The organism is Hyphomicrobium sp., assembly GCF_035687085.1.
Taxonomy (GTDB): Bacteria; Pseudomonadota; Alphaproteobacteria; order Rhizobiales; family Hyphomicrobiaceae; genus Hyphomicrobium_B.
Genome location: NZ_DASRYS010000013.1, coordinates 451,597 through 565,754, shown reverse-complemented (window position 1 = coordinate 565,754; position 114,158 = coordinate 451,597). Strand labels below are relative to the sequence as shown.

101 protein-coding genes, 1 tRNA gene and 1 pseudogene (2 of these 103 only partly in view) are annotated in these 114,158 nt (G+C 60.5%); 60 read left to right on the top strand and 43 right to left on the bottom strand.

From position 1 onward, the window contains the following. Positions 1–265 carry the end of a ferrochelatase gene (gene hemH / locus VFG26_RS13365; RefSeq protein ID WP_325026062.1) on the top strand. Its footprint begins 797 nt before the window's first position, so the window shows 265 of its 1,062 coding nt (coding positions 798–1,062); the start codon falls outside the window, past its left edge; it ends in the stop codon at positions 263–265. 92 nt (positions 266–357) lie between these two features. On the opposite strand, the gene VFG26_RS13360 is transcribed toward hemH, so the two are convergent. Continuing rightward, positions 358–1,389 carry a KpsF/GutQ family sugar-phosphate isomerase gene (locus tag VFG26_RS13360; RefSeq protein WP_325026060.1) on the bottom strand — a complete coding sequence of 344 codons (1,032 nt, stop codon included), beginning with the start codon at positions 1,387–1,389 and terminating at the stop codon, positions 358–360. A gap of 192 nt (positions 1,390–1,581) precedes the next feature. On the opposite strand from VFG26_RS13360, the gene VFG26_RS13355 reads away from it, so the two are divergent. Next, complete coding sequence (locus VFG26_RS13355; RefSeq protein ID WP_325026058.1) at positions 1,582–3,195, top strand: outer membrane beta-barrel protein; 1,614 nt, start codon at positions 1,582–1,584, stop codon at positions 3,193–3,195. Positions 3,196–3,206: 11 nt separating this feature from the next. Here the strand turns inward: VFG26_RS13355 and galU are convergent, their stop codons facing one another. Next, a complete protein-coding gene (gene galU, locus VFG26_RS13350; RefSeq protein ID WP_325026055.1) occupies positions 3,207–4,103 on the bottom strand; it encodes a UTP--glucose-1-phosphate uridylyltransferase GalU in 897 nt (298 codons plus the stop codon). 167 nt (positions 4,104–4,270) lie between these two features. Here galU and galE point away from each other — a divergent pair, with 167 nt between their 5' ends. From galE to VFG26_RS13330, 4 genes are all read left to right on the top strand, one after another. Next, the gene (galE, locus tag VFG26_RS13345; protein WP_325026053.1) at positions 4,271–5,272 is read left to right on the top strand and encodes a UDP-glucose 4-epimerase GalE; all 1,002 of its coding nucleotides are present in this window, start codon (positions 4,271–4,273) and stop codon (positions 5,270–5,272) included. A 78-nt stretch (positions 5,273–5,350) separates the two neighbouring features. Further along, positions 5,351–6,604 (top strand): lytic murein transglycosylase, encoded by a 1,254-nt coding sequence (locus VFG26_RS13340; RefSeq protein ID WP_325026051.1) that lies wholly within the window; start codon positions 5,351–5,353, stop codon positions 6,602–6,604. A gap of 114 nt (positions 6,605–6,718) precedes the next feature. Continuing rightward, complete coding sequence (locus VFG26_RS13335) at positions 6,719–8,047, top strand: SGNH/GDSL hydrolase family protein (protein WP_325026050.1); 1,329 nt, start codon at positions 6,719–6,721, stop codon at positions 8,045–8,047. 92 nt (positions 8,048–8,139) lie between these two features. After that, positions 8,140–8,931, top strand: coding sequence for an EamA family transporter (locus VFG26_RS13330; RefSeq protein ID WP_414653302.1), 792 nt, complete (start codon positions 8,140–8,142; stop codon positions 8,929–8,931). A 9-nt stretch (positions 8,932–8,940) separates the two neighbouring features. Here VFG26_RS13330 and VFG26_RS13325 read toward each other — a convergent pair whose 3' ends face one another. The 3 genes from VFG26_RS13325 to VFG26_RS13315 form a co-directional block, all read right to left on the bottom strand. After that, positions 8,941–10,380 carry a glutamate synthase subunit beta gene (locus tag VFG26_RS13325; RefSeq protein WP_325026046.1) on the bottom strand — a complete coding sequence of 480 codons (1,440 nt, stop codon included), beginning with the start codon at positions 10,378–10,380 and terminating at the stop codon, positions 8,941–8,943. Positions 10,381–10,426: 46 nt separating this feature from the next. After that, complete coding sequence (gene gltB, locus VFG26_RS13320) at positions 10,427–15,157, bottom strand: glutamate synthase large subunit (RefSeq protein ID WP_325026044.1); 4,731 nt, start codon at positions 15,155–15,157, stop codon at positions 10,427–10,429. A 542-nt stretch (positions 15,158–15,699) separates the two neighbouring features. Further along, complete coding sequence (locus VFG26_RS13315; RefSeq protein ID WP_325026042.1) at positions 15,700–16,152, bottom strand: Hsp20 family protein; 453 nt, start codon at positions 16,150–16,152, stop codon at positions 15,700–15,702. Between the two features lie 209 nt (positions 16,153–16,361). Here VFG26_RS13315 and VFG26_RS13310 point away from each other — a divergent pair, with 209 nt between their 5' ends. After that, entirely contained in the window at positions 16,362–17,330 is a 969-nt protein-coding gene (locus tag VFG26_RS13310) for an alpha/beta hydrolase (RefSeq protein ID WP_325026038.1), read from the top strand. Here VFG26_RS13310 and hisN read toward each other — a convergent pair. Further along, positions 17,327–18,160, bottom strand: a complete 834-nt coding sequence (gene hisN, locus VFG26_RS13305; protein ID WP_325026036.1) for a histidinol-phosphatase — start codon at positions 18,158–18,160, stop codon at positions 17,327–17,329. The two genes, VFG26_RS13310 and hisN, sit on opposite strands and share 4 nt — an antisense overlap. Before the next feature lie 553 nt (positions 18,161–18,713). Continuing rightward, the gene (locus VFG26_RS13300; protein ID WP_325026034.1) at positions 18,714–19,613 is read right to left on the bottom strand and encodes an N-formylglutamate amidohydrolase; all 900 of its coding nucleotides are present in this window, start codon (positions 19,611–19,613) and stop codon (positions 18,714–18,716) included. A 290-nt stretch (positions 19,614–19,903) separates the two neighbouring features. Here VFG26_RS13300 and cpdR point away from each other — a divergent pair, with 290 nt between their 5' ends. Further along, a complete protein-coding gene (cpdR, locus tag VFG26_RS13295) occupies positions 19,904–20,290 on the top strand; it encodes a cell cycle two-component system response regulator CpdR (RefSeq protein ID WP_325026032.1) in 387 nt (128 codons plus the stop codon). Between the two features lie 86 nt (positions 20,291–20,376). Then, positions 20,377–20,451 (top strand) — tRNA-Val (locus VFG26_RS13290). Between the two features lie 249 nt (positions 20,452–20,700). Here VFG26_RS13290 and VFG26_RS13285 read toward each other — a convergent pair. After that, complete coding sequence (locus tag VFG26_RS13285; RefSeq protein WP_325026029.1) at positions 20,701–21,057, bottom strand: hypothetical protein; 357 nt, start codon at positions 21,055–21,057, stop codon at positions 20,701–20,703. A 79-nt stretch (positions 21,058–21,136) separates the two neighbouring features. On the opposite strand from VFG26_RS13285, the pseudogene VFG26_RS17640 reads away from it, so the two are divergent. From VFG26_RS17640 to VFG26_RS13270, 4 genes and pseudogenes are all read left to right on the top strand, one after another. Beyond that, positions 21,137–21,295, top strand: a pseudogene (locus tag VFG26_RS17640) (N,N-dimethylformamidase beta subunit family domain-containing protein); the annotation flags it as partial. Between the two features lie 298 nt (positions 21,296–21,593). After that, positions 21,594–22,478 (top strand): AraC family transcriptional regulator, encoded by an 885-nt coding sequence (locus tag VFG26_RS13280; protein WP_325026027.1) that lies wholly within the window; start codon positions 21,594–21,596, stop codon positions 22,476–22,478. A 336-nt stretch (positions 22,479–22,814) separates the two neighbouring features. After that, positions 22,815–24,014: a hypothetical protein gene (locus VFG26_RS13275; RefSeq protein ID WP_325026026.1), complete on the top strand. Its 1,200-nt coding sequence runs from the start codon at positions 22,815–22,817 to the stop codon at positions 24,012–24,014. Between the two features lie 515 nt (positions 24,015–24,529). Continuing rightward, positions 24,530–25,021: an A24 family peptidase gene (locus VFG26_RS13270; RefSeq protein ID WP_325026024.1), complete on the top strand. Its 492-nt coding sequence runs from the start codon at positions 24,530–24,532 to the stop codon at positions 25,019–25,021. Between the two features lie 17 nt (positions 25,022–25,038). Here VFG26_RS13270 and gspD read toward each other — a convergent pair whose 3' ends face one another. Next, the gene (gspD, locus tag VFG26_RS13265) at positions 25,039–27,243 is read right to left on the bottom strand and encodes a type II secretion system secretin GspD (protein ID WP_325026021.1); all 2,205 of its coding nucleotides are present in this window, start codon (positions 27,241–27,243) and stop codon (positions 25,039–25,041) included. Positions 27,244–27,779: 536 nt separating this feature from the next. On the opposite strand from gspD, the gene VFG26_RS13260 reads away from it, so the two are divergent. The 10 genes from VFG26_RS13260 to VFG26_RS13215 all read left to right on the top strand — a co-directional run bounded on the left by VFG26_RS13260 (position 27,780) and on the right by VFG26_RS13215 (position 36,006). Beyond that, entirely contained in the window at positions 27,780–29,453 is a 1,674-nt protein-coding gene (locus VFG26_RS13260; protein WP_325026019.1) for a GspE/PulE family protein, read from the top strand. A 102-nt stretch (positions 29,454–29,555) separates the two neighbouring features. Then, positions 29,556–30,773 carry a type II secretion system F family protein gene (locus VFG26_RS13255; RefSeq protein WP_325026018.1) on the top strand — a complete coding sequence of 406 codons (1,218 nt, stop codon included), beginning with the start codon at positions 29,556–29,558 and terminating at the stop codon, positions 30,771–30,773. A 25-nt stretch (positions 30,774–30,798) separates the two neighbouring features. Continuing rightward, on the top strand, positions 30,799–31,269 hold the full coding sequence (gspG, locus tag VFG26_RS13250) for a type II secretion system major pseudopilin GspG (protein WP_325026016.1): 471 nt from the start codon (positions 30,799–30,801) through the stop codon (positions 31,267–31,269). Next, positions 31,250–31,726, top strand: coding sequence for a GspH/FimT family pseudopilin (locus tag VFG26_RS13245; protein WP_325026014.1), 477 nt, complete (start codon positions 31,250–31,252; stop codon positions 31,724–31,726). The genes gspG and VFG26_RS13245 overlap by 20 nt, the downstream gene beginning before the upstream one ends. Next, positions 31,671–32,099: a type IV pilus modification PilV family protein gene (locus tag VFG26_RS13240; RefSeq protein WP_325026012.1), complete on the top strand. Its 429-nt coding sequence runs from the start codon at positions 31,671–31,673 to the stop codon at positions 32,097–32,099. The genes VFG26_RS13245 and VFG26_RS13240 overlap by 56 nt, the downstream gene beginning before the upstream one ends. After that, entirely contained in the window at positions 32,096–32,854 is a 759-nt protein-coding gene (locus tag VFG26_RS13235) for a prepilin-type N-terminal cleavage/methylation domain-containing protein (protein WP_325026010.1), read from the top strand. The genes VFG26_RS13240 and VFG26_RS13235 overlap by 4 nt, the downstream gene beginning before the upstream one ends. Before the next feature lie 218 nt (positions 32,855–33,072). Beyond that, positions 33,073–33,792: a hypothetical protein gene (locus VFG26_RS13230; protein ID WP_325026008.1), complete on the top strand. Its 720-nt coding sequence runs from the start codon at positions 33,073–33,075 to the stop codon at positions 33,790–33,792. 2 nt (positions 33,793–33,794) lie between these two features. After that, the gene (locus VFG26_RS13225) at positions 33,795–34,874 is read left to right on the top strand and encodes a PilN domain-containing protein (protein ID WP_325026006.1); all 1,080 of its coding nucleotides are present in this window, start codon (positions 33,795–33,797) and stop codon (positions 34,872–34,874) included. Between the two features lie 2 nt (positions 34,875–34,876). Beyond that, positions 34,877–35,449: a type II secretion system protein GspM gene (gene gspM / locus VFG26_RS13220; RefSeq protein ID WP_325026121.1), complete on the top strand. Its 573-nt coding sequence runs from the start codon at positions 34,877–34,879 to the stop codon at positions 35,447–35,449. Then, positions 35,449–36,006, top strand: a complete 558-nt coding sequence (locus tag VFG26_RS13215) for a hypothetical protein (protein WP_325026004.1) — start codon at positions 35,449–35,451, stop codon at positions 36,004–36,006. The genes gspM and VFG26_RS13215 overlap by 1 nt, the downstream gene beginning before the upstream one ends. 32 nt (positions 36,007–36,038) lie before the next feature. Here the strand turns inward: VFG26_RS13215 and VFG26_RS13210 are convergent, their stop codons facing one another. Further along, positions 36,039–36,479, bottom strand: a complete 441-nt coding sequence (locus tag VFG26_RS13210) for a hypothetical protein (protein WP_325026003.1) — start codon at positions 36,477–36,479, stop codon at positions 36,039–36,041. Positions 36,480–37,494: 1,015 nt separating this feature from the next. On the opposite strand from VFG26_RS13210, the gene VFG26_RS13205 reads away from it, so the two are divergent. After that, positions 37,495–38,646, top strand: a complete 1,152-nt coding sequence (locus VFG26_RS13205) for a helix-turn-helix domain-containing protein (protein WP_325026001.1) — start codon at positions 37,495–37,497, stop codon at positions 38,644–38,646. A gap of 48 nt (positions 38,647–38,694) precedes the next feature. Here the strand turns inward: VFG26_RS13205 and VFG26_RS13200 are convergent, their stop codons facing one another. Both VFG26_RS13200 and VFG26_RS13195 read right to left on the bottom strand, forming a co-directional pair. Beyond that, positions 38,695–41,598: a SagB family peptide dehydrogenase gene (locus tag VFG26_RS13200; RefSeq protein ID WP_325025999.1), complete on the bottom strand. Its 2,904-nt coding sequence runs from the start codon at positions 41,596–41,598 to the stop codon at positions 38,695–38,697. 140 nt (positions 41,599–41,738) lie between these two features. Further along, positions 41,739–43,655 (bottom strand): amidohydrolase family protein, encoded by a 1,917-nt coding sequence (locus VFG26_RS13195; RefSeq protein WP_325025997.1) that lies wholly within the window; start codon positions 43,653–43,655, stop codon positions 41,739–41,741. A 436-nt stretch (positions 43,656–44,091) separates the two neighbouring features. Between VFG26_RS13195 and VFG26_RS13190 the strand changes: the two genes are divergently transcribed. Further along, the gene (locus VFG26_RS13190; protein WP_325025995.1) at positions 44,092–44,421 is read left to right on the top strand and encodes a hypothetical protein; all 330 of its coding nucleotides are present in this window, start codon (positions 44,092–44,094) and stop codon (positions 44,419–44,421) included. 885 nt (positions 44,422–45,306) lie between these two features. Then, on the top strand, positions 45,307–46,836 hold the full coding sequence (locus tag VFG26_RS13185) for a hypothetical protein (RefSeq protein WP_325025993.1): 1,530 nt from the start codon (positions 45,307–45,309) through the stop codon (positions 46,834–46,836). An 89-nt stretch (positions 46,837–46,925) separates the two neighbouring features. Here VFG26_RS13185 and VFG26_RS13180 read toward each other — a convergent pair whose 3' ends face one another. Beyond that, positions 46,926–47,579 carry a TIGR02466 family protein gene (locus VFG26_RS13180; RefSeq protein WP_325025991.1) on the bottom strand — a complete coding sequence of 218 codons (654 nt, stop codon included), beginning with the start codon at positions 47,577–47,579 and terminating at the stop codon, positions 46,926–46,928. 305 nt (positions 47,580–47,884) lie between these two features. Between VFG26_RS13180 and VFG26_RS13175 the strand changes: the two genes are divergently transcribed. After that, complete coding sequence (locus VFG26_RS13175; RefSeq protein WP_325025989.1) at positions 47,885–49,405, top strand: hypothetical protein; 1,521 nt, start codon at positions 47,885–47,887, stop codon at positions 49,403–49,405. Between the two features lie 66 nt (positions 49,406–49,471). Here VFG26_RS13175 and VFG26_RS13170 read toward each other — a convergent pair whose 3' ends face one another. The 8 genes from VFG26_RS13170 to VFG26_RS13135 all read right to left on the bottom strand — a co-directional run bounded on the left by VFG26_RS13170 (position 49,472) and on the right by VFG26_RS13135 (position 60,134). Beyond that, on the bottom strand, positions 49,472–49,945 hold the full coding sequence (locus tag VFG26_RS13170) for a hypothetical protein (RefSeq protein ID WP_325025987.1): 474 nt from the start codon (positions 49,943–49,945) through the stop codon (positions 49,472–49,474). A 600-nt stretch (positions 49,946–50,545) separates the two neighbouring features. Beyond that, entirely contained in the window at positions 50,546–52,900 is a 2,355-nt protein-coding gene (locus tag VFG26_RS13165) for a DUF1989 domain-containing protein (RefSeq protein WP_325025985.1), read from the bottom strand. An 82-nt stretch (positions 52,901–52,982) separates the two neighbouring features. Further along, positions 52,983–54,347: an NAD(P)/FAD-dependent oxidoreductase gene (locus tag VFG26_RS13160; protein WP_325025984.1), complete on the bottom strand. Its 1,365-nt coding sequence runs from the start codon at positions 54,345–54,347 to the stop codon at positions 52,983–52,985. A 58-nt stretch (positions 54,348–54,405) separates the two neighbouring features. Further along, positions 54,406–55,533, bottom strand: coding sequence for an aminomethyltransferase family protein (locus VFG26_RS13155; protein ID WP_325025982.1), 1,128 nt, complete (start codon positions 55,531–55,533; stop codon positions 54,406–54,408). Positions 55,534–55,599: 66 nt separating this feature from the next. Next, on the bottom strand, positions 55,600–56,640 hold the full coding sequence (locus VFG26_RS13150; RefSeq protein WP_325025980.1) for a DUF3445 domain-containing protein: 1,041 nt from the start codon (positions 56,638–56,640) through the stop codon (positions 55,600–55,602). Between the two features lie 37 nt (positions 56,641–56,677). Continuing rightward, positions 56,678–57,640, bottom strand: coding sequence for a PDR/VanB family oxidoreductase (locus VFG26_RS13145; RefSeq protein ID WP_325025978.1), 963 nt, complete (start codon positions 57,638–57,640; stop codon positions 56,678–56,680). Continuing rightward, positions 57,637–58,239 (bottom strand): dimethylamine monooxygenase subunit DmmA family protein, encoded by a 603-nt coding sequence (locus VFG26_RS13140; RefSeq protein ID WP_325025976.1) that lies wholly within the window; start codon positions 58,237–58,239, stop codon positions 57,637–57,639. Before VFG26_RS13140 ends, VFG26_RS13145 begins: the two co-directional genes overlap by 4 nt. Before the next feature lie 101 nt (positions 58,240–58,340). After that, positions 58,341–60,134 carry an APC family permease gene (locus VFG26_RS13135; protein ID WP_325025975.1) on the bottom strand — a complete coding sequence of 598 codons (1,794 nt, stop codon included), beginning with the start codon at positions 60,132–60,134 and terminating at the stop codon, positions 58,341–58,343. Between the two features lie 443 nt (positions 60,135–60,577). Between VFG26_RS13135 and VFG26_RS13130 the strand changes: the two genes are divergently transcribed. Continuing rightward, positions 60,578–61,312, top strand: coding sequence for a hypothetical protein (locus tag VFG26_RS13130; RefSeq protein WP_325025973.1), 735 nt, complete (start codon positions 60,578–60,580; stop codon positions 61,310–61,312). Positions 61,313–61,337: 25 nt separating this feature from the next. Next, positions 61,338–62,108 carry a FadR/GntR family transcriptional regulator gene (locus tag VFG26_RS13125; RefSeq protein ID WP_325025971.1) on the top strand — a complete coding sequence of 257 codons (771 nt, stop codon included), beginning with the start codon at positions 61,338–61,340 and terminating at the stop codon, positions 62,106–62,108. Here the strand turns inward: VFG26_RS13125 and VFG26_RS13120 are convergent. Continuing rightward, positions 62,096–63,313 (bottom strand): ABC transporter substrate-binding protein, encoded by a 1,218-nt coding sequence (locus VFG26_RS13120; protein ID WP_325025970.1) that lies wholly within the window; start codon positions 63,311–63,313, stop codon positions 62,096–62,098. The genes VFG26_RS13125 and VFG26_RS13120 overlap by 13 nt on opposite strands. A gap of 437 nt (positions 63,314–63,750) precedes the next feature. Here VFG26_RS13120 and VFG26_RS13115 point away from each other — a divergent pair, with 437 nt between their 5' ends. From VFG26_RS13115 to VFG26_RS13095, 5 genes are all read left to right on the top strand, one after another. Continuing rightward, positions 63,751–64,659, top strand: coding sequence for a metal ABC transporter substrate-binding protein (locus tag VFG26_RS13115; RefSeq protein ID WP_414653294.1), 909 nt, complete (start codon positions 63,751–63,753; stop codon positions 64,657–64,659). Further along, positions 64,656–65,564: a manganese/iron ABC transporter ATP-binding protein gene (locus VFG26_RS13110; protein ID WP_325025966.1), complete on the top strand. Its 909-nt coding sequence runs from the start codon at positions 64,656–64,658 to the stop codon at positions 65,562–65,564. The genes VFG26_RS13115 and VFG26_RS13110 overlap by 4 nt, the downstream gene beginning before the upstream one ends. Next, positions 65,561–66,418 (top strand): metal ABC transporter permease, encoded by an 858-nt coding sequence (locus VFG26_RS13105; RefSeq protein ID WP_325025964.1) that lies wholly within the window; start codon positions 65,561–65,563, stop codon positions 66,416–66,418. Before VFG26_RS13110 ends, VFG26_RS13105 begins: the two co-directional genes overlap by 4 nt. Further along, positions 66,415–67,254, top strand: coding sequence for a metal ABC transporter permease (locus tag VFG26_RS13100; protein WP_325025962.1), 840 nt, complete (start codon positions 66,415–66,417; stop codon positions 67,252–67,254). Before VFG26_RS13105 ends, VFG26_RS13100 begins: the two co-directional genes overlap by 4 nt. A gap of 132 nt (positions 67,255–67,386) precedes the next feature. After that, complete coding sequence (locus VFG26_RS13095; RefSeq protein ID WP_325025960.1) at positions 67,387–67,764, top strand: EF-hand domain-containing protein; 378 nt, start codon at positions 67,387–67,389, stop codon at positions 67,762–67,764. Positions 67,765–67,881: 117 nt separating this feature from the next. On the opposite strand, the gene VFG26_RS13090 is transcribed toward VFG26_RS13095, so the two are convergent. Continuing rightward, positions 67,882–68,742 carry a DMT family transporter gene (locus VFG26_RS13090; protein ID WP_325025958.1) on the bottom strand — a complete coding sequence of 287 codons (861 nt, stop codon included), beginning with the start codon at positions 68,740–68,742 and terminating at the stop codon, positions 67,882–67,884. Between the two features lie 121 nt (positions 68,743–68,863). Here VFG26_RS13090 and VFG26_RS13085 point away from each other — a divergent pair, with 121 nt between their 5' ends. Then, on the top strand, positions 68,864–70,255 hold the full coding sequence (locus tag VFG26_RS13085) for a PLP-dependent aminotransferase family protein (RefSeq protein ID WP_325025956.1): 1,392 nt from the start codon (positions 68,864–68,866) through the stop codon (positions 70,253–70,255). A gap of 17 nt (positions 70,256–70,272) precedes the next feature. Here the strand turns inward: VFG26_RS13085 and cysC are convergent, their stop codons facing one another. From cysC to VFG26_RS13070, 3 genes are read right to left on the bottom strand one after another with little or no spacing between them, the layout of a single operon-like run. Then, complete coding sequence (gene cysC, locus VFG26_RS13080; RefSeq protein ID WP_325025954.1) at positions 70,273–70,944, bottom strand: adenylyl-sulfate kinase; 672 nt, start codon at positions 70,942–70,944, stop codon at positions 70,273–70,275. Between the two features lie 19 nt (positions 70,945–70,963). Next, the gene (gene cysQ / locus VFG26_RS13075) at positions 70,964–71,824 is read right to left on the bottom strand and encodes a 3'(2'),5'-bisphosphate nucleotidase CysQ (protein ID WP_325025952.1); all 861 of its coding nucleotides are present in this window, start codon (positions 71,822–71,824) and stop codon (positions 70,964–70,966) included. Beyond that, positions 71,821–72,657, bottom strand: coding sequence for a hypothetical protein (locus VFG26_RS13070; RefSeq protein WP_325025950.1), 837 nt, complete (start codon positions 72,655–72,657; stop codon positions 71,821–71,823). Before VFG26_RS13070 ends, cysQ begins: the two co-directional genes overlap by 4 nt. Before the next feature lie 527 nt (positions 72,658–73,184). Here VFG26_RS13070 and VFG26_RS13065 point away from each other — a divergent pair. The 3 genes from VFG26_RS13065 to VFG26_RS13055 all read left to right on the top strand — a co-directional run bounded on the left by VFG26_RS13065 (position 73,185) and on the right by VFG26_RS13055 (position 75,312). Next, positions 73,185–74,099 (top strand): Kdo hydroxylase family protein, encoded by a 915-nt coding sequence (locus tag VFG26_RS13065; RefSeq protein ID WP_325025948.1) that lies wholly within the window; start codon positions 73,185–73,187, stop codon positions 74,097–74,099. A 267-nt stretch (positions 74,100–74,366) separates the two neighbouring features. Then, positions 74,367–74,492: a type B 50S ribosomal protein L36 gene (gene ykgO, locus VFG26_RS13060; protein ID WP_013216601.1), complete on the top strand. Its 126-nt coding sequence runs from the start codon at positions 74,367–74,369 to the stop codon at positions 74,490–74,492. A gap of 88 nt (positions 74,493–74,580) precedes the next feature. Continuing rightward, a complete protein-coding gene (locus VFG26_RS13055) occupies positions 74,581–75,312 on the top strand; it encodes a tetratricopeptide repeat protein (protein ID WP_325025944.1) in 732 nt (243 codons plus the stop codon). A gap of 75 nt (positions 75,313–75,387) precedes the next feature. Here the strand turns inward: VFG26_RS13055 and pyk are convergent, their stop codons facing one another. The 3 genes from pyk to VFG26_RS13040 all read right to left on the bottom strand — a co-directional run bounded on the left by pyk (position 75,388) and on the right by VFG26_RS13040 (position 78,645). Next, complete coding sequence (gene pyk, locus VFG26_RS13050) at positions 75,388–76,833, bottom strand: pyruvate kinase (protein ID WP_325025942.1); 1,446 nt, start codon at positions 76,831–76,833, stop codon at positions 75,388–75,390. Continuing rightward, a complete protein-coding gene (locus VFG26_RS13045; protein WP_414653300.1) occupies positions 76,830–77,258 on the bottom strand; it encodes a DUF1036 domain-containing protein in 429 nt (142 codons plus the stop codon). Before VFG26_RS13045 ends, pyk begins: the two co-directional genes overlap by 4 nt. A 91-nt stretch (positions 77,259–77,349) precedes the next feature. Then, positions 77,350–78,645, bottom strand: coding sequence for a glycerate kinase (locus VFG26_RS13040; protein ID WP_325025940.1), 1,296 nt, complete (start codon positions 78,643–78,645; stop codon positions 77,350–77,352). 215 nt (positions 78,646–78,860) lie between these two features. On the opposite strand from VFG26_RS13040, the gene VFG26_RS13035 reads away from it, so the two are divergent. From VFG26_RS13035 to VFG26_RS13025, 3 genes are all read left to right on the top strand, one after another. Next, a complete protein-coding gene (locus tag VFG26_RS13035) occupies positions 78,861–79,163 on the top strand; it encodes a DUF1244 domain-containing protein (protein WP_325025938.1) in 303 nt (100 codons plus the stop codon). Between the two features lie 202 nt (positions 79,164–79,365). After that, positions 79,366–79,659 (top strand): DUF2312 domain-containing protein, encoded by a 294-nt coding sequence (locus tag VFG26_RS13030; protein ID WP_325025936.1) that lies wholly within the window; start codon positions 79,366–79,368, stop codon positions 79,657–79,659. A gap of 218 nt (positions 79,660–79,877) precedes the next feature. Then, on the top strand, positions 79,878–80,819 hold the full coding sequence (locus tag VFG26_RS13025; RefSeq protein ID WP_325026117.1) for a LysR substrate-binding domain-containing protein: 942 nt from the start codon (positions 79,878–79,880) through the stop codon (positions 80,817–80,819). Positions 80,820–80,836: 17 nt separating this feature from the next. Here VFG26_RS13025 and VFG26_RS13020 read toward each other — a convergent pair whose 3' ends face one another. The 3 genes from VFG26_RS13020 to VFG26_RS13010 form a co-directional block, all read right to left on the bottom strand. Beyond that, entirely contained in the window at positions 80,837–82,381 is a 1,545-nt protein-coding gene (locus VFG26_RS13020; RefSeq protein WP_325025934.1) for a DUF882 domain-containing protein, read from the bottom strand. Positions 82,382–82,607: 226 nt separating this feature from the next. Further along, positions 82,608–84,671 carry a L,D-transpeptidase family protein gene (locus tag VFG26_RS13015; protein WP_325025932.1) on the bottom strand — a complete coding sequence of 688 codons (2,064 nt, stop codon included), beginning with the start codon at positions 84,669–84,671 and terminating at the stop codon, positions 82,608–82,610. A 424-nt stretch (positions 84,672–85,095) separates the two neighbouring features. After that, positions 85,096–86,607, bottom strand: coding sequence for a sigma-54 dependent transcriptional regulator (locus VFG26_RS13010; RefSeq protein WP_325025931.1), 1,512 nt, complete (start codon positions 86,605–86,607; stop codon positions 85,096–85,098). Between the two features lie 318 nt (positions 86,608–86,925). Between VFG26_RS13010 and VFG26_RS13005 the strand changes: the two genes are divergently transcribed. The 8 genes from VFG26_RS13005 to VFG26_RS12970 all read left to right on the top strand — a co-directional run bounded on the left by VFG26_RS13005 (position 86,926) and on the right by VFG26_RS12970 (position 96,775). After that, the gene (locus tag VFG26_RS13005) at positions 86,926–88,788 is read left to right on the top strand and encodes a M3 family oligoendopeptidase (RefSeq protein WP_414653293.1); all 1,863 of its coding nucleotides are present in this window, start codon (positions 86,926–86,928) and stop codon (positions 88,786–88,788) included. A 250-nt stretch (positions 88,789–89,038) separates the two neighbouring features. Continuing rightward, positions 89,039–90,952 (top strand): potassium transporter Kup, encoded by a 1,914-nt coding sequence (locus VFG26_RS13000; RefSeq protein WP_325025927.1) that lies wholly within the window; start codon positions 89,039–89,041, stop codon positions 90,950–90,952. A 156-nt stretch (positions 90,953–91,108) separates the two neighbouring features. After that, positions 91,109–91,252, top strand: coding sequence for an aa3-type cytochrome c oxidase subunit IV (locus tag VFG26_RS12995; RefSeq protein WP_325025924.1), 144 nt, complete (start codon positions 91,109–91,111; stop codon positions 91,250–91,252). 110 nt (positions 91,253–91,362) lie between these two features. Continuing rightward, entirely contained in the window at positions 91,363–92,502 is a 1,140-nt protein-coding gene (locus VFG26_RS12990; protein WP_325025922.1) for a Re/Si-specific NAD(P)(+) transhydrogenase subunit alpha, read from the top strand. A 20-nt stretch (positions 92,503–92,522) separates the two neighbouring features. Continuing rightward, positions 92,523–92,915: a proton-translocating transhydrogenase family protein gene (locus tag VFG26_RS12985; protein WP_414653299.1), complete on the top strand. Its 393-nt coding sequence runs from the start codon at positions 92,523–92,525 to the stop codon at positions 92,913–92,915. Positions 92,916–92,984: 69 nt separating this feature from the next. Continuing rightward, positions 92,985–94,403: an NAD(P)(+) transhydrogenase (Re/Si-specific) subunit beta gene (locus VFG26_RS12980; protein WP_325025920.1), complete on the top strand. Its 1,419-nt coding sequence runs from the start codon at positions 92,985–92,987 to the stop codon at positions 94,401–94,403. A gap of 143 nt (positions 94,404–94,546) precedes the next feature. Continuing rightward, positions 94,547–95,935, top strand: a complete 1,389-nt coding sequence (locus tag VFG26_RS12975; protein ID WP_325025918.1) for a YiiX/YebB-like N1pC/P60 family cysteine hydrolase — start codon at positions 94,547–94,549, stop codon at positions 95,933–95,935. Between the two features lie 12 nt (positions 95,936–95,947). Then, on the top strand, positions 95,948–96,775 hold the full coding sequence (locus tag VFG26_RS12970; RefSeq protein ID WP_325025916.1) for an alpha/beta hydrolase: 828 nt from the start codon (positions 95,948–95,950) through the stop codon (positions 96,773–96,775). 87 nt (positions 96,776–96,862) lie between these two features. Here VFG26_RS12970 and rpsU read toward each other — a convergent pair whose 3' ends face one another. Continuing rightward, positions 96,863–97,201, bottom strand: a complete 339-nt coding sequence (rpsU, locus tag VFG26_RS12965; protein WP_325025914.1) for a 30S ribosomal protein S21 — start codon at positions 97,199–97,201, stop codon at positions 96,863–96,865. A gap of 252 nt (positions 97,202–97,453) precedes the next feature. On the opposite strand from rpsU, the gene VFG26_RS12960 reads away from it, so the two are divergent. Further along, positions 97,454–98,011, top strand: a complete 558-nt coding sequence (locus VFG26_RS12960; protein WP_325025911.1) for a nuclear transport factor 2 family protein — start codon at positions 97,454–97,456, stop codon at positions 98,009–98,011. A 36-nt stretch (positions 98,012–98,047) separates the two neighbouring features. Here the strand turns inward: VFG26_RS12960 and VFG26_RS12955 are convergent, their stop codons facing one another. From VFG26_RS12955 to VFG26_RS12945, 3 genes are all read right to left on the bottom strand, one after another. Further along, complete coding sequence (locus VFG26_RS12955) at positions 98,048–99,403, bottom strand: glycoside hydrolase family 3 N-terminal domain-containing protein (protein WP_325025909.1); 1,356 nt, start codon at positions 99,401–99,403, stop codon at positions 98,048–98,050. A gap of 240 nt (positions 99,404–99,643) precedes the next feature. Continuing rightward, entirely contained in the window at positions 99,644–100,828 is a 1,185-nt protein-coding gene (locus VFG26_RS12950) for a GNAT family N-acetyltransferase (protein WP_325025907.1), read from the bottom strand. 43 nt (positions 100,829–100,871) lie between these two features. Beyond that, a complete protein-coding gene (locus VFG26_RS12945) occupies positions 100,872–101,732 on the bottom strand; it encodes a transporter substrate-binding domain-containing protein (protein WP_325025905.1) in 861 nt (286 codons plus the stop codon). A gap of 164 nt (positions 101,733–101,896) precedes the next feature. On the opposite strand from VFG26_RS12945, the gene VFG26_RS12940 reads away from it, so the two are divergent. Beyond that, positions 101,897–103,381: a glycosyltransferase gene (locus VFG26_RS12940; protein WP_325025903.1), complete on the top strand. Its 1,485-nt coding sequence runs from the start codon at positions 101,897–101,899 to the stop codon at positions 103,379–103,381. A 21-nt stretch (positions 103,382–103,402) separates the two neighbouring features. Here the strand turns inward: VFG26_RS12940 and VFG26_RS12935 are convergent, their stop codons facing one another. Next, positions 103,403–103,747 (bottom strand): DUF3175 domain-containing protein, encoded by a 345-nt coding sequence (locus VFG26_RS12935; RefSeq protein ID WP_325025901.1) that lies wholly within the window; start codon positions 103,745–103,747, stop codon positions 103,403–103,405. Positions 103,748–103,905: 158 nt separating this feature from the next. Between VFG26_RS12935 and VFG26_RS12930 the strand changes: the two genes are divergently transcribed. Continuing rightward, entirely contained in the window at positions 103,906–105,159 is a 1,254-nt protein-coding gene (locus VFG26_RS12930; protein ID WP_325025899.1) for a cyclopropane-fatty-acyl-phospholipid synthase family protein, read from the top strand. Between the two features lie 6 nt (positions 105,160–105,165). Here the strand turns inward: VFG26_RS12930 and VFG26_RS12925 are convergent, their stop codons facing one another. Then, the gene (locus tag VFG26_RS12925) at positions 105,166–105,864 is read right to left on the bottom strand and encodes a lysophospholipid acyltransferase family protein (RefSeq protein WP_325026113.1); all 699 of its coding nucleotides are present in this window, start codon (positions 105,862–105,864) and stop codon (positions 105,166–105,168) included. A 538-nt stretch (positions 105,865–106,402) separates the two neighbouring features. On the opposite strand from VFG26_RS12925, the gene VFG26_RS12920 reads away from it, so the two are divergent. Further along, a complete protein-coding gene (locus tag VFG26_RS12920) occupies positions 106,403–106,591 on the top strand; it encodes a hypothetical protein (RefSeq protein WP_325025897.1) in 189 nt (62 codons plus the stop codon). On the opposite strand, the gene VFG26_RS12915 is transcribed toward VFG26_RS12920, so the two are convergent. Then, positions 106,588–106,812 carry a hypothetical protein gene (locus VFG26_RS12915; protein ID WP_325025895.1) on the bottom strand — a complete coding sequence of 75 codons (225 nt, stop codon included), beginning with the start codon at positions 106,810–106,812 and terminating at the stop codon, positions 106,588–106,590. The two genes, VFG26_RS12920 and VFG26_RS12915, sit on opposite strands and share 4 nt — an antisense overlap. 141 nt (positions 106,813–106,953) lie before the next feature. Here VFG26_RS12915 and VFG26_RS12910 point away from each other — a divergent pair, with 141 nt between their 5' ends. The 3 genes from VFG26_RS12910 (at position 106,954) to fcl (ending at position 109,422) form a co-directional block, all read left to right on the top strand. Next, positions 106,954–107,226: a hypothetical protein gene (locus tag VFG26_RS12910; protein WP_325025894.1), complete on the top strand. Its 273-nt coding sequence runs from the start codon at positions 106,954–106,956 to the stop codon at positions 107,224–107,226. A 148-nt stretch (positions 107,227–107,374) separates the two neighbouring features. After that, a complete protein-coding gene (gmd, locus tag VFG26_RS12905; RefSeq protein WP_325025892.1) occupies positions 107,375–108,451 on the top strand; it encodes a GDP-mannose 4,6-dehydratase in 1,077 nt (358 codons plus the stop codon). A 17-nt stretch (positions 108,452–108,468) separates the two neighbouring features. After that, on the top strand, positions 108,469–109,422 hold the full coding sequence (gene fcl, locus VFG26_RS12900) for a GDP-L-fucose synthase (protein WP_325026111.1): 954 nt from the start codon (positions 108,469–108,471) through the stop codon (positions 109,420–109,422). Positions 109,423–109,470: 48 nt separating this feature from the next. Here fcl and VFG26_RS12895 read toward each other — a convergent pair whose 3' ends face one another. Continuing rightward, on the bottom strand, positions 109,471–109,665 hold the full coding sequence (locus tag VFG26_RS12895; RefSeq protein ID WP_325025890.1) for a hypothetical protein: 195 nt from the start codon (positions 109,663–109,665) through the stop codon (positions 109,471–109,473). A gap of 492 nt (positions 109,666–110,157) precedes the next feature. Here VFG26_RS12895 and VFG26_RS12890 point away from each other — a divergent pair, with 492 nt between their 5' ends. The 3 genes from VFG26_RS12890 (at position 110,158) to VFG26_RS12880 (ending at position 112,196) form a co-directional block, all read left to right on the top strand. Then, positions 110,158–110,385, top strand: a complete 228-nt coding sequence (locus tag VFG26_RS12890) for a hypothetical protein (protein WP_325025888.1) — start codon at positions 110,158–110,160, stop codon at positions 110,383–110,385. A 16-nt stretch (positions 110,386–110,401) separates the two neighbouring features. Next, positions 110,402–110,635, top strand: a complete 234-nt coding sequence (locus VFG26_RS12885; protein WP_325025887.1) for a hypothetical protein — start codon at positions 110,402–110,404, stop codon at positions 110,633–110,635. Positions 110,636–111,929: 1,294 nt separating this feature from the next. Further along, positions 111,930–112,196 (top strand): hypothetical protein, encoded by a 267-nt coding sequence (locus tag VFG26_RS12880; RefSeq protein ID WP_325025885.1) that lies wholly within the window; start codon positions 111,930–111,932, stop codon positions 112,194–112,196. A 335-nt stretch (positions 112,197–112,531) separates the two neighbouring features. On the opposite strand, the gene VFG26_RS12875 is transcribed toward VFG26_RS12880, so the two are convergent. Further along, positions 112,532–112,990: a hypothetical protein gene (locus VFG26_RS12875; protein ID WP_325025883.1), complete on the bottom strand. Its 459-nt coding sequence runs from the start codon at positions 112,988–112,990 to the stop codon at positions 112,532–112,534. 346 nt (positions 112,991–113,336) lie between these two features. After that, positions 113,337–113,591, bottom strand: a complete 255-nt coding sequence (locus tag VFG26_RS12870) for a hypothetical protein (protein ID WP_325025881.1) — start codon at positions 113,589–113,591, stop codon at positions 113,337–113,339. A gap of 161 nt (positions 113,592–113,752) precedes the next feature. Between VFG26_RS12870 and VFG26_RS12865 the strand changes: the two genes are divergently transcribed. After that, on the top strand, positions 113,753–113,998 hold the full coding sequence (locus VFG26_RS12865; protein ID WP_325025879.1) for a hypothetical protein: 246 nt from the start codon (positions 113,753–113,755) through the stop codon (positions 113,996–113,998). Positions 113,999–114,057: 59 nt separating this feature from the next. On the opposite strand, the gene VFG26_RS12860 is transcribed toward VFG26_RS12865, so the two are convergent. Continuing rightward, positions 114,058–114,158, bottom strand: partial view of a hypothetical protein gene (locus VFG26_RS12860; RefSeq protein ID WP_325025877.1) — the end only. 883 nt of this gene lie beyond the right edge of the window; only the last 101 of its 984 coding nucleotides appear in the window; its start codon lies beyond the right edge, outside the window; the stop codon is at positions 114,058–114,060.

Genomic DNA, 114,158 nt, shown 5'->3' with positions numbered 1-114,158 from the left:
CGGCAATGATCCCTGGCTGCAGCCTTACACAGACAAGACCGTCGAGGCGCTGGCCAAATCGGGCGTGAAGAAGCTGGCATTGGTTGCGCCGGGCTTTTCAGCCGACTGCCTCGAAACGCTCGAAGAGTTGGATGTTGAGAACCGGGGTATCTTCGAGTCGAACGGCGGCGAGAAGTTCGCCTATCTCAAAGCGCTCAACGACAGTCCGGAAGGCATCGACGTGATCGAGGCCGTAGTGCGCCGCGAGCTGCAAGGCTGGCTTTGAGGGCAGCGCGCTGATCGCTATGAGCCGAGCCGGATGCGGCTCGGCGACGATTGCGGCTTAACTCCGCTGCGCGGGAGCCGGTAGTAAGGGCTTTAGGCCACGCCGACGCGCAGCAGATCGTGCACATGGACGATGCCGACGGGCTTCTGCTTCTCGACCACGAACAGCGCCGTGATCCGCGAGGAGTTGATGAGCTCCAAGGCGGCTGACGCCAGCATCGTTGGCGCGATCGTCTTGGGCTTCGCCGTCATGACCTCGTCGACGGTCGCTTCGAGCAACTTGGTGCCCATGTGCCGCCGCAAATCGCCGTCGGTGATCACGCCCATCAGGCGGCCTTTGGCATCCGTCACACCGACGCAGCCGAAGCTTTTCTCGGTCATGGCGACGAGCGCCTCAGACATCTGAGCGCCGCTGGCGATCAGCGGCAGCTTGTCGGCAGTGTGCATGACGTCGGCGACGTACTTCAGGTTGGCGCCGAGCGAGCCGCCCGGATGGAAAATCTTGAAATCGTGGGCGGTGAAGCCGCGGGCATCGAGCAGCGCAATGGCGAGGCTATCGCCGATCGCCAGCTGAATGGTCGTTGACGTCGTCGGCGCGAGTCCGTGCGGGCAGGCTTCCTTCACGCGCGGCAAAAGCAAGAGAACGTCGGCCTGTTCGCCGAGGGCGGAATTTGCCTGTGAGGTGAGTGCGATCAGCGGGACTGCGAAGCGGCGCGAGTAGGTAATGATCGGCTTGAGTTCAACGGTCTCGCCCGACCAGGACAGCGCGAGGATCAGATCCGATTGCGTAATCATCCCGAGGTCGCCGTGCGAGGCTTCGCCGGGATGGACGAAGAATGCCGGTGTTCCGGTCGATGCGAAGGTGGCGGCGATCTTCTGCGCGACGTGACCGCTCTTGCCCATACCGGTGACGATGACGCGGCCCTTCACGGCCTTCAGGCGCCGCACGGCCTCGTCGAACGCCGGAGCCATGGGGCCTGCGACTTCGCTCGCAAGCTGGGCCAAGCCTTCGGCGCCGAGCGTGAGCGTGCGAAGCGCCGACGAAATCGGTGTCGCCTCGCTGGATTCGTCGGCAGTTCCCCGTCGCTCGCCCTCAGGCAGCTGGAATGGAATTACCTTCTGCATCCGCTTAGTTCCCCCACGTGCGCGATTTCGGCCGGTTCGGGTGACTCGGTCCGCACGGCATTAATACTTTCGCTTTTGAGGGGCGCAGAAGCAACCCCCGCTTCTTCTTAAACGGACATTAACCAACCGTTTATACGGTCGGTTTGTGACTTGTGGCGTTTCGCGTGGAATATCGTTCATGGGGACGCTGAAATGGTCGACCGGCTGTCTGCCTGGTTGATAAGTGGAATTGCTGTAGCGCTTGTGAGCGTACTGGGGCAGCCGGTCCGCGCCCAGAATATGGGTCCGAGCGGCATTGGCACAATCAGCGAAGCTTATCCCAACGCATCGTCGCAACAGGCGAACCTTCAATCCGATCAGGACGAGGATGCCGAGGCGAGCGACGGTCAGGCTTTGAAGGCCGACCGGCTGGATGGTCTCGACGAGACACAGCCGCTGGACGGCGATGCGGGTCTCTCCGCCGATCCATCAGGCATCGTCGATGGCGGCATCGATACGATGAGCGAGCCTGCGCAGTCCTGGGATGGCGACGTGATGAGCCGTGGCGCGCCTGCGGACAACGACGATGCCATGCTCGTCGAAAATCCGCCGGCCGGTTACGATCCGTTGCTGTTCCAGATCGAAGATCTCGACCCCTATACCGATAACCGGACGACGCGGCGGCTCTTCCGGCAGGAGCCGTACGATCCGGTCGGCATCAAGGTTGGAAGCTTCGTCCTCTTTCCGGAAGTAGAGTTCGGCACCTCCTACTACTCGAACATCTTTCATGCGCCCGGTTCGCCCTCTGATTGGGCGTTGGATGTGAACCCCGGGGCGCGTCTTGTGTCGAACTGGGGAAGGCATGCCCTGGAATTGAGGGGTGTCGGACAGCTCAGCTTCTTTGACGAGTATCTGACCGAAGACGATCGCGACTACACGCTTGAAGCACGCGGACGCCTCGACATCACGAAGCGATCCAATCTCCAGGCGCTCGTTTCGCGGCAACAATACCTGGAAGACCGCTCGGCGCTCGATGCGAGTTCGGTGGGCACCCGTTCGGTCGTTAGGACCGACCGCGCTGAAGCGGCCTACAACCAGCGCTTCAACCGGCTGTCGTACCAACTCAGAGGGAGCGTTCAGGATTACAGCTTCGGCGCTACCCAATATGGCGGCGTGACGACGCCCGGCAGAGATCGCGATTACACGGTCTACGAAGAGACGGTCAGGACCTCATGGGAGTTCAAGCCGTCGTTCTCGCCATATCTGGAGTTCGCGTACAATCATCGCGACTATGCCGAGGCGGCGCAGAGCGACCTCATCAATCGCACGTCAAACGGCCAGCGCTACCGGGTTGGCGTGTCGTTCGGCAACACGGGTGAAATTCTGCGTGGCGACATCAGTCTCGGATACGGCGTTCAGACGCCCGAGGACGCCCGCCTGCGTTCGGTCGACGGCTTAACGATCGATGCGAATGCGACGTGGCGAGTGAGCGATCTGACGTCCGTGCTCTTCAACGCCAACACGGACGTTTCCGAGACGACGACTGCGTATGTCGGCGGCGCGTTCTACCGCTCGCTCGGATTGGAAGTCCGACATCAGCTGAGAAGCTATCTCGTCGCGACGGCAGGGCTCGTCTATTCGAACCAGAACTCGCAGGACGGGGTCATCGACGACACGCTGTGGAGCCAGACGGCCGGCATCGAATACTATGCCAACCGCAATACCGTGCTCTATGGCAAGTACCAGCACGTGAACTTCAACGGCATCGGCGCGGCGAACGATTACGTGGGCGATGAAGTCCACGTGGGCGTCCGCCTACGCCAATAGCGCAATCGCGCTTACGCGTTCGTCGAGAGCAGCCGGTTGAGATCGCGGCGGAAGTCGTCGGCGAGATCGGGCCGCTCAAGGGCCAGCGCCACGTTGGCCGTGAGGAAGCCGAGCTTCGAGCCGCAGTCGTAGATTTCGCCATCGAAGCGCACGGCGTGGAACGGCTGCTTGGCGCCTTCCATCAGGGCGATCATCGAGTCGGTGATCTGAATTTCGCCGCCGGCGCCGCGCTCCTGCTTTTCGAGCAGACCGAAGATTTCCGGCTGCAAAATATAGCGCCCAGTGATGTGAAGGTTCGACGGCGCGGTGCCGGGCTTCGGCTTCTCGACCATGCCGGTGATGGGCGAGACCTTGGCGTTGACGTCCTTCACGCCGACGATGCCGTATTGATGCGTCTGATCGTCGGGCACGGGAGCGACGGCGATGAGGTTGCCGCCCTTTTCGGAATAGGCCTCGATCATGTCGCCGAGACACGGCGAGCGGCCGTGATGGAGCATGTCGGGCAAAAGCAGAGCGAATGGCTCATCGCCTACGAGTTCGCGCGCGCACCACACCGCGTGCCCCAGACCTAACGGCGACTGCTGGCGTGTGAAGCTTGTTTGTCCCGCCTGCGGAAGATCGCGCGCGAGAGCTTCGAGTTCCTTATTCTTGCCGCGAGCCGAAAGGGTCGACTCCAGTTCGAACTGCTTGTCGAAGTGATCTTCGATGACGCCCTTGTTGCGGCCTGTGACGAAGATGAAATGCTCAATGCCGGCAGCTCGCGCCTCGTCGACGACATGCTGCAGAACAGGCCGGTCGACGACGGTGAGCATTTCCTTCGGCACCGCCTTCGTGGCGGGAAGAAATCGCGTTCCGAGACCGGCGACGGGGAAGACAGCTTTACGGATGGGTGCTTTTGCAACGCTCATTATCTGCTCCAAGGACGCGTCTTGAAATGCGGTCCAGGTTCATTTGGTAACGATTTATGTCTATTCCCCAATCGAGGATCATCTCAGGGGAGCGTGGCGGGTGATTTGCGCTGAAACGCTGTCTCCTTTACGTCTTTGGGTATCGAACTCGGGAGGCCATTGCAACCATGAGCGTACTGGTCACCGGCGGAGCCGGTTACATCGGCAGCCACATGGTGCTCGAATTGTTGGACAGGGGCGAGGAAGTCGTCGTCGTCGATAATCTGTCTACGGGGTTTCGGTGGGCAGTCGATCGCCGGGCGGCGCTCGTGGTGGGGGACATCTCAGATAACGATCTCGTCAAGAAAACGATCCATAGCCATGGCGTAGATTCGATAATTCATTTCGCCGGATCGATTGTCGTGCCGGATTCGGTTGCCGATCCTCTCGGCTATTATTTGAACAATACGGTCAAATCGCGGGGCCTTATCGCCGACGCTGTGGAAACCGGCGTAAAGAATTTCATTTTCTCTTCGACCGCGGCTGTCTACGGCAACCCGGAGGAGAACCCAGTTTCGGAAAGCGCGCCCCCGGCCCCGATGTCGCCCTACGGCTCATCGAAGCTCATGACCGAGATCATGCTGTCGGATGCATCACGCGCGCATGATTTCCGTTTTGTCGCACTTCGCTACTTCAATGTTGCGGGTGCCGACCCTAAGGGCCGTTCCGGACAATCGACGCCGCGCGCGACACACTTGATCAAAGTCGCCTGCGAGACCGCTCTCGGCAAACGGCCGCAGATGGAAATCTTCGGCACCGATTATCCGACGCCCGACGGCACCTGCGTGCGCGACTACATTCATGTCAGCGATCTTGCGAAGGCGCACTCGGCGGCACTCGATCATCTACGACGGGGCGGCGCATCCGACATCTTCAACTGCGGCTACTCGAAGGGCTATTCGGTCATCGAGGTTATCACGGCCGTGAAGAAGGTTTCGGGCGTGGACTTCAAGGTGCTGCTGTCGCCGCCGCGCGCTGGCGATCCGGCGGCAATTGTCGCGGCGTCTGCGAAAATCCGCGAGAAGCTGGGGTGGCAGCCGGAGAACGACGATTTGGAACAGATCGTCGCGCAGGCGCTTGCCTGGGAAGCGCGGGTCGATGCCCTGAAGGCCGGGACCGTTGGGGCGTGAAGCCGCAAAAATGCCCTGAAAAACGGGCAATCGCTCGCATCCGCTAGGCGGCCGTTACGCAAGGGAAGGCAGCGATCGATGCTATTTGGACGACGCACATGGAATTTACTGTCAGCTGCCGCGCTCGCGGCGGCGATAGCTTTTGCGGCGCTCGGTGCACAAGCGAAACCAACGGCGGAATTCAGCGCCTTTATTGAGAGCTTATGGCCGGAAGCTCAGACCGCTGGCGTCAGCAGGAAGACGTTCGATGCGGCATTCGCAGGAATCGAGCCTGATTACAGCATTCCAGATCTCGATATTCCCGGCCGCGCGAAAGTGGATAATACGGGGCAGGCGGAATTTACGAAAACGGCCGTCGATTATCTGTCAAAGCCCTATCTTGAATCCCTTGCCGTTCAGGGCCGTAAGTTTCTCGGCGAACATAAAAAGGATCTCGAGCGCATCGAGAAGATGACGGGCGTTGATCGCTATACTCTTGTTGCGATCTGGGGCCGTGAAACGGCTTACGGCAGCTACAGTCCACCGAACGATGCCGTTCGAATGCTTGCGACGCTTGCCTATGCGGGCAAGCGCAAGGAGCGCTTTCGCGAAGAGCTGATCGCAGCGCTGCAGATGCTGCAGCAGGGCGTGCCCCGGTCCGACATGAAGTCGTCATGGGCGGGTGCGCTGGGCCTCACGCAAGCGATGCCGACGGAGTACCTGAAATACGCGGTCGATGGCGACGGCGACGGCAAGATCGACATCTGGCGCTCGGTCGCCGATGCGCTGGCCTTCACGGCGCGGCAGCTCGAAGGCAAGGGCTGGGTTCGCGGCGCGCGCTGGGGCTACGAGGTCATCGCGCCCGCGACGGCCGATTGCTCGCTCGAAGGACCGCCCGACGCGCGCCCGATCGGCGAGTGGCTGAAAATGGGATTCCGCAAGGCGAGCGGAGTGCCGTTCACGCAAGCTCAGCTCGCGGACGATGCCTACCTGATGATGCCCGCCGGCGGCCATGGTCCGGCTTTCCTGGCGGCACAGAACTTTCGCGTCATCAGGCTCTACAACACGTCTGACCTCTACGCGCTTTTCGTGGGCAACCTCGCCGACCGCATTCGGGGCGAGGGGGACTTCGTGACGCCGTGGAAGTCATTTGCGCAGCCCAAGACGCAGACCGTTCACGATCTGCAAGCCAAGCTCAAGGATTTGGGCTACCCGATGGACAAGATCGATGGGAAAATCGGCTCCAATACGCGCAAGCAGATCGGCCTCTACCAGAAGGCAAACGGGCTGAAGATCGATTGCTGGCCGTCGGACGGCGTCCTCGCCCACGCCAGCACGCAGGCCAAGCGGTAGGAACGCTCGCGAGGCTGGGCTTCCACGTTTGAGGTCGGCGTTCGAGCCTGTATGGTAGAGCCTCGGAATCGAGCCTCCGGCAGTCATGGCGGCTCGCGAAAGGCACGTGATCGGATGAGCGCTTTCTCCAGGCATCTCTGCTGCTGGCTGGCGGTGATTTTCACCGCGCTTGCGCCTGTCCCCGGATCGCCTGTTCAGGCAGGCGACGACGACCAGGGCCTGACATTCCTTACGCCGTTCCCGGATAATGAAGTTTATCAGGTCGTCGTTTACGGCGACCGTTTTGCTGACGGCTTGCTGGCCGGCCTTCTCGATGCTTTCGGTTCCGACGTCCGGATGAACATTCAGCGGCAGGTGACGCCGTTCTCCGGCATTGGCCTCAACGATTTCGATGCAAAGGTTGCAAACCTCGAGAAGACGGTTGCGACGCAGCCGCTCAACATCGCCATCGTGATGGTGGGGCAAGACGACCGCTTCTCGTTTCGCGGGGCGGACGGGAAGCGTTTGCCGGCCGGAGGCGAGGCCTGGACCGCGGAATACACCCGTCGCATCGACCGGCTGATGCGCGCGTTCAAGAGCAAGAGTGCGGGCGTCTACTGGGTGGGGCTGCCCAACGTCGCCCGGCCGGACGCCAACGATCTCGCTCAGAAGATGAACGACGTCATTCGCGAGCGGGCCTACCTCAACGGCTTCAAGTACATCGACGCCTATCAGGGGTTCACGGACGAAAACGGCGCCTACTCGCCTTACGGGCCCGATCTCGGCGGCGCGATCCGGTTGCTGCGTCTGAGGGATGGCGTCAATTTCACCGACGCCGGCAATCGCAAGCTCGCGCACTTCGTCGAGAAGGAATTGCGGCCCGATCTCATTCAGGCCAAGGCCAATCGCAATCTTCCGTTGCTCGGGGCCGAAGCCGAGCAGGCAAAGATCAATCCGGACAACGCGGTGAAGACGCCCGCGCCGTCCTCTCCTGTGGCTCAGTCGCCGGAGGCATCCGGGCGGGCGCCTGTCGTCAAAGGCGCATCGCATGACGGCTCACCGCCTTCAGGCGATGGTTCGGGCGATCAGAAGGCCGATAACGGCCGGATCACGCTCAAGATTGCCGGGCCGAACGGACGTGAGGAAACGCAGACGATCGAAATCGTCAGGCCCGCGATCCCGGCGTCGGTGGTGGCCCTGATGGCGAGGCGCGAAGGTTCAGGTCAGCGTGGAGACTTGCTCGTCGATCAGATCGCGGGGGGACTGACGCTGATGAGTTCGATCTCGCCTGCGGGTAACAAAGACCGCGGCCGCTTATCGCCGACACTGGCGCCCTATTTCCGGCTGCTGGTCAAAGGCGAGCGGCTGCAGCCGAAGCCCGGACGCGCCGATGATGTGACGTGGCCGCCGAAGCCCGACACGACGAGCCAGTCGAAGCCCGCCGAAACGCCGGGACGGGGATAGGGTGGCAAAGCCTTCCGATGCCTTCGCTCGCATGATTTCAGGATAGAGCAGTGCCTATCTCGGTGTTTGCAGTGGTTCTGCTCGCCGCGACCATGCACGCTGCCTGGAACGCCATTGTCAAGAATGGCCAGGACAAGGTTCTGACAACCATTTTGGTTGCGACCTCCGCCGCTGTCGCTGCAGGTGTCGCCATCCCTTTTCTCGACATCCCGGCGCGTGCGAGCCACCCCTACATTGCCGCCTCGGTCGCCATTCACGTCGTCTATTTCGTGCTTGTTGCAAGCGCCTACCGCGCAGGCGACATGGGGCAGACCTATCCGCTGATGCGCGGCGTGGCGCCGTTTCTCGTGGCGCTCGTCAGCGCGACTTGGCTCGGAGAGGCATTGTCTGCTGGAGCATGGCTCGGCGTTTTTTCTATTTGTCTCGGCATTCTTGCGATGATGATGGATCGCCACGACGGGAACCGGCGGGGGATCTACATCGCGCTTACGAATGCGGCCGTTATAGCGTCCTATACGTTGATTGACGGCGCTGGCGCGCGTCTTTCAGGTGCGCCTGGCGCGTACGCATCGTGGGTGTTCATGCTGACGGGCGTGCCGCTCGCGGCTTGGGTGTTCGTCAGGCATCGCACGAAGTTTCTCGATCTCGCGCGGGTGAGTTGGCAGACGGGGCTCATCGGCGGCACCGCCACCGTGGTTTCCTATGCGCTCGTTCTTTGGGCCATGACGCACGCGCCCGTCGCGGTCGTTGCCGCGCTTCGCGAAACCGCGATCCTATTTGGAACTGCGATCGCAGCGTTCGTTTTGAAGGAGCGGCTAGGGCCGGCACGGATTGCCGGCGCCTGCCTTATCGGCCTTGGCGCAATTGCGCTGCGGCTCGCTTAGTGCCGGCGTTTAGCGCGGCAGTACGGTCGAGCCCATCAGGAACTTGTCGATCGCGTGCGCGGCCTGGCGGCCTTCACGGATTGCCCACACGACGAGCGACTGACCGCGGCGAATGTCGCCGGCGCAGAAGAGCTTCGGCGAGTTCGCAAGCTTGTAGTCCTTGTCCGTCGCGTCGAGGCCCTTGAAGCGGCCGCGTGCCACGACCGGCAATGCGAACTCCTTGACGACATCGCTTTCGATCGGGCCGGAGAAGCCCATGGCGAAAAGAACGAGGTCGGCGTCGAGCGTACCTTCAGTGCCCTTGATCGGCTGAAGGTTGGCGTTGACGCGCGTGTAGTGGAGCTTTTTGACCGCGCCGTTTTCACCCGTGAAGCCCGTGGTCGAGATCGAATACTCGGTCTTGGCGCCTTCGGCCTGCGAGGTGGAGACGCGCAGCTTCAGAGGCCAATGCGGCCAGGAGAGCGCCTTGTTTTCCTTCTCTGGCGGCATCGGCATGATTTCGAGCTGCGTCACGCTCTTTGCGCCCTGGCGCAGGGAGGTGCCGATGCAGTCGGAGCCGGTGTCGCCGCCGCCGATGACGATGACGTGCTTGTCCTTCGCCGAGATTTCCTTGGTCTTCGGCTTCTGCGTCTCGCCGGAGTTGCGCCGGTTCTGCTGGGGCAAGAAATCCATCGCGTAGTGAATGCCGTCGAGATTGCGGCCTGGCGACTTGGCGAAGAAGTCGAACGGCTGCTCGGAGCCGATGGCGATCAGCACCGCGTCGTGCTTCGATTCCAGATACTTCGCGGAGAGATCCTGGCCAACGTGGATGCCGCAATGGAACGTCACGCCTTCGGCTTCCATCTGCTTGACGCGACGGGCGATGATGGCCTTTTCCATTTTGAAGTCGGGGATGCCGTAAACGAGGAGGCCACCCGGGCGGGCGTTCTTCTCGTAGACATGGACATCGTGACCGGCACGCGCGAGCTGCTGCGCGGCGGCGAGGCCCGCGGGGCCCGAGCCGATGATCGCGACCTTCTTGCCCGTCTTCTTATCGGGGGGAACCGGCACGACCCAGCCTTCATCCCAGGCGCGATCGGCGATCGTGTTTTCGATCGTTTTGATCGTAACCGGCTTGTCGTCGATGTTGAGCGTGCAGGCGGCTTCGCAGGGCGCCGGGCAGATGCGGCCCGTCACCTCGGGGAAGTTGTTCGTCGAATGCAGATTGTCGGAAGCTTCCTTCCAATCGCTGCGATAGACCAGATCGTTCCAATCCGGGATCTGGTTATTGACCGGGCAGCCCGTGTGACAGAACGGGATGCCGCAATCCATGCAGCGCGCGGCCTGCTTCTTGACCTCAGGCTCGGCCAGCGGAACCACGAATTCCTTGTAGTGCTTCAGACGCTCGTCGACCGGGCGGTAGTTGCGGTCCGCGCGGTCGATTTCCAGAAACCCAGTCGGCTTGCCCATTTCTTCTTTCGTCTTTCTAATTCGCGATTTGGCAGAGCGGCGTTAGCTATTGCTTGGCTGCGGCCTCAAGCTCAGCCTGGCGATTGGTTTCGCGGGCCTTCGCCAGCTCAGTCAGTGCACGACGGTATTCGACCGGCATCACCTTCTTGAACTTCGGCAGGTAGTCGCCAAAGTTCTTCAGGATTTCCTGGGCGCGGCGCGAGTTCGTGTAGTGCGCGTGACGCGAGATGAGCGTGTAGAGGCGCTCCACGTCCTGCTCGCGCATGTCGACCATCACGTTGCGGACCGCAATCGCCACGTCTCCGCCCTGCTGAGCAAGCTTCTGCAGCGAGCCCGTATCGGCGTTGATCGCTTCGAGCTGCACCATCTCCTTGTTGAGACGGCCCTCGAAGTCACCCTTCTCGTCCAGCACGTAGGCGATGCCGCCCGACATGCCGGCAGCGAAGTTGCGGCCGGTCTGTCCGAGAACGACGACGACGCCGCCCGTCATGTATTCGCAGCCATGGTCGCCCGTGCCTTCGACAACGGCGTAGGCACCCGAGTTGCGAACCGCGAAGCGCTCGCCGGCGACGCCGCGGAAATAGCATTCGCCGGTGATCGCGCCGTAGAGCACGGTGTTGCCGACGATGATGCTTTCCTCAGGCGTGATCTGGGACTTGGGATCCGGACGAACGATCAGCTTGCCGCCAGACAGGCCCTTGCCGACGTAGTCGTTGCCTTCGCCGACGAGGTCGAGCGTGACGCCGTGGGCGACCCAGGCGCCGAACGCCTGACCGGCCGTGCCTTTGAACGACATCCAGATCGTATCTTCCGGCAGGCCTGCGTGGCCGTAGCGCTTGGCCACCTCACCCGACAGCATGGCGCCGGTCGAGCGGTTCACGTTCTTGATTTCGAGTTCAGCTTTAACTGGCTTCTTCGATTCAAGAGCGGGCTTGGCAAGCTCGATCAGCTGAACGTCCAGCACCTTCTCGAGCCCGTGATCCTGACGCTCGCTGTTGAAGGTCGCGACGTCGTGCGGCGCGTGCGGCTTATGGAAGAGCTTCGTGAAGTCGAGGCCACGCGCCTTCCAATGCTCGATCGCGCGATCCTTATCGAGCTGATCGCTTTGGCCGATCATCTCGTTGAAGGTGCGGAAGCCCAACTGCGCCATGATCTCGCGAACTTCTTCGGCGACGAAGAAGAAGTAGTTGATCACGTGCTCGGGCTTGCCGGAGAACTTCGCGCGCAGAACGGGGTCTTGCGTGGCGACGCCGACGGGGCAGGTGTTCAGATGGCACTTGCGCATCATGATGCAGCCCGCCGCAATCAGCGGCGCGGTGGCGAAGCCGAATTCGTCGGCACCCAGAAGCGCGCCGATCACGACGTCACGGCCGGTACGAATGCCGCCGTCGACCTGCACCGCGATGCGGCCGCGCAGACGGTTGGCGACAAGCGTCTGATGGGTTTCGGCGAGACCGATTTCCCACGGGCTGCCTGCGTGCTTGATCGACGTCAGCGGGGAGGCGCCGGTGCCGCCTTCAAAACCCGAAATCGTCACGTGGTCGGCGCGCGCCTTGGCGACGCCGGCGGCGACAGTGCCGACGCCGACTTCCGAGACGAGCTTCACCGAGACGTCAGCCTTCGGGTTGACGTTCTTCAAGTCGTAGATGAGCTGCGCCAGATCTTCGATCGAATAGATGTCGTGGTGCGGCGGCGGCGAGACGAGGGTGACGCCGGGAGTGGAGTGGCGAACCTTCGCAATCGTCGCGTCGATCTTGTGACCCGGCAGCTGGCCGCCTTCGCCGGGCTTGGCGCCCTGGGCCATCTTGATCTGGATCATATCGGAGTTGACGAGATATTCCGTCGTCACGCCGAAACGGCCGGATGCCACCTGCTTGATCGCCGAGCGCATCGAGTCGCCGTTTGCCATCGGCTTGAAGCGATCGGATTCCTCGCCGCCTTCGCCGGTGTTGGAACGGCCGCCGATGCGGTTCATCGCGATTGCGAGCGTTGTGTGCGCTTCGCGGCTGATCGAGCCGTAGCTCATCGCGCCGGTCGAGAAGCGCTTCACGATGCTTGCGGCCGATTCCACTTCCTCGAGCGGAACGGGCTTGCGGCCGAACGATTCGGCCGAGCGGATGCGGAACATGCCGCGCAGTGTCATCAGCTGCTCGGTCTGATCGTTGATGGCCTTCGCGAAATCGCGATACTTCTGCGGAACGCGGCCGCTCATTGCATCCTTGTTGTCGGCCGAGCGGACGGCGTGCTGAAGATCAGCCACGGTTCCCGGCCGCCACATGTGGGCTTCGCCGCGGACGCGGTAGGCGTACTCGCCACCGACTTCGAGCGCGTTGGCCAGCACGGGCACGTTGCCGAAAGCGGCCTTGTGGCGTTCGACCGTTTCGCGCGCGATCTCGCGCAGGCCGACGCCTTCGACCTGGGTGCGCGTGCCGGTGAAATAGCGATCGACGAAGCTCGAACGCAGGCCGACGGCGTCGAAGATCTGGGCGCCGCAATAGGACTGGTAGGTCGAGATGCCCATCTTCGCCATCACCTTCAGGATGGCTTTGCCAACGGCCTTGATGAAGCGCTTCTTGACCATCTCCGGCGTCGTGCCTTCGGGCAGCTCCGGAATCATTTCGTAGAGCGTTTCGAAAGCCAGATACGGGTTGATCGCTTCGGCGCCGTAGCCGGCAAGCGTGGCGAACTGGTTGATCTCGTGCGCTTCGCCCGTCTCGACGACGAGACCGACGGAGGTTCTCAGCCCCTGCTTGATCAGGTGATGATGCACGGCCGACGTTGCGAGCAACGACGGAATTGCGATGCGGTCCGGACCCGCGCGGCGGTCGGACAGAATGATGATGTTGTACTCTTTGGCGCGAACATACTCTTCGGCTTCAGCACAGATGCCGTCGAGCGCGGCGCCCATGCCGCCTTCGCCCTTTTCGACGGGATAGGTGATGTCGATCGTGATCGACGAGAAATCGTTATCCTTCACGGCGCCGATGCCGCGAATGCGCTCGAGGTCTTCGTTCGTCAGAATCGGCTGGTCGACCTCGAGGCGCTTCTGCTTCGAGGTGCCTTGCAGGTCGAGGATGTTCGGCCGCGGACCGATGAAGGAGACGAGGCTCATCACCAGCTCTTCGCGGATCGAGTCGATCGGCGGGTTCGTCACCTGCGCGAAGTTCTGCTTGAAGTAGGTGTGCAGCAGCTTCGACTTCGACGAGAGCGCGGAGATCGGCGTGTCGGTGCCCATCGAGCCGGTGGCTTCTTCGCCCTTTTCGGCCATCGGCGACAGCAGGAACTTGATGCTTTCCTGGGTGTAGCCGAACGACTGCTGCAGATCGAGCAGCGACACGTTCGACTTCGGTACGGAAACGCCGCTTGCCGGCAACGGCAGATCGGACACCTTGATCTGCGTGCGCTGCAGCCACGTCTCATAGGGGTGGCTTGCTGCGATCTCGGCCTTCAGCTCCTCGTCGGAGATGATGCAGCCCTTCTCGAGGTCGATCAGCAGCATCTTGCCGGGCTGCAGGCGCCACTTCTTGACGATGTTCTCTTCGGCGACGGGCAGCACGCCCGACTCCGAGGACATGATGACGGTGTCGTCCTTGGTGACGAGATAGCGGGCGGGGCGCAGGCCGTTGCGGTCGAGCGTGGCGCCGATCTGGCGGCCGTCGGTGAACGCCATCGCCGCGGGGCCGTCCCACGGTTCCATCAAGCAGGCGTGATATTCGTAGAAGGCGCGGCGCTTATTATCCATCGTCGGATTGCCGGCCCAGGCTTCCGGGATGAGCATCATCGCGGCGTGCGAGAGGCTGTAGCCGCCCATCACGAGGAATTCGAGCGCGTTGTCGAAGCAGGCGGTGTCGGACTGGCCTTCGTAGGAGATCGGCCACAGCTTCGAGATGCGGTCGCCGAAGAGGGGCGACGACACGGACGCCTGACGTGCGGCCATCCAATTGACGTTGCCGCGGAGCGTGTTGATTTCGCCGTTGTGGGCGACCATCCGGTAGGGATGGGCGAGCTTCCAGGATGGGAAGGTGTTGGTCGAGAAGCGCTGGTGCACGAGGGCGAGCGCCGAGACCAGACGCGGATCGGACAGGTCCTTGTAGTAGGCCTTCACCTGATAGGACAGGAACATGCCCTTGTAGACGACGGTGCGCGTCGACAGCGACACGGTGTAATGCCCGATGTCGCGGCCCTTATAAGCGTCGTGAATGGCGTTCGAGACGACCTTGCGCACGATATAGAGGTGACGCTCGAACTCTTCCTGGTCCTTCATCGACGCGGGGCGGCGAACGAACACCTGCCGCTGGACGGGCTCGACGTCGCGGACCATATCGGACAGGCAGGTGTTGTCGACGGGCACCGTGCGCCAGCCGATCAGCTCCAGGCCTTCTTCCTTGAGGCAGCGCGCCCAGACGCGTTCGCAGTGCGCGCGCAGACGCTCGTCCTGAGGCATGAAAACCTGGCCAACGGCATAGTGACCCGGCGCCGGCAGTTCGAAGCCTGCGCTCTTGGTCTCGGCCGCGAGGAAGTCGTGCGGGATCTGAATCAGAATGCCCGCGCCGTCGCCCGACAGCGGGTCGGCACCCACGGCACCGCGATGCTCGAGGTTCTCAAGAATCTTGAGCGCGCCTTCGACAATGGCGTGCGATTTCCGGCCCTTGAGATTTGCGATGAAACCAACGCCGCATGCATCGCGTTCAAGAGCCGGATCAAAAAGGCCTTCCGCCGCCGGACGGCTGGTGCCGCCGATTTCGTCTTCCAGCGGAGACAGGTAACCTTCGCTCATCTTTGCCTCTTATGGCCCAGTGGCCTGAATTCCAGAACTTCGGTGCGAGCATGCCTCTAAGAGGCGCTGTTCATTCAATATTTTCGTGTAGCGCTACGCCGGAGGACACTTGTTGTCCGTCACGCGTAGCGCAGTTGTTTTCGGTCGCGCTGGGGCAGGGTTCCATGGTGCGCAGAATGAGGCTCGCCGCCGAATAAACGGCTCCGCAAACCGCATATCTTGCTGTCAAACACCAACTGCCTCCAAGTCACAAAAGGCCGGAGCTGTGATGCTTCGGCCCGTCGCGCAATGTTCACACTGTCCTGGTGGCGACCCCGTTGAAGCGCACAAAGGACAGTACTGCTGACCTATCTAACGAATTTTACAGATTTGACACTGCGGCACAAGCGGTAAGACGGCCCTAGCGCCGCATTCATTTTCGGCACGTGTCCGAAGCCGTCCGCTAACAAAAATTTCTTTAAGGTCTCGTCAACGAAGAACGGCAGCCGCGCGCGTGCGCAGCTGCCGCCGGTTGGGTGGTTGAGAGACTGGCCGAAGAGGCCTCAGGCGGCCTTGGCCTCGAGCTGCTGTACCCCGGGCGTCGCGATCGCAATCGTTCTCGGCTTCTTGCTCTCGGGAACGTTGCGGACGAGATCGACGTGGAGGAGGCCGTTCTCGAAGTGGGCTCCGGTTACGTCGACGTGGTCGGCAAGCTGGAACCGGCGCTCGAATGCGCGAGCAGCGATGCCGCGATGCAGGTAGGTCTTCTCACCCGTCTCTGGGGCCTTTTCGCCGCCGACGGTGAGGGTCTGTTCCTTGACCTCGATCTTCAGTTCGCTCTGCGAAAAGCCAGCAACGGCCAGCGTGATCCGATAGGCGTTCTCGCCGGTACGCTCGATATTGTAGGGCGGGTAGGTCGATTCGCTGTCATAACCCGCGGACTGATCCAAAAGCTGGAACAGGCGGTCGAAACCAATGGCGGAACGGTAGAAGGGCGCGAATTCAGCGTGTCGCATGACATATCCTCCTGAGAAGCGACATGTAAAACCAGCCCATCGTGGACTGGTCTTTTCCGTGATGCGGTCCCACTTTGCGGCAACCGCGACAAACAGGTAGGAAGCGGAAAAACGGCTTCAAGAGGGTTTGCCGCCAATTTCGTGTGCTAGGCGTGTTTCTAATTTCCGGCTCCGGTTAGCGGCGGCTGATGCGGCCCAGAGAGAGGTAGATGAAACTCGTTTCGCTCTCCATCAATCCCGTTCCCAGCGGCGCGAAAGTTATGGCCTTTGACGGCTATGACGGCCTGAAGCTTCGATGCGCATTGTGGGAGGCGACGCGAGGGCCATCGCGGGGCACGGTCGTTATCGTTCAGGGCCGCAGCGAGTTCATCGAGAAGTATTTCGAGGTTATTGCCGATCTGAGGCGCCGCGGGTTTGCGGTCGCGGCCTTCGATCTTCGCGGCCAGGGCGGATCGGAGCGGACGCTGGCCAACCGGCGCAAGGGTCATGTGGTGGCCTTCACCGAATACGACCGCGATCTTGCAATCTTCATCGACGAGATCGTGAGACCGGCGCTGCCGGAGCCGCTCATTGGCCTGGGTCATTCGCTCGGCGGCAATATCTTGCTGCGCGCGGCGCAGGACGAAGCCAGCCCTTTCGCGCGGATGATCCTGCTGTCACCCATGGTCGAAATCCACGATGGGATGCTGGGCGCGAGCAGGGGGCTCGTGACGCTCTACAGCAACATCGCCTCATTGTGCGGGTTCGCGACTGCGTACGTCAGAGGCGGCGGCAACGAGCCCACCGATCTCACGGAGTTCGAAGGTAACCGGCTAACGAGCGATTTCGTGCGGTGGTCGCGCATCAAGTCGATCCTGGAAGCCGCTCCCGATCTGGCGGTCGGGGCGCCGACAGTCGGATGGCTTCGCGCTGCTTTGCGAAGCTGCGCGATGCTCTCGCGGCCCGACTATCCGAAATACGTATCCGTCCCGATGATGCTGTTCGCCGCCGGGGCGGATCGCGTGGTGACGCCGCAAGCGATTGAGGACTTCGCCGTCGATCTCAAGTGCGGCGGCCACATTCTCATTCCCGGATCCCGGCACGAAATTCTGCAGGAGACCGACGCGATCCGTCAGCGTTTCTGGGCGGCTTTCGATGCCTACATGGGCATCGATACGCCGTCGCCTGAACGCGTCTAGGACTTGTTGATCATCGCCAAGGCAGCATCGTGGAGGCGGCGGTCGCCGCTGGCAATGATGTTGCCTCCCTCCGACGGGCTGCCGCCGGTCCAGGTCGTAACGACGCCGCCGGCGCGTTCGACGATCGGAATGAGCGCGACGATGTCGTAGGGCTTCAGTCCGGGCTCTATAATGATGTCGATGAAACCGGACGCGAGCAGGCAATAGGCGTAGCAATCGCCGCCATAGCGGCTCAGCCGGACCTTTCCCTTCAATGCCTCGAGAGCCGTCTTTTGTTCGGCCGTGTCGAACATCTCGGGATGCGTTGTCGTAAACACCGCATCTTCCATTCGCGGGCACTCGCGCGTCTTCAGTCGCACGGGCCGGCCGCCGCGGGTGCTGTGGCAGGCGGCTTTGTCGGTGGACCAGAAGCGCTCGCCCGTGAAGGGCTGGTCCATGAGCCCGAAGACGGGCTCGTCGCCTTTCAGGACGCCTATCAGCGTGCCCCACAGCGGTGAGCCAATGATGAAAGACCGGGTGCCATCGATTGGATCGACGATCCAGCGATAGGGGCTCGATCCGGGCTTGGTGCCGAACTCTTCGCCGACCATGCCGTGATCAGGGAATCTTGTTGCGAGCGCCTGTGCGATCGCTTTCTCCGCGCCGCGGTCGGCCTTGGTGACCGGGTCGAATGCGCCGCCGATCGCCTTGTTTTCCACAGGCATCGACTTGCGGAAATGCTTGAGGATAACGGGGCCTGAAATATCGGCCAGCTCATGAGCCACACGAACGATGGCTTGGAATTCTGCTGCGGGCGAGGGTCCCGGCACGCGCTCACCCTGCGATTTCAAGTGTTTGTCCAAGAGGTTGAATACTATCTGCCGTTACTTCAGGAAACCGTCATCTTGAACTAGATACACAATAGTAACGTAAGTTGTGGCGGGGTGGATACATCGCTGGGCCGATGTGCTAGTTGTATACAAGTGGAGATTGCGGCGTTCGCCGAAGCAGCTCATTGTTGCCGGGTGATTGTGATGACACGCTTCACCGCAATCGCTGCCCAATTTGGGCGTTTCCTCCCTAGACTTGGGCCGTTCGGCTTCGGACGGCCTTTCTTTATTGGCCGGCACCCTTCGCACATCGGTTGAGCCGTCCGTCCGCTGACGATTTGTAGGCGGAATGAGTCCCGCGTTTCAAGCCATGCAGATCTGCATAAATCGCAATTGCCCATAATGCGCTGCACATATATTTTTTGCAGTGCGATATGTGAGCTCGGCTCGCGCTTCGCAGCCCTCCTTGGGCGTTTCCTCCCTAGACTTGGGCCGTTCGTGAAAAATTCGGACGGCCCTTTTTCTTTTTAAAATCAGCTATTTGGTTTGTTGCTCTGAGTGCGCGTGCCGCGCTTCACTCGGCGGCCGCGCGATGGTCTAGCAGAGCCGGAACTTCCCGGAAAAGATTCGTTACGATCTCGATTAACGCATCGGCAAGACGCGAGTAGCCTGCCGTCTCCTGGAACGTCAGCTCGTTGATGTAGAGACCGCGGTTGATCTCGATCTGGATGGCATGCGTGCCGCGAGAGGGTCGGCCGTGGTGCTCGGTGATGTAGCCGCCAGCGTATGGCCGGTTCAGCTGCACCTTGAAGCCCTGGCGCTGAAATTCGTCGCGAACCAGCAAGGTCAGGCGAGGATCCGCCGAGGCTCCGAATCGATCGCCGAGGACGATGTCCGGCCGCTGCGCGCCGCCAGGCGCCATCGCGGTGGAGGGCATCGAGTGGCAGTCGATGAGCACAGCGTAGCCGAAGCTTTCGCGCGTTGCGGCGACTAGTCTCGACAACTCGGCATGGAACGGGAAATAGAGCTGCTCGATGCGCGCGAGCACGCTGTCGAGGCTCAAGCGGTCAGGATAGATCTCTTCGCCGTCGGCAACGATGCGCGCGACTGTACCCAAGCCGCCGGCGACGCGGATCGACTGGGTGTTGGCGTGGGCCGGCAAGGGCTCGCCAACGAGTTCGGGATCGAGCTCGTAGGGCTCGCGATTGAGATCGAGATAGGCGCGCGGGAAGCGGGCGCTGATGATCGGGGCTCCGAGCCCCGCCACGGGCCGGAACAGGTGATCTACGAAGCAATCTTCTGAGCGCCGCAGTGTCTTGGGATCGAGCCGCGACATCGCGAGGAACTCGGGAGGGTAGAGCCTACCCGAATGTGGCGACGAGAATACGAAGGGCGCTGTTTGGACACGCGGCGCCAGCACGTCGAAAGACGGGAAGAAGGCCCTCGGCACTTCGTGGGATCTATCGTCGGGCATGTTCAGCAGTGTCTCGTTCAGATCCCGGCCGCAATTTCAAACTCATCGCCCGGTACATTGCCAATGCAGCGCTTGTAAGTCCATGGAAGACTTAGCGCCGCGTCGTTTGCATGTAGCTTGTGGAGCGCCGCTTTCATCTCACCGGGGCACTTCGGCGCGGGTGATGCTCTCCTGCAGCGGTTCGCCTGCATTTCCACAGTTTTATGGTCCGTTTACCAAAGTCGGGCCAAGTTTGCATTAGATGAGATATCGAGTAGTTCTCGTCCAACCTTCCGCACATCAGAGTAGTCATGACAGCCAAGCCCTCCAGCCTGCCGATCCGCCGTATCCTGCTTGCCGAAGATGACGACTCCATGCGCGGCTTCCTCGTCAAGGCGCTCGAAAAAGCGAACTACGACGTCGTCGCCTTCGAGAACGGTGAGGACGCGTACGAGCGGCTCAAGACCGAGCCCTTCACGCTGCTTCTGACCGACATCGTCATGCCGAAGATGGACGGCATCGAACTCGCCCGCCGGGCCAGCGAGATCGACCCCGATCTCAAAATCATGTTCATCACCGGATTCGCGGCCGTCGTTCTCAACAGCGAGAACCAGCCGCCCAAGGATGCCCGCGTCCTGTCGAAGCCCTTCCACCTCAAGGATTTGGTGCGCGAGGTCGACCGTCTTCTGGCGGTCTGAAAATTTAAATTCGCGATCCGGCCGATTTGCCGCGATCCAGGGCTTGACCAAGGTACACGTAACCTTCTAGAAGCTCGCTTCCTTCCGGGCACTTAGCTCAGCGGTAGAGCACTACCTTGACATGGTAGGGGTCAGAGGTTCGATCCCTCTAGTGCCCACCATCCCCAAACTCAACAAACACCGCATGTTGGTGGGGGTGGTGCAGACCGGAAGACGGCGCTACCTAAGCGCTCTAAAAGTTTCCCCAAACTTTTAACCTGCCTGCTCCTCGAGCGACTTCTTTTGGTTTGCAGCCCGATCTTCTGCGCTCTCGCGGCCCTGAGCACTGATTCTGGCTCGTGGCCGATATACACCCCTATCGTGGTGTCGAGCTTCTTGTGACCCCAGGAGCTTCTAAATTCTCGTGCGGGTCAATTCTCAGGGCCGAGGGGTGCGACGCTAGCGTGTGCCGCAGCGCGTGGGCGCCCCATGTACTCGCCGACGATGCCCGCGCGCCGGAAGGTGGCACCGATCGCGTTCTTGGGGTCCTGGACCATCTTGCCCTTCCATTCGATGACGTAGGGGCGGTCGCGGTCGCGGTACTCGTAGGCTTCGGCCAGGGCTTCATCGATCGTCTCATTCATGTCGACCATCGCGCGGCCCTTGATGTGACTGGTGCCGAGGATCGACTGCTTTTCGCTGCGATTGAAGTCGATGGTCCCCTGGCGGAAGTCGACGCGATCCCAGGTCAACTCCAAGATCGCCTCTTTGCGCGCTGCCGTGCTCATGGCGATGATGAGGAAGATGCGGACATGATAGGGCGCTTGCTTAAGGAGGCGAGGTTGTCGACCTGCGCCACGCTCCGCCTTTGTCGTCCTTGTCAGTTCTCCGGCGCAGAACCTCCTCGATCCGGATCGTCAGGGCACCGCGAGCATGGCGACGTTTGCGACGACTTCGGAGGGGCAGGTCTTCGCAACCGGCAGCATTCAATGGTGTCGGGGTCTCGACGACTTCAATGCGCCTTGACTTCGCACATCGCAATTGAGCGATGCCGCCGCCCAGATCACGCACAACGTCCTCGCGCGCTTTGGCGCACCGCGCCATCCGAACTAAAATTTTGCTGTCGGCCGGCGGCGCCCGGTTGACCGAGCGGTCCCGACAGAGGGGACGCGCCGAAAATTGGCGTGCTCAGCCGGAGCACTGTGCGCTGAGCGCACACGGCCATGTCGAATGCGGTGCGCTCCGCGCGCAGACCGCGCCTCACAAACAAAGTTAAGTTGGGCTCGCCGAGGACATCCTCGACTTGGTCTGTTTAGAGGTGTGCATGGACACGTCTCGCATTCAGTTGCTCGTTAAAGGGCGGCAAGTCCCTTTTTTCGCCGCCCCCAATCTGAGCAGCGCCCAGCACCCCTGGGCTGGTTATCTGCTGGAAGAGTCGAACTGCCAGAGCGAAGCCATAACGCGCGGATGCTTCCTCAAGACGACGCTGTTCCTTTGTACTGGCGGCCAAGGCATTGCGCACCGTAGGCATCGCGGGTCTTGGGAGCGAAATCGTATTCAGCCCGGATCTGTATTTATCGTCCGCAGCGATACCGAGATCCAGGCCGCCTGGACAACCAATTCCTGGCCGACATTGCTGGTGCAGCTTGACAACGCCATGTTCCAGCACATTGCGCCCGAGGAAGTAAAAGCCGTCGAGGCGTCGCTGGTGTCCGCGCTCACGACAAGCGATCAGCGGCTCGCTGCGCTGATGTTAGCGATGCGCGACGAGGTTCGAGATGGTTGCATCTCGGGTAGGCTGTATGCAGAATCTATCTGCCTTGCGTTGCTCGCATATTTGGCTGGCCATTACGCTACGCCGCGGCCTCCGGGGAACAGCGACAAAGGACTGTCACGGGCTCAAAGGCGGAAGCTCGTCGACTTCATCCGGGCGAACCTGATGAGCAATATCTCGGTCGCAGAACTCGCTGACGTGACCCAGATGAGCCCGGCTCATTTCTCGCGTGTGTTCCGTGCTTCGCTTGGTGTCACGCCCTACCGGTTCGTCATGCAGAAGCGCATCGAAGGCGCGAGGGCCATGCTGGCAAATACGGAGCTGAACGCCAGCCAAGTCGCAATGGCGTTCGGCTTTTCAAGCCAAAGTCACTTCGTGAAGGTCTTTCGCCAATTCACTGGTGTCACACCCAAGCAGTTCAAGGCGAGCCTCTAGGCGCCGTAAGCGCCTGAAGCCGGAAGCGATAGGCCCCCATCCAAATTGATGTCGGCGGCAGCCGAGTGTCGTTTCTCGGCCCTTCTCGGCTGAGCACGGGGATACTCATAATGCGTGGCGCGCAAATGTTCTTACGGGGCTCGAGCTCGCGTCGCTCGCTCTGAAGTTCCGCAACGCAGCGCTGAAAATTCATCCGGCTTGAGCAGGATCGTGCTCGAATGAGCAGGATCATTGTAGTTCGTCCCCGCAGTTTGCCTACAGATCGTCACGACGTTCCAATCGTCAAGGTGTCGTCCTTCTCGACAAACAACAATCTATAACTCAGGGGATGAAACGATGAACCACTTACGAGTTTGTAGTTCAATATCCGGGCTCTTGCTCGCCATGACGCTGAGTGGCGGCGTGTTAGCTCACGACGACGATCGCCCTTCCAAGAAGCCGATCACGCTCGACAGGACGGGCGGATTTATTATCGGCGGATATCACAAAACCATCCCGTCAACGAACCCCAGCGTACCTACCAATCCCAACCGCACTCTCTCTTGCGACCACGGGTACGTCGAATATTTTATCCCGTCGGAGCCACGCAAGACGAGCATCGTTCTGTGGCACAGCTCCAGCGCGCAGGTCTGGCAGAACCGCTGGGACGGCGGCGAAGGCTACAAGGATAAGATGCTCCGCGCCGACTATCCCACCTTCATCTGGGACGGCCCGCGAGTTGGGCGCGCAAACTGGGCCTGCGAGAACGTCAACTATGTGCCCAGCAACCGTGACCAGGGCAATTTCACGGCCTGGAAATTTGGCCCGACGATTCCCGTCGGCCAAGTCCCAACCAAGGCCGAGTTCTATCCCGGCACGCAGTTCCCAGCTAACAGCCCCAAGCTCGAGGAGTACTGGTGGAATGCCACCGGCGCTCGTTATGATGAGTTCGACAATGCCTACAACATCGAGCTCGAGACTGATGCTTCTGCGATAGCCGCAGACTCTGGCCGACTGGGCAACCAGATCGTCTACCTGACGAACTCCGCCGGCGGACTTCGTGCCGCAAAGACGGTGGCGAAGACCACGAAGAACAATGTCGCCGGTATCGTCACCTATGAAAGCATCGGTTACCTCTTTCCGATCGGCGATCCGGAAAGTCCCACGCTCTGCACGGCTCTCACGCCGGCGTGCGCTTTCGGACCGCTTGGCGTTCCGCTCGAAGACTTCAAGAAGCTTGCCAAGCTCAAGAAGATCCAGTTCGTTTGGGGCGACAACCGTCCGGAAACTGAGCAGCAGGTCATCCTGTCTCGCCTCAGCGCCAAGCTGATCAACAAATACGGCGGCAATGCCGAAGTTCTCAAGCTTGGGGACCCCGTATCGGCCGGTGGCGCCGGCCTCAAGGGAAGCACGCACATTCCGTTCGCGGACATGGACAATGACAAGGTCGCTGAGCTGCTCTTCAAGCTGCTCAAGAAGAACAAGCTCGACAGCTACGTGAAGAAGGGCGATTTCGGTTGGGAAGACGCCTGGAACGACCACGACCACCATCATTGATGATGCGGAGCGTCCCCGTCCAAACCGGGCGGGGACGTCTTCTGCCGGATTGGCGACTACCCCCGCACTCCCAGAAGCGCTGCTCGGTCACGTCATTGACCACGGGCGACAACGGCACCGATGTCACCAGGCCTGCCGCATTACATGCGGTAGGCCCGCTCACGGGCTTCGCGTTGCGGCAGCAGTCTCCCATCCGCGCCCCATGATCGTGATCCAACGGGCGGACCAACTATGCTGGTTTTGAACATGCTAAGATGGGCAGGTCGCCCGATGTAAGTTTGCGCGCAGATTGTTCCTCTCGGAGCAGGGGCAACTGTCAGCCGGTCCGGACAGATGCGAACAATGTTTGCCTTGAGGGGAAGGCCAGCCGCAAGTACATCCTTCACTTGGTTGCGGTGGGACAGCTGAGGGCGCTCACCGCTCTCGCATGGCGACCGGACGGGAAGGCAACAACTATGGTGTCTACGGCTCAGCGATGGGCGCTGCCGGCTGCCTTAGGCATCGCGGTGGGGCTAGTGTCATGGCTTACGCTGGACCCTCTCGACGCGCTGGTGTCGACGTTCCTAGGGATGGTGATGATTGCGATCGCCTGGATAGACGCAGAACGCTTCATTATCCCCGATGTTCTGTCGCTTCCTGCCATCCCCGTCGGCCTCGCATACGCGTGGGCAACGGACGAGGCGCCACCAGCAGGTCTTCTCGAGCACCTGGTTGCGATGATCGTGGGCGGCCTTTCCCTCTACCTGATCAGGGAGGCGTACTTTCACTACCGCGCGCGCGAAGGGCTCGGCCTCGGTGACGTAAAGTTGGCCCTAGCCGCAGGTGCCTGGGCCGGTTTGTCGGGTCTCGGACCCCTGTTGCTCTTGGCGAGTGTACTCGCGCTGTGCTGGGTGGTGGTCATCAACGCGCGGAGGCCAGGCGCGCTCCAGGGAGCGACTCCGATAGCGTTTGGTGTCTTCCTTGCACCGGCAGTTTGGTTTGTCTGGTTTGCCGGAAAGGTGTGTTAGACGGGCCCCGCCAAAGCCTATTTGACCGACATTGCGCTCGATTTGACGTCGCCGTCCCACATTCCAGGGGCGTCCCACGCCGCCGGGCGCGGCGCCAACGACTGCATGCTGGCCCGAACTTCTTCTGTAACGCGGCTTGCATCGGCAGGATCGCGTATCACCGTCGGTTGCAGGAATACGACAAGCTCTGTTCGCGTCTTGCTGACGTCGGTGGCACCACCGATGACGTCGCCAACATAGGGAATTTTTCCGAAGAACGGGATGCTGTTCTTCTGGCGGTCGTTCTGTTCGCTGATAAGACCACCCAGCACCACCAGTTGCCCGCTGGAGACTGCAATTGTGCTGCTGATACGCCGCTGTGAGATGGTGGGAGTGAGTGTCTCGCCGCTGCTGGTGCGAGATACCGCGCTGATCTCCTGCTGTATCTCCATCGTTACGATCCCGTTTGTGTTGATCCGAGGAGTGACCTTCAAGATAACGCCCGTGTTTTTGAATTGGATCTCGTTGACGACCGGAGAGTCCGGATTAATGACGCTCTGCGCTTGCCGAGTGGTGATAGGTACTTCATCGCCCACCTGCAGGATCGCAGGCTGATTATGCACGACGACAACGGAAGGCGATGAAACGACGCGCACTGCGGTTTGCGTCGCCAATGCATCGAGGATGACTTTGGGCTGAACGAGCGAGCCTATGATGAAGTTGAGGCCGGGAACCGCGGGTCCGATGTCAATATCCAGGCTGTTGGTGAAGCCGACCGCGCCCGCCTGCCCGCCGTTCTTTTGCAGGAAGAACTGTACGCCGTACTTGAGGTTATCATTAAGAACGACTTCGGCGAGCGTTGCATTGATTGCAACCTGGAGCGGCGGCTGGTCAACGCGACGCAGAATGTTGAGAATGCGACGCAGGTTCCTTCCCGAAGCCTTTATGAGGAGCTTGTTGTTGCGCTCGTCGGGGACAATGCGGACCTGTTCGGACCCACCGGCGGCGCCAGCAGCAAGCGATGATCCGTTGGAGCCGTTTGCCGTGATGCCCGCTGGCTCCGACGCCGGGTTTGCTGGGTCGCTGGCCGATGATGATGAAGAAGACGACGCCGTCTGCAACGCCGAGGGCGGTGATGAGGAGGAGGATAGACCGCTTTCGCCCGCGCCATCTCCTAAACTCCCGCCTCCGCCTCCTGACATGGTCGAGCTCGACATGCGTGACACCGCGGAAGTCGGCGCCACCTCCGCCTCTTCAGCGCCGCGTCCCGACCCGCCGTTGAACGCCGCCATGATGAGCGCCGCGAGATCCTTGGCGCGGCCGTTCTCGACGCGATAGACGTAAAAATTGTCTCCTTCGGCTCCCCCGCGGTCGAGCCTACCGACCCAAGTCTCTATCTTTTCCAGCATATCGCTGTTGGTGGTCAAAGCCAGAATAGCGTTCAGCCGGTTGATCGCCTGGAAGCGAACGACACCCTTCCCTTGTTTCTCTTCTTGGAAGACATTCTGCAGTTCCTTGATGACCTCATCAGGCGCAGAGTTCTTCAGCGTGTAGATGCCGGCCGATTGACCCCGCATCCAATCGACGTCGAACATACTGGCCATGTCGAGCGCGGCATTACGATGCTCATCGGTGCCTCGCACAATAAGGAGGTTGTTATAGACACTGGCCCGCGCGGGATCCTGGTTCGACAGTGAGGACAGCATGCGCGTCATGGTCTCGGCGGAGATGTAACGGAGAGGCACGACGGCGACGCCGTACCCCGCTCCGATCTCCTTACGTTCGCCATTGTAGTCGATGGCGAGGTTCACCCGCTGGCGCGCCTCTGCCTCCGGGACAATGCGATAAAGATTGGGATCGACGACCAGCGCCGCGCGATGCATGGCGAGCACGCTTTCAAGCAGTGCTATCAGCTCCGTGCGTGACACGGGCACGCCGGTAGAGATGGTTACGCGGCCTTGCACGCGCGGGTCAAACACATATGTCTTGCCCAGCGTGTCCTTGAGGATGACCTTTGCCAGCTCGGAGAGCTCGGCATCGGCGAAATTCAGCTCGTAGCCGTTATCGCTCGCGACCATTCCTTTCGACGGCAGGGCACGTTTGCGGCGCGCCGCCAGCATTTCGTCTGTACCGGGATAATTTTCTGCTCCCGCACCGGGCCGACTGGCGCTCGAATACTCGATTTGCGGGCCCTTGGCGGCAACCGGCGGCGGCTTGAGGTCGGCGTTGGAAAGCTGGGCCATCAGGTCGGGAGGATTGAGCTCGTTAGCGCTTTGCAGAGACGAGCACGCGGCAACGAGGGCCGAACATATACTTGCCAATACACTGGCATTCCAACGCATCATACGCACACGCTACTTGTTGTTTAGGACCCGCAAAGTGCTTCGGCGCGCTATTCGCCCACGCTGATTCCTTTACGTGACTATTTTTATGTCGTGTTGAACTTTGCTGTGCGGCCCCCGCCGTTTCGCTAGGCGTCTCGCAGGTGCCCGCCCCCCTCCGCTCGCTGAACAACATTGTAGGCAACTGGAGCCGACCGAATTGTGGCCGTGGCGGTGCGAAGTTCAGCATGGTTAAACGCCAATGGGCACGGAGAGAACTCGTCTGGGATGTGAGTGAACTAGCGGCGCGCAGATGCACGATATGCGTGAGCAAACATCATTTACAGGCCACTTTTTTTATCGCTTTCTAGGTCGGCAAGGAGGCTTGCCTTGCGCAATTGCGGCGTAATTGAATCTGAAAATGTAGCCAACCGAAATTGGAACGAGAATTTGGTCAGATGGATGCGACCTTCCAGGATTTTCTCGTCAGCCGGGACCTCATCTCGGCAGCGGATCGAGACAAGGCCGAGAGGTTTCGTAAGGAGACCGGCAGTTCCATCCACGCCGCGCTGCGTAAATCCACCTCGCTTGCTTCGCAGGCGCTGATCCGCGCCGCTAGCGATTTCTATGGTGTGCCAATGGTCGATGACGATCATTGGTTAAGGAACCCCGCCGCTAACGCACGGCTGTCGGGGGCCTTCCTGCGCGAGAACAAGGTCTTTCCGATCGGCGAGACCGAGGAGGGCATTCTCCTGGCGATGGAGGATCCCTCGGATGACTACGCCCTCAAGGCCGTGCGGCTTGCTTTACAGCGCCCGATCATTCCTCGTGTCGCCTCGGGAGACGACATACAGGCCGCCATCGAGCGCTCGGCGCGAAACCGCGAGGAGCCGAGCGTCTGGCAAGATACAAAGGCCGAGGTAGCGAGCGACGATCTCGAGCACCTGCGTGACATGGCGCTGGGCGCTCCGGTCGTGCGGTTCGTCAATCAGCTGATCCAGGACGCCGTCCATTCCCGGGCGACCGACATACATGTAGAGCCTTTCGACGGGCGGCTCGCCGTGCGTCTGAGGATCGATGGAATGCTGCGCGAGGTCGCCTCGCCCCCCGCGCAAATGGCCAAACCCATCATTTCACGCATCAAAATCCTCTCGGGGCTCAACATAGCCGAGCGGCGACTGCCTCAGGACGGGCGCGCCCGCATTCGCGTCAACGAGAGGCGCCTCGACCTGCGCATCGCGACCATGCCGACGATCTACGGCGAGGCGGTCGCGATACGCCTTCTCGACAACGTGCGACGGGTCCTCGACTTCGCCAAGCTCGGGTTCCAGCCGCGCGACGAGCAGGTTATTCGGAGCAATCTTGAGTCTCCCTATGGGCTAATGCTGGTCACTGGCCCGACCGGCAGCGGCAAGACGACGACGCTGGCCACCTCTATGGCGTTGCTTAATCAGGCCCATCGCAAGGTTCTTTCGATCGAGGACCCGATTGAGTACGAGCTCGATGGCGTCAACCAGACCCAGGCCAAGCCGGCTATCGGCCTATCGTTCGCCAATGCATTGCGATCGTTTCTCCGCCATGATCCCGATGTGATGATGGTCGGCGAGATGCGCGATGGGGAAACCGCCAGCATCGGCATTCACGCGGCACTGACGGGCCATCTCGTGCTGTCGACGTTGCACACCAATACAGCGGCAGGTGCCATCCCCCGTCTCTTGGACATGGGCATCGACGCCTTTTTGCTTGCCTCCTCGCTGCGTTGCGTCATCGCTCAACGCCTAGTGCGCGTGCTGTGCTTGCACTGCAAGCAGCCAGCCCCGCCAGGCACCGATATAAGTGACTTCACGAGGCGCCGGTATGGCTTGGCCGCGGGCGAACCGATGCAGTTGTGGCGCGCCGTCGGTTGCAGTCGCTGCGCCGGCACCGGCTATAATGACCGCATCGTGATCTCGGAAGTGTTGAATGTGGATGAGGAGGTGAGGGAACTCATCCAGCCTAACGCCCGGCCGTCGATAATCGAGGAAGCAGCCCGCCGCAAAGGCATGGTCCCTATGGACCTCGACGGGCTGAAGAAATGTCAGGCTGGTCTAACAACAATAGAGGAAGTCCGCCGGGTGGTGCTCGACATCTAAGTGTCGAGAACGCACGAGTGGAACGCTGGGAGGACGAGAATGCAGATGGGGCGGAGCGTTTCATCGCCATTGCGCAGCGGTTGGGGCTGAGGGCGGCATCCAATGCTGTATCGCTATAGCGCCGTAAGCCGCGGCGGCACCATCGTCACCGGTGAAATGGAGGCGATGAGCCGGGCGGTCGTGCTCGACGATCTGCATAAGATGGGGCATCTTCCCGTAGAGATCACTGAGAGTACGCGCGCCCAATCGGCCGCGGTGAATGCCGCTAGCGGACCGTTCAAACGCAATCCGAGCGCCAGGCAGATCACGCTTTTCACGCGCGAGCTGTCCATGCTGCTGAAAGCCGGATTGGCGCTCGATCAGTCGCTCGGCTTCCTGGAGAAGGACGCACGCTCCAAACGTCTGTCGCGTATCATCGGCGATGTCGGCGGACACGTTGGCAGCGGCAAGAGCCTTCATGAGGCGCTTGAGCTGCAAGGCCCGATCTTCCCGCCGCTCTTCGTCAGCATGGTGCGGGTGGCGGAAGCCAGCGGATCGCTGGACACGGTGTTGTCGCGCATTGCCGAGACGCGCGAGAAGACGCAGAAGCTGCAGAGCAAAGCGGTCTCGGAGATGGTCTATCCGTGCATCCTGATCATCATGGCGATCGCAGCCGTGGTCGTGATGCTAACCGTCGTTGTCCCGCGTTTCAAAGACATGGTCATGCATGCCGGGACCGAGGTGCCGGAGCAGGCACGGCTCGTTATCGGCGCCTCCGACTGGCTGCTGGCCAATGGGCAGATGATCGGCATCGGCTTGGCGGCCCTGGTGACGTTTCTCGGCATCGCTTGGAAGCGTGGTGTCGGCCGGGAGCGCATCGAAGATCTGGTGCTGCGTCTCCCGCTGATCGGCAACATGATACGGCTCAATCTCACGATCCGCCTCTGCCGCACGCTTGGCATGCTCCTGGAGAACGGCGTCGAGCTGCCGGCGGCTATGAAGCTGGTGCGCGACGTCATCGGCAACCGGCGTGCGGCGACGGCTCTCGACCGCGCCTATGACGCGCTGCGCAAAGGCAAGAGCTTTCTCGAACCGTTGCAGCAATCACAGCTGTTTCCTGGAGTGGTGATCAACATGCTGCGCGTGGGTGAGGAGACCGGCAGCTTGACCACGTCGCTGTTCCACATGGCTGACATGTTCGAGGAGAAACTCGAAACATCAGTGCAGAGAAGTTTCGCCATTCTGGAGCCGGTAATCATCCTTCTCGTGAGCGTGTTTATAGCCGGGATCATAATCGCGATCCTCGGCGCGGTCATAAGCATGAACGACCTCGCAGTATAGAACCGAGAAAAAAGGGGAGGCAACGATGGGAAGGTCACGAAGAGAAGCGGTTCGCCGTCTAGCCCGGCGCCGGCGCGCGCGTTCGCAACCAGCGGCAGGCTTCACGCTGGTAGAGCTGCTCGTGGTAATGGTCATCCTGGTGCTGCTCGCCAGCCTCGTTGCGCCGCGCGTCATCGGCTATCTCGGTAGCTCGAGGACCAAGACGGCCAAGGTGCAGATCGAGGGACTCAGCACGTCTCTGGAACTCTACAAGCTCGATACCGGGCGCTACCCCGATGAGCGCGACGGCCTCAAGGCGCTGGTAGAGCGGCCAGCCGATGCGAAGAATTGGAACGGGCCCTACCTTAAGAAGGACAAGGTGCCGCCCGATCCGTGGGGCCAGCCGTACCACTATCGTGCTCCCGGGCAGCGCGGCCCGTTCGACATCTATTCGCTCGGCGCGGACAACCGTGAAGGCGGCCAAGGCGAGGATCAAGATGTGGCGAGTTGGCTGTAGCGGCAGGATATCTGGCGCCGAGGCGGGCTTCACGCTCGTCGAGCTGCTCGCGGTGATGAGCATTATGGCGATGCTGTTGGTCGCGGTTGCGAACATTTACCGGGCGCCCTCGCCACGCGCCGAGGTGAAGGCGTCAGCAACACTCATCGCCGCGCGGATGCGCGACCTGCGTGCCTCCGCCATGACGGCCGGCGACGATCGGCGGGCGGTCATCGATGTCGACGGCAGGGCCGTAAGCTTCAGTGATGGGCGTCCGCCCCTGCAGCTGTCTCGCAAGGTGGAACTGACGGTCACGGGCGCGGAAAGCGAAGCGAGTTCGGCCACGGAGGCTGGTGTGCGGTTTTTCCCAAACGGGAGTTCCAGCGGGGGCACGATCAAGATTCAGTCAGAAGGGCAGAAGTATGAGGTTCGCGTCAATTGGCTTACCGGCCGCGTCTCGCTCGCCGAACTCGATTGATCCCGAGGGCGGCTTCACGTTGCTCGAGACGCTGACCGCGCTGGCGATCCTGTCGATTGCGTTGGTCGGCCTGTTCGATGCGCATGCGCTGGGGCTGCGCGGAGCGACTGCCGCCGATCATCATGCCGAGGCGCGCATGCTCGCTCAGAGCCTGATGGCAGACGCCGCCGGTGGCAATCACGAAAGGGTCGTACCGCGGCGCGGTACCGAAGGCCGCTTTGCATGGACCATTGAGGTGCAGCCGGTGAAAGCGGACTGGGGGCAGCTCAAGTCGGAGGCTGGGTGGGAGCTCAATCACGTGCGCGTATCGGTGACTTGGGATGCCAATCGCAGCGTGCAGCTCGACACATTCAAGCTGGGTCACAAACTATGATCACGATCACGGGCTATCGAATGGGGAATTCCCGCGAAAGCGGCTTCACCCTTATCGAGCTGCTGATCAGCATGACCATCCTCGGCGTGATCCTTGCTTTGCTGGGAACCGCTGTTAGGGTTCTCACTTGGAACTCCGAGGCACGCACCGCGCGCATCGATACGCTCGACATGATCTTGCGCGCATCGGACATCCTCCACCGCGACACATCCGGATTGCAACGTGTCATTGCCGCACCGCCGGGCAGGGCGAAGTACGTCTTCGTCGGAACGTCGACGCGGCTCGGCTTTGTTGCGCTCGAGCCGGCCTATCCGACTCCTCCCGGCCCCTACTTCATCGACTATTCGGTAGTGGCGCCTAAAGAAAAGCCCGCCGAACTCGTCCGCGCGCGCGCACTCTACAGCCAGGGCATGAGTGTATTTCCCGGCGCTACGCCGGCCAATCAGGTGCGGCTGATCGAGGGGAACTATCGTTACCAGTTTTCCTACTCGCAGAAGACTGCGGGAGAGCGGCGTTGGCTGCCAGCATGGCCATTTCCAACCCGCCTCCCGGACCTCATCCGCCTGGAAGTTTTCGACGCGACCTCGGGGGCATCAGCCTTCGCGCCGATAGTCGTATCGATATCGGCTAACGCCGAGCTGAACTGTCTCGAGGATGAGTCCAAACTGTGCAGCGCCAAGAATGGGGGGTATTTGACGCCCTCTTCGCAGCCAAAGGATTCTAACGAAGAGTCGAAAGGCGCAGTAAAGCGATGAACGATGGCAGTACAGAGTCAATCGGGCTCCCGATGCCCCGCCGCAGGGAGCGTGGCTTGGCGTTGCTCATCGTGCTTTGGGTCATCATCGCGGCTGCACTTCTCGTTTCCTCATTCTCCGTTACGGTGCGCAGTAGCATCGGTTTCGTCGCATCGGAGGTGAAGCTTTCCGGGCTCGAGGCTCTGCTTGACGGCGGTGTTGAAATCGCAGCAGCGCGCATGATCGATAAGAACTCGAAGCGGCGCTGGCGTCCCAATGGTCGTTCCCACACCGTGCGCTTCGAAGACTTTGAGTTGACCATCAGCATTCGGGACGCCAACGGATTGGTTGACCTCAACAAGGCCGACAAAGATATCCTGCATCACCTCTTGCGTCAGTTCACCGACACCGAGCAGCAGGCGGTCTTTCTACGCGACCGAATTCTGCAGGCCCGCGACGTCGGCAAAGTCAAGCGCGACGGCATGAGGTCCGATGCGCCCTCCCAGCCCGACTCGCCGCGATCGCCGCCCTTCATCGACATCGGGCAGTTGCGCAGCGTCGAGGGGATGACGCCGGAAATCTTCAGGCGGCTACGGCCCTTCGTCACCGTTTATAGCAAGGATGGGCGTATCGGACCCTGGGCCGCGCCTGATGAGGTGCTGATGTCTATTCCGAACATGACGCGTGGCGACATCGGAAGGCTCCGCGATGCGCAGGGATCCCGCAAGGCGATGGAAGCGGCGCTGGGCACGATGTCCGAACGGGTTAGCTCTTTCGTGGCGGATGCTCCGGGGCCGGCCTTCATCGTCGCCGTCGCGGCACGCCGGGCAGGTGAGCCCTTCGCGGCAGGGAAAGTCTACGTGATTGCCACCGGAATCGACACCGAGGCGCCGTACCGGCTGCTCGCTGAGCAACCGTTGGGTTCGGCCGAAGTGAAATTCAACAAAGCCGGTATGTAGCCATGGGCGAAGGCGTCTCAGTCACCTTACGGACTTACTTCGAATGGTGGCTCATGCACGCTGCGCGCGCCCTGACGCCGCGCCGTGACAGCGCGGCGTCGTGGCGGATGCTGGCACGCCAGACCGAGCAGGGATTGGAGGTCTACCGACGCGAGGGTGCTAGCGAGACGCTTGTCGGCGTTTTGAAGAACGAGGCTGGCGGCGACCAGATACGCGGCCTCACACGCTCGCTTGGTGCCAGCGGCGATGAGGCACTCGTGCGGCTGTCGTCGGAGCAGGTGGTCGAACGGGTCATCCAGATACCCGCCGCGGCGAGAGACGTCGTCGGACCCGTGCTGCAGAATCAGATCGAGCGACTGGTGCCGTGGCCGCAGGACGAAACCTGCTACGGCTACCGCGTGATCAGTGACGACAAGGACGCGGGCGATCAGCTCGACATTCAGCTGGTGGCGACGACACGCGGCATTCTCGATGAGGCCCTGCAGCGCGCCCGCAGTATAGGGTTGTCACCTTTTGCGGTCGACTACGCCCCTGGCGGCGCCTCGCCTCCCATCGAGATGATGTCGCTCAAGGCCGATCCGGTGCAGCGGACCGCCAAAATATTGCAACGTTCGCTGGCCTTCGGACTTGCCGTGAGCGTTGTCGTCAGCGCCTCCGGCCTTTATCTGATGTGGTGCCGCTATGGTGAGAACGACGATATCGTCAGCAAACTCGAAGCCGCCAAGTCGCGCGTCGCCGAGGTCAAGCGTCTCAATGAAGAGAATTCGCAGCTACGCCAGCAGCGCGAGCGGCTTGTGCGCCGAAAAATCAACGAACCACCTGTCATTGTGCTGATCGATGCCGTGAGCCGCGCGCTGCCCGATACGGCCTATCTAACGGAGATCGAGATCCACGGCAGCGACGCGCGCATCGTCGGCAAATCGGATGACCCGACGGCGCTCATCACCAAGCTGGAAAGTACGCCCGAACTTGCCGACGTCCGCTTCGCGGCGCCGACGACGCGCGAGCCGGGCGAGACAATCGGCACCTTCTCCATCATCGCCCGGGCGGAGGGCGCTCCCAAAGAGGTGAAGCAGCCGTGAAGATGCAGTCTGGCTCAGCATCCGTATTATCGATCGCCATCCTGATCGCAGCCGTGGCGTTCATGCTTTTGGCGGCAGTAATGCCGTATCGGCACCTCGGTGAGGTTGAGCAGACCCTCGAGCAGAATCAGCAGGAGTTGCTCGGACTGCGCAATCAGATCTCGCAAGAGGGTGAGCTGCGCAAGGAGAACATGTCCCTTGCCGCGGTAGACGAAAGCGCCAGCCGTCTTCTGCTTGAAGGGGAGACCATCGGTATCGCCGGAGCCAATCTGCAGAAGCTGCTGAGCGGTCTCGTGGCCGAGCACGGTGGTGCCGCGTCGAGCATCCAGATCCTTCCACCCAAGGATGACGGCAATCTCGTCCGCATCTCGATGAGCCTTTCAATAAGCGTCAATATCGATGGGCTGCGCGATATTTTGCACGCGTTGGAGACGGGAGCTCCGCTGCTCTTCATTGACGACTTGGCGGTGCGCTCCGATATGGACAGCTTCGCTGCAGCCGATGTGCATTTTATGGGACCGCTCGACGTGACGCTGCAAGTCAGCGGCTACGCGAGTGGACATGAGGGCTCGTAATGCTGCTGAAGTATCGCCCTTACCTCATGATCCTTGTCGTCGTCGCGCTTGCCGGTCTCGTCTGGCTGGACAACCAGCCCGAGCCAGCGCCGGCTGGAAAAACCACTGCCGTCGCTGAAGCCAATCCTTCTGACGGTTCGATTGCAGTCACAGATGGCCAATCGTCCGATATCGGGGAGGTAGAGCAGGGCGAACCATCGCCTAATCCAGCCAACGGGCTTGCGCTGGCCAATCCGCTATCATCACTCACTAAGGAGGAGGTCGATGACTGGGTGGCTCGCCCACTGTTCGCGCCTAGCCGCGAGCGTCCTCCCGAAAAGTCCGGCATTTCCAACTCTCAGGCAACGCCAGCGCAGGTCGCAAGCTTTGAGCTTCTCGGAATCATGCGCGAGGGGGCGCACGCCTTGGCCCTGCTGCGCAACAAAGTCGATGGAGCAAGCCTCCGCGTTGAAATCGGAGATGTTGTTGGCGGCTGGCGCATTGCAAGAATCGAACGGGCGGCGGTTGTCCTTGAGCGCGGAGAGGGGCTCGCGCAAACGCTACCTCTGCAACGCTAGCAAACTCCATCGGCTCGGCGGCGGGTTGGTGTCTATTCGCCCCCGGCACCGTCGGCCGCCTTATCGGCCGCTGGTGAGCCGGCAGGCAGCGACTTCGCCCCGACGGATGCATTGAGGATCATGACCTTGGCGACACCGCTCGGGGACTTCGAGGAGCGTACGATGACATGGTTGCGGTTGCGCAAGAGTCTGCCGAGCACTTTGTAAAGGTCGCCCGTCAACGTGATGGTCTGCGTCTCGGCACGATTAATCAGCTGTAAACCTTCGACCTCGAGCCCATATTTGCTGCTGAGCGCCTCCAGCACGGAGGCGACGTCCGCGTTCTCCGCCGTAACCGTAACGCTCTGGCGCGGGTCATCCCCGGTGATCGCTACGTCCGCGACGGCGGCCGTCGCCGGTGCCAGCAGCGCGAGCGCGAGCGCGAAGCGTGGCAGGTTCCAGAATGTCATCGCGAGGCCGAACCGCGGTCGCATCGTTCTAGTAACAACCTGCGCGGAGCATGCAGTCAGTATAGCGATAGTTGTCCGATCCGAACCGCTCGAAGGACCACTCTTCAAAGCCGCCTCCAAGGATGAATATGCATCGCCGGTGCTCGCGCAGGCAGCGGGGGTAGTTCTGGCAAATGCCGGCATGGCTATGCATGCGATACACGCCAGCGACTGGGTCCCACCCAAGTGTCTTGCGGCAATGGAAGCCGTGAACTTTCTCGACCAGGCTCCGGGCAGCGCTTGGGGTCGAACCAGTAACCTTGAACGGCCCGGACACTGCACGGCCGGTGCCGGGCACGAGGTAGATACCAGCGCACAGACAAAACGCGAGCGCGAAACTCAGCAACCTTCGCACCAACTCCCCCCATCAATCTCTTTGGCCAAAGCAACTCCACTGGGCCAGAGATCGTCCCTATTAATTGTGCACGCAATTACGCGAATTCGCAAATACTCGGCTTATCAATTCCTTGAGATACGAAAAGTCGGAGTTTTCATTAAGCGGGTTAATTCCGATATGCTCATTAGCATGTTTTCAAACTCATTAATCGTCCCATTAGGGCACAGGGGGAGTGGAGCAGCCGGGTGACCGAGGGTTGCCGATGCGACGGTTCAGTCTTCGGGGCGGAAAAACTAACCAGCCAATGCTGCATCCCGTGATCAAAGCTCCCGCTGAGGTGGTGAGTGACAGTCCTGCTACTGTGAGTTGTTTCTTGAGGCTCAATTATCGTGATTGAAATACATCGTGAACGCCGGAGCCTCCAAAAGCTAATGGTTCGGCTTTTTTGACGCCTTAAATATTGGTATATTTGGAGTGGAATTGGCGGTGAAGACGGCCTTCCAATAAATGGCAAGCCCCAATATCAAAAAGCGAATAAAGGGGCGGTGACAAAAAAGGTATAGGGGAGGTTTGGTCATGCTTGGGATAGGCGGGCTGACCTTTGAGCAACTCGTGGCGTGGCCACCGGTCGAACGAATGCGCTCCGCGGCCGGGGGCTCATAAATGAACAAAAATTTGGTGGTCGCGGCTCCTGCCGCAGCGGCTGGGATGCTGCTGCTCGGGGTGCCGGAGGTGTGGGCAAATGCGGATTTGCAGCTGCCGTCTGCCTCGAGCCTGGCCGGAGATACGGCGGCGCTGCTCGTGGACGAGTTGGTCAGCAGCATCGGTAGGTCGTGCGTGTACGTGGCCGCCACGATCGGCGCCAGCTTTAGAATATGGGATACCCAATACATCCCCTCCAGCAAGATCTTTGCGTTCTATCGCGACGCCTTGAGCAAAGTTTACATGCATTGGTCACCGGAATTTCCCCGCGGCGAGGAGTTCCAAGCGCGAGTCGAAACAGGATTCGTCGAGAATGGATCGATTACGCGTCATCGCTGCACTCCGCACGTGACGTCGCGAACGTCCGCCGACATTGCCAAGTCTACGGGCGAGGCAACTTATCTCGTCATGATGTTGTCGGGTGGGGCGGAATGGGTGCAGGGAGGGCGATCGACGCTGACGACCCAGGGGGACATCGTCGTCATAGACGCTGTACAGCCTGCAAAGATCATCATGGCACCATCGCCGTTTGATGCGATAGTCATCACGATACCCAAAAGCGACTTCGATCAGGCGTGCCGGGAAAGTGATGGTCTCGTCAATTCCTTACTGCAGCGCGACAGGACGCCCCTTCGCAAGTGCATGCATCTTATTGCCGATCGGATGATCTCCGCGTCGCCAGAGGAACTCTGCTCGCTTTATAATGCCAGCGTTTCACTGTTGCCGCTGGAAGCGGGTTGTTTCGAGATAGAGGAAAGGAAGGACAGCGGCGAGAAGCAGCACTACCTGCTGCGCGCAATACTAGAATACGTTGACCAGAATATTTCAGGTGGGGACCTATCACCGAAGAGCGTCGCCGAGAAGTTCGGTATATCCACCCGCTACGTGCACAAGCTCTTTATCGCCTCGGGCGTCACGTTCTGCTCGTACACCACGGCGCGCCGGCTGGACTACATCGTCAGGGACCTCCTGTCGCCGGCGTGTCGGCATCAACCCATTTCGTCTCTTGCCTTCAGATGGGGCTTCAACGACTTGTCGAGTTTCAATCGCGCTTTCCGCGGCCGCTACGGTTGCACGCCCAGCCAGTTCCGCATGCGGGCCGACGCCGGCTAGTTACGGCGCGCGTCGCAGGTCTGCAAATTTCGAGGCGTATGCTGTCCGTTACTGAATCGCATGGCCGACAACGACCGAGAGCAGGAATTGCTCCTCGGCTTGGTCAAGTCCAAGCTCACGATTGAGAAGCTGGTCGAACACGCCGCCGAACGGCCGGGCCGCAAGGCCGAGGGCCGTTGCGGCTAGGACCAGTGTCTGCGAGATGTGTCCGGCTTCGGCTACCAACATCCGGTATCCCCCCTCGCCATACTTCTGCTCATGACGCCGGAAACGGCCGGCGAGGCAGATCATCGCCGCTGCACCCGATACCATCGTCCGCTCGGTCGGCAGGATGGCGGAAAGAATATGCTCGTCCTTGACGTACTCCCGCACCTGGCTGAGGCGGTTTTCAAGAGCTGAATAATGATAGACACCAGCGTGAAGGTCGCCGACGCGCAGGATAACGGGATAGATCTCGACGGCATACAATGCGCCGCTGGAAGGATAGGCGCGCAGCTTCACCTCCTTGTCGCCCTCAACGTCGGACCACGCCATCGTTCCGGTGACACCGCACGCGGTGTCCAGAAGGGCGGATAGCTCGACCTTCGATATTTCCGTGCCCGCATAGTCGCGCCGCGACCGGCGCTGGCGTGTAAGGTCACGGAAGGAACGCAGGCTTTCCGGGACAACATTAGCCAGCCGAACGTGTGGTGCGTCGCCAAAGCTGCGACTGCGATATGCACCGTCGGTGACGAGTCCCACGACAGCAGTGTCGTTGAGGCCGCCACCGCGGAGGGTGCCCTTCATGGTGGCGGAATGGATGAAGTTGGCAACAGCCCGTCCCGAGGTATCCAGCATTGAAGTCGCGGCGAGCAGGTGCAGGAAGTTCTCCGCAGCGGGCCGATCGCCGGGCACCAGGCGAGAGAGAATGTTGCGCACCGTGCGGGTGCCATTGAGCGCGGCAAGTACCGTCCAGGCGATTCTGAGCGGTCCTGAAACGGTGAGCACGCGGCGAGCGCGGCGCATCAGAACGCATTCGGGCAGGGATTCGCAGGAAGGTTCCCGGTCCGGCGCCTCGACGCAAAGATGCTTGTCGTCGCTCAGGTAGGTCCGCGTGCTGGGACGAAGCTGAAGTCTTGACTCCTCATCCAGCAAGCTCGTCGTGTCAGCAACTTCTGAAACCCGCGTCTCCTCGCCAAGATCGATCACGAGGTCGGATCCGAACACGCAATCCGTAATTTCGTCGACTCGAAGCGAGGCTACGAAGGCCGCGTCGGGCGTATTGGGCGACGCTTCAGGCCGTCCGGCAGAGGTGCCCTCCACGCCAGTGCTGCCGGTGATCTCCGCCAGCCGCCGATGCGCTTGCTGGGCGCCATCGGCATCTCCTTGCGTGTCGGAAAGAGCGACAGCCTCTACGTAGCAGGCCGCCGCATCGCCCCACAGCTTGGCCGCCTCGCAGGCTGCGCCAAGGATCATCAGCGCACCGATCTGCGCAGAGGTGTCCCGCATGGTACGGCAGCTCTGCAATGCGGCTCTGGCATGTCCAACGGCGTCATCGGCGCAACCCTCCTCGACCGCCAACTCGGAAAGGCAGGTCGCGGCAATGTGCTGAGCTCGCACATCGCCCATCTCTTGTGCCGCGGCCAGTGCCCTCGCGTAAGATGCGCGCGCATCGACAGGCTGCTTGGCCAAGCGGAGCGCACCGGCAAGATCGAGATGCGTGATTACCAGAAGCCGCTGTGCACCTGCGGACGGGGGAAGCCTGGCGATCAGGGCAATCGCCTCGCGGAGCGACCCAATGGCGAGATCAAATCGATTGCCCAGGGTGAAACATCGGGCGATCCGCTGCACCAGAGCAGCGCGTCCCAAGGTCGGCTCGGGTCCGACCTCTGTCAGCGTTGCATGAAGGCGGGGACCCGCCTGTGAGATTTGGCGGAAGTTGAGGGCCTGCGTCCGCAGCAGCGCCGATCGGCTTTCGTCCGCCTCAGCGAGCAGCAAATCGGAAAGGAGGCCGTAGGCTTCCCAGACGTCACCGGCAAAATTTTCCAGCGTGACGCCGCAAAGTGCTTGTTCGAGCAGCCGGCGAGACTCGAACCGCTTGCCCGGGACGTTCGAGAGGTGACGTGCAAGCCCACAGTTCGCTTGTCGGACGAGTAGCGCCGACCCCGCTTGGTGCGCGGCATCGACCGCTCTGCGGAACGACGCTTCGGCATCGTCTGAAGTAGCGGCAATAGCAGCAAGCTGGAGTGCGGCTTGTGCCGCGCCGGCGTAGTCCGCTTCTATGGTACGCAGTTCCTCGGCCGAGCGCAGGTGCGCCTCGGCCTCGCTCGTGAGCTCCTGGCCGAGGAGCGCGCGGGCGAGTTGGTAATGCGCGGCGCCTTGCGCGTTCCGGTCGCGATGCCGCTGGAAGATATCGAGCGCCGCGCGGAATGCTGTTGTCGCCGCCGCAAAATTGCTCTCGTCCAGCTCCAACATCCCGAGGTGGACGAGATCAATGCCCAACGCGCGTTCGTCTTTGACCTCTTTTGATAGGGCAATGGCGCTTGAGTAGGCTTCGCGTGCCCCAGCGAAGTGGGCGCCCGCCCGGTAGGCGTCTCCAACCCCAGACCAAGCCGCGCACTGCAGCCGCTTGGAGCCGTCACTCAGCGGAAGGCTTGCAGCAATCTTTACAGCATCGCGATAAGCCGAGCTGGCCGCCTGCCAATCTCCCTCCTGCAGCAGACAACGTCCGATCTGTTCGGTAACGGCAGCACGTTCGAAGCTTGCTCGCTTTCCGAGGCGTGGGAGGATCTTCTCGAGAACGGCGCGCGCGCGATCGAATTGGTGGCGCTCCAGAAGTATCTCGGCGTGCTTCACCTCCGTTAGGTACCAGCTGCGATCCGCCGACGGCTCAGGAGCAGTCTGGCCTCGGCCTGCTGCCGTAAGCCCCCGAGGGGGCCCGCCGAAAACATACTTACCGTAGTGTTTGGCCATGCAACGCTCGCTGGCTGCTTAGTCATGATGGTCGGAGATTGACCCTGCGGACGCAAAAGACGACCCGGGGATTTTCCCGGATCGTCGTCTGGATATCGTCGCGAGCAGTGTCTTACGCAGTGCGATCCTCCTGCGTGCTGCTATGGCCGGTAAGTATAATGCGGCGCGACCTCATTTTGGCCATTGTAGCAACAGGACGTGAGGAAGGCCGGCCGATACGGATTGTGCAGACTATTCTTCGTCCGCTGGAGAATGCCGACGTCGCTGCCCCATGCTGGCCCATTGATGCGCCGCAGCACGTTATCGCGAGACTGCACCGCTTTAGCGATGATCTTCTTGACGTCCCAGCCGACTAGGTCGCCGTTCCAGTAGACGAACTTGCCCGCAATCATCACGTGCTTCACATGGCGGGTGTCCATCATGGTGACGACGGTGCCATACGCGTTGTTCATAGGCTGGGTGTTGATGTTGTCGTAGTCGAGAATGACGATGTCCGCTTCTTTGCCTGGCGTAAGCGTGCCGACCTTGTTCAGAAGACCGCTGCCCGCAGCACCCGCAATCGTCATCATCTCCACAGCCTGACGGCACGTAATGAGTTGCGGTATCGGCAGGTTGCCAGGATCGCTCTTGGCGTTGGCGCCTGTACCGAACGCGAGATCGTTGGCCAATCCTCGCTGCAGGCAGAACGCACCGCGCATCATCGAGAAGGGGTCCGGCGTCATGTTCGTGTCGACATCTGGGCTGAGGCTCGGAAGGATGCCGTGGTTGAGCGCCAGTTGGAACGGTGGTTGCCCGTGCCGCATCTGCAGTTCGATATTGCCGGCTATGGAAACGTGGCCACCGTTGTCGGCCCAGATTTTCCAAGGAGACGAGGTTGCAGGCGAGGGATAGCCGAGGTGGCTGTGGCTGATTTGCGCGACGTTGTTGTCCTGCCAGCGTACGCAGTGCACCAGAGTAACGTCTTCGAATGGCGCAAGGCCTGCCGCAAGCGCTTGTGCAGGGACACCCGCGCCGCCCACGTTGTGAGCATTGATGAAAGCGCTAAACTCGCGTGCCAACCCCCAACCCGTTAAGCCCGCGTATTGTGCTGGTAGATTAGCGACCGGCGTCGGGCCGCCCGAGAAGCCCAACGAAACAAGTTGATCCTTCGAAGAGAAATATTTCTTGGCAATGCGCTCTAGACCGAGTTTTTTGCCGGGGTAGAGGACAGCGCCAGGGAATTCGTAAGGATCTGTCTTGACGTTATAGGGCCGCTTGGCAACGGCAGGCGAGTTGGTACCCTGGTTCGGCTCACGGTTAACACCGTTGCTGTAGTCGAACAGTGTTCGACGGCCGGCATCGATGCAGCCCTTGATCATCGCATCGGTGTGCTGAGGCGTGTGCGAGCACTGCGATGTATCAGTTCCACAGGTGATGCCCTGCGTGATCTGGCTGAGACACGCGATTAGTTCGGCATTATAGCAATCCTCTGGGTCGTACGGAGAGCGGCCCAAATCCCACTGCGGCGCCTGCGCCGTGCCGATGCGTCCCGACGTCCAGATGCTCTGCACGACTGTGCCATACGCCTCGTAAATAGCGTTTGTCGTGGCCGTTTGCTGCTGGTCGGGATCTCCGCCGAAGACGATGAGGCCGTCGGCGATGATGCTGCGTTGGATGGCTTCGTACTGATGATTATGCGTACTGATGAAGCCCGGCATGACAATCGAGCCCGTGCAATCGACGACACGAGCGCTGGCATTGATGTTCGGGCGGATGGCTACAATCTTGCGTCCCTCGATGAGCACGTCGGCCTTTTCGAAGTCGCCGACGGCCTTATCGAGAGTAAGGACGACGCCACCCTTGAGGAGAATACGGTCGTTCGCGCCGTTGCCACCGTGCTTCGGCGGATCCTTGTCCCGGCCTCGGTCGTCTGACTGCGCATCTGCTCGACTGACGTTGAAGCCGAGTCCCGCAGCAGTAAGACCACCCGCAGCCGCGCCGCCAAGAAAGCCGCGTCGGGAGAAGTCTAGCCCGTCTTCGCGCTTCCCGTTGCCCAGTTCCTTAGATTTTTTCGCCATTGCTTCGCTCCCACGGTTTTGATTGGCCTCTTGTCCAGGCAACAGTTCATCTTCCCGGGGAGCGTTCGCTCACCGGCTCGCATTGTCATGGTCGTTGCAAACCTGTCGTCACCCGAAAGGCGTCTTGGCTGTGCGCTCCCTGCTAGCGACGGGCGATCAGTTTTTTCTTTGCCCGGAGCGTCTGGATGGGCGCTCCGATTGTTCGCCCGGCTTGATATTACCTTCTGGCAAACTTTTTTTTGGCGCTAGGCAATCTGCGTACGGACTGTGGCAATCGAGAACTAGCTATGAAATTGGATCTGAGCAGCGCATGTGCGCACGCTTGTGCTGCACCGCGCATCGGCACTGACGCGGCCGGGTCAGACTTTGACGTTCGCGCAATTAGGGTATGATGATCGCAGACTTACTGTCCGGTGCGCTCAAGGAGACGCAAGTGATGAGCCGATCGGTTATGGTGGCGTTAGCCGCGGGGTGCATTCTGGCTGGGCTCGCTTCGTCTCAAGGAGCAGTGGCGCTGCCCGTGGCAAAGGCCTTTGCTTCTGGCTCCCGTAGCCTCTTCATTGACGTGCGCTATGGTGCCCGTCGTAGAGAGATCATCGGGGATCGATTTTACCGCGGGTTCTATGGCCTGCCCTTCGTAGGCTACCGCGCCTACTACGGCGCAGGATACTCCGAAGGATGCGGCTGGATCCGTAAGCGTGCTCAGGCGACGGGCGGCCGCTATTGGTGGGCCCGCTACCAAGACTGCATCGACAAGAACTATTGATTGGACAGCAGAGCCGGGCCGAACTCTGGCGCGCTGCCAAGACCGTTCGTAGGAACCCTTCTTCCCCCCGTCTTCCTAGACGAGCACCCTTGCGGTGCTCTTTGATTTGCGTGCCGATCAGGACGTAGCCTCGGAAAAACCGTTGTTTCCGCCTGGAGATAACTCGCTAAGCAGGAAGCGTACAGCGAGCGCACGAAGTGCGGCGAAGCATGAGATGTTTTCAGTCGAAAAGCGCAAGGATCGACCGAAAATACCTTTGGTGCGTCTGAGAACGATCTCGGCCGCGGAAAAACCTCGGCATCACGGTGCGCTATGTCCACAAGCTGTTCGCTGCCAAGCATATGACCTTCGGCTCGTCCGTCACGTCAAAGAGGCTCGATCTCGTCCGCAAGAATTTTGTCTCGCCTGGCTGCGGCTACAAAGCGATCTAGATTTTGCTTATCGCTGGGAGTTCAACGCACTCTCGACGTTCAATCGATCGTTCAAACAGCGGTACGGCATGCCACCCCGCCAGTACCGCACGCGCGCCAACTACTAATACGGCATGGCGTAGTATGGCGCCCGCGAGCGGCGTCACGGGATGTTCGGCTCGTGGACAGCTCACCGCTTGATTGCGTACGGCATCGACGGTGCGCTTCTCAATGTCACCGTCGGGAAACGCTGGGGCGGGTTCGTCCTCTGCCGGTTATCGTTCCCTTGCTGCACAGACGAGCACAGCAAAATCTGGCTTGGTGTCTTGCCGCTGAAGCTCCGCCGCATCTCATTGGTGCGGTCCGTTGCTTGTCGGCGGGAGATTGACGAGGTGAGGGAAGCTCAAGTCCGCGGGGGCTAGAGCATCTTCAACTGCGCTCCCGGAATGAAAAAAAGAAGAATCAGGAAACGCGCATGACCACCATCCAGTTGAATTGGCGAAAGGGGACGCAGTGCTGCCTGGCAGCAGTGCTCGCTTGCACGTCTGCATCCACAGGCGTGCTCGCCCACGGCCCGGGCCCCAAACCGGGCGCACCACCGAAAAATGAGAGCATCTACCCATCGCCTTCGCACCGCTACTTGAAAGAGAGCATTAGCGTCTGCGATCAGGGGAGCTTCTTCGTTGGCGGCAAGCTCAAGAAGACCTACTACCAGAGATCCTCGACGCGGAGCGCGACGCCTTCAGCCGTGATGATCGGGCAAATGTACGTCCAGTTCCAGATCCCGATGAAGTTCGACGACTACCCGGTGATCTTCGTGAGCGGCGGTGCGCATACTGGAGCGAGCCTTGAGTCCACGCCGAGCGGTCGCGAGGGATGGGCACACTATACATTCCGCAAGAACATCCCGACCTTCGTCGTTGACCAATCGGGGCGCGGCAGGTCTGGATTCGACGTCAGCGCTATTCACGAGGGTGTCGCGAAGCTAACCGACGCCGATCCGTCCAACGACGCCGAAGGCCGGTCGCTTATTCCAAACTTTCTCTGGCTGGGAACCGCCGACTGGTGGCAGGGCACGTTCGGACATCTCGTCAATCCGGCGACAGGCCTGCCGACCGGGCCTGGGCCGGCCAACATCCTCGTCGACCAGCTGGTCCCGCATGGCTGGAGTGCGAAAGATCCGGATACCTCACATGGACCCGGCGTGACACCGCAGTTCGACTTCCACTCCACGAGCCCAGAGCTCGTTCCTGAAGGTCTAATTCCTAAGGGCGAACAGGTTGCCGGCAACATTGCCGGTCCGCAGGAATACTACCTTCTCAACTATTGGCGACAGCTCGTTCCGAACACGGAGCAGACGTTGCCGGGGGGCACGTGCGCGACTTGCGTTCCCACGACGATCAGCGCAGGCGGATTCGCTGGCGGACATACTTGGACGCCCGTGAACGTCGCGGAACTGGTCGAACAGCTTGGAAAGATCTACGGCGGTGCCGTCATAGCGACCCACTCGCAGGGCGGCCCCATCGGGCACCATGCCGTCCGCATCCTGAAGCAGCATGGCGCTCTCAAGTATCTCAAGGGCCTGGTTACGGTAGAGGGCACCGGGGTGACCTTGGCCAACGCGGGTTTGGCAGTGGAGGACTTCGACGACATTCCGTATCTTGTCGTGAAGGGCGATTATACGGCGACGAGCACGCAATCTCAGGGCATCGTCGACGCCATCATCTCTCGTCGCAAAGCCGGCCAAGGCAAGGCAGCCGTGGAGTACATCAAGCTCGACGAAGCGCCGAGTATTGCCAATGCCTGGCCTGCTGCGTTCAAGCGGCCCGTCATGCTTGGCATCACGCACATGATGATGGACGGCAGCGACGAAGGCGGTGGCTATGATGCCAATGACATCATGCAGGTCATTCTGAACTGGAGCGGCAAGCACATCTCAAAGATGAAGAAGAAGCAGATGTGCGATCGAGGCCCGCACGATGATCACGATGGGCACGATCACTGATAAGCCCTTTCGGGAACACTTCATCGATCAATGTTGGAAGCGGTCACTTTCGGGTGGCCGCTTCTTTTATACGCCTGATGCGTTCTGTCTTACTCGCTAGGCACGACCTGCGTAAGCGCATTGAACGGAACGCAGACGCGCGGTCGCTCCCCCTGATAGACGCGAACGTTGTGCACGAGCGAGCTGGGAAACAGCACGATGAGACCGGCCTTAGGTCGTACACAAAGTGTGGAAGGCAGCAGACCAGGGAAAAAATTCATCACCATTGACTGGACGGGGTGCTCGAACTCGAGCGCGCCACCGAACCCGCTCGATGGCTCATCCCCTGGATCGACGTAATAGACCCCCGACCACGTGGACAGCGGGTGCACGTGCGAGGCGTTGTAGTCTCCTTTGCGGCTGACGGCGGCCCAGGCAACGAGTTCGAAACCGATCTGCAGCCCAGGCGTTACGAGCGGCAGCTGCCTCGTTGCGGCCTCGACTGCGCTGCTCATGTAGCGCCCGAGTGTCGCCACGGCATCGCCGCCCCAGCTGAGAAAATCGACGTCCGACTGCCAGCCCCCGATGTTGCTCTTCTGCGCCGACTTTGTAGTGCGCTCGCGCTTGAGGATGAGATCCCGGAGCTGCGCATTGAGCACCGCGACATCGTTGAAGATGTAGCTGAACAGCGGCGTCGAGAACAGGTTCTCGATCCGGCCATTGCGGGCCAAATCTGCAGCTGGGTTTAAGATGTTGTTGGACATCGAATGCTCTCTCGCGATGCTCCGGCCTCTGTCAAAGAGGTGCACAACGACATCGCGTATGCAATGAGAAATTCGGCCGTGCTGCAAACGCCGAGCACCTCGCTTTGCATTTTGGGGAGCATACAAAAAAATTCCGCGCACTGCGTTCGCTCTCGCGTTAGCGCGTTCACACTCAGCGTAGCGGTCATCTCAAAGACAGCCGAATGTCGCGCGCCAAGACAGTTGTAGCGCGTGGATGTTAGTCCGCACGCGGTCTTGGATCACGTCAAGGCCACGATGTTTTGTCGTTGTCTAGGGAGAACGCGATGACACAAGAAAAAGCATTCAAATTTTTGCTGATGACGTCCGTAGCTTCGGTCGGCGTTTTTGCCGCCACGCAAGCGTCGGCGTGGAAGTCGCCCACAAAGAACAAATATATGACGGCCCCACTGGAGATCTGTGACAAGGGCACGTTCTACGTCGGCGGCAATCCAAAGATCACGCCGTTCGCGAGCGGGCCGACACCGCAAGGACAGCGCGAGATCATCATCAACCAGATGTACGTTCAGTTCCAGACTCCTATGAAGTCGAAGAGCTGGCCCCTCATCATGGTGCATGGCTCGGGCTATTCCGGCTCTGCCGTCGAGGGAACGGCAGCCGGCAACGAAGGCTGGAACGACTACCTCGTTCGCAACAACGTCCCGAGCTACACCATCGATCAGCCGGGCCGCGGCCGCTCGGGCTTCGATCACACGCCAATTCACGAAGCGGTCTATAGGCTGCAGCAGAACGATATCCCTGGGGCGCTGGCGCTGCTCCCCGGTGGAGGCACGCAACCGGCATTCGGCTTCAGCCACGAGGGCACCGCTGGCTTTGCAACCTGGTTCGGCCATTTCTTGCCGCCTGCACCGTCTGGCGATCGCTTCGATGAAAGCGTCACCGCCAGCAAGATGATCCGTCACGGCGACGTGGGCGATCCGACCTGCGTGACCGAACCGGCCCACTGCAAATACAAGGGCCGTCTCCCGATGGAAGGCGATTCGCCCTGGGCGATCGACTTGGCCATCAAGTCACGCACCGGTTCAGGCGCGCCTGCGGGCATTGGAACCATAACGCCTGACAACGCGCAGGTGGCGCAGAACCGTTCACTTCTAGCTTTGGAAGCTTACAAGTTCGACCTGCCGAACTCAGAGAACTTCCTCGCCGGTTCGACTTGCCTGAGTTGCACGCCGACTGCCATCAATCCCACCAACACGTGGACACCGATCGCGCTCGCGGAGCTGGTCGAGGGCTTGGGCGGGGCCATCGTCGCGACCCACTCGCAGGCGGGAAGCATCGGCCACCACATGGCGCGCATCCTCAAGAGCCATGGCAAGCTGAACCTACTCAAAGGGCTGATCACTATTGAGGGATCGTGCTCATTGCCGGGTGCTGGGCTTGCTGCCGATGGTTCCGACTTCAAGAACGTTCCGTACATGGCCTTCGTCAGTGACTACACGGCGACTAGCACCGTGTGTCAGCAGTCGGTGGCTGCCATTAAGGCCAGCGGCGGCAAGGCTGACTACATTGAGCTGGATGAGCCCGGCTGGTGGCAGGGCAGCTACAAGGGACCGTTCGGCATAGACTACGTCGGGCCGTTCCGCGGCATCTCGCATATGATGATGATCGAGGACAACCCGGCGCCCGGCAAGAACGGGAAGCCGGGCAAGGCAACGAACCTTCAGGTCATGGACGTAATGCTGGAATGGGCGAACAAGAGCATCAAGCCGCCTAAGACGCAGTCTTGCGAGTACAAGAAGGACCGTGATGACGATCACGGGCATGATGATGACCCCCATCATCATTGATGCGGTGAGGTAACACGAAAGCGACCGCCCACGGGCGGTCGCATTTTTTTTCGCCGTGATCGCGGACTACGGAGCAGGCGCGCCAGTGTGCTGCATCCAGTATTTTGCACGCTCGCCCGGTGCGTTCATAACGTCCTTGCACAGCTTGCTGTACTGGTCTTGTAGCACCGAAATTTCCAACATCGAAACGTTGGACAGGTTCTCCTCGATCTTCTTTGGAATGTTGGCCATTACGACCTTGTGGGTCATCTCTTTGGCCAGGACGGCATATTGCGCCTTCACCACTCCTGGACTGAGGCTGTCGGCCCGCGCCACCGCCAATTTGTAGGCGTCGACATATTTCAGAGACGTGGCGCGTTCGTTGGCGCTTCGCAAGACAGCGGCCACGATGTCGAAATAAACAGCGCATTCGACCATTTCTTTGGCCATATCCTCCACCGCGGCCTGCACGGCTTCGTTACGTTCTTCCTGCGCGAGAGCGCTGCTCGCGCACAGGCTGATCAGCCCAATGACCGCACAGAACTTCTTCAAGTTTGTCATTGCTCCGCCCCTACGCACTGAGATCGCGCCATTAAGCAACAGCAGTTGGTCGCAAGTAGGGCTCTCCGACTTGGTCCGCATGGTCCATCACCACAAAACAGGGCGAGTTGGTTTCGCTCGCCTGAAAGATGAAGACGCCGGTTCTTTTCAGAGCTCGCTGCACATCTCTGGACGGCTCGCACCGCTTACGATTGTGCTTTGAAAATCGAAGCGGAAAAAATCCGAAGCGGCTCGGCTATTCACGCTCGGCTATGCACGCGAACGGGTGAGGGAAGCAGCGCAGAAAGCAAAGCTGCCGGATGACGTGACGCTCAGACCTCGTAAAGCGGGACTGACGGAGCGGGGTAGTGGCGCTGAGCGGACATTAGACCGCCTCTACCTAAAGCGCGCGGAAGAGCAGCGTGTAACAGCCGTACGTCGCTGTTGCCCAGGATCGAAAGCAGCTGGATGGAGATGGGACAGCGAGGAAAGTCAGGCAGAGCCACATGCCAAGCGCAAGCGTAGATCGCGCGAACACGGCGAGCAAGTAGGTGACCGGCGACACGCTCGTGGGAGACATGCCCTTCTGCAGCGCGTGATAGGGATTGCTGATACGGCTCCTTACATTCTGACGCGCTTCTTCTCCGGATCGTAGAATGGGAACGGTACGACGGTCGCCTTGAAGCGCTTCTGAAGTCCGTCGAGGCGTCCGATTTCAAGCGCCGTGCCCATTTCCGCATGTGTGACGTCCACCCGCGCAAAGGCCAGCGTCTTCTTGAGAAGCGGCGAGCGCATCGCGCTTGTCACCGCGCCGACGTTTGCCCGGCCGACGAAGACAGGATCTCCGTGCGAGGGTTTCTCGTTGCCCTGGATCTCGAGGCCGACCAGCTTCCGGAGCGGGTTGGCGCGCCGGTTCTCGATCGCCGCCTTGCCGATGTAGTCTTCCTCTTTCTTTGTCGGAACGGTGAAGCCAATGCCGGCTTCGAGCGGATCGGTCGTTGAATCGAAATCGTGGCCGCCGAAGACGAGGCCGGCTTCAATGCGCACCATGTCGAGCGCATCGAATCCGAACGGCTGAATGCCCAACGGTGCGCCGGCTTCCATAATCTTATCCCAAACCGCAGGAGCATCTTTGGGGTGGCAGAACACTTCGTATCCGAGTTCACCCGTGTAGCCCGTTCGCGAGACAAGCACCGGAATGCCGTTCACGCCGCCGATGCGTCCGACTGTGAAGCGGAAGAGGCCGAGCTCCTGAAGCGACGGCCTGCCGGGTGGCGTCTCGATGAGCGACTGCAGAATTTCGCGAGACTTCGGGCCCTGAACGGCGACGTTGTTGATTTCGGACGTCGCGGTTTTGAGATTCACTTTGTATTTGGTTTTTGCGAGCTGTTCCTTCAGCCAGATGAGGCTTGCGTCGTCGCCGCCGATCCAGCGGAAATTGTTCTCCGCCAAGCGGAAGAGCGTTCCATCGTCCACCATTCCTCCGTGCTCGTAGCACATGGGCGTATAATAGATTTGCCCTACGGACAGTTTGCGGACGTCGCGCGTGATGATGCCCTGCAGGAACTGCTCGGAATCGGGTCCGAGAACTTCCATTTTGAGTAGAGGCGATAAGTCCATGATGACCGCGCCTTCGCGGCAAGCCCAATATTCTTTGATTGCGCCTCCATTCGCGTAGCAATGAGGCACCCAGAACCCGCGGTATTCGCCGAAGTTGCGCGTGAGAGCCGACGTGCGCGGGTGGAATCCCGATTCTCTCGTCAGCTGAAGAGGTGCATCCGGTGTCATTCTGAATCCAATCGAGCGCTTGAAGGGTGTGTCTTTCGGATAGACCCGAACGTGTATCTCAGTCAGGTGCCATCCATTGGAGGCATCAATGTCGGCAGGGCATGAGGATGTGCCGCAGACGAGATCGGTCAGCGCACGCATCATCACGTAGTCGCCGGGGCGAGACCACGGCTCGTCGGACCATATGTTGTTATGGCAGTCGACATTGGTGTTGAAAAAGAAGTTGATAGCCGGCCAGCCCTTGTAGCTGCCGATCGGGTAGTTCTTGAGCGCGTCGTTGAAATTGTCGGTGCAGTTCGGGTGCCCGAAATAGCCCATATCCTCATAGTAGCGCGTCGTGCATGCGAGGTTGAACGTGTCGTGACGCCCGACCGTATCCTGCACGATTTCGACGAGCGGATTGCGATCCCGGTCGAAGAACTTCGAATAGAGGCCGGGCTTGGGATATGCGGCGCCGATCATCGATCTCGTCGTCGTCGAGTCGAGCCCCAATACTTCGCCGCGGTCGAGTGCGCGACGATTGAATGCCAGGAAATCCGAGCACTGGCGGCCCTGTACGTCGATGATCTGAATGTATTCGCCTTCGTGAACCTCAAAGCTTTCGGCGCTCGCGATGGTAATGCGAATATCCAGGCGCGGTTCGGCGATGGGGTCGGGAAGCTTGGCTTCATTGAGAAGGCGAGGATTGGCGCGCTGGATGAAGACCAGGATATCGGTTGCGGGCGTTTGCTCCCAGACGACCATCGGTTCCGCTGGTGCACCGAAGACGGCGAGGACCGGGCGTTCCACCTGCAGCGCGACGACGTCCCCGGGAACGCTGTCCGGACCGAGCACGCTCGCAGCCTTGACGCGTCCAATGTCGAGTCCGCGCCGGAACAATCCAAAGCGAACGCGTTGTATGTCTTCGCTATCGGCTTCGAGTGCGCGCTGAATGCCTGCCGGCGTGGCGCGTCCTTTGAGACCGAGCGCACCAAGATCGCTCTTGCCACCGGGAGCGAAGGCCGCAATCTCCACGCGTTGGCCGCCTTCGAGTGGACTGATCTCGATGCGGTCTCCTTTGTCGAGTTCGAAAGCAGCGGTTCCGCCGCCTTTCAAAACGTACCGTTCGACGCCCAGCTCCAGTGACGACTGCCCTGGAACGAACAGTTTTGGCCGGGCAGGGGACGTCAGAATTGCGTCGCTGCTCATCTTTGCCCTCATATGGAAATGGGGAGATGGACCAGCGGCGCGCGGCCGGTCCATTGTTTTGGTTTCTAATCGTATCGCCAGGCTACTCGGCAGCGACCATTTTGGTTGGCTGGTTGAGAAACGCTTCCATCGAGTCGTCCGTGGCTTTCATCCATGGCGTGTGATGGATTGGCGCCTGCGTGCCGGTCAGCACCGATTTGTGCGAACGGTCGCGATAGGTCAGGATGTCTTCCATTTTGTGATGTTCCCACTCCTTGAACATCTTCGCGACTGTATCGACGTCGAGGCGCGGGTAGTCAGTCGGCGTGATGAGATCGCGGACATACTCTGTCTGAAAGTCGATCGCGGCGGTCGCATCGGGCAGGGCTTCTTCCTGCTCCGTCCACTTCTGGATATCGGCGAACATATCCGACTTCGACGGCAACTTGATGCGTCCGAGAACGACGTCTCGCGCGTACCACGCCTGAGCATCGAACATATTGAACGTGTAGAACTGATCCTGCATGCCGATGTACATCAGCTTCGGATTGTCGATCCAGAAGATACCTTTGTAGAGGTTCGGCGGATAAAGCCGGTTGCGCGACTTGAGACGCAGCGAATCTTCCATGAACGGATGGTGGTGCAGATAACCCGTGCACAGGATGATCGCATCGACGTCCTTCTTCGTGCCATCCTTGAAATAGGCCGTCTTGCCTTCAACGCGCTCGAGCAAGGGGACTTCGTCCATGCGGGCCGGCCACTTGAAGCCCATCGGCTTCGTGCGCCATGAGAACGTGACGGACTTGGCGCCATACTTATAGCACTGAATGCCGATGTCTTCCGACGAGTAGCTCGCGCCGACGCACAGCACGTCCTTGCCCGCAAACTCGTCCGCCGAGCGGAAGTCGTGTGAGTGCAGCGTGCGGCCGAGGAATGTCGTCAAACCGGGAAATTCCGGAATATTAGGCGTCGAGAAGTGGCCGCTGCCGCAGAAGACGTAGTCGAATTCCGATGATGTCAGCGTGTCGGCGACGAGATCCTTCACCGTAACGGTGAACTTTTGCGTGTCCTCGTTGAAGGTGACGTTGCGAACTGCGGTGCTGAGCTTGATGTAGTGCATGATGCCGCTGCGTTCGATGCGGCCCTTGATGTAGTCGTGCAGCACGGCCCGCGGCGGAAACGACGGTATTGGCCGTCCGAAATGCTCTTCGAACGAGTAGTCGGCGAACTCTAAGCATTCCTTCGGCCCGTTCGACCAAAGATAGCGATACATGCTCGCGTGAACTGGCTCGCCGAATTCATCCGTGCCCGTGCGCCACGTGTAGTTCCAGATGCCGCCGCAATCTTTTTGCCGCTCGTAACAGACCATTTCGGGGATATCTGCCCCCTTTCGACGCGCGCTTTCGAATGCGCGCAAAACCGCCATGCCGCTGGGGCCGGCGCCAATAATCGCTATTCGCTCTGCCATGTTGTTCCCTTCCGAAAAATCTATTCGCTAGGATTTCCTGTCCGTGCCGGGGCTTGAGTTAGGCTTCGTCGCGCGGGTGCGTGCGGAGGCGGAGAGGGTCGTAGAAGGGCATCCGCACCACAGTCGCGGGCCAGTCACCGCCGTCCTGAACGACCAGCTCCGTGCCGAGCTTGGTATAAGCGGGCTCGATATGTGCCATCGCCAGCGATTTCATCAGATGCCTGCTGTAGGTCGTGCTGGTGACGACACCGACCTGCTTGCCATTCGCAAGAATCTTCGAGCCGGGAGCGACTGCTGACGTATGATCGACCTCCAGGCCCGTAACAAAGGTTCGTTCCTTGCCCTTCTTCTCAATGAGCGCTTTCTTGCCGATGAAGTCCGGCTTCGAGAGATCGACGCTCCAGTCGGCCTTCACTTCCCATGGGGTCGTATCTTCGTTCGTCATCTCGCACGGGAAGAACAGCAAGCCGCCTTCGACGCGCACGATATCGAGACATGCCCACGATACTGGGATAAGGCCTTTGTCCTTGCCTGCCGCCAGAATAGAATCCCAGATCTTGTGAGCATCCTTGGCTGCGCAGAAAACTTCATATCCAAGCTCGGCCGAATAGCCGCCGCGCGCGAGGCGAACAGGAGTTCCGAAGAGGGTGGACGTTCCGTGTTTGAAATAGCCAAGCCCAGCTAGATCCATCGGCGTATGCGGCGCGAGAATTTCCAGTGAGAGAGGGCCTTGCAAGGCGAGAACGTGCACGTCGTCATCCCGCTCAACCTTCACGTCGTACTTCGGTGCGTGCGCGCGGATGACCTCTTCGGTTTTGCCTGCTCCGTGGGAAAGGCGGTACTCGGTTGGACTGTCCACGTAGACGAGAACGTCGTCGATCAGTCCGCCGTTCTCGTTGACGATATTGGAAATATGCGAGTTACCCGGCTTTGCTTTGGTGATGTCGGACGTCAGCACGTAATTGAGCAGGTTCGGTGCGTCCGGCCCCGACACGTTCAGGATTTGCAAAGAAGAAACATCGAAAAGGCCTGCGCGGCAGCGCACGGCTTCGACTTCTGCGTAGGGATCGGTCGCATACGTTTGCGGAAGTGGCATGTTGTTCCACGACACTGCCTCTAGATCGCCGCCATTCGCCCGGTGGCGATCGTTGAGAATGGATTGACGTGGCAAATCGGCTAGGGACATGAGACGTACCTCTTGCTTTTGATTTTGCGGGCTTCTGTTTTGGAAAACGGTCGTTGGAAAGATCGCTTAGTCCGGGCCTCCGCCAGGCGAGGTGGGGGCGCCATCGTCGTATTTGGAAAGGTATGCGATTGCCGTTTCGCGATACCGGGTGAGGCCTTTGTAATCGACGAGCTCCTGGGGCAATGAGCGTAGGACGCGCGGCAGGCGACGGCCCCATTTCGGCACCGTTACGATCTGCTCGAGGCTCATCAGGTAGCCACGGATGGAGAACAGGATTGCATTCGAGCGCGGCAGCCTGAAGAGACCCTGCATTTCGACGCGAAGGTGCACCTTCTTGCCGGCATTCTCCGGCGTCACCGTCGTTCGGTCGGTGCCCCACTTATGGTAGTTTTCGGGGCTCGTATCGAGACGCGGATTGATCGTCATCGTCCAGTTCAAGCGGCGGACCGGCTTGCCGATCTGGAGATTGAGCAGGAACTTGAGCGCGCGTTCGAACACGCCAGCCTCGTGCGCCAGCGGCACTGGCCCGTGCCATTCGAAAAAGTTCATGCCGACGTCGAAATCTAGCGACCAGTCGGCCTGCGACGTGATGATGCCCGCATCCATCCAAAGCTGGTTGTCGCGCTGGTCTTGAATCGAAAAGTCGCCCTGCACCTGACGGCCGATGTATTCCATCGGCTCGAAGGGAAGCGTGCCCGCATCAAGGAACGTGAACTTCTGGTCGATGCCGAGCGGCCGATTGATCCAATGCCACTGAGAGCCGTCGCGATTGAGCGTGAAATGCTCGGGATAGTCGCGAGCGAGTGACGTCATGATGAGTTCGAGCATGTCCCACTGAGCCGTCATCATGTGCGGCAGCGCCTGGCATCGGAGGGGGTCGGCCTCGAGAACAAGCGCCCGGTCGCGCATCTCGGAAACATAATGTTCGTCGATGTCAAACGGGAATTCGAATGGCGATCCTTTGGGGCCAGGCGTGTGCGGCTCAATGTTGACCGAGTAGCGGTATTGATCTTCGATGAACGGAAACGGAAAGCGCCGGATGTTTTCAGGGCTGTTCGCGTACGTGAAATCGTCTCGAAAGGTCTCGTCTCTAAAAGTCAGTCCCATTCCAAGGTCTCCACGGAAGTCTTTTCTGAAGTTGCGATCAGAGATCGAGCGTGATCGATGCGGATTGGATGCGCGACATGCAAATCATGATCTTCTTGCCTTCGGCCTTCTCGGGTTCGGTCAGGAAATGATCGTTGTGCTCGATGAAGCCGTCGCAGGAGAGCACAGCCGTCTCGCATTGGCCGCATGCGCCGCCACGGCAGAGAAACGGTGCGTCAACGCCATTCTCTTCGAGTGCTTCGAGAATGCTCTGATGTCCGCTCACAACAATTTCGCGACCGGAACGGGCTAGCTTGACGACGAAAGGTTTGCCTGGCGGCGGGGCACTGAACTGTTCGGAGTGCACGTTCTCGTCCGGCCAGCCGAGCAGCTTTGCTGTTTGCAATGCCCAGTCGATCATTGGCTTTGGCCCACAGACATACATATGCGTGCCTAGGAGTTGACCACGCAAAACTGTCTTGAGGGGAATCAGCTGTCCCAGATCCTGGCGATAAACATTGACGCGAGAACCGTAACGCGATTGCAGATATTTGCAGTAGGCGCCGTCTTTGAGCGAGCGAACGCCGTAGTGAAGCTCAAAATCCGCGTGGAGCGCATCAAGCTCGTCCATCATCGCCATGAACGGCGTGATGCCGATGCCGCCTGCAACGAACACATGCTTCTTCGCGAGCTTGGCCGGAGGGAAGAGATTGAGCGGCTGCCCGATCTCGAGTTCCGATCCGACTTTAACGCTTTCGTGCATGAACTTCGAGCCGCCACGTGAGGGTTCGACGTTCAATACGCTGATCTGATAGCTCGACGTATCCTTCGGCGAGCCCATGAGAGAGTAGGGGTTGCGCATCAGCCTGCTGCCGGCGTGCATGACGACAGAGATGTGTGATCCGCCTGAAAATTCCGATAACGGAGCATTGTCGATGTCGACGAGGCGGAAGCGCTTAATGCGGTTTGCCACGGCTTCAACCTCGGCGACGCGAACGCGCCGGAGAGAATTTCCGCTCATTGATATAACGCCTCCGCTGCAGGAATATCGCCTGGAACTTCGGCGTCGATGCACACACCCTGGAACGCGGCGAGACGTCTGGAATAGTGGTCGCGGACAAGCAGAATGGTACCGCAACGGATGCATTTCACAGGGTTCGTGGTGACGTCCTCGATGTATCCCTTGCAGTGCACGCACTGGACGCGGCGCTTCAATGACCCACGATGTTCAGTTCTGATCGACAAGTGATCGATGGAGAAATCGATCCCTGCCTGGACAACCAGACCGATGAGCGGCTCTGTGCCAGCCGCATAAAGGCGCATGCCCATCGGCGCCGTTTCGAGAAGCTGCCGGAGTCGAGCGATCCCATCGGCAAGAGTCGGTTGCATTTCAATGGCAGCCGGAGCGAGTTCGCGCGTAAGCGCTTTGCTCTCGGTATCGGTCAGGCTGTCAGCAAGAATGATGGTCGTGCGTTCGGCGAACGCGATGTCGGCGCGTGAGAATAATTCTGAAACCGCCGTCGTTCCCGCTTTGTCACAGACGATGATGTTGTGTTGCGCATTGAGATCCGGAGTGAGCCCCGGGTAAATCGGGCGACTTTTGATGGTGCTTGCAGTCATTAAGTGCTCCCTTAATCCGCGAAAGCCCTGGTGTTCTTGGGATCTGCGGAACGTCATCAGAGAGGCCGGAGCGGCGAAAGCCGCTCCGGTTGAATTGTTTCTTAGGAAGGCAGTTGGAAGAACCAGTTAGAGACGAGCACGACGGCCAAGCCGGCTGCGAGCACGAGATAGGGAAGCCCCCCGGCCTTACGCGTTTTCAAATCGCTCTGGCTGAGCCCGAGGTCCTCGAGCATGTGTGCTGGAAAAACGCCCTTGTCCTGCACGTAGTGACGGAAGACAAACACAGGTATAATCAGGAACGCGGTGAACAGGCCTGCCCACAACGCGATCGGGTTCCAGACCTTTGCACCCGCGCCCATGAAGACGGCATTCACGAACGCGAACACCGTGCCGAGGGCGAGCACGAAGGTCGGTGCGCGCCATGGACGATGGGCCGTTGCGTTATCGACGCGATGGATCCAGCCCGCGTTGAGGTTCAGGAAGTTGAAGATGATGTACCCGCAGTTGGAAACCGCGAGAATGAAGAAGAAACTCGTGGCGTCGGCACAGGCGATTGCGAGGACCGCAAGATTGATCACGAGGTCGGTCCACATGGCGCGCGTTGGAGCGCCATGCTCGTTGACGTGGCTGAGGTAGCGCGGCAGCCAGCCGTCGCGCGAGCCCTGGTAAAGCGTACGCGATGAGCCGGCCATTGCTGTCATCAGGCAGAGCATGAGCGCCAGGATCATCAGCATGACGAGCAGGCTGGTGAGCGTCCCGCCGTGACCAACCATGTTGGCCATGGCCGCCGCTACGCCGGAGCCATCGACGATGGACGGCTCGAGCATGCCTTCGAGGCCCAATACCCCTTGGAACGTGAAGGGCACGAGCGTGAAGAGCACGAGGCAAAGCAGGCCGGAGTAAAAGATTGCTTTGAACGTATCGCGGCCAGGATCGCGGAATTCACTCGTGTAGCAGATCGCCGTTTCGAAGCCGTACGTCGACCAGGCAGCAATGAACATGGCGCCGAGAACGAGCGTCCAGCCGGGAATGTCCCAACTGCCGATCTCCGGAGCATAGGCGGCTTTCAGTGGTTCGATGGGCGTGAAGTTCGACCAGTTGATCTGACCCGTTATGATCGGCACCACGCCGACGATGAACATCGGAATGATCACGGCGAGCCCGATATACTTTTGAACGTTTGCCGTCCCAAGAATACCGCGGTGCTGGATCGCGAATGTAACCAGCATCAGTACCGCGCCGATGAAGAAGGCGGCGTTGAATGAGAACGACACGGGTCCAAGCGATCCGTGGAAGAGCGACCAGTTGCGAATTGACGGTGTCAGCGCGGCAATAGCATCCGCGGAAAGGAGGGCGGAGACAGCGTCTGCTGCCGTCTTTCCTTGGTTTGCTGCGAGCCACTCCGCGATGCGAGGCGAGTCGAGCGGGATCGATGCGCTATGTGCACTCACCCAGGCGGCGACTTGGGGCGCGTCCGCCGGGGGAATGCCTGCCAGGGAATTCAGAATATATGCGGCCGCGATGGAGCAACCGAGCGAGAGCACGGGCGACCATGCAAACCAATTACACCAGACCGATAGCGGTGCGATGAGCTTCGAGTACCTGACCCAGGCTGCCGCGCCGTAGACCGAAGCGCCGCCCGATTTGTTCGGGAAGAGGCCGGCGATCTCGGCGTAGGTGAAAGACTGAATCAGTCCCATGAGCATCGAGACGAACCAGACGAGAAAGGCGACCTTGCCCGCTACGCCCGCGATGCCGCCGATTGAAAACAAGACAAGAGCCGGGACGCCGCTCGCGACCCAAAATGCTCCCCTCCAGTCGATTGCTCGTACGAGTTTTCCGGAATGGGCGCTAAGCCCATGTCCGGCAGAAAGCACTTCGGTTTGTATTGTCATGATCGCTCCAACCAAGCCTGCCCACAGACAAAACGTCGTGCTGTGATCGATCCCCGAGCGGAGCGCAGAGGCGGCGCCGCCGCGTGAAGCAAAGAGCACGATCCCCCGTCGAACTCTGGCGGTGGCTGACGCAAGCTGATGATTTTGCGATCTGAACCAATTTAAACCAGAAATTACCGCAATTAGCCCGACGCGACCATGTTATGAGGCGGTGAATTCCCTGCAAGTCAAAAAAATCATCAGAAGGAAAGGACTTTTGGTCATTTCGCAGGCACGGAAGTCATATATTACTGATGCTCATTGCACTTAGCGCGCTTATCGCAACTGCGAAACTATTTTGGGCGATATTGGTCGAAATAGGTTGTCTTTTGTCCGAGAAAAGCGAATTCTGTATGCATATCGCATCCCTGAAGCTCTCCCGAAATTGAATCGCGAGCTCGAACGTGGCCGATATTGAAAAGTGGACTGACGAAACCGTGCTGGCGTTTTCGGCAATGGGTGGTACACGGATCAACGATGCTGCTAGCGGGTGGCTTCGCGCGGCGGCGATGTTGGAAGGCGCAGCTGCTCCGACGGCATCGCTCGCGGCTGCACGCGCGAACGCGGGTGTCGCGCATCTCATCGGCGGCGACGTTGGTGAGGCACGTCGTGCTTTTCGCAAAGCAGAACAAGATTGGAGCGATGTAGTCGCTGATATCGCGAGGCTCGATGTACCGATGACGGGCGCGACCTCATTCCATTTCCGGCTTGCAACAATGGTTCCCGGTGCTCTGCTCGAAGCGCGGCGGCACCGGTACCGGCAGCTCGCGGAGGGCGCGCTGGCGATCACGCGCTTCAATCTTCTGCTTGCCGATGCCGCGGATCTCACATCCGAACTCGTGATGACGCAGACGCGCGTTCTCGCATCGACGCTCAAGGGAGTTCTGGGTTCCAAGTCGCCGGAGGTTCGCTTGCTCGCATTGCCGGATGACGAGACCGCAGGGACTGCATCCGTCTTTTCGATCTATGCAGCGAAGGCTGTGGATTTCGCGGATCGCCAACGCACGCTTTCGTCCGCGCTCTCGGACGACTGCGCTACTCTGGAGGCCGCTGTTGCTCTGACTGCTCTACTGGGGCCGCAGGTGTTTCACGAGGTCCGCCGTCAGCGGCAAGCCGAAGAAATCCCATCCGAAATTTAATACCGCATGAGCGCGAGCCGAAAACATGTCCGACACTTATGACTTCGAAGCGCCCCCGTGGATCGATGACGTCACGCGTCATCCGCTCGTCACGCCGCGAGTGAAGGAGATCGCCACGCGGCTGTTCGCGCGCTGCGCCTCGGGCGAATATCCTTTCGGCACGCGCATTCCCGCCGAGCGCGACTTGGCGAGTGAATTCGGCGATAGCCGTGCCGCCATACGCCAAGCGCTCGACTTCTTGACCGCTTACGGCATCGTTGCGCGCCGTGCGGGAAGCGGCACTTTTGTTTCCTATCAAAGAAAGCGTCCAGCTGGCGACGGTAGGAATGAGCGCGCCTCTTCCCATGTCGATATCGATCAGCTCGCCGAGACTGCGTCTCCGTTCGCGCTGAACATCGCGAGTTCCGTTTTGGCGCCGGAGATGACGCGCCTCGCAACGATTTACATGACGACCCGTGACATCGCCGATCTTCAAAATCAGCTCACGCGCCTTGAGGCGATCGTCACTGAATCAGCCACGTTCGCGATGTTGGAGGAGCAGTTCATGATGGCGATCGCGCGCGGTACGCACAACTCGCTGATCGTCGCGATGTACGGCATTGTGCACGAGGTCCGTCGCCATCCGCAGTGGGCTGCATCCCGGCAGCAGGCTCTGACGCCAGCGAAGATCAAGAGCATCCAGCTCATGTTCAGATCGCTCTACGATGCGATCGAACGGCGAAATGTCGAGACGGCCGTCGAGATCATCAAGCTTTACGTCGCCAATGCCCACGAAGACATGATTTACGAATCGTGAGTTGTCAGGCGATCAGGAGTGTCGGTTGAAGCGGCGCGCTGTTCGCGCTGGTCCCACATCATGTTCATCGACCTCATGTGCTTGAGGAGGATTGACCGGTGCTTTGACCACCAGTCCGAGATCGAGCCGAACTCTTGGATTCTTGCCTTGCCGTTGACGATGGCGACGACGGGCCAATCACCAACGAGCGCGTTATCGATCCCGAACAGTTCCTTGCCCCACCACTTGGCTTCGCCGAAGGCGTGGGGACCAATCCCGCCGACCTTCATTGCGGCAAGGACCGAGAAGGGCTCGAACGTGCGCGCTCGCTGTACGGCCGATTTCCAGAGTTCCAGCGTCGAAGCGTATTCCCACGACACAGCGCTCCACGTTCCCGGGAAGCGTCGGCAGAACTCTTCGTAGAATTTGCCGGGGTCCTCGAAATTCACGTGGCCCTCTGTGAGGCGAGGGTCATCGAAATCCGGGAACTGGAAGACGAAGCCTTCCATGAACTCGACGCTCGTGCGCCGGATAAGCTCCGGGTAGTTATCGCATGTGCAGGACAGGAGCCGGCCGCGGAAGCCGCGCTTGAACGCTTCGATCGTAAGCGCGTGGACAAATGGTTCGTATGCCGTGTCCCAACAGAGGATGTCGGGTTTCTTTGCCATCAGGTCGTCGACGATCGGCCCGAAATCGCTGGTTTCCGGCTCAAATACGCGCTCGGCGACAAGCTCGATGCCTGCCGCCTCGAAGGCTGCTCTGTAGGTCGCGATCGATGGCAGCCCGAGGAGATCTCGCTGGGCGCACAATGCCGCCGTCTTGACCTCGGGGTGCGTTCGCTTCAGCCACTCGACGCCCGTGACGTTGTAGATTGGATGAACTTCGCTAGGCGCGATCAGCGTCGGCACGTCGGGTGAGAGATCGCTCGGCAGAAGGGTGGCGACGAGCATGCGGTGCTGGCTGATAAGGCGTCTGACTTCCCCCGTCAGATCGTCGCCGCCGATCATGAGAATGAGCTTCACGCCATCCTCCATGATCAGTTTTCGTGCGCCTTGCAGGGCCCGTTCTGGCTGATACTGGGTATCGAATTGGACGAGCTCGAGCATGTACTTTCGGCTGCCAACTTTCAGGCCGCCGGCGGCGTTGATCCGCTCGACCCAAATGAGACTGCCGTTCAAGCCAGGAACCGCCCAAGCCTTCAGCGGTCCCGTGAGGGGCGCGAGCATGCCGATCTTCAAAACTGTTTGAGATCCTAGTCCGAAGTCTCTCATGGCGACTGCCAGAGCTGATGCAACGGCGCTTCTGGGTCTAATGGCCATTGCCTGGACTTGTCGGGCTTGAAGACTGTCGGAACACTGGGGTCAACTTTTTTGCAGCTTGCCAAAGCCGCGCGCTGTCGCGGCGGGCCTTCATATCGGACGTCCCGAACTTTGGGAAACGCTAAAGCTGGACCAGTAGCTTGTCGATAGGCCCGAATGACCAGGGTCAGTGATGGCCGCCCGCAAGATGTTTCGAGCGCCAGCAAGCCCGGCCCTGTCCGAGGCTGAGATGTCCCACTGCCCTCGAACTATACGGCCAAGGCAATGCCGCACCTAGTTGCAAATGATTCCGAACTGCGTACAAAGATGCAATTCATTGTCATTTGCAAATAGGAGAGAGCTTGATGCCCTATGGGGTGATGCGGCGGGTTTTGGTGGGAGTCATGGGGGCAGCAGTCGCGGCAGTCCTTTCTGCCTTGCCGATAGCCGCTCAGGAGAAGTTCAAGGCGGTCACGACCTTCACGGTCATCGCCGACATCGCGCGTAACGTTGCAGGCGATGCTGCGATCGTTGAATCGATCACCAAGCCCGGAGCCGAGATTCACAATTACCAGCCGACGCCAGGCGATATCCGGCGGGCACAAGGCGCGAAGCTCATTTTCTGGAACGGCCTCAATCTCGAACTGTGGTTCGAGAAGTTCTTTCATAACCTGAAGAACGTGCCGGGTGTTGTGGTGTCGGAAGGGGTCGAGCCCATCGGCATTGCCGAAGGTCCGTATACGGGCAAGCCGAACCCGCATGCCTGGATGTCGCCCACGGCGGCTCTGGTTTACGTCGACAACATTCGCGATGCCTTCGTGAAGCACGATCCGGCCAACGCCGATACCTACAAGGCGAATGCCGAGGCCTATAAAGCGAAGATCACAGCGGCGATCGATCCGATCAAGGCCAAGCTCGACAAGGTTCCGGAAGACAAGCGCTGGCTGGTTTCCAGCGAGGGGGCATTCTCTTATCTCGCGCGGGATTTCGGTTTGAAGGAGCTCTACCTGTGGCCCATCAATGCCGATCAGCAGGGCACACCGCAGCAGGTGCGCAAGGTCATCGATGCGGTGAAGGCGAACGGCATTTCGGTCGTCTTCTCCGAAAGCACCATCTCTCCGGCTCCCGCCGAACAGGTCGCGCGTGAGACGGGCGCCAAGTATGGCGGCGTGCTCTACGTCGACTCGCTGACGGAAGCCGATGGCGAGGTTCCGACCTACATCGACCTGCTTCGCGTCACATCCGACAGGATCGCCGAGGGGCTATCGGAGTGACGGGACCCGTCAAAAATCTGGCCGGCTTCGCGTCTTCGGACGCGGGGCCGGGTATTGCGGTGAAGGGTGCGAGCGTCACCTATCGCAATGGTCATACCGCGCTTCGGGACGCCAGTTTCGAAATCCCGGCTGGCACCATCACAGCGCTTGTCGGAGTCAACGGCTCCGGCAAGTCGACGCTGTTCAAGGCGATCATGGGCTTTGTCCGTCTCGCCGAAGGCGAGATCCGCGTTCTCGGCATGCCGGTGGGGAAGGCGCTGCAGCGGAACCAGGTCGCGTACGTGCCGCAGGCCGAGGAGGTCGATTGGAACTTTCCAGTTCTTGTCGAGGACGTCGTGATGATGGGCCGCTACGGGCATATGGGCATGATGCGCCGTCCCAAGGCGATCGATCGTGACGCTGTCTCGACGGCACTCAATCGCGTCAACATGAGCGAGTACCGCAAGCGCCAGATCGGAGAGCTTTCCGGCGGGCAAAAGAAGCGCGTCTTCCTCGCCCGCGCTCTGGCGCAGGACAGCCGCGTCATCCTGCTGGACGAGCCCTTCACTGGCGTCGACGTGAAGACCGAGGACCAGATCATCAAACTTTTGAGCGAGCTTCGCGACGAAGGGCGCGTCATGCTCGTCTCGACGCACAATCTCGGCTCAGTGCCTGAGTTCTGCGACCGGACTATTCTGCTGAAGGGCGCGGTCGTCGCCTATGGTCCGACGGTCGATACGTTCACGCAGGAGAATCTTGAACGGACGTTCGGCGGCGTGCTTCGTCACTTCGTCCTGACCGAACCTGCGGGCGGACAGCTGCGTGCCATCGGTGTCATCAGCGATGATGAGCGGCCGCTCATACTTCATGGCGGTAAGGCAACGGCACGCACGCCGGGTGAGGGTAATGGAGCCGGGGGCCGATGACTGTCCTCCTGGAACCCTTCACGTACGACTACATGCTGAACGCGATGTGGGTGTCCGCTCTCGTCGGCGGTGTATGCGCGTTCCTGTCCTGCTTCCTGATGCTCAAGGGCTGGTCTCTGATCGGCGATGCGCTGTCGCATTCCATTGTGCCGGGCGTCGCCGGCGCTTACTTGCTCGGGCTTCCATTCGCGATCGGCGCTTTCTTCTCCGGCGGCCTTGCCGCTGCCGCCATGCTCTTCCTCAATCAACGTACGAAGCTGAAGGAAGACGCCATCATCGGACTGATCTTCTCCGCCTTCTTCGGGCTCGGTCTCTTCATGGTTTCACTCTCGCCGACCTCGGTGAACATCCAGACCATCGTGCTCGGCAACATTCTGGCGATCACGCCCGGCGACACGATCCAACTCGTCATCATCGGCTTCGTCGCGCTCGCTATTTTGCTGATCAAGTGGAAGGACCTGATGGTCGTCTTCTTCGATGAGACTCACGCGCGCTCCATCGGCCTGAATACGACCGGTCTCAAGATCATGTTCTTCACGCTTCTCGCCGCCTCGACGGTGGCCGCCCTCCAGACGGTCGGCGCCTTCCTCGTCATCTGCATGGTGGTGACGCCCGGCGCGACGGCGTATCTGCTAAGCGACCGCTTCCCGCGGCTGCTCGTCATCGCGGTAGCGATCGGCGCGGTCACGAGCTTCACAGGCGCCTATGTGAGCTACTTCCTCGACGGCGCGACGGGCGGCATCATCGTGTGCCTGCAAACTCTGATCTTTCTGGCTGCATTCGTGTTCGCGCCGAAGCACGGAATGCTGGCGGCCCGCCGCCGTGCGGCTCAGGAATTCGAGGCAGGCCCATGAGCATCGTCGAAACGCTGCTAAGCCCGTTCCAGTTCGAGTTCATGGTCAACGCGCTCATCATCTCGGTGCTGGTGGCGATCCCGACGGCGCTGCTTTCCTGCTTCATGGTGCTGAAGGGCTGGTCGCTGATGGGCGACGCGATTTCTCACGCCGTGTTTCCCGGCGTCGTCATCGCCTACATTGTCGGATTTCCCTATGCGATCGGTGCCTTCGCCGCCGGTATGCTTTGCGCTGTCGCCACAGGCTTTCTGAAGGACAATAGCCGCATCAAGCAGGATACGGTGATGGGCATCGTGTTCTCCGGCATGTTCGGGTTCGGTCTCGTGCTCTACGTCAAGATCAAGTCGGACGTGCACCTCGATCACATCCTGTTCGGCGATATGTTAGGCTTCTCCTGGCGCGACATCGGAGGGTCGGCGCTCATCGCTGCGATCACCGCCGGCGTCCTCGCAATCAAGTGGAAGGACTTCCTGCTCCACGCGTTCGATCCAGCTCAGGCGAAAGCCGTGGGTCTTCGTGTCAACCTGCTGCACTACGGACTGCTATGCGTGATCTCGTTAACGATCGTCGGCGCGCTGCAGGCCGTCGGCATCATCCTTGCCATCGCGATGCTGATTGCGCCTGGAGCCATCGCGTTCCTGCTGACGCGTCAGTTCAAGACGATGCTGATCCTCTCCGTGATCATCGCAGCGGCCGGTTCCTTCCTCGGTGTCTATCTGTCGTTCTTCATCGACAGTGCGCCGGCGCCGACCATCGTTCTCTTGCTTTCCATCATATTCGTGGTGGCATTCGTCCACGCCACTCGTAAGGCCAAGCGCGTCGAACAGCAGGTATGACGGAAGCTGATCGGCTTCGACGTACGGGCTGGTAGGCCGAGCAACGTGTCCCGATGAGATCTGCCAGAACTTCCCGGAACGATCGCTTTCTCCTCGCCGTTGCCGCCGCATAACAACAACAGAGGATGCGTCATGTATCGAATCTTTTCGGCGGCGTTTGTCATGATGGCGGGATTGGCTCCGGCATATGCGGGCGGAATTACGCTCGGCAAGGAACCTGAAGCAGAGAGAAGGGCGGCCGCTGGCGAAAAACAATTCGGCCGTTTCTCCGACGCCGACACCAGCCGCGATTTTTCGATCTCCAAGGATGAATGGACCTCTTTCGTCTCCACTCAGTCTGGCAAGGTGCCGGACTTCAACGAGATCGATGCGAACAAGAACGGGGAGATCACCCCTGACGAGTGGAAGGCCTACGCGGATGCGCATCCGGAAGAGCAGGGCGCATCTACGGGCGCGGGTGCTGGAACCGAGGGCCAACAGCAGCAGAATAACCAGAAGAACAATCAGTAAGAGGTCTGCTTCGCGACGAGCGAAACGATTGAATTCCGATTTGGCGGCGTGGGTCGTGGGCCGGAGGTGATGATGGCAGTTGTCCATCTGCCTCCGGCCCGCGTCGCTGTTCCAGCATCATGCATAGCGCTTGGCCGCGGCGACACACAGCACGACGATTCCTGCTGCTGCGATCATCGGCCAAGCAATGGGTTCGTGTAGCAGCATTGCCGTCAGCGTCAGCCCGAAGAATGGCTGAAGCAATTGCAGCTGGCCAACGCCCGCAATGCCGCCACGGGCGAGGCCGCGATACCAGAAGATAAATCCAATCAGCATGCTGAAGGTGGATACATAGGCGAAGCCCAGCCACGCGGGGCTGCCGATCTCCGGCAGCGATGGCGGCATCGATAGAAGCGCGACGAGCGCCATCGGCGGAAGCGAAAGAATGAGGGCCCACGAGATCACCTGCCAGCCTCCGAGCCGCCGGGAGAGCGTTGCGCCTTCGGCGTAAGCCAGTCCGCAGACGAGGACGGCGGCGATCATCAGTAAGTCGCCGAGCAACGTACCCCTGGCGCCATTGAAAAGCGCAAAGCCCGCGACTGCCGCGCTACCGAGACACGAAAAGAACCAGAACGCAGGGTTGGGCCTCTCGCCGCCGCGGAGTACGCCGAAGACTGCCGTCGCGAGCGGTAGAAGCCCGATAAAGACGATGGAGTGCGCCGCGGTGATGTGCTGAAGCGCTATGGCCGTTAGAAGCGGGAATCCGACGACGGCGCCAAGCGCCACGATCGCAAGAGGCTTGAAGTCGCTGCGGGCGGGCCAAACCTGCCGCAGGCCAATGAGGAAGGCCGCTCCAAGGAGCGCCGCGATCACCGCGCGAGCCGACGTGAGGAATAACGGCGGTATGTCCGCAACGGCGACGCGTGTCGCCGGCAACGAGCCGCTGAAAATCAGCACGCCTAAAAGTCCGCTGCCCCATCCATCCGATATTCGTGTCATTGCCGCCTCGATGCTGCTCAAGGCGGACGTTTAGGCATTCTGGACTGGCTGAGCCAGCTACGTTTCGGTACAATCCTGCAAAACTGTACTGATACGATGACGGTACAGTCGGGGAGGGTGGATGCAACGCGACGTTTCACGTACCGAGGCGGTGATGGCCGCGATCCGGGCCAAGATCGCGAGCCGCGCACTCGCTGCCGGCGATCGGCTGCCTTCGATCCGGAGTTTCGCGGCGACGATGCGGGTTGCTCCGTCGACGGTGGTGGAAGCCTACGACCGGCTGGCCGCCGAAGGGCTCATTCGTGCGAGGCCGGGCTCAGGCTTTTACGTCACGAGTGCCGGTCTGCCGCCGCTCAGCCTCGCGAGCGCGCTGCCTCAACGCGAGCGCGCGGTCGATCCGTTCTGGGTCTCACGCCAGTCGCTCGATGCCGACCGCGAGGTCATGATGCCCGGCTGTGGCTGGCTGCCGGCGGAGTACCTCCCCAATGATGCGCTTCGCCGTGCGCTTCGGCATGTTGCCCGTGCGGATGACACCATTCTTTCAGGTTACGGCGGATCGCGTGGGTCTCCGCTGTTGCGGCGGCTGCTGCTTGGAAGGTTCGCCGAAGAAGGTCTAGAGATCGGGCCCGAGCAGCTGCTGCTGACATCATCTGGGACGCAATCCATCGATCTCGTCTGCCGCCTGCTTCTCCGTCCCGGCGACACGGCGCTGGTGGATGATCCCTGCTATTTCAATTTCCAGGCGTTGCTTCGCGCACATCAAGTGCGGGTCGTGAGTGTGCCCTTCACGCGCTCGGGTCCCGATACGACTAAGCTCGAATCGGTGCTCGCGGCGGAAAAGCCTCGCGTCTACATCACGAACTCTGCGCTGCATAACCCCACCGGAGCGACCCTCTCGCCGCAAATCGCATACCGGCTTTTGCGTGCAGCTTCCGATCACGGCCTGACGATTATCGAAGACGATATCTACGCCGATTTCGAACCCGAGCCATCGCCGCGGCTTGCTGTGCTCGATGGTCTTGATCGCGTGATCCGGATCGGCAGTTTCTCTAAAGCCCTGTCCGCTTCGGTCCGCTGTGGCTACATCGCCGCGCGCGCCGACCTGATTGAGGATCTTATCGATCTTCAGGTTGCGACCCATTTCGGTGGCCCAAGTCCCGTCGCTACAGAGCTCATTGCGAACGTGTTGGCCGGGGGAGGCTACCGGAAGCATATGGAGGACTTGCGCCGGCGTCTTGCGGCAGCGCGGCGCCGGACGGCGGCGCGATTGCAGGCGCTGGGCATCGAGCCGTGGCTGATGCCGCGCGGCGGCTTCCATCTCTGGTGCCAGCTGCCGGACGGGCATGATTCAGCGGACCTTGCGCGTGCGGCCTTGGGACAGGACATCGTGCTGGCGCCGGGGAATGTGTTCAGCGCTGCGCAAATGGCGTCTGCCTTCCTTCGCTTCAACGTCGTGCAGTCGTCGGACCCGCGGCTCTTTTCAGTTCTGCGGCAGGCGATGGCCGTGAAGTGAGCGTCGGCGTTGCTTCTTCAGCTTGCTTTGAGGCACACGGCTTCGAGGTCCACGGGCTGCTTCAAAACCTGGAGCATTTGACGGAGGAGATCGCTGATCGCCGCTTCTCCATTGAGCACAAGTTCCGGGCTTTCCGGCGGCTCGTAGGCTGAGGAAATGCCTGTGAAGTCCGGGATAATGCCCTGCCGCGCTTTCTTATAAAGGCCCTTGGCGTCCCGCTGTTCGCAGGTTGCGAGCGGCGTGTTGAGGTACACCTCGAGAAATTCGCCAGGCTCGAAGAGCTTGCGCGCTCGCTGCCTTTGCACGATCAGCGGCGAGATAAGTGAGACGATCACGATGAGGCCGGCATCGACCATCAGCTTCGCGACTTCGGAGACGCGGCGGACATTCTCCATGCGGCCTTCGGGCGAGAAGTCGAGATCGCTGCAAATGCCGTCGCGGCAGCGGTCACCGTCAAGCACGAACGTGTGACGCCCGGTGCTGTGGAGCGCCTCGTCGAGCACATTGGCCAGGGTCGTTTTTCCGGCTCCAGAGAGGCCGGTAAGCCAAATGCAACACGGCCTCTGTGTCTTAAGTCCGGCGCGGTCGCGCTTCGTGACCGGAGAGTCTTTCCACTGGAGTTCGCAGCGCGAGCGAGGTGCGAGCTTGGATCTGCTCGATGCACGCTCGATCTCCGGTAACGGCTTCATGCTTTCCCCCCTTGTTCCGTCACGGTGCCGCTAACTGCAAATCTTGCAGCGCTGAGACGCGCAGAAGTGCGCGCAACGCGTCAGCGCTGCCGCCAAACGAGACGAAGTGCGGATTTCTCAACGCCTGCATCTCATTTGATGTCGCGCCGTATTCGAGTTCCTGGCCGTCGCACGTCAATGTGCATCCGCCTGCACCGCGCAGGACGGCATCGCCCGCCGCCGTATCCCACTGCATGGTCGTGCCGAAGCGGGGATAGATGTCCGCCTCTCCGGTCGCGACCAGGCAGAACTTCAGAGACGATCCGACAGACAACTTTTTGCCAACTGCGATCCTCTCCAGGAATTCCTTGGTCTCAGTATTCTCGTGCGATGCGCTGGCAACGGCGGAGAGGGCATCTGATGGCGTGGCAGTGCTGATGCGGGAGCGCTGGCGGATCGTCCCGTCGCTGAAGAGATCGCATTTGTAGGAGACGCTGCCATCGCCGCTGTAGAGCTCGCCCCGGGCCGGCGCCACAACGACGCCCATGCACGGGCGACCGTGTTCGACAAGGCAGATATTGACTGTGAAATCCGATTTGCCCCGGATGAACTCTTTCGTGCCGTCGAGCGGATCGACGAGGAAAAAGGTTTTTTCCGTGGCGCCGCTAAATTCACCAGCGCTCGCGGCTTCCTCGCCTACGATAGGAATTGAGGAATCGAGGCGCTGCAGCTCTCGCGCGATCCACTCTTCCGCCCGCCGATCGGCTTCGGTCACGGGACTGCCGTCGCCCTTATGTTCGACGCTGGCGCCGGCTTGGCGAACTTCCAAAATGATTTGTCCCGCCGCGAGTGCGATGCTTTCGATCTGCGCCAGCAGGGAAGACTTGGGCAGGCCGGTCATGTGCTGCTCACCAATGGAGAGCCAAAGCGGCGCGCGATCCGCCGCTCCACCTGATATCTCGGCCGCACGAATTCACTGTAGGCGAAGTTGCTTTGATCGCGGCGATCAAAGGCTTTTTGGTCTTTCTGCACCCACCGCTTCCAAAGGTAATCGTCGAGCGCGGTGCGGGATTTGAGCAGTGCATGCTCGGAAGGCGTCAGGTCTTCGAGCTTCAAGATCTTCCAGCCCGTTTTTACTTGCTTCTCTTCCGCCGCATTCCGTCTCGGCGCAACGGGACGGATGTCGAGTTCGGCCGAGACTTTTTCGATGAGGCTGTCGGCTTGGCGAATGTCGGCGACGTAGTCGACCTCGGCCAGGGCTTCGTCCAGAAGCTCGATCTTCCGCTCCTCGGACAGCCGGATCAATTCGATCCATGGGAGTTCGAGCCAGCGCTCGAGGAGGAAATGGGCCATCGGATTGACGCGGGTCGCGCGCAGGAAGAGCAAAAACGAATAAGCGTGCTGGCCTTCCAGCAGATAACGCATCATGCGGAAGTTGTAATACGACATCATCATGCTTTCGGGCTGGCGAAGGATGATGGAGCGCACAATGCGGCGGTTCGGAAACAATCCTTCGACCGATTTGCCGATGAAATGGCCCGATACGGCTTTGATCTGATCAGGATGCTCGGGAAGTCCAGCGCGGTACTTCCGTCTGAAAAGGCTCAATGGCAATCTGCGGGTCCGCTTGCGCGGAACCCAAAAACGCTCGCCGAGCTGCTGGGCAAAATGCTTCTCGACAGTGGTGCCGGCGCATTTCGGCACGTGGATATGAATGAGAAGCGGCTGCTCCATAAAATCTTTGCCCCGCCATGAGTACAACAAATGCAATTCGGCCAGATGGCCGATGCTCACGTTACCGTTGGATTAGGCTGGGCTGCCGATATATTGGAGATTTTTCTCATGATTTCTGGGAGTGCGTGGCGGGCGGATCACGCTTTCTGTGCCCATCTTTGGTGTTAAATGAGCACAACGATAATTAGTATTCCGAGCATTTTGCCTAAGTTTGGCGATGGTCTCAGCACATCGCGGGCGCCCGCTGGCGTGAGGACGCTGTTGGACGGATTAGTTGGGGATAACGGGCCGCAAACCGAACATTTGGCCAAATGGGCGATTCCGAAATTCTTTGGAGCCGTGTTGTTTGGGTGGAGAAGACGCCGGTTTGGGCGCGCTCAAATATTATATTTTCCTGAGCTTTTCGAATTTATGCCGTTTGCTGATCTTTTCAGTCGTCCGCTGAGCGGAGCTTCGTGAAGTGCAATTCCTGCCTCACCGGAAAAATTGAATTTCAGAATGCTCGTCCTGATATTTTGGGGGTATTCATGTCTTCATTTCAATCGTCTCGCAAAGTCTTTTCTTCACTTGAACCCTTCAACGCGACCGCTTGGGATAACCCGTTTACGTCCGAAGACCGCGAACGGGCCGTCGACAGCCTTGAAGGCGGGCGCGTCCTTTATTTCAAGGATCTTCGTTTTGCGCTCGAGCCGGCGGAGAAGGTCCTTCTGTCGACAAGCTGGTCGGACGCTGAGGCCAAGAACATCAGCCTCGATCCCGTTGGAGGCCGTTTGCGTGGGGCGAACGCCGATGGTGAAGAGGCTTATGGGCTCGAGCGGATGATGAGCAGATACGCCTCGCACGCGCAAAAGCTCATGCAGGGTCTCGTGCCGGCCTATGCGCCGGCTCTGCGGCTGGGGCGCACGAGCTTTCGGCCGCACGAGGTCGAGGGACGTGACGTGCGATCCTTCCGCAAGGACGACAGGCGCCTGCACGTCGACGCTTTTCCTTCGCGGCCGAACGGCGGCGCGCGCATATTGCGCGTTTTCACCAATATCAATCCGGCAGGCAAAGATCGCGTTTGGCAGATCGGCGAGCCGTTCGAGGCTTATGCGGGGCGATTCGTGCCCAACCTGCCACGGCCACTGCCGGGGCTTGCGCACGTCTTGGCGCTGCTCGGCATCACTAAGGGCATCAGGTCTCCATATGACCACATCATGCTGCACTTGCATGATCGCACCAAGGCGGACCTGAAATATCAGCGGGAGGCGCCGCGGCAGGAGGTTACGTTCGCGGCGGGAAGCACGTGGGTGGTCTTCACCGATCAGGTTCTGCATGCCGCCATGCGTGGCCAGTTCGTTCTCGAGCAGACCTTTGAGCTTCCGGTTTCAGCCCTGCGGCGGGGGGAGCGCGCTCCGTTACGCATTCTGGAAAGGATGACGGGGCACTCGCTTGCTGCCTAGCGGGCAAGCTGGGCCCGGAAGGGCGTCGCGCCGAGACAAGGGGCAGGCCCCCAGAACGGCCAAACCCGCGTCAAAACGGCTCGTTTTCCGCCTTTGAAATGGACGTGGCGGGCTCCCGTGGGACTATGAGGCGACTTTTCGGCGAACCACCCTTGTTTTCCCGAGATTTGGCAGGTACAAGCCCGGCTTCCATCTCTCATTTGACATGGCAGGGGACGGAGGTTCGTTCGATCTCTCTGGTTTCCGCCATCTATAACCGGTGTCGTTATGAAAGTTAGAAACTCGCTGAAGTCCCTGCGCTCGCGGCACCGCGACAATCGCGTGGTTCGCCGCAAGGGCCGGGTCTACGTCATCAACAAGACTCACCGCCGCTTCAAGGCCCGCCAGGGCTGAGGCTGGTCGCGCAGATTTCTGCGCGACGTTACGGCAAATTCACGAGAGTCTTTTTGACCAAGACACATGCCTCGATTAACGTCGGGGCATGTCTTTTTGTGCGCGGCTTCTCATTATACTTCTGACCCTCACGGGCGGTGCGGCTCATGCTGCGGCCGACGATGAGCTTTTGAAGACCCAGCCCTTCCCGGATAGACCGTCGCCTTCGCGACCGCGGGACGAGTTGCCTCCGGCCGCCAAGAAGACGCCTCCGGTCGCGCCGTCGCCGGATGCCGCCCCGAAGCAGAAGGGGCCGCCTGGCATGATGGGTCTGCCCTGGCCCAAGACGCCGGAAGAGACGTCCAAGACGCTCGACAATCTTTATGCCTACCTCGCGACCGAGGGCGACAAGCGCCAAGCCGGCGAAATCGGCGCTGCCATCGAAAGGCTTTGGCGGCTCGGAGGCGGGGATACGGTCAACCTGCTGATCGATCGCGGTGAACTATTTTCGGCACAGGACCAGAACGAGAAGGCGCTGCCTTTCCTGGACGCCGCCGTGGAGCTTGCCCCTGAGTACGCCGAGGCATGGAGCCATCGCGCCTATGTCGAATACCGTTTGAACAATTACACCGCTGCGTTGGGAGACCTGAGGCGCGCGCTCGCGATCGAGCCCAACCACTTCCGGGCCCTCGATGGCATGGCGAAGATTCTTGTGCTGATGGGCGAGAAGAAGGCTGCGCTTGAGGCCTACAACCAGCTTCTCAAGGTGCATCCCAACATCGAGGGTGCCGAGACAGAGCGCGATAAGCTGAAAGAAGAAGTCGAGGGGCAGGGGATTTAAGGCCGCCGCTTGCGGGCGGCCTCTTGCGTCAATGGTCCCGGAGCCGGCCTCAGCTCCAGGACGCTAAGCGCGGCGTCAGACCTCTTCTGCGATCGGCGCGCCCGATTCGTCGACAAACGCGATGCGGATCATGTTCGTCGCGCCGGGGCTGCCGAGCGGAATGCCGGCTGTGATGAGGATACCTTCGCGGGCTTTGACGAGCCCTTCCTCGAACGCGATGCGGCAGGCCTTGCGGACCATGTGCGAGAGGTTTTCCGGGTCGCCCGTCAGAATCGTATGAACGCCCCAGGCCATCGCCAGGCGGCGAGCCGTCGATTCGATCGGGGTGAGGCCGATGACGGGAATACCCGGCCGCTCACGGGTGACGCGGAGCACCGTAGAGCCCGTTGCCGTATAGCAGACGATAGCACCCAAGCGGACGGTGTCGGCGATCGCGGAAGCGGCCGCTGCGATGGCGTCGGCGCCGGTGGGCTGCGGCTCGGTCTGCGTCGCGTAGAGCATCGGCTCGTAGACCGGATCGTGCTCAACCTGGATCGCGATCTTGTCCATCATTTGGATGGCTTCGACGGGGTACTGACCGACCGCGCTTTCGGCCGACAGCATGATGGCGTCGGCGCCGTCGAACACGGCGGTGGCAACGTCGGAGACCTCAGCGCGCGTCGGCATGGGCGATGAAATCATGCTTTCCAGCATCTGCGTGGCGACGACAACGGGCTTGCCCGCAGCGCGCGACAGGCGCGTAATGCGCTTCTGGATGCCGGGCACTTTCTCGACCGGCATTTCGACGCCGAGATCGCCGCGCGCCACCATGATGCCGTCGGACGCTGCGATGACGTCCTCGAGCTGAGCAACGGCGGAGGGCTTTTCGATCTTCGACATGATCGCTGCGCGGTTGCCGATGAGCTTGCGGACTTCGTGAATGTCCTCGGCGCGCTGGACGAACGACAGCGCCACCCAGTCCACGCCAAGCTTCAGGGCGTGCGCGAGATCGAGCTTGTCCTTCTCGGTGAGGGGGCTGATGGGCAGCAGCGTGTCCGGCATGGAGATGCCCTTGCGGCTCGCCAGCATGCCGCCCGTCAGGACTTCGGCTTTGATCTGCACGGCCGACTTTTCGACGACGCGCATGCGCAACTTGCCGTCATCGAGAACGAGCATGTGGCCCGGTTCGATGGCCTCAAAAATCTGGCTGTGGGGCAGGTGAACGCGTTCTTCGGTGCCCAGCGTCTCATCGACATCGAACTTGAAGATCGATTTCGCCGCGACGTTCACGCGGCCGGTCGCGAAATTGCCGATCCGGAATTTCGGGCCCTGGAGATCGGCAAGGATGCCGATCGAATGGCGGTGGCGCGCCGCGCATGCACGGACGGCGTTATAGAGCGTCTTTGAGCCATCGTGCGTTGAATGGCTCATGTTGATGCGGAAAACGTCGACACCCGCAAGAAACAACCGCTCGATCATTTCTGGTGCAGCAGACGCGGGCCCGAGCGTCGCTACAATTTTGACCCGCCTATTCCGTCTCATTTATCTGCTTTTCCTTGCCCGGGATCCGTGAGGCGGATGGTCCACTCCTTCGCCTCGCCCGTGTCTACTTCAAAAAAACCCGTGCGCTTATATCCGCGTTTTACGCAATCCTGAACCCCCCTGATGGCGAAGGATTTTTCAGTCGTGCACATGTCGTTCTTGCCGCCCCATTCGCCGCCGCGGTCGTAATCGACCGCGTGGACGTATACGAAGCGGCTCGGCAGCGGACCTTTGAGAAGCGTTTCGCAGGTCTGCGAGGCTATGTTCCACCAGCCTTCCGTCGCCCAGCCCGACGTATCTTGGTAACCGATCGAGACACCGACACGGCTCGACGTAGCGTTGCACAACTTCAGGTCGGCGTGAGCGGCGGTCGCGCTGACAAAAAAGCTCAGAACGAGAGCAAAGTTCCGCCGGGGCGCTCGCAAACGGAATCGGGGTTGCAAGTCAGAGCCTCCGGTCCTTCGAGGAGAATTCTGGTCTTCGTGGCAGGCCTTCGCGGGTGTCGCAACCGTCGGTTTACGGGTCAACAAGAATGACCCGGAAATCGTTGACGTTGGTCTGGGTGGGGCCGCAAAGGATAAGGTCTTCAAGAGCACGGAAAAATGCGCTCGAGTCGTTGTTCTCCAGGAACTTGGCGGCATTGAGATTGAGCGCTTCGGCGCGCTTCAGCGTGTCCGGGAATACGATGGCGCCGGCCGGATCGCCCGCGTGACCGCCGCCGCCGTCGATGCCGTCGGTGTCGCCGGCGAGACCGGCTATGCCCGGCGTTCCGTTGAGTGCCAGGGCGAGGCCCAGAGCATATTCCTGGTTCGGCCCGCCCGAGCCGTTGCCGCGCACGGTCACGGTTAGCTCGCCGCCCGACATGATGGCGACCTTCTCGCCACGCCGCTTGGCCTCGAGCGCCATCTCCGCGTGCGTGCGCGCGACCTCGCGCGCTTCGCCTTCGAGATCGTCGCCGAGTGAAATGACGCGATAGCTAAGGCCGCGGGCGATGTTGGCTGCGGCTTCGATGGAGGCTCTCGGCGCAGCCACGATCTTGTATTCGGAATTCGCGAGTTTCGGATCGCCAGCCTTCAGCGTTTCATTGGCCGGATCGGCAAGAGCTGCTGCAATTTCGGGCGCTGGCGTGATCTTCCATTTCTCCAGCACGGCGCGCGCGTCGGCGAGCGTGGAGCGATCGGCGACGGTCGGGCCGGAGCCGATCTCGTCAGGGTTGTCGCCCGGCACGTCGGAAATTGCGAGGGTGAGGAGACGTGCGGGATAGACGGCGGCAGCGAGCTTGCCGCCTTTGACTTCCGAGAGATGCTTGCGGACGCAATTCATCTCGGAGATCGGCGCGCCTGACTTCAAGAGCTGCTTGGTCAGCGCTTGCTTGGCTTCGAAGCTGACGCCTTTGACGGGGGCCGCCCAAATCGCAGAGGCGCCGCCCGAGAGCAGGCAGAGCACGAGATCGTTGGGGCCGGCGCTTTTGGCGAGCGCGATGGCGCGTTCGGCGCCGACGATCGAATTTTCGTCGGGAACGGGGTGGCCGGCTTCCAGGATCTTGATGATGCCCGTGGGCAGGCCGAACCCGTGCCGCGTGGAAATGAGGCCCGAAATTTTGCTGTCCTGACCGGTCGCGATGTAGTGCGCTTCGGCGGCAACGGCCATTGCGGCGGAGCCTTTGCCCGCGCCGATCACGACGATCCGGCCCCCTTCGGGGACAGGCGGAAGGTGGGACGGCAGGCAGACCGAGGGATGGGCTGTCCGATGCGCGGCTTCAAACAGCGTGCTCAAAGTCTCGCGAACGCCGCCGTTCGACCCGTCTTTCATCTTAGCTCCCTGGCCATTCCCGGCTGTTTTGTGATTGTTGGGGTGTTGGTTTGCGCAAACGTCTCACGCGCGTCAAGGCATCAGAGGCCGCAGCCGGTCACCGGGTTTGGCATGTTCTCCCCGCAGCGGGCCGGCGGGGTTTCGCATGACCGGGGGCATGCTTATGTCGTATGGGGCCCGATGAGACGCTAAGGGAAGACGTGAGGAGCCGCAAAATGAAGACATTCGACCCACAGACGACGCTGGAACTCGAGGCCGCCGCCTTCCGCCGTCTTGTCGAGCATCTGCGGTCGCGGACCGACGTGCAGAATATCGACATGATGAATCTGGCCGGGTTCTGCCGGAACTGCTTGTCCAATTGGATGTCAGACGCAGCGAAGGACCGGGGCTTGGAGCTGTCGAAGGACGAAGCCCGGGAGATCGTCTACGGCATGCCGTTCCAGGAATGGAAGGCCAAGTATCAGACTGAGGCGGCTCCAGAGAAGCAGGCGGCGTTCGAGAAGAACCGGAGTCACTAGGACTCTTTGATTTCGCCCGGCGTCCTCCCTCCGAGGAGTTGGCCGCCGGGCGAGCCGATGAATCCGTGTCGTGCGCGCGACATATACAACGTCAAGACCTCGGCACGATATTATCTCTTTGGATAGCTCTGCGCATCGCCTTGCTGCGGCGCGCACCGGCCGTTAGCGTCCGGCTCGCTATTTAAGACCAGTAGGAGCCTTCATGAGCACGCTTCAAGCCTCGGCGCAGAATCAGTTGCGCCAGTTCGTCGAGCAGATCGAGCGCTTGGAAGAGGAAAAGAAGGCGCTTTCAAGCGACATTCGGGACAAGTACACCGAAGCGAAGGCTGTCGGCTTCGACGTCAAGGCGCTGCGCCAGATCGTGCGGCTTCGCAAGAAGTCGAACCAGGAGCGTCAGGAAGAAGAAAGCATCCTGGAAGTCTACATGCACGCGCTCGGCATGCTGGAGACCCCGCCCGACACGTCGGTCGTGGATGCGATGATCGCGGCCGAGTAGGCCGCTTGGGCGATTGGCGCCCTCTGCAACATAAAACAACACCGCCCGACCCCATTCGGCGCTGGGACCCGGACGGTGCTGGCGATGACAGCCTTGCGGCTGCCGTCTCTCTGCGCGCGGAAAAGTGATATCGTCTCCACGCGTCGGATAATTCACGCTAGCGATGGACTGTGATAAGGACAAATTGCGATTTCTTGTCCGGCACATTAGTCTCGCTGATGGCACACGTCACTTTGAAGCAGCTCAGGTATTTCGATGCTCTCGCCCGCGAGCAGCATTTTGGACGCGCGGCCGACGCCTGCGCCGTGACCCAGCCGGCGCTGTCGATGCAGATCCAGGATCTCGAGGCCTCGCTCGGCATTGCGCTTGTCGAGCGGACGCGCAACGGCATCAAGCTGACGCCCAAGGGCGAGGAAATCGCCATCCGCGCTCAGCGTCTGCTGAACGACGTACGAAACCTTGTCGATTACGCGCAGCACGCGGGCGGCGTACTTTCCGGCACGCTGCGGCTCGGGGTCATCCCCTCGGTTGCGCCCTATCTTCTGCCGCCGCTCCTGCCGCTTCTCAGGACCAATTATCCCGAACTCGAACTGCACGTGCGGGAAACCCAAACGCAGCCGCTGACCGACGAACTCGTCGAGGGCAAGCTCGACGTCTTGCTGCTCGCGCTGCCCATCAGAAATCCCGATCTCGAGACGCTGCCGGTGTTCGAGGACAGGTTCTTATTGGCATTGCCGAAGGCCCGGCGGCTTTCGGGCCGGGTGCGCGCTACGAAGGAAATGGTGGAGCACGACCGGCTCCTGCTGCTTGAAGAAGGGCATTGCCTGCGCGATCAGGCGCTCACCTATTGCAGTCTGCAGCAGGTCGACGACGTGAACACGTTCGGGGCGTCGAGCCTGTCGACGATCGTCGAGATGGTTTCGGCAGGATTCGGCATCACGCTGCTCCCCGAGATCTGCCTTGGAGTCGAAGGCCGCAGCCGCGAGATCAAGGTGATCCGCTTCGTTGATCCCGAGCCGTCGCGGTCGATCGGGCTTGCATGGCGGCGGTCGAGCCCGCGCCGCGATGACTTTCTGGCGCTGGGCAAGCTCGTTGCCGAAGCGGCGCAGGTATCATTGAAGCGCGGAGCTTTGGCGCTGCAAGGCGAGAAATCCGCCTGATGTGACGGACTTTCCGATCACCGTGCGCTGGTTTGGACGGCCTTGTTCGCAATTGCCGCCGGCATCCGGCTCTGCTCGATCTCCATCAAGGCTTCGGCGTGGACGGCTTTGCCTTTGAACGCGCCGGAGGAGGCCGCATCTGCCAACTGCGAGCCGGACCTGAACTTCATCGGAACAATGCCGCCGACGTCATCCAGAACGTCCAGCGTGGCGGCGACGTCGGGTGCCTGTAAGTCGGCGAGGGGCTGGTCGCGCGATGCCGGGTTGTCGCTCAAGAGCGGGCCCAGCGGGAAGGGGCGATAATCGAGCTCATCGGGATGGTCCTCGTCGAACTGCGGTGCCTGGACCCAGCCGTCGCTGAAGCTTGCGGACCCGACGGCGGGATCAAGGCTGGCGACGCGCGCGGCCGGAGCGGAGGGCGCCGGGCGCTGGCTTTCAGCCAGGGCAACGGCGGCCAAGGCCTTCTGCGGGCGCACGGCTGGGCGCGGTTCCTGCACGAGATGCGGAACGGGCATCTCGGCGGCGGCCGTCACCAGGGCGTCGAGCTTGCTGCGATCTGCCTGCGAGGGAAGCGTGAAGCGCGAGGAGCGATCGACGAGCTTGGGCGCAGATACGAGCCGCGGGGGCTTCGGATCAACAACGGCTTCCAGCGAGGCGACTTGCGCCGGCGCGAACGGGCGCGGCGCGGCGAGAACCGGATCGGGCTCGCTCGTCAGCTTTACGTCTCTGCGCGAGGAGCCGCCGGCGGATGCGGGTGTTTTTTGAGCGGCTGCTCCGAGGGACGCCACGACGTTGAGGCTCTTCTTCGGAGGCGCGACTTCCACTGAAGCGACAAGCGTTCTCGACGTTCCGGGTGTCCGGCGATCCTGGAAGAATTCGGCCACCTGCGTTGCGAGTTCGCGATTGTTCGCCTGCGCGCTCTTCACGTCTGCCAGCGTGATCGGGCGGCCATCGCTCGGCACGTACTTGGAGCGGCCGTTCGGGAAAAGCAGTGCGAGTTCCTGGCGCGGCATGCGCGGCCACATGCGCACGTGTGCGGTATCGATGTGAACGAACGGGATGCCCGACGTCGGATAGTAACCGACGCCGCCGCGCTCGCGGATCAAGGCGGAATAGCGCATCTTCTTCAGCGGAACGTCGGGGAAGGTAATGTCGATGGCGCGGCCGGTGATGTGCTCACTCTGCTTAGCCTGGCCGCCGCGCGTCTTGCGGAGCATCTCGTTGGTGGCGCCGGAGCGATAGCCGCAGATGATGTTGATCGGCTCTTTCGACCCGAGCTCCTGATGCATTTCCCAGGCAATATCGATGGTGGCTGGCGAGATTTCCTTCACTTCGTTCTGGCGCCAGTCGCGCATGATCCAGTTGATCTGCTTCAGCGCCTCGGGGATGTACTGGCCATTGCGCTTGTACGTGATGGTCAAGCGCTCTTTGGTATGGATGTGGTAGAACGAAATCGTGCGTTCTTCGGGTTGACCAGCCGCCGTCATACTATCGGCGTGCAGGAACACGGACATAGCAAGCGTCAACGCGCCCAGAACTAGGCCTGATCGGCGAACCGCCACGAATTCCCCCGTCCCTTCAAAAATCCCCGAGCCCGACTGGGGCCAAAAAATGCTCGGCCATTAACGGTTAACGTGGAACCGTTAAGACGCGGTAACTATCAAGTCCGGGATATTAAAAGCGTTCGAAACGGCGATAAAAAGGCCGGTATGCTCGTGCGGTGAATAAAGAAAAGCCGGCCGATTGGCATCGGCCGGCTGCAGAAAATCAGTCTACGGCTTTTAACCTTTAGAAGCCGCCGAAGACCTGCTGGAAGAAGTTCAGGCCGGGGTCGTATTTCTTGCGGCCACGGCTATCGCGTTCGTCGTAGTTGCTGAACAACCCGCCGAAGCCGTTGCCGCCTGAGCCCCAGCTGCCGCCGTCAGGGATGTCCTCCGGCGAGACTTTCTTCTCGTCCGCCTTCTGGATCTGCTTCCACTTGCCCTGCAGCGCCAAGTCGATCCGCTTCTCGTGGCCGTAGACGTCGCCGAACGTCTGGACTTCGCCGTCGTCGGCGACCCACGCGGTGAAGTACGTGACGTGCACGGGAACGGGTTTGTCGAGGCTGACTTCGTTTTCCTCCGGGCCCTTGGCGATGAGGTTTTGCACCATCGCGGGATCCCAGCCCTTGTCGTTGCCGAGGAGGACCTCCGCCAGCCGCACCGGGTTGCGAACGCGGATGCAGCCGTGGCTGAACGCGCGCGAGCTTTCGTTGAAGAGGCCCTTGCTCGGCGTGTCGTGCAGATAGACGGCGTGCTTGTTCGGGAACAAGAATTTCACGACACCGAGGGCATTGCCGCGGCTCGGCGGCTGATAAACATGGAAGTTGCGAATGTCGTTGCGGCTCCAATCGACATTGTAGGGATCGACCCTACGGCCGTTGCGCTCCATCACGAGACCCTGGCGGCGCAGCGGATCGCCACCGCTCCTGAGGCTCGGCAACAGTTCTTTGATCTTGATGGAGTCCGGCACGTTCCAGCGTGGCTGGAGGACGACGGTCCGCATGTTCTCCGAGAAGATCGGCGATTGCGTCGCAGGCCGGCCCACAACGATGCGTTCCTCGTGGACGACCTCGCCGTTGGACACGACGCGGAACTTGAATTCGGGGACGTTGACCAGGATGTGGTAGCTGCCGAGATCTTCCGGCATCCACCGCCACTCTTCCATGTTGGCGAGAAGCTTGGCTTCGCTCACGTCGTTCGACGCATTGAGCGACCGGCGCAGCGACGATGTGACCGAAGCGTTCGCCGGTTCAATGCCTTTGCTCTTCTTATAAGCGACGACAGCGTCTGCGAGAGCTTTGTCGTAATACGTGTCGTCCGCGGGCGTGCCATCCTCCTTCGTGGAGGCAGCGGCAACCTTGAGGCGCTGGCGAAGGATAGCGATCTGCGCGTGGCTCTTGCCCGGCATCAGCTTCGGGCCGTCGGGGAGCTTCACGGCTTCCGCTTCCTTGGCCTTGCTGCGGAGGGCAATAAGCTTCTCTCTGAGCCGCACGAATTGCGGGTGCTTGGGATGAAGCGCCGTCAGGTAGGCGCCCTTGTCAGCGACGGTCGACAAGGAGTCGATGACCGTTCTGCGGTCAAGAAGTGCTGGCTTGCGGTCGAGATAGGTGCCGAGCTGCGAAGCGGGGTCGGAAATGCGGCCACCGCGAGCTTCGCGGGCGTACTGCAGGGCCGCCAATGACAGCCGCGCCTCTGCGACCGTCAGATCGCCGGGCGTCAGTTCGCCATCAGGACCAGTCTTCAACTCGGGGATTTTGAAGTCGGCCGAGCGCAGGCCCCAGCTGTCAGCATCGTTGAGGGTGGCGATGAGATTTTTCGCGGCGTCGTTCAAGCCGTGCTTGTCCACCCACAGCGCCGAGCCCATGCGAGCGGTATAGAACTGGATCAGCGCTTGGCGGTCTGCTTCGTCGGTTCCGGCCAATGCCTTCTTGGCGTTCTCCTGCAGGTAGCCGGCAACCGGGAGATAGAGAAGGTCGCCGTTCGGGACGATCTCTGCGGCGGCTTTTTCTGCAGGCGGCTCGGAGGCGGGCTTATCGGCCGTGTGCGACGGGTCGGCGGCACGCTCGGCGCCCTCCGCTTGCGGCTGGGCCGGGTCCTGCGAAGGTGAGTCGGGGATGTTGGGCACGTCGGGCAGAGGCTGGCTCTGCACCTGCATTGCGGTCCGCGGTTCAGTGGGATCAGTCGCCTGGCCGGTGGTCGAAGCGCTATCGGCGCCCTCAGTTTGGTCATTGCCGGGTTCGACAGCCAAAGCTGCGGATACCGAGCCGGTGGTCAGCAAGAGGCTGACCGCCAGAAGTCGCGCGACACGCATAGAATTTTCACCTCTTCTTACCGGCTCTAGTTACGCGCCAGCGCCGCGCATTGCCAGACAGATCGCGCGGCACTGCTGGATTGCACAGCGCTGTGGCGAAACTGTTGCTGGTTCGTGCTCGAAGCTTGTGCTGGAGAGAGAATCTCGCCCTTTCCGCAGTGCGATTAGCTAACAAAATAGGGCGCGGAAAGTTGCAAATTGATTGAATTGATCTGAGCCCCAGCGGCTTTTCGTCAGGGCGCGGCTGAAAATGCAAGAGCCCCGGATGCAGCCGGGGCTCTTGCGCTCGAGGTCGAAGGGGCTTCGTCCTCTCACTAAACCTATTCGAATTCGCGGCGATACCAAGGCGTGGGGGCAGCACAGACGGCGCGAATATCGCTCGTGCGCGAAACTCAGCGTACCGGCGGAGGCCCGTTGCTCGCGCCTAGTTCGTGCGGGGCTCCAGGCCGTATTCCTGCATCTTCCGGTAGAGCGTCGACCGGCCGATGTTGAGCCGCTTGGCAACTTCCGTCATGTGTCCGCGATAACGGCCGAGGGCTAAGCGAATCATGTCCGCTTCGATCGCCTCGAGCGAACGGATCTCGCCATCCTCGGCGACAGCTTGGATGCCGAGCGAACTCAGGCCGGAGGCCGGCGCTTTCATCTCGACGGTATGGGGCACGGTGTTCTCGGCGCCCAGAAGGGCCGGGCCGGTGTAGGCCGGTGCTTTCTGCACGGTTGCGGGTGCTGCGGGAATTTCCGTCTCGAACCCGGTGACGTGGGCAGCGATCTGCGGGAATTCCGCGACTGTCAGTTCAGGTCCGTCCGCGAGGACGACGGCACGGAAGACCGCGTTTTCGAGCTGGCGGACGTTGCCGGGCCACGAATAGGCCTGCAGGAGCTTCATCGCGCGGTCGGAAATCGTGGCGACGCGCTTGCCTTCCTCGGCGGCGAAGCGGGCGAGGAAATGGCGGGCAAGCTCGGGGATGTCTTCGACGCGCTCGCGCAGCGGCGGAATGAAGATTGGGAAGACATTGAGGCGGTAGTAGAGGTCCTCGCGGAACTTACCGTCCTTCACTTGCTGGATCATGTCGCGGTTGGTAGCCGAGATGAGGCGGAAGTTGACTTTTACCGGGCGCTTGGCGCCGACGGGGTCGATCTCGCCTTCCTGGAGTGCGCGCAGCAACTTCACCTGTGCTTCAAGCGGAAGCTCGCCGACCTCATCGAGGAAGAGCGTGCCGCCGTCGGCCTCCTGGAATTTGCCAATGCGCTTGTCGGTGGCGCCTGTGAAGGAGCCCTTTTCGTGCCCGAAGAGAATGCTTTCGATCAGGTTCTCCGGGATGGCGCCGCAGTTGACGGTGATGAACGGCTTGCCGGCGCGATCGCTCTCACCCTGGATGGCACGTGCAATCAGCTCCTTGCCGACGCCGCTTTCGCCCTCGATCAGTACGGGAATGTTGGATGCGGCGGCGCGCTTGCCCAGTGTGATGACGCGCTTCATGGCTTCGCCGCGCAGAACAAGGTCGCCAAACGTCAGCGTGCCATCGACCGTCTTTTTGATGCGGTTGATCTCTTCGGCGAGAGCTTCGATTTTCAGCGCGCTTTTGATCGAGACTTCGAGCCGTTCGGGCGAGGCGGGCTTGACGACGAAATCGACCGCGCCGCGGCGCATGGCGTTGATTGCCGTTTCGATCGAGCCATGGGCCGTCTGCACGATGATCGGCGGCATGCCAGGGACGCGGGCGATGCGGTCAAGCACCGCCATGCCATTCATGCCGGGCATGACGAGGTCGAGCAACACGAGGCCGATTTGAGAATGCTCCGGGCCTTCGAGAATTTGGATCGCTTGTTCGCCGGATCCGCAGGTTCTGGTTTCGAAGCCAAACCGCTTGATCGTTTCTTCAAGAATGCGACGCTGGGCAGGATCGTCGTCGACGATGAGAATACGCTTGGACATTGGCACGCAACTTTACTCTTACGGACACACACACCGGTCAGCTGCTGCGCGAGGCTGGAACTGCTCCAGCTTCAAACACGCGGTGACCTAGAACTTACGCGACGGGTTGGAGATTGGCCCAGAAGGGTAAATGTAAGGTTTCGGATTGGCACAATATTTTTCGCTCAACGATAAGCGGCTGATGTGGCGGAGAACTTTTTGCTCACACCCGGTGTTTTGCCCTGGTATCGCCCGCCGCCGATAGGGGACGCGAATTTCAATCTTCCGCCCGCCTGTGTTAAGCCACCGGCCCCGACTCTTCTTCGCAAAAGGACACTCATGCGCGCCCCGTCTTTTTTGGCACCGTCTTTTTCGGACATCGCTTTTGTTTCCGACGCCGCAGTTTCAAAGCCAGCCACCGATCAGCCGCTGGGAGGCATGCCTGAGTGGGACCTGAGCGACCTTTATTCCGGCCCTGATGCACCGGAAATTCAGCGCGACATGAAAGCAGCCGCTGCAGAGGCGGCACGCATCAAGAGCACTTATCAGGGGCGTCTTGGGGAGCTGGCGAAGGATGGCGGCAAACTCGTGGAGCCGATCAAGGCCTATGAGAAGCTTGCCGATCTCGCGGGCAAACTCGGCTCCTATTCGGGGCTCTACTACGTCTTGAATCAGACGGATCCGGCGCGCGCGAAGTTCAACGCCGACATTTCGGAAGCGCTGACGAAGATCTACACCGATCTCATCTTCTTCGAGCTCGAACTCAACCAGATCGAAGACGCCGTCATCGACGAGGCGCTGAAGCACGAGAGCATCGCCCGTTATAAGCCGTGGTTTGAGGATCTGCGTAAGGAGAAGCCGCATCAGCTCGATGAGCGGATCGAGACGCTTTTCACCGAGAAGTCGCAGACGAGCCGGGCGGCCTGGAACCGGCTGTTCGACGAGACGATGTCTTCGCTGAAGTTCGACGTCGAGGGCCAGAAGGAACCGCTGTCGCTGGAGCCGACGCTGAACCTGCTCTCGGACGCCGATGAGAAGAAGCGCAAGGCCGCATCCGAAGCACTGGCGAAGGTCTTCAAGGCCAACCTTCCGCTCTTTGCGCGCATCACGAATACGCTCGCCAAGGACAAGGAAATCTCGGACCGCTGGCACAACTTCAAAGACGTCGCGGACAGCCGCAACCTCGCCAACCGGGTCGAAGGTCCGGTCGTCGATGCGCTCGTCTCCAGCGTGCGCGCCGCCTACCCGCTGCTCTCGCATCGCTACTATGCGATGAAGGCGAAATGGCTCGGCAAGGAGAAGCTCAATTCATGGGACCGCAACGCGCCGCTGCCCGATAAGCCGGAGCGGGTGATCCCGTGGCCCGAAGCGCAACAGATCGTTCTGCGCGCCTATGAAGGCTTCGCGCCCGAGATGGCGTCGATCGCCAAGCAGTTCTTCGACAAGAACTGGATCGACGCGCCCGTCAGGCCCGGCAAGGCGCCCGGCGCGTTCTCGGCCTCCACCGTGCCGTCTGTGCATCCCTATGTGATGCTGAACTACCTAGGCAAGCCGCGGGACGTGATGACGCTCGCGCACGAATTGGGGCATGGCGTGCATCAATGGCTGGCACGCGATCAGGGTCCGTTGCTGGCGCCGACGCCGCTGACCCTTGCCGAGACGGCTTCGGTTTTCGGCGAGATGCTCACGTTCAATTCGATCATCTCGGAGACCAAGGATCCGCGCGAGAAGAAGGCCATGCTCGCCGGCAAGGTCGAAGACATGCTCAACACAGTCGTGCGCCAGATCGCCTTCTACACCTTCGAACGGAAGGTGCACGAGGCGCGTCGCGAGGGTGAGCTGACGTCTGAGCAGATCAACAAGATGTGGCTGGAAGTTCAGGCGGAAAGCCTCGGCCCGGCAATCGAACTGAACCCCGGGTATGAGGTGTTCTGGACATACATTCCGCACTTCATCCATTCGCCGTTCTACGTCTACGCCTATGCTTTCGGCGACTGCTTGGTGAACTCTCTGTACGGGCTCTATTCGGAAGCGCATCCCGAGTTTGTGCAGAAGTATTTCAATCTGTTAAAGGCCGGCGGCTCCAAGCACCATGCGGAGCTTCTCGCGCCCTTCGGCCTCGATGCTCGGGATCCGGAGTTCTGGAACAAGGGCCTCAAAGTTATTGAAGGCATGATTGATCAGCTGGACGAACTGAGCTGAGGTTCGTCCCGGCTTTAGGGCTCTAGAACCCGCGCCGGCGCCCTGCGCGCCGGCGCGACGCTCCCCGGGCGCCCGAAATAGGGGCCGCGGTGCAACGAATTCTTTCGCATTTGCATTATGGTGAAAGAGCGGGCGAGAAAATTATCAACGTGCGGAGGCGATTTTACCGCTTTGCAAGGGCCCGGCACGGGAGTAGAAGCCCGCCACCTTTGCTGCTGTGCAGCGTTTTAATCAAGGTCGAGGTGCCTGAATGGCACAAGCGCCCGCTTCTCTTCAGGCGGCCGGTGAGTTTGCCGGAGAGGGGCATCATAGCAAGAACTTCTGGGCATTGGCGGTCGGCTCGGTGGGTGTCGTCTTCGGCGATATCGGAACGAGCCCGCTCTATGCTTTCAAGGAAGCCATCACGGCCGCAGCCCATCGCGGGTTGACCACGGCGGAGGCGGCTGTGGGCGTGCTGTCGCTCATCTTCTGGGCGATGACGCTCGTCGTCACGATCAAGTACGTGCTGTTGCTGCTCCGCGCCGACAACAAGGGCGAAGGCGGTATGTTCGCGCTCATGGCGCTGGGCCAGACGGTTGCCCGGCGCAGCGCACCGCTGCTAGGCGCGCTCGGGATCGCTGGCGCGGCATTCTTTTACGGCGACGCCGTCATCACGCCGGCCATTTCGGTGCTGTCGGCCGTCGAAGGTTTGAAGCTCGTCGCTCCGCAGTTCGAGCACGCCGTTATTCCTGTCTCCATTCTCATTCTCGCGCTGCTCTTCTGGATGCAATCGCGCGGCACAGACCGGGTCGCTCGGTTTTTTGGGCCGATGATGGTGGTCTGGTTCATCGTCCTGGGACTCGGTGGTCTCGCCCATATCGCGGATAATGTGGAAGTCTTTCTGGCGCTCAATCCGGCTTACGGAATTTCGTTCGTCTATCACCACGGGTTCCTTGGCCTCACGATCATGGGCCTCGTGTTCCTGGCATGTACGGGCGCGGAGGCTCTCTACGCGGATCTTGGGCATTTCGGCCGACGGCCGATCACGGCTGCGTGGGTTTACTTCGTGATGCCGGCGCTCGTCTTGAACTACTTCGGGCAGGGCGCGCTCGTCATGAGCGACGCCAACGCGATCGAAAATCCGTTCTACCGGCTCTATCCGGATTTCATGCTGATCCCGATGCTGATCCTGTCGACGTTCGCGACTGTGATCGCCAGCCAAGCCGTGATCACCGGCGCATTTTCGCTCACGCGCCAGGCCATTCAGCTCGGTCTCGTTCCGCGCTTCGAGATCCGGCACACGTCTGAAAGCATGGCCGGCCAGATCTACATGCCGCGGGTGAACTGGATTTTGTTCATCGCCGTTCTTCTGGCGATCTTTGCTTTCCGCACATCGTCCAATCTCGCCGCCGCATACGGTGTGTCGGTCACGGCGGCTATGGTCATCGACTCTTTGATGGCGTTCTTCGTGATTTGGAAGTGCTGGAATTGGCCGCTGTGGCGCGTGGCGGCCATCCTCATTCCGCTGCTGCTCATCGAGCAGGCCTTCTTCTCAGCCAACATTCTGAAGCTGTTTGAAGGTGGCTGGGTGCCGCTCGTCATTGCCTGCATGCTGGCGATCATCATGTTCACTTGGGTGCGCGGAACGCGGGTTCTCGCGAAGGCCACGAAGCGCAACGAAGCCGATCTCGATTGGCTCGTCCGCAAGCTCGAGGCAAAGCCTCCGCATCGCGTTTCCGGTACGGCCGTGTTCCTGACGGGCGACCCATACGCGGCGCCGACGTCTATGATGCACAACCTGAAGCACAACCGGATCATGCACGAGCGGAACATTCTGCTCTCGATCCGGACCGAGGAGACGCCGCGGGTTGCGCGTCATGAGCGGCTGACGGTGGAGCGGATTTCGGATCATTTCATCCGCATTATCGCGCGCTACGGCTTCATGGAAACGCCGAGCGTGCCGAAGATTCTCGAGCACGCGCGCCGGAAGGACTGCAACATCGATATCGGTTCGACATCGTTCTTCCTGTCGCGGCGATCACTGCGGCTGTCATCGAAATCCGAGATGCCACGCTGGCAGCAGCGCCTTTACATCGCGCTTGCGGGCAGCGCCGAGGATGCAACGACGTACTTCCAGATTCCGACCGATCGCGTTGTCGAGGTCGGCACGCACGTCGCGATCTAGCGGCTGTGATCAGCTCTCAATTTTATCGTGCGCATCACTGCGCATTGACGCGCCGATTTCGATGTTTAACATCGGATAACTGCGACACTTGATGCTTGTCGCAATCTGGTATACGATATACCAAAAGAGCGATAACCGGCCCTAGGGGAGTGAATCTTGAAAGTCGATACATCCAAAGGCAATCCGTCGATGGACTATGCACAGCACGTCGACACCTATGAACTGTTCGTGCGCATGACGAAGTACGGGACGGCTCTCGTGATCGTCATCCTCGCCGGCATGAGCTACTTCTTAGTTTGATGCCTGGAAGACGCAGATAAGACACTCAATGAAAACAGGGCAGGCCGGCTGAGGACCTGCCCTTTTTCATATCCAGCCCGCGCAGCCCTTCCGCTCAATTGGACCGAGACATGGTTACGATAGCTGTTGCCAGTGAACAGGCCGACGAACCGCGCGTCGCGGTTTCGCCCGACACGGTGAAGAAGTTTTCAGCCCTCGGGGCGGTGGTGCGCATCGAACAGGGAGCGGGGCTCCGATCGCGCTTTTCTGATGAGGCGTATCGCGCCGCTGGTGCGGAGATCCTCAATCGCGCGGAAGCGCTAGCGGGCGCCGATATTCTTCTTTCGGTGCGCCGTCCGTCCGCCGACGACATCCGGGCATTGAAACCCGGCGCGATCGTCGCCGGGATGATCGATCCATTCGGAGAACGCGCGGGTCTTGAGGCGCTTGCCGGTAGCGGCGGCACGGTTTTCTCGATGGAACTGATGCCCCGGACGACACGCGCACAGTCCATGGACGTGCTGTCGAGCCAGGCGAACCTCGCGGGCTACAAGGCGGTCGTCGACGGGGCTTCGATGTTCGGGCAGGCGCTGCCATTGATGATGACGCCGGCGGGCACTGTTCCGGCCGCCAAAGCTTTCATCATGGGCGTGGGCGTTGCGGGGTTGCAGGCCATTGCGACGGCGCGGCGTCTCGGCGCTCAGGTAACGGCAACGGACGTTCGCCCGGCAACGAAAGAGCAAGTTCAGTCGTTGGGCGCGAAGTTCATCGCGGTCGAAGACGAAGAATTCAAACAGGCGCAGACGGCCGCCGGATATGCCAAGCCGATGAGCGCTGAATATCAGGCAAAGCAGGCGGAGCTCATCGCCAGCCACATCAAGAATCAGGACCTCGTCATCACGACGGCGCTCATTCCGGGCCGTCCAGCGCCCAAGCTCATTTCGCGCGCGATGATCGAGGGCATGAAGCCCGGATCCGTCATTGTCGATTTGGCGGCCGAGCGTGGCGGCAACACGGATCTGACGGAAGCGGGCAAGACGGTCGAGACGCCAAACGGTGTCAAGATTTTCGGGCCGCTCAACCTTGCCGGCACGATCGCGGTCAACGCTTCGAGTTTGTACGCACGCAACCTTCTCGCCTTCATCGAGACGATGATCGACAAGAAGGAAAAGACGCTTGCGGTCAATTGGGACGACGAGCTGATCAAGGGGACTTTGGTCGCCAAGGACGGTCAGCTCGTGCATCCGAACTTCGTGACGAAGACGGTATGAGGGACCTTGCCATGCGCGTGATGAAGCCGCTTTTTGCAGCGCTTTCGGTGTTCTTGTTGACGGGCTCGTCCGCCTTCGCGGCGGAAGGCTCGCTCATCAGCCCCGCCGTTTACGAGTTCATGGTGTTCGTGATCGCGGTTTTCGTGGGCTACTACGTGGTCTGGTCGGTGACCCCGGCGCTGCACACGCCGCTCATGAGCGTCACCAACGCGATTTCATCGGTCATCGTCGTCGGCGCGCTGCTGGCAGTCGGCGTTTCGCTGACGTCTTCCGATAGCAGCATCGCCAAGGTGTTCGGCTTCCTCGCCTTGATCATGGCATCGGTCAACATCTTCGGCGGCTTCCTCGTCACCAACCGCATGCTCGCCATGTACAAGAAGAAAGACGCGCCGCCGGTGAAGAAGAACGGCTGAGCAATTCCGTTCAGCCACCCAAAGAGACGCGCACAAGACAACAGATAACGGGACCGGGGAAACGATCCAATGTCCGCAAACGTCGCCGCACTGCTCTATCTCGCCGCCGGTGTTCTCTTCATTCTGGCGCTTCGAGGATTGTCGAGCCCGGCAACATCGCGGCAAGGCAATCTCTACGGCATGATCGGCATGACGATCGCCATTCTGACGACGCTGGGACTTGCTGAGCCGACGGCGACGTCCTGGATTCTCATTATCCTGGGTCTCGGGATTGGCGGCTTCATTGGCGCCAAGACGGCGCGCGAAATTCCGATGACGATGATGCCGGAGCTCGTCGCGGCATTCCATTCGCTCGTCGGTCTCGCGGCCGTGTTCGTGGCGGCGAGCGCGCTCTACGCGCCCTCGGCCTTCGGAATTCTCGTTGATCCGTTGGATCCCGCAGCCGGCATCAAGGGCGGCAGCCTTCTCGAAATGTCGCTCGGCGTTGCGATTGGCGCCATCACCTTCACAGGATCGGTGATCGCCTTCTCCAAGCTCTCGGGCCGCATGTCGGGCAAGCCGATCCTGCTGCCGATGCGCCATGTCATCAACGGTGCGCTCGGCCTGTTTCTGATCTTCCTGATTTATCTCTTCGTCGTGTCCGCTGGTTCGGCGTGGCTGTTCTGGCTGATCGTTCTCGCAGCCCTTTTGCTTGGCGTGCTGATCATCATTCCGATCGGCGGCGCGGACATGCCGGTCGTCGTCTCGATGCTTAACTCGTATTCGGGTTGGGCGGCTGCGGGCATCGGCTTCACTCTCGGCAACATCGCTTTGATCATCACGGGCGCGCTTGTCGGATCATCGGGTGCCATTCTGTCCTACATCATGTGCAAGGCGATGAACCGGCAGTTCCTGTCCGTCATCGCGGGCGGCTTCGGCGGCGAGACGGCTGCAGCAGCCGGGGCTGGTGGCGAGCAGAAGCCGGTGAAGCTCGGGTCGGCCGAAGACGCGGCTTACGTCATGAAGAACGCGTCCAAGGTCATCATCGTGCCGGGCTACGGCATGGCGGTCGCGCAGGCGCAGCACGCGCTTCGCGAAATGGGAGACTCGCTCAAGAAGGCGGGCGTGGAAGTGAAGTACGCCATTCATCCGGTCGCCGGCCGCATGCCGGGCCACATGAACGTGCTGCTGGCTGAGGCCAACGTTCCCTACGACGAGGTGTTCGAACTCGAGGACATCAATAGCGAGTTCGCGCAGGCGGACGCCGTCTACGTCATCGGCGCCAACGACGTCGTCAACCCGGCCGCGGAGGACGATAAGACCTCGCCTATCTACGGAATGCCGGTGCTGCAGGTCTGGAAAGCGGGAACGGTGTTCTTCAACAAGCGCTCGCTGGCGTCGGGATATGCGGGCATCGACAACCCCGTTTTCTACCGGGACAACACTGTCATGGTCCTCGGCGATGCCAAGAAAATGACCGAAGAGATCGTTAAAGCCCTCGCAGAATAGGTCCCGCGCCGGAGTTCAGGCCGGATTCGCACGCCCGGTAGCGGCAGATCGGCAACATTGGCTTGCCGATCTGGGCCCGTTCCGGGCAGCGTCGGGATTGGTCTGCTATAGCTTCGGCGAATTCTGGTTGTGGGGGATTTGAAGTGTTGGCTCCTGTCGCGTCAGCGTCCTTCGAAAGAGATATCGAGCACATCGAGATTCTGGCCGCCACCCCGGTGACCAACGCGCCGCTTCTGGCGCGCAATCTTCAATTCATCTACGAGCGCGCCTCCAAAGCGCGCTTTGCCGATTACGACGTCGCCTCGATCGCGAAGAACGCGCAAGGTCTCATCTACCGGCTGTTCGATCTCCGCGTCGGTCTGCGCAACCAGCTTGCCTATTACGAGATGCTGGGCCTGATGACGCCCGAGGTGACGCAAGGTTTTCGCGACGTCTTCCGCGTGCTCCGCTACGTGTCCGACATGCTGGGCGAAATCACCACGGGCCATCCGCGCTCAGGCGAGGGCGGATATCTGCTGCGCGGGTTCACGGGTTCGGGCAACAATACGCTCGTCAATTATCCCTTCTACGAGAGCGGCGCGGCGCAAAACTTCCGCTCGGGCGACGTCATCCTTGTGCGCGGCACGGCCCACAACAGCGCGGCAATCGCGCGAATCGGCGACGTCGACAGCCAGTTCAGCCATATCGGCATCGTGCACATCGATCCCAACGGCGACCACTGGATGGTCGAAAGCCTGATCGAGGACGGCGCGGTGGTGACGCCGCTCGCCAAGGCGCTCGACCACAACATCGTGCGCGCGGTGCTTTATCGCCATCGCGATCCCGATCTGGCGGCGCGGGCGGCGAAATGCATTTTCGATTACGTGGCGGCATCGCGGGCTCGGGGCGGCAAGCGCATTCTTTACGATTTCTCGATGCGCACCGACGATACGCGCAACCTGTTCTGCTCCAAGCTTGTTAGGCTTGCGTACGAGCAGGGCAGCTTCGGCACGTTCAGGCTGCCGACCTACCCGACGAAGATTGCGCAGAAGAACAGGGATTTTCTGGACCGCGTTGGCGTCGCCACGGATCTGACATTCGCACCGGCCGATATCGACATGGAATCGGGCTTCGACCTGGTGGCCGAATGGCAGGACTACCGCGAGACGGCGAACATCCGCCTCCAGGACTTCACGATGGACAAGCTGTTCGAATGGATGGACCGCTACAACTATCGGTTCGAAGAAACGGCGGCGATCCGGCTGGTGTCGGTGCTCGGCCGCTTCGCCTCGCACTTGTCCGACAATGCGAAGGAGGTTCTTTCATCGGTGTTTCCACGCGTGCCGGGGAACATGCCGAGAAAGACCGTGGCGGTCGTCGCGATGCTGCACAAGACGGCCGAGCCCATCTATCAAGAACTGCAGAAGCTCAATCAGGAGGCGGTCGCCGATACCGGCGTTCCGCTCCATGGCTTGGACGTCATGGCGGCGCTCGAAAAAATTCGGGAGCGGGAAGGCGACAGGATCGGCTATCTTGTGCGGCGTGGCCGCTAGAACAAGTTCAGCATGTTGCTGGTATTTAAAGTCGTCGTTGCGACAGCTGCAGCGGCATACGCCGTGGCTGCGGGGGTCATGTATATCGCTCAACGCCAATTCATCTATTTTCCCGATCCGGCGCGGACGTCGCCTTCGGCAGCCGATCTTCCGGACGTCTCAGAACGAATCCTCTCGACGCCCGACGGCGAGAGGATCGTCGCTTGGTACGCCCCTGCGAAGCCGGGGCAGCCGACCATTCTCTACTTTCACGGAAACGGCGGGGCGCTGGAGCTGAGGCGCGAAACGATCCGCCGGTATCTCGATCGCGGCCGCGGCATGTTCATGATGGCCTACCGGGGCTACAGCGGCTCGACCGGATCGCCGTCTGAGGCCGCCAACGTCGCGGACGCCAAGCTCGCCTATGATTCGCTCGTCGCCGACGGCGTGAACCCCGAGGACATCATCCTCTACGGCGAATCGCTGGGCAGTGGAGTCGCCATCCAGGTCGCCCGCGAGAAGCGCGTGGGGGGCATGGTGCTGGACAGCCCCTACACGTCGATCCTCGAGCTTGCTTCACAGCATTACCCGTGGCTGCCCGTGGCCTGGCTATTGAAAGATCGCTACGATTCGATCGGCTACATCGCTGGCGTTCACGTGCCGCTCTTTATCCTGCACGGCGAAGCCGACAACGTGGTGCCGGTGGAGATGGGCAAGCGTCTGTTCGCAGCCGCCAACGAGCCCAAGGAGATTCGCACCATCCCGGGCGGCGGGCACGTCATTCACGACGGGCCGACGTTCGCCCTGGTTGATGACTGGATCACACGGCTCAGGGCTTCGCGCCTGCATTCGGCGAACTGAAGCTCGGAACGGGCAAGATTTGCTCAAACGAAAAGGCCCGCGGAACTCGCGAGCCTTTGAAATTCGTTGGCCGGAATGGCGAGGCGCTTAGACTGCGCCGCCCTGGCTGCCGCCGCTGCGGAAACCGCCGCCGCTGCTGAAGCCTGCACCGCCGCCTGCGCTCGGACGGCCCGCGCCCGGACCCTTGCCACCGGGGCCACGCGCTGCAGCGGGCTTGCTCGGAAGGAGGCCTTCGCGCTGCAATTTCTTACGGGCGAGCTTGCGGGCCCGGCGGATGGCCTCGGCCTTCTCACGTGCTCGCTTTTCAGAGGGCTTTTCGAAATGGCCGCGAAGTTTCATCTCGCGGAAGACGCCCTCGCGCTGCAACTTTTTCTTAAGCGCCTTGAGAGCTTGGTCAACGTTGTTGTCGCGAACGAGAACCTGCAAGCGGTTGTATCCTCTAATGAATCCATATTATCGGGATGCACAAAAACACCGACGCCGGTGGGCTGCCCCCCGGGGTCCGCGTTCTTTTCTGGGGGGCTTGTAGCAAACACAACAAGGATTGGCAATCGCGGAGTCGGTTTCTCGTTGGTCGCGGGCGACTTACCTCCGGAAAGCGGCCACCTGCAATGCGGGCTCTTCGCCTTCAGCCGCGAATCGTGAAAACCAAAGGAGGGTGCGACAGAGGGGCTCGCGATGATCGGAACGGCATTCTTCAGGCGCTTGCTCGGGCGGCTGGCCCTGGCTTCGGTGGCAGGAGGTGCCGCGGTGGCCCTGACTTGTGGCGCTGAGTGGGCGCGGGCGGAAGATGCCTGTACCAAACTATCTGACGTCGAGGTCGTGCATCTGCTCAACGTCTGGAAGGCCGAATTTACGGGTGGCGATTCGGAGCGCCTTTCGGGCTTATACGCGGACGCGGCGACCGTTATTGCTACCAAAGAGGGTGAGCCTCTCAACGGGAAAGAGGCGATCCGCTCCTACTTCAAGGATCTGCTCGCCAAGCGGCCGCTGGTTTCCATCAGGCCGTCGTCAATGAGTTCGGATTGCGGAAAGGCCGTCGTGAGCGGCCCCGTCGTCTACCGGTTGAGCGGCGAGCGGAAAGGCACGCGGATGCTGCTCGGCGGGACCTATACGGCGGAGTACGCGCTGAAGGACGGAAAGTGGTGGATTGTTCGTCATCAGCTCGCCGCTGACCAGCGCGCCGGCGGCAACGCGAACGGCGATGGTGCCGGCAAGACGTCGCCGCCGCTTTAGGATCGCTGCCCCGCCATCCCCCTTTCAAGTTCGGCGTCAAGGGGAGACGGGCGGGACGCCCTGCTCGGCGCGAAGCGGGGCGGACGGCGGCAGCTCGCGGTCATCGACAAAAACGTAGTGCTTCAGCCGTTCGGTCGTTTCCTGCTCGCGGGTAAGCGCTGTCTCACCTTTGATGTCGGCCTCGATCAGCGACGACATCACGATGTCGTAGTGCGCATCGAGCGCGCAGAGCAGGATGAGGTCGATGCCTGCATTGAAGGCTTTGACCGCGGCGCCGCCCACGCCCTCCTTCGAGCCGGTTACGGCGCCCATGCTGAAATCGTCCGTTATCAGAAGGCCGTCGTTCTCGAAGCGCGGTCGGATCACCTGATTGACTACGGCCTCGGAAAACGAAGCAGGCGTCGCCGGGTCGACGGCATCGATGCGAACATGGCCCACCATGGTCGCGACGCCGGGCTCGGTCATGACGCGGCGAAAGGGCAGCCAATCGCTGAGTTCGAGCTGACTGAGCTTCTGCTTCAATTCGCCGGATGCAACGTGGGTATCGCGCGCGACGCGGCCGAGGCCCGGGAAATGCTTCAGCGTGCAAATGATGTTGAACTTGGTCAGGGTATCGCAATACCAGCCGGCAACCTTGGCGACGACATAAGGATTGCTGCTAATGGCGCGCCAATAGATGCGCGTTTCGCCGTCATTGCGCGGCGTGCCGAGCTGCAGATCGACGACGGGCCCGAAGTTCATCGTAATGCCGAGGCGATCGAGCTCGCGGGCTTGCAGCTCGGCATAATCGCGGACGGCTTTTTCGCGTTCGCTGTCGGTCTTGAGCTTGGCGATCACCATGCCCAGCGTTGGCTGCCATTTGAGCGGAGGCGAAAGGCGCGAAACGTATCCGCCTTCCTGGTCTGCCGCCACGATGAGGCGCGGCATGCCCTGCGCCCGGCGGATATTTTGCAGGTCTTGGATGTGCCGGGCGATGTCCTCGGCCTTGCGGCCGGCGACGTTGTTATCGGTGATGAAGATACCGGCGATGGCCTTTTTCTCGACCAAGGATCTCACCTCGGAAAAGCTCGAAAAGCCGACGACGAGACGGCTGCCGAGGCGTGCCAGACGTTCGGGGTCAGAGGCCAGGATTTGTGCCCTAGTCAGAAGTTTTGCCGGACGTTGCGTTGCTTTCAAAGCCGCGGCTTCGGCTTTCGCAGCCGCGGCGCTCTTTGCGCGCACTGCCAGCAGGCGGTTGCGGCGCTCGATGCGGGCCGCCCGGTACCGGTCGCGCGATGACTGCCCGGCGTGGGATTTGCGCTTATAGGCTGCGTGAGCATCGCTGCTCCCGCCCAGGGGCGCCAAGAGCGTCACTGAAACAAAGGCAAGAACAACCGTTCGGGCAATGATCATGATCATTGGCTTCGCAATTCTTGCCTTAAAACCCTCTCTTGCACGGAACGCCGATGTCAAACGCCCGAATTGCCGGAATGATCGCATATTCCTCAGGTGAACATCACCGCCTGAGTATCGCTCGCCAACGAGATATCACAAGTTTTCTTGCCCCTGTTGATAGGAGCGGATCCCACCTGTGGGTCGGCTTTGAGAAACGCCGGCTGCTATTGAAATGTTTCCCATTAATGGAGAGCGATACTATCGAGTTGTCGAGTGCCCCTCGCCCGTCTTCGCAAATTTTCTCTTAGTGGCCACCAAGAAAGGCCAAAGCCACAGTCCTAAGGCATAGGGAGCGCCGACGGGAGACCGGGCACGGAAATACTCCGACAGCGTGCAATTCTTGGCGCCGAGCCGCCGCTTGTAAGGTTCATCGCCAATTGTAAAGTCGAAGGTCCGGCAACCTTTCGCGTGCATGTGCGCGATAAGATTCCAGATCATCACTAGGCCCGGTGCCAGTCTCGGCCATTCGCCGGAAGCCAACGTGATCATCAGCAGGTGAAACCGCTTTTGCCAGTATAGGCCGAAGGCCGTCGCAATTATCTGATCGCCGACTTTCAGGCCATGGACGGTCACGACCTCCTGATCGAATTCGGATTGCAAGATCAGGTCGTAAAATCTGCTGTGTGCGGGGGAGGTGAGAATGTTGCGTCGTCCGAGCGAGGCAAAGCGTGATTGGCGCTGCTGCCGAAGCACGTCGAACAAAGCCTTTCTTTCCGCTTGCGACGCGGGGATCACGTAGCGCAGAGCGCCCAATTCCTGAAGCCGGCGCGTCCGCCTGCGGATTTCGCGCCGTGCGGAAAAGGGAAGTGTCTTGCGTTCCAGGTCGTTGAGATTTTCATCCAATGGCAGTTGCCAGGACGAATAGCATTCGGGCCGGAAGCCCTTTAAACTAATCAATGGATTAGGGACATCACTCAAGATCTGAGGGATTTTCTGAAGATATAGAATGTCGCTTGCTGGCAGACTCTGTATGACGGCGTCCCACACCTCTGCGACTTTCGCCGTATCAGAGGCGATGCTGCGAGATATGATAGGCGAATTGTAATCGCTGACCTTGAAGTCGGGAAATTCCAAGAACTGCAATAGCTGTGCGCGCCGCCGAACGAGCGGAATCAGCATTAGATCTTCGCCCGTTTTGCGATCCTTGGCGATCACGATGTGGGGTTCGGCGTCGAACGATCGGCCAACGGATTGGAGTAAGGCGGAAACCCATGCATAACTTTGAAATGGTGTGCTCACACCGCTGCTTTCGATCACCTTCCAGCGCGATCGAATGGGTTCGATATCTGACCACGTTTCGATTACATAGTTTCCGCGGGACGATCGCACGAAATGATCTCGACCATGGATGGCTTTATCCGGGAATGAGGGCGAGCGAAACATAATGCATGGCTTTCAATAAGCCAGCCTCGACGTCTTTTTAATATCAATAAATTCTGACTGGAAAGTAGCGCTGAACGAGTTCTTCAAACCGGCCCGATGCCCGCACCTGATCGAGCGCTTTGTTCAGCAAGAGCCTTATTCCAGGATCGGATTTTGGAACGGCAATGGCGATACCATCGCCGAAGAACTTCGGTTCCAAATACGGCCCACCGCGCATTTCGCAACACTGTCGCGATAAAGTCCCATTCAGCCAAAACGCCAGAGATATACCGTCGTCGAATATAAAATCGGCTTTGCCGGCGGCGAGAGCCTCGCGCGCGAGATCGGCGTTTTCGTAGATCGCCAGCGGGCTATCGCGGAAAAAGGCCTTGAGGAAGGCTTCGTGTGCAGTGCCGCGGGCGACCGCAATGCGCTTGCCGTCGAGGCCGCTCGGGGACATCTCGACCTGCGGCTCATCCTTGCGTCCGGCGAACCGGCCGGGGGTGTGGAAATAGCGATCGGTGAAGTCGACGTCCTTCAGAACCGATGGGGTGACCCTGTGGGCAGCGATGACTGCGTCGGCCTCTCCCTTCTTGAGGGCCGGAAACAGCTCTTCCCAGGCGCGGGCTTTGATATCGCAGGACGTGCCGAGCTCCAGGCAGATAGCGCGCGCCAGATCGACGTTGAAGCCGACGAGCACGCCGTCCTCATCGTAGAAATTGAAGGGCGGGAAGTCGCTGTCGGTCAGGAAGCGGATGACGACGCGGCGCGTTGGGGTGGCGTCCGCAGGCGGAGTCGGGGGCGTTGCTGCAATGCGGGCGGAACCCGCCTCTTGCGCAACGGCCTGGAGGGTCGACCCGGCGACGACAACTGCAAGGGCCACCAGCATCAAGCCGAGGGCGCAAACTCTGTTTAGGACCGTCATCTTTTTCTCATGCTCATAGGTCTGAAGATTTCGCGCGGCCGTTCACTGAACATATTTCAAATCTGCAGGTCTTGAGCATATACTTTGTCACTGGTTGGGCGATGCGGTCGCCGCGGGGGCAACCTGGGATGTTCGGGGCTCGGACAAAGACGCCGGCAGTCCGCGTGGTACGCACCGCGCGCGATCATGGCCGGCGGCCGGCATCCTCACGTTCGCAGTTTCAGCGCGATATTGGACAACTTGACCGCGCGGTCAACGATTTGCGGCGGCGCGCGCCTGACTTCTCCGCGGCATCTCCGCTTCTGCCCTGGCAGCGCACGGTTCTGCTTCTGGCTCTCTCAGCTTTCACGGCCGGATTGATCCTGGTTGAAGACTTTGGGCTCCTGCTCTGGTCGCTCAGCATTGCGATCCCCTTTTTCATGATATCGGCGCTTCGTTTCACGGCATTCTGGCGCGCGCGGCGAAGGCGCTGGGAGCCATCTCTCCATCCGCCATTTGATCGCCGATACGACAAATGGCTGCCGACCTATTCGGTGCTCATTCCGCTCTATCGCGAAGCAGCTGTGGTGCCGGGTCTCATCGATGCCCTGGCGCGGATGGACTATCCGAGCGAGCTTCTCGAGATCCTCTTCATTACCGAGGCGGACGATTATGCGACCCGGCGTGCGCTTGCGGCTGCTGGGCTTTATTCAAACATGCGAACGGTCACCGTTCCCCGGGGACGGCCGAAGACCAAACCCAGGGCGCTGAACTATGCGTTGCAGGATGCGCGCGGCGTGCTCGTCGCCGTGTTCGATGCCGAGGACAGGCCGGATACCGATCAGCTTCGCCGGGCAGCTGAGGCCTTCATTCAAGGTGGGCCCCGGCTCGCCTGTGTGCAGGCGCGGCTTGCAGTTTTCAACGGCGATGAGTCTTTCTTCAGCCGTCAGTTTTCGCTCGAGTACGCCGCGCTCTTCCGCGGATTGCTTCCTGCTCTCGAACACTTGCGATGGCCAATTCTGCTCGGCGGCACGTCCAATCACTTCAGGCGCGATGTTCTTCTCAGGTGCGGCGGCTGGGATCCGTTCAACGTCACGGAAGATGCCGATCTCGGCATTCGCCTAGCGCGGCTGGGATATGAAGTTGAGATGATCGACTCCGAGACGACGGAGGAGGCTCCAACGACATGGCGCGTGTGGCTCGGCCAGCGTACGCGCTGGACCAAAGGCTGGATGCAGACTTATCTCGTGCATATGCGCCGGCCAGTGCGGCTCTGGCGTGATCTTGGTCCCTGGCGCTTTGCAGGATTTCAGGTGACCCTTTGCGCGATGCTCGCGTCGATGCTTTGTCACCCGTGGTTCTATGTGTTCGCGGCGATCCATTCAGTGCTCGGCACATCCATTCTTCCGGAAAGCCGGTTCCTGATGTGGCTGTGCGGATTGAATCTCGCGATGGGATATCTCACAGCGGGAGCGCTCATCACCGTCACGTCGACGGGGCAAGGCCTGGCGCGACGGCTCTTTTCCATTCTCTTCCTTCCCGTCTATTGGCTTGCCATTTCCGTTGCGGGTTATCGTGCGATTATCGACCTCGTGCTCCGGCCATTCTATTGGGAGAAGACGGAGCACGGCGTGAGCCGGAGCGAGACACCGAACGCGCCGCGTTTCTGAGCGTTCTGCCTGTTTTGTCGTCTATTTGGCCGGGCGGCCGAAGGCTTTCCGCAATTCGCTCTTTGTACGGTCGAGCGCCCGGCGCCGCTTGGCGCCCAGATTTTTGCCGGCGCGATTGATATAAAAGGTCAGCATCGACATTGCCGACTGAAACGGGCTCGATTTGCGCTTGCGGCTGTGTTCGGCTGAACGTTTTAGCGATTGCGCGATTTCGGCCGGTTTGCGTGCGAACACATGGTTTTCAAGGTCGAGCGCATCGCTCGACTCGGTGACCTCGGCAGACCACCTAGCCTTAGATTGGCGGGATGAGCTATTCTGCCTTTTGTTTGAATGCCGTTTGGACGCGTGCTTTTGGTTCTTGCGCAAATTACAACCCTTCAGAGTGATTTTACTGCGTTGACCCAATGCACGTGAAAAACCGGGGCGCCTGTCCTAAGTTTCGTTTGCGAGGCGAGTACCCCGTGCGGAACTGAACGGTTTTCCGCTGGTTATGCTTTGTTGGGTCGGCTGGGGCTGCATCACCCATGAAACGCGCATTACAATCCCTACTTGATCGCTGCATTCAGAAGGGGACCTTGACGCTGGAGTTTCCCAGCGGTGAGCGGGTCACAGCGGGAGATGGGAGCGGCCTGCCACTAACCGTCAAGCTGATGGATGCAAAAGCCACCGCCGAGCTTTTCTTCAATCCTCAGATGGCTCTCGGTGAGCTCTTCACGGACGGCCGATTGCAGGTCTCGGGCGGCTCCGTTTACGATCTTCTGGATCTTCTTGGGCGCAACCTTCATGGGCTTACGCCGCCGCAGTTCGGGCGTATGCGAATCCTATTGCGCAATACGCTTGGGCGCTGGCACCTTCGGAATTCGCAGCGCCGTGCGCGTGCCAATGTTCAGTACCATTACGATATTGACGACCGGATTTATCAGCTGTTCCTCGACCCCGACCGGCAGTATTCGTGCGCCTATTTCGACGAGCCGGGACAGAGCCTCGATGAAGCGCAGCTCGCCAAGAAAAGGCACATCGCCGCCAAGCTGCTCCTCAAGCCCGGTTTAAGTGTTCTGGATATCGGCAGCGGGTGGGGCGGTCTCGCGCTTTATCTTGCAGACATTGCGGGCGCCTCGGTCACGGGCCTCACGCTTTCGCCAGAACAGCTCAAGGTGGCGCAGCGCCGGGCGGGCGAACGCGGTTTGACTTCGCAGGTGGAGTTTCGTCTCGAAGATTACCGTGCGCCGCGCGACAGCTTTGACCGTATCGTATCTGTCGGCATGTTCGAGCACGTCGGCCTCAAGGACTACGACGTCTACTTCGATACCGTCCGGCGTAACCTCAAAGATGATGGCGTGGCGTTGATCCATTCCATCGGCCGGATGGACGGCCGCTTTGCGACCAATCCCTGGTTCGCGAAATATATCTTCCCGGGCAGCTATGTTCCCTCGCTGGCGGAGGTGTTTCCCGCAATCGAGCAATCGGGTCTCATCGTGACGGATGTCGAGATCCTGCGGCTCCATTATGCCGATACGCTCGCAGCGTGGCGGAGCCGTTTCATGGCCCGGCGGACGGAAGCAGCCACTGTGCTGGACGAGCGTTTCTGCAGAATGTGGGAGTTCTACTTGGCGGCGGCCGAAGCCGGGTTCCGCTATGGCGGCCTCATGGTCTTCCAGATTCAGCTCGCAAAGACGATCGATGCCGTTCCACGCGTGCGCAGCTATATGAGCGAGGCCGAAGACAAGCTGCGCCAGCGCGAGCGCGAGATGCAGCTCAGCAGCGTGGCGGCAGAATAAGCTTCATCAGGTGTTGCGGCTGCTCGTTGCCTGGGGCGAGGCGCTGTCGAGCTTGGGTTCGGTTGCGCGTGCGATTTCGTAGGCCCGGCTCGTGACCGTGTTGAGCGCATTTTCCACTTCGCGCCGCTTGCGTTCGAGTTCGACATCGTCAGCATCGGCTGCGACGAAGATCGGTTCGCCGGCGACGAGGGCGAGATCGGAGAACGGCAGGTTGATCGTCATCTTGCTCCAGGTATTGAGCACGATGCAGCGGGATGTGGCGGCGGCGATAGGAATGATCGGACGGCCCGAAAGGCGCGCGAGCGTCACGATCCCTTCGCCGGCATGGCGCGGCCGGCAGGGGGGAACGTCAGCGGTCATGGCGACGATCGTGCCTTCCTCTAAGGCCCGCACGGCTGCGCGCAACGCATAGGCTCCGCCGCGATTTCGCTTGCGGTGGCCCGCTCCTGCGCCGCGTATTGCAGAGATGCCGAAGCCCCTGAGGAAATGGGCGACGATTTCGCCGTCGCCGTGGCGGGAGACCATCGCGGCGACCTTGTATTCGCGTGTGTTGACATCAGCCAGCATCATGAACTGGCCGTGCCACATCGCAAAGATGAAGGGCACCTGGGAGCGCAGATCTTCAAAGAACGTCGGGGGCTGGTAGATGGGCCTCGACGTCTTTTTGACGACGTGGATCAGCCCGGAGACCACGCGGCCGGCCATCGCTGCCAAGATCTGATTTTTTCTCGAAACGCGCGCCATTCTTTAAACCAGCGTGCCAGCCTTGAAGATGAGACCGCGGTCAGCGGCAGGAGGAAGGTAACCCAATTGCGCAGGGGTGCAATTCTGTCCCCGCATAGAATGCGCAAGGTTTTGGGATAAATCTTGTCTGCAACAATGCTCACCTAACACGTAATTGCTTGAGGATTTTCGGTCGCGCGCTTCGGCAGGCGCGACTTCGTCGTGAGCGTAGTTCATGGCTGTTCGAGATGATCACGGCGAGCACCTGCCGCCCGTAACGCGAGTTCGTTTTTCTGGCCTTGCTGGACATGACCAAGCTTGTGAGTGGCTGTTCGTAAAATCGAAGCGGCTGAGTTAAAGCCCGATTAACTTACAATCAAGCCTAAGCCACGATGCTGCGCCTTCGTGATCGGCAACACACGAAGTTCACGAGGACATTCATCCGAAATTCAGGAGCGAAATCCGACAAAGGCTCTGCGCGTGAGCGAGGGTATCGCGTGCGAACAGCACTACGGGGTGAATGATGGAAAAATTTCGCGTGGTCGTCTGGTGCGAGTCCTGCCGCGGCGACGATGAGGGTTGTTTCGGTGGCTGCGATGAGGTGATCGACGGCGCATTCGAGTCCGTGGAAGACGCGGAACGTGCAGGCGTACATTACTGCTCGAACATGCCTTACCAGTACCGCGTCGTGCACTCAGGAGCGTTCTAAGCGCGCAGCAGTTGGCTTTCCTTGCTCAGGGCTTCCTTGAGCGTCATCTGCGCCATCTTCAATTTTCGAACCATGTCTTCGTAGTCGATCGCGCCTTCCAGCGCGTCGGCCAAGAGAAAGTCGGCCTGCTCAAGCTTGGCCTCCAGGCGCGCGATGCGGGATCGCGCGTCGAACAGCTCGGCCGGCTCGTTATTGCTCACGGCCAGAGAATCTATGGTCATCAGCGGCTCCTTAGGCGTTCGCTCTGCAACGCTAAGGGCGGATGGGGGGTTCCTCTCCGATTTAGCGGCCGCGGCTCCATTATGACGGAACGGTGACAACTACCTCAGGTTCTCCGGAAAGACCTCTTTCGGAGAATGGATATGCTTAAGCTTCTCTTGGGATTTGCTACCTTCAGCGCGATCCTCGCGCCGCTGCCCGTGCTCGCTCAGCCTCGCGGAGTGTACGGCGCCCCATACTACACGCCTCGCGCCTACATGGGGTGGAGGAGCACCGATAATATCGGACAGAGGGTCGAAAAGCCGACTTCGCCTGAGGAAGACGACACGACTTCGTCTGGTCAGAACGTGCCGCTCAGTCAGCGCATCGATCCCGAGAATCCGACCTCGCCCTCGATGAACGGGACCGCCGATTAGCTGGTTGGCCCCATGCGTCGAGTGCCGGCGGGTTGTCCACAGCGAAACGCGCCTGCCGGCTCTGGATATAGTCCTTAGGTGTTAACTTCCGTTGCTTGTGCTCGCGATTCAACTACTATCAAGGGTAGCAGTTGGCGAGGGGCAACGTATGGCGCAGGGCAGGCGGACGGCACTCATCACCGGGGTGGCCGGCCAGGACGGATCATACCTCGCACGCCTGTTGCTTCAGCAGGGCTACGAAGTCCACGGAATGAAGCGACGGTCTTCTTCCTTCAATACCGAGCGCATCGATGATCTCTATAGCGATCCGAGAGAGCGGCCGACGCGCTTTCATCTTCACTATGGCGATCTGACGGACGCGACGAACGTCATCCGGCTGGTGCAGGAAATCCAGCCTGATGAGATTTACAATCTCGCGGCGCAGAGCCATGTGGGCGTCAGTTTTGAGACGCCGGAGTACACCGGCAATGCAGACGCGCTGGGTACGCTGCGGCTGCTGGAAGCGATCCGCATTCTCGGACTTGCGCGATCGACACGGTTTTATCAGGCCTCGACATCGGAGCTCTACGGCAGCGTTCGCGAAACACCGCAGTCGGAGACGACACCGTTCTATCCCCGGTCGCCGTACGGGGTCGCCAAGCTCTACGCTTATTGGATCACGGTCAATTACCGCGAAGCCTACGGCTTACATGCCTCGAACGGCATCCTCTTCAATCATGAAAGTCCGGTGCGGGGCGAAACCTTCGTGACGCGCAAGATCACCCGCGGGGTCGCGGCCATCGAGAAAGGCATTCAGCGCACCCTCTATCTTGGGAACCTCGATGCAAAGCGTGATTGGGGCCACGCGCGCGATTACGTCGATGGCATGTGGCGCATCCTTCAGCAGGACAAGCCCGGCGATTATGTTTTAGCGACGGGCGAGACGCATTCGGTGCGCGAATTCGTTGAACTCGCCTTTCAAAGGGTCGGCCGCAGCATCCGCTGGGAAGGCACCGGCCCAGATGAAGTTGGTCGCGATGCGAACAGCGGCAGAGTGCTCGTGCGGGTCGATCCCGATTATTTCCGGCCGACCGAAGTTGATCTTCTGCTCGGCGATCCATCGAAGGCATTCGCGGAACTCGGATGGAAGCATAAAACCACCTTTTCTGAACTCGTCACCGAGATGGTCGACGCCGATATGCATCTCATCGAGCGGGAGCATTGGCGTCTCGACCGGTCAGCCTGATCGAAGCCCGTACGCGGATGCTCTACGAACTTTCGGGAAAACGCGTCTTTGTCGCCGGCCATCGCGGGATGGTGGGGTCGGCGCTTGTGCGGCGCCTCGAGCGGGAGCCTTGTGAGGTCCTTACTGCGGGGCGGGAATGGCTCGATCTGCTCGATCAAGCGGCGGTTCGCAGCTTCATGTTCGAGGCGCGTCCTGACGCTGTCCTCATGGCTGCGGCGAAGGTCGGCGGCATTCAGGCCAATAGCAATTTTCCAGCCGAATTCTTGTACGAAAATCTCGCGATAGAGACGAACGTGATCCACTCGGCGTTTCGCGCCGGCGTGGAGAAGCTCATTTTTCTCGGCTCGTCCTGCATCTATCCGAAATTGGCGCCGCAGCCGATCCGTGAGGAGGCGCTGCTCACCGGCTCGCTCGAGCCCACGAACGATTGCTATGCGATCGCGAAGATCGCCGGGCTGAAGCTGTGCGATGCCTATCGCACGCAGTACGGCGCCGACTTCTTCTCAGTAATGCCCACCAACCTCTATGGCCCGGGCGACAATTTCGATCTGGAGACCTCCCATGTGATCCCTGCGCTGCTGCGCAAGGCGCACGAAGCCAAGCGCGCTGGCGCGGCCACCGTCACGGTATGGGGAAGCGGGACGCCACGCCGTGAATTCCTTCACGTCGATGACGCTGCCGACGCAATCGTTCATCTTCTGAAGGCCTACGGCGGGGGAGGCCACGTCAACATCGGCACGGGCGAGGACATTACAATCCTGGAACTCATGCACCAGATCTGCCGGGTCGTGGGCTTCAAAGGGCAGATCGTCACTGATCCGTCGAGGCCCGACGGCACGCCGCGCAAGTTGCTCGACGTGTCGCGTCTATCGGCAAGCGGCTGGAGGCCCCAGACCAGGCTCAAAGACGGCTTGGCTGCGACCTACGCTTGGTTTCTTCGAAATGACGAGGACTTGCGGCAATGGGCATAAGCTTGTGAGGCGCATGCGCCGCTTTTTATAGTCTTGAGCTTATGGCCCTCAGGCCGCTACTTCCATCACGGCTTCGCGAAACTTCGAGATATCGCGTTCACCCTGGTCGGCAATGGCGCAGACGCGCTGCACGACGTCATCCGTTGAAAGTTCCGGACAGCGGCTGCGCGTCTCGGCGAGAATTTCGTTGATTATGCGCGCGAGTTTCTTGAGCTCGTCCGAGCTGTAGCACGTGATCTGCATGTTGCTCCTAAAGCCAACAGGATGCCGGCTCGTCCGCACAGAGCCGGCATCCTAAACGAGTGAGGCAATTGCCGCGCTCCGCATCCCCAAACGCGTTTCCTAGCGGGTGGTTCCCGCGGCTCAAATTGTGCTCGTCCGGAGACATGAGGGGCGTGTGGCCGGGGAGGCTCATGCGATTAATTTACCCTGCGACCGCTGCGACGGGCTTGACCATCCGCACCCAAATCAGATTGCTTAGGAGGTGCCGACAGCAGCATTAGTGCTGAGTAGTTGTTGTCCATGGATATACATGGCAACCTCTACCCCAGAGGTTTGATCGGCGGCCGACAGAACCGCGCCGTCCCCAATTGGTTCTGTTGATGAGTGACAAGCTCAAAGAAGAGAGCGGCTGACATGCCGCTCTCTTTTTCGTTGGCGCCACCAATCCTCGACACTCGGAACCTCGCTCAGCGCACGCCGTTTTTCCTCCGGAGGTTTGTCGGAGGCTTCGCGATGGCATTGGATCAAGAGCACGAATTCGTCGACCTCGAGGACGAAGCCGAGGCTCGCCGCTATGCGCGCCGCGTCACATGGATCGGAGTATTGGCCTCGTTCGCTCTCGGTGCGGTGCTCGTATCGTCGCTGATGTACGGGCGCATACTCACCGACGATACGGGAAAGGTCTTGACGCCGCCTACGGCGCTCGTTGCGTCCGACGCTCCGAAGCAAGACACGCCTTAACGGAGGAGAGACAACGATGGCGTTTTGGACTGAAAGCCGCGGCATCGACGAGGCCGTTCGCAAAACGGATACGACGCTGAACGTTCTCGTGGCTGTGCTGCTTGCGGCCTTTGCGCTCGCTGTCAGCGCTTACTATTACGGGCAGATGAATCCAAGAGTGACGCCCGCGACGGTTCAAGCTCCCGCCGCAGGCCCTGATACGGTGCAGCCCGGCGCGAACCCCGTTCAGCCGTCCGTACCGCGTCAATGAACGCGCTCGCGCGTCCGCGAACACCCGTCAATTGCAGCGGATATGCGGAAGGCGGAACGTTTCGTTGACGACGTCATCGTAAGCGCAAAATTCCGCAAATATTTGGGCCCATACTGTCTCTTGCATAACAAGCGATGGAGACACCCATGCGGAAATGTCTTTTCGGTTTACTTGCACTCGGAAGCGCGCTGATCGCCACGTCGGCTTGGGCGCATCCGGCGCCGGCGCCCTTGGCCTCACAGTCCATTGTTCAAGACGTCGGGCATCGCCACTGGCATCGCGGCTGGGGCGGGCCCCGTTGGGGTTATGGCTACGGCCCTGGGTTCGGATACGGCTATGGGTACCGCGGCTGCGGCCGCGCGCGCCATATCTGCGCCGATCGCTGGGGCTGGGGCGGCCCCGGTTTCCGCCGCTGCATGTGGCGCCATGGCTGTTGAGTATGAGTGCTCGCTGAAATGAGCGGCACTTCGGACTGCCGGGAAGTTTCAGCTTCCCGGCTCTGTCATGCGTGTTCGCGCTCGGCACTTTTTTCTGCAATCGAAGATCAACTTCGTTCTTCTAATATGGCCGTTGGTTCTTCAGTGAACGCGCATCAAACGAGATCGGCCGTGAACCTCATGTTCAGCGTCAAGGCTGGAAATCCCGACGCGCCGTGATGCAGGGCTAGAGTCGTCCGTTGCTTCCAAGCAATGGAGACGCGCAATGAGAAACTTCATATTCGGGCTTGTTGCAGTCAGCGCTGCCGCAATTGCGACGGCCTCGCTGGCGGCGCCAAGCATCAATACCGCGCGAACGGATCAGCCGGCGGTTCAGCTCGCGCAGGGACCTCCGCCTCCGCCGCCGCCACCACATGGGCCGCCACCACCGCCGCCTCCGGGACCGCCAGGTCCACCAGGCATGATGATGATGGGGTGTCCCGGAGCACGTCATGTCTGCGCGGAACGTTGGGGCTGGGGCGGCCCGGGATTCATGCACTGCATGTGGCGTTACGGGTGTTGAGAAACCAGGGAAGACGAATGAGCTTGACGCCGGGAGCCATCGCTTCCGGCGATTTTTTGTGGCATCGCGAAACAGTCTTCATCCGTAGTTTTTTGTCAGGTCAGGTTATGAAGGCTTCGCGCGCAGCTCTGCGCTTAGTGCTTTTTTGCAAAGCAGTTTAGGGCGTGCGCTGCGTCATCGATAGCGCTTCAACCGCGTTCGTCCATGAACCCGATGTTCAGCGCGTAGATGGGAAATTCAGTCTCGTGCTTCAGCGCCGGTAGAGTCTTCGTGCTTCCAAGCAAGGAGACGCTCAATGAAAAGTATAACGATCGGGTTGATTGCATGTGCGGCCGGTGTTTTCGCGCAGGCCGCTATTGCAGATCCAAGAATTTCGGTGGCGCCGGCGGCGCGCCCGCTGGTGCACAAGGTCCAGAAGTTCGGGTGGCCGGACCGCCCGGGCGGCCCTGGCGGCACGCCTTACTATGCTGTCAATTGCGAGGCCACGCAGGCGAGCTGCGCCCGACAATGGGAAGTGGGCGGGTATTTCTACAATAGGTGCATGTGGTTGGAAGGCTGCTAACGAGTTGAACCAGACAGCGAAGGCCGAAGGGCGGTTTCCCTTCGGCCTTTTTGCTCAAATGCTCACACGACTGATGATTTCCGGCATCAGATGCGCGAAAAGCGTGTGGGATAATAGCCGTTCGCGCGAGGTGCTTGAAAGGGCCACTGGCGTCTGTGCTACGACATTGGCTCGAGGATCGTCGAAGGGGAGTGCGCGATGCTTGAAGAGATCAAGATGGTTTTGGCCATCGGCGCGCCGATAGCGCTTGGCATCTATTTGATCTCCCTGCTGCGCAACGAGACGGCAAAGAAAAAGCGAAAGGCCAAGTAGCGGCAGCCTTTGGCTTTGTGAGGTCACTTCTTCTCCGTCTTATCCGTCGTCGTCAGCTCGTTCCATTTGTCGCCGAGCTGTTTCTTGAGATCGTCGATCTTCTTGGAGGCTTCATCCGTCTTGGCCGTGAACGCAGCGCGCGCCGTCGTGTAGTCGGCATCGGACAATTCGAACTCGGTCATGAAGGGGCAGCCGCCGTGGGTAAGATTGGGCGCGGCGTAGCGAACGAGCGTCGTTCCGGGCGTCGGCCCTGGGCCCACTTTCATAATGACTGAGTCTTTTTCCATATGGCACTTGTCGCCCTTGGCGAGGGACTTCATGTCGATGGTGACGAACTTGCCTCCTTCGTTGAGCAAGGTGACATCCATCGAGCTTGGCATGAAGGCCAGTTCGATGCCGCTGTCCGCATCAGCCGCGTGCGCCGAGAGCGGCATCATCGCGAAGGTAGCGGCCATCAGTGTGTGCTTCAAAAGGGACTTCATGGATGCATCCTCTCTCGTTCGATCCTGCAACGCGCTTTCGCGGATAGAGCAAACGCATTGAGGACGTTATGTGTCCATAATGTGTAAGGTCAATCCGACCTCAAAATATAATCGGGGTCTGCAGCGTTTGCCGGGCTGTGGGGCTTTTGCATGGATCGATACGGATATTGGCCGGGTAAGCCGGAACGGCCGATGCACGTAGGCACCTGCGGGCTTTGTGAGAAGTTCGTTGGCGGAGCAAGTCGTGAGCCGAGCGTCGAAACACAAAAAAAGCGCGCGGGTTCGCCCGCACGCTTATGTTAAAAGGAATGCTTCCGGTTAAAAGCCGCGGCCGCGGCTCAGCCCGTCAATGCACCGGCTTGGTGCTCTTCGAGGCGGCCCGTGCGGCGCCTTTGGCGGTCAATCGGGGCTGCTTCTTAGGCGCCGGAGGCTCAAGAGCCTCCCGGGCGAGACGTTCGGCGCGCAGTCGCTGCGTTTTCAGCTGGATAGCTTGACGCTCGCTCTCGCGCTCCTGGAGGGCCTGAACGGCTTCGCGCTGGCGGCGGAGCTTGGCTTCAGCAGCCCTCGATTTTGCAGCTTCGCGATCGCGTTCGGGTTTCATGGCATCAATTGCCGCTTGATGCTGCGCGCTCTTCGGGTAATTCCACATAACGAAGAGATGGGGTCGCGTGTGCCATTGTGCAAGGGCCAATCGAAATCTTATCTTGAGACGGCCTTGCCGGGCAGTCAGTCCTGGCGGGTATTCACCATGAAGGAAGCCTGATGATCGAGTGGAAGCCCATCGGAGAATACGTCGAGCCCGATTGGGCAGAGGCCGGGACTGCGTTGCCGCCTACGCTATTCTGGCGGCCCAAGCATGGGGCCATTCTCGGGTTCATTCGCGACGGCGAACTTTTCGATGCCAAGTGGCTCTATGTCTGCGACAGCAACAAGGTGACGAACTTTTCGCCCGTCAATGCGCCTGGCGATAACGTCATCGACTTGGACGCTCATCGGGCCGGGGCGTGAGTTCAAATCTGAATTGGGCCCGGTGAAGCCGGCAACTCAGCGTCCGCAATAGCTCCCGCCTAGAGCGCGGCGCGCTCATAGATGGCGAGGTGACGGCTGGCAATCGCCGGCCACTCGCGTTCGGCCAAACCGGCGCGCAGTGCCTCGGCATCGATCGCTG

Excerpts from the sequence above, each read along its gene's own strand:
- VFG26_RS13360 (WP_325026060.1), bottom strand. The coding sequence starts at position 1,389 with ATGCAGAAGGTAATTCCATTCCAGCTGCCTGAGGGCGAGCGACGGGGA.
- VFG26_RS13355 (WP_325026058.1), top strand. The coding sequence starts at position 1,582 with ATGGTCGACCGGCTGTCTGCCTGGTTGATAAGTGGAATTGCTGTAGCG.
- galU (WP_325026055.1), bottom strand. The coding sequence starts at position 4,103 with ATGAGCGTTGCAAAAGCACCCATCCGTAAAGCTGTCTTCCCCGTCGCC.
- galE (WP_325026053.1), top strand. The coding sequence starts at position 4,271 with ATGAGCGTACTGGTCACCGGCGGAGCCGGTTACATCGGCAGCCACATG.
- VFG26_RS13340 (WP_325026051.1), top strand. The coding sequence starts at position 5,351 with ATGCTATTTGGACGACGCACATGGAATTTACTGTCAGCTGCCGCGCTC.
- VFG26_RS13335 (WP_325026050.1), top strand. The coding sequence starts at position 6,719 with ATGAGCGCTTTCTCCAGGCATCTCTGCTGCTGGCTGGCGGTGATTTTC.
- VFG26_RS13330 (WP_414653302.1), top strand. The coding sequence starts at position 8,140 with ATGCACGCTGCCTGGAACGCCATTGTCAAGAATGGCCAGGACAAGGTT.
- VFG26_RS13325 (WP_325026046.1), bottom strand. The coding sequence starts at position 10,380 with ATGGGCAAGCCGACTGGGTTTCTGGAAATCGACCGCGCGGACCGCAAC.
- gltB (WP_325026044.1), bottom strand. The coding sequence starts at position 15,157 with ATGAGCGAAGGTTACCTGTCTCCGCTGGAAGACGAAATCGGCGGCACC.
- VFG26_RS13315 (WP_325026042.1), bottom strand. The coding sequence starts at position 16,152 with ATGCGACACGCTGAATTCGCGCCCTTCTACCGTTCCGCCATTGGTTTC.
- VFG26_RS13310 (WP_325026038.1), top strand. The coding sequence starts at position 16,362 with ATGAAACTCGTTTCGCTCTCCATCAATCCCGTTCCCAGCGGCGCGAAA.
- VFG26_RS13300 (WP_325026034.1), bottom strand. The coding sequence starts at position 19,613 with ATGCCCGACGATAGATCCCACGAAGTGCCGAGGGCCTTCTTCCCGTCT.
- cpdR (WP_325026032.1), top strand. The coding sequence starts at position 19,904 with ATGACAGCCAAGCCCTCCAGCCTGCCGATCCGCCGTATCCTGCTTGCC.
- VFG26_RS13285 (WP_325026029.1), bottom strand. The coding sequence starts at position 21,057 with ATGAGCACGGCAGCGCGCAAAGAGGCGATCTTGGAGTTGACCTGGGAT.
- VFG26_RS13280 (WP_325026027.1), top strand. The coding sequence starts at position 21,594 with ATGGACACGTCTCGCATTCAGTTGCTCGTTAAAGGGCGGCAAGTCCCT.
- VFG26_RS13275 (WP_325026026.1), top strand. The coding sequence starts at position 22,815 with ATGAACCACTTACGAGTTTGTAGTTCAATATCCGGGCTCTTGCTCGCC.
- gspD (WP_325026021.1), bottom strand. The coding sequence starts at position 27,243 with ATGGCCCAGCTTTCCAACGCCGACCTCAAGCCGCCGCCGGTTGCCGCC.
- VFG26_RS13260 (WP_325026019.1), top strand. The coding sequence starts at position 27,780 with ATGGATGCGACCTTCCAGGATTTTCTCGTCAGCCGGGACCTCATCTCG.
- VFG26_RS13255 (WP_325026018.1), top strand. The coding sequence starts at position 29,556 with ATGCTGTATCGCTATAGCGCCGTAAGCCGCGGCGGCACCATCGTCACC.
- gspG (WP_325026016.1), top strand. The coding sequence starts at position 30,799 with ATGGGAAGGTCACGAAGAGAAGCGGTTCGCCGTCTAGCCCGGCGCCGG.
- VFG26_RS13245 (WP_325026014.1), top strand. The coding sequence starts at position 31,250 with ATGTGGCGAGTTGGCTGTAGCGGCAGGATATCTGGCGCCGAGGCGGGC.
- VFG26_RS13240 (WP_325026012.1), top strand. The coding sequence starts at position 31,671 with ATGAGGTTCGCGTCAATTGGCTTACCGGCCGCGTCTCGCTCGCCGAAC.
- VFG26_RS13235 (WP_325026010.1), top strand. The coding sequence starts at position 32,096 with ATGATCACGATCACGGGCTATCGAATGGGGAATTCCCGCGAAAGCGGC.
- VFG26_RS13230 (WP_325026008.1), top strand. The coding sequence starts at position 33,073 with ATGATCGATAAGAACTCGAAGCGGCGCTGGCGTCCCAATGGTCGTTCC.
- VFG26_RS13225 (WP_325026006.1), top strand. The coding sequence starts at position 33,795 with ATGGGCGAAGGCGTCTCAGTCACCTTACGGACTTACTTCGAATGGTGG.
- gspM (WP_325026121.1), top strand. The coding sequence starts at position 34,877 with ATGCAGTCTGGCTCAGCATCCGTATTATCGATCGCCATCCTGATCGCA.
- VFG26_RS13215 (WP_325026004.1), top strand. The coding sequence starts at position 35,449 with ATGCTGCTGAAGTATCGCCCTTACCTCATGATCCTTGTCGTCGTCGCG.
- VFG26_RS13210 (WP_325026003.1), bottom strand. The coding sequence starts at position 36,479 with ATGCGACCGCGGTTCGGCCTCGCGATGACATTCTGGAACCTGCCACGC.
- VFG26_RS13205 (WP_325026001.1), top strand. The coding sequence starts at position 37,495 with ATGAACAAAAATTTGGTGGTCGCGGCTCCTGCCGCAGCGGCTGGGATG.
- VFG26_RS13200 (WP_325025999.1), bottom strand. The coding sequence starts at position 41,598 with ATGGCCAAACACTACGGTAAGTATGTTTTCGGCGGGCCCCCTCGGGGG.
- VFG26_RS13195 (WP_325025997.1), bottom strand. The coding sequence starts at position 43,655 with ATGGCGAAAAAATCTAAGGAACTGGGCAACGGGAAGCGCGAAGACGGG.
- VFG26_RS13190 (WP_325025995.1), top strand. The coding sequence starts at position 44,092 with ATGAGCCGATCGGTTATGGTGGCGTTAGCCGCGGGGTGCATTCTGGCT.
- VFG26_RS13185 (WP_325025993.1), top strand. The coding sequence starts at position 45,307 with ATGACCACCATCCAGTTGAATTGGCGAAAGGGGACGCAGTGCTGCCTG.
- VFG26_RS13180 (WP_325025991.1), bottom strand. The coding sequence starts at position 47,579 with ATGTCCAACAACATCTTAAACCCAGCTGCAGATTTGGCCCGCAATGGC.
- VFG26_RS13175 (WP_325025989.1), top strand. The coding sequence starts at position 47,885 with ATGACACAAGAAAAAGCATTCAAATTTTTGCTGATGACGTCCGTAGCT.
- VFG26_RS13170 (WP_325025987.1), bottom strand. The coding sequence starts at position 49,945 with ATGACAAACTTGAAGAAGTTCTGTGCGGTCATTGGGCTGATCAGCCTG.
- VFG26_RS13165 (WP_325025985.1), bottom strand. The coding sequence starts at position 52,900 with ATGAGCAGCGACGCAATTCTGACGTCCCCTGCCCGGCCAAAACTGTTC.
- VFG26_RS13160 (WP_325025984.1), bottom strand. The coding sequence starts at position 54,347 with ATGGCAGAGCGAATAGCGATTATTGGCGCCGGCCCCAGCGGCATGGCG.
- VFG26_RS13155 (WP_325025982.1), bottom strand. The coding sequence starts at position 55,533 with ATGTCCCTAGCCGATTTGCCACGTCAATCCATTCTCAACGATCGCCAC.
- VFG26_RS13150 (WP_325025980.1), bottom strand. The coding sequence starts at position 56,640 with ATGGGACTGACTTTTAGAGACGAGACCTTTCGAGACGATTTCACGTAC.
- VFG26_RS13145 (WP_325025978.1), bottom strand. The coding sequence starts at position 57,640 with ATGAGCGGAAATTCTCTCCGGCGCGTTCGCGTCGCCGAGGTTGAAGCC.
- VFG26_RS13140 (WP_325025976.1), bottom strand. The coding sequence starts at position 58,239 with ATGACTGCAAGCACCATCAAAAGTCGCCCGATTTACCCGGGGCTCACT.
- VFG26_RS13135 (WP_325025975.1), bottom strand. The coding sequence starts at position 60,134 with ATGACAATACAAACCGAAGTGCTTTCTGCCGGACATGGGCTTAGCGCC.
- VFG26_RS13125 (WP_325025971.1), top strand. The coding sequence starts at position 61,338 with ATGTCCGACACTTATGACTTCGAAGCGCCCCCGTGGATCGATGACGTC.
- VFG26_RS13120 (WP_325025970.1), bottom strand. The coding sequence starts at position 63,313 with ATGCTCGCGCCCCTCACGGGACCGCTGAAGGCTTGGGCGGTTCCTGGC.
- VFG26_RS13115 (WP_414653294.1), top strand. The coding sequence starts at position 63,751 with ATGCCCTATGGGGTGATGCGGCGGGTTTTGGTGGGAGTCATGGGGGCA.
- VFG26_RS13105 (WP_325025964.1), top strand. The coding sequence starts at position 65,561 with ATGACTGTCCTCCTGGAACCCTTCACGTACGACTACATGCTGAACGCG.
- VFG26_RS13100 (WP_325025962.1), top strand. The coding sequence starts at position 66,415 with ATGAGCATCGTCGAAACGCTGCTAAGCCCGTTCCAGTTCGAGTTCATG.
- VFG26_RS13095 (WP_325025960.1), top strand. The coding sequence starts at position 67,387 with ATGTATCGAATCTTTTCGGCGGCGTTTGTCATGATGGCGGGATTGGCT.
- VFG26_RS13090 (WP_325025958.1), bottom strand. The coding sequence starts at position 68,742 with ATGACACGAATATCGGATGGATGGGGCAGCGGACTTTTAGGCGTGCTG.
- VFG26_RS13085 (WP_325025956.1), top strand. The coding sequence starts at position 68,864 with ATGCAACGCGACGTTTCACGTACCGAGGCGGTGATGGCCGCGATCCGG.
- cysC (WP_325025954.1), bottom strand. The coding sequence starts at position 70,944 with ATGAAGCCGTTACCGGAGATCGAGCGTGCATCGAGCAGATCCAAGCTC.
- cysQ (WP_325025952.1), bottom strand. The coding sequence starts at position 71,824 with ATGACCGGCCTGCCCAAGTCTTCCCTGCTGGCGCAGATCGAAAGCATC.
- VFG26_RS13070 (WP_325025950.1), bottom strand. The coding sequence starts at position 72,657 with ATGGAGCAGCCGCTTCTCATTCATATCCACGTGCCGAAATGCGCCGGC.
- VFG26_RS13065 (WP_325025948.1), top strand. The coding sequence starts at position 73,185 with ATGTCTTCATTTCAATCGTCTCGCAAAGTCTTTTCTTCACTTGAACCC.
- ykgO (WP_013216601.1), top strand. The coding sequence starts at position 74,367 with ATGAAAGTTAGAAACTCGCTGAAGTCCCTGCGCTCGCGGCACCGCGAC.
- VFG26_RS13055 (WP_325025944.1), top strand. The coding sequence starts at position 74,581 with ATGTCTTTTTGTGCGCGGCTTCTCATTATACTTCTGACCCTCACGGGC.
- pyk (WP_325025942.1), bottom strand. The coding sequence starts at position 76,833 with ATGAGACGGAATAGGCGGGTCAAAATTGTAGCGACGCTCGGGCCCGCG.
- VFG26_RS13040 (WP_325025940.1), bottom strand. The coding sequence starts at position 78,645 with ATGAAAGACGGGTCGAACGGCGGCGTTCGCGAGACTTTGAGCACGCTG.
- VFG26_RS13035 (WP_325025938.1), top strand. The coding sequence starts at position 78,861 with ATGAAGACATTCGACCCACAGACGACGCTGGAACTCGAGGCCGCCGCC.
- VFG26_RS13030 (WP_325025936.1), top strand. The coding sequence starts at position 79,366 with ATGAGCACGCTTCAAGCCTCGGCGCAGAATCAGTTGCGCCAGTTCGTC.
- VFG26_RS13025 (WP_325026117.1), top strand. The coding sequence starts at position 79,878 with ATGGCACACGTCACTTTGAAGCAGCTCAGGTATTTCGATGCTCTCGCC.
- VFG26_RS13015 (WP_325025932.1), bottom strand. The coding sequence starts at position 84,671 with ATGCGTGTCGCGCGACTTCTGGCGGTCAGCCTCTTGCTGACCACCGGC.
- VFG26_RS13010 (WP_325025931.1), bottom strand. The coding sequence starts at position 86,607 with ATGTCCAAGCGTATTCTCATCGTCGACGACGATCCTGCCCAGCGTCGC.
- VFG26_RS13005 (WP_414653293.1), top strand. The coding sequence starts at position 86,926 with ATGCGCGCCCCGTCTTTTTTGGCACCGTCTTTTTCGGACATCGCTTTT.
- VFG26_RS13000 (WP_325025927.1), top strand. The coding sequence starts at position 89,039 with ATGGCACAAGCGCCCGCTTCTCTTCAGGCGGCCGGTGAGTTTGCCGGA.
- VFG26_RS12990 (WP_325025922.1), top strand. The coding sequence starts at position 91,363 with ATGGTTACGATAGCTGTTGCCAGTGAACAGGCCGACGAACCGCGCGTC.
- VFG26_RS12985 (WP_414653299.1), top strand. The coding sequence starts at position 92,523 with ATGAAGCCGCTTTTTGCAGCGCTTTCGGTGTTCTTGTTGACGGGCTCG.
- VFG26_RS12980 (WP_325025920.1), top strand. The coding sequence starts at position 92,985 with ATGTCCGCAAACGTCGCCGCACTGCTCTATCTCGCCGCCGGTGTTCTC.
- VFG26_RS12970 (WP_325025916.1), top strand. The coding sequence starts at position 95,948 with ATGTTGCTGGTATTTAAAGTCGTCGTTGCGACAGCTGCAGCGGCATAC.
- VFG26_RS12960 (WP_325025911.1), top strand. The coding sequence starts at position 97,454 with ATGATCGGAACGGCATTCTTCAGGCGCTTGCTCGGGCGGCTGGCCCTG.
- VFG26_RS12955 (WP_325025909.1), bottom strand. The coding sequence starts at position 99,403 with ATGATCATTGCCCGAACGGTTGTTCTTGCCTTTGTTTCAGTGACGCTC.
- VFG26_RS12950 (WP_325025907.1), bottom strand. The coding sequence starts at position 100,828 with ATGTTTCGCTCGCCCTCATTCCCGGATAAAGCCATCCATGGTCGAGAT.
- VFG26_RS12945 (WP_325025905.1), bottom strand. The coding sequence starts at position 101,732 with ATGACGGTCCTAAACAGAGTTTGCGCCCTCGGCTTGATGCTGGTGGCC.
- VFG26_RS12930 (WP_325025899.1), top strand. The coding sequence starts at position 103,906 with ATGAAACGCGCATTACAATCCCTACTTGATCGCTGCATTCAGAAGGGG.
- VFG26_RS12925 (WP_325026113.1), bottom strand. The coding sequence starts at position 105,864 with ATGGCCGGCCGCGTGGTCTCCGGGCTGATCCACGTCGTCAAAAAGACG.
- VFG26_RS12920 (WP_325025897.1), top strand. The coding sequence starts at position 106,403 with ATGATGGAAAAATTTCGCGTGGTCGTCTGGTGCGAGTCCTGCCGCGGC.
- VFG26_RS12915 (WP_325025895.1), bottom strand. The coding sequence starts at position 106,812 with ATGACCATAGATTCTCTGGCCGTGAGCAATAACGAGCCGGCCGAGCTG.
- VFG26_RS12910 (WP_325025894.1), top strand. The coding sequence starts at position 106,954 with ATGCTTAAGCTTCTCTTGGGATTTGCTACCTTCAGCGCGATCCTCGCG.
- gmd (WP_325025892.1), top strand. The coding sequence starts at position 107,375 with ATGGCGCAGGGCAGGCGGACGGCACTCATCACCGGGGTGGCCGGCCAG.
- fcl (WP_325026111.1), top strand. The coding sequence starts at position 108,469 with ATGCTCTACGAACTTTCGGGAAAACGCGTCTTTGTCGCCGGCCATCGC.
- VFG26_RS12895 (WP_325025890.1), bottom strand. The coding sequence starts at position 109,665 with ATGCAGATCACGTGCTACAGCTCGGACGAGCTCAAGAAACTCGCGCGC.
- VFG26_RS12890 (WP_325025888.1), top strand. The coding sequence starts at position 110,158 with ATGGCATTGGATCAAGAGCACGAATTCGTCGACCTCGAGGACGAAGCC.
- VFG26_RS12885 (WP_325025887.1), top strand. The coding sequence starts at position 110,402 with ATGGCGTTTTGGACTGAAAGCCGCGGCATCGACGAGGCCGTTCGCAAA.
- VFG26_RS12880 (WP_325025885.1), top strand. The coding sequence starts at position 111,930 with ATGAAAAGTATAACGATCGGGTTGATTGCATGTGCGGCCGGTGTTTTC.
- VFG26_RS12875 (WP_325025883.1), bottom strand. The coding sequence starts at position 112,990 with ATGAAGTCCCTTTTGAAGCACACACTGATGGCCGCTACCTTCGCGATG.
- VFG26_RS12870 (WP_325025881.1), bottom strand. The coding sequence starts at position 113,591 with ATGAAACCCGAACGCGATCGCGAAGCTGCAAAATCGAGGGCTGCTGAA.
- VFG26_RS12865 (WP_325025879.1), top strand. The coding sequence starts at position 113,753 with ATGATCGAGTGGAAGCCCATCGGAGAATACGTCGAGCCCGATTGGGCA.